This is a genomic window from Mycobacteroides salmoniphilum, assembly GCF_004924335.1.
Taxonomy (GTDB): domain Bacteria; phylum Actinomycetota; class Actinomycetes; order Mycobacteriales; family Mycobacteriaceae; genus Mycobacterium; species Mycobacterium salmoniphilum.
In genome coordinates, this window is record NZ_CP024633.1 from 4,575,652 (window position 1) to 4,690,994 (window position 115,343).

85 protein-coding genes, 1 pseudogene and 1 riboswitch (1 of these 87 running past the window's edge) are annotated in these 115,343 nt (G+C 63.4%); of the genes and pseudogenes, 42 read left to right on the plus strand and 44 right to left on the minus strand.

Going from position 1 to position 115,343, the window contains the following annotated elements; genetic code table 11:
• The 3 genes in view from DSM43276_RS22590 to DSM43276_RS22600 are tightly spaced (at most 17 nt apart) and all read right to left on the minus strand, a layout consistent with a single transcriptional unit that may run on beyond the window.
• Positions 1-1,815 carry the 5' portion of a non-ribosomal peptide synthetase gene (locus tag DSM43276_RS22590; protein WP_109555944.1) on the minus strand. It extends 6,333 nt beyond the left edge of the window, so 1,815 of the gene's 8,148 nt are visible here — the first part of the coding sequence; it begins with the start codon at positions 1,813-1,815; the stop codon falls past the left edge of the window.
• Positions 1,812-26,213 carry a non-ribosomal peptide synthetase gene (locus DSM43276_RS22595; RefSeq protein ID WP_078328528.1) on the minus strand — a complete coding sequence of 8,134 codons (24,402 nt, stop codon included), beginning with the start codon at positions 26,211-26,213 and terminating at the stop codon, positions 1,812-1,814. The genes DSM43276_RS22590 and DSM43276_RS22595 overlap by 4 nt, the downstream gene beginning before the upstream one ends.
• 17 nt (positions 26,214-26,230) lie before the next feature.
• Complete coding sequence (locus tag DSM43276_RS22600; protein WP_078328624.1) at positions 26,231-26,461, minus strand: MbtH family protein; 231 nt, start codon at positions 26,459-26,461, stop codon at positions 26,231-26,233.
• Between the two features lie 535 nt (positions 26,462-26,996).
• Between DSM43276_RS22600 and DSM43276_RS22605 the strand changes: the two genes are divergently transcribed.
• The gene (locus DSM43276_RS22605) at positions 26,997-28,400 is read left to right on the plus strand and encodes a cytochrome P450 (RefSeq protein WP_078328529.1); all 1,404 of its coding nucleotides are present in this window, start codon (positions 26,997-26,999) and stop codon (positions 28,398-28,400) included.
• Here the strand turns inward: DSM43276_RS22605 and DSM43276_RS22610 are convergent.
• The 3 genes from DSM43276_RS22610 to DSM43276_RS22620 all read right to left on the minus strand — a co-directional run bounded on the left by DSM43276_RS22610 (position 28,372) and on the right by DSM43276_RS22620 (position 32,081).
• On the minus strand, positions 28,372-29,652 hold the full coding sequence (locus DSM43276_RS22610) for a glycosyltransferase (protein ID WP_078328530.1): 1,281 nt from the start codon (positions 29,650-29,652) through the stop codon (positions 28,372-28,374). The two genes, DSM43276_RS22605 and DSM43276_RS22610, sit on opposite strands and share 29 nt — an antisense overlap.
• A 7-nt stretch (positions 29,653-29,659) precedes the next feature.
• Positions 29,660-30,940, minus strand: coding sequence for a glycosyltransferase (locus DSM43276_RS22615; RefSeq protein WP_078328531.1), 1,281 nt, complete (start codon positions 30,938-30,940; stop codon positions 29,660-29,662).
• A gap of 160 nt (positions 30,941-31,100) precedes the next feature.
• A complete protein-coding gene (locus tag DSM43276_RS22620) occupies positions 31,101-32,081 on the minus strand; it encodes a class I SAM-dependent methyltransferase (RefSeq protein ID WP_078328532.1) in 981 nt (326 codons plus the stop codon).
• A gap of 129 nt (positions 32,082-32,210) precedes the next feature.
• Here DSM43276_RS22620 and DSM43276_RS22625 point away from each other — a divergent pair, with 129 nt between their 5' ends.
• Positions 32,211-32,996 (plus strand): GAP family protein, encoded by a 786-nt coding sequence (locus tag DSM43276_RS22625; RefSeq protein ID WP_078328533.1) that lies wholly within the window; start codon positions 32,211-32,213, stop codon positions 32,994-32,996.
• 133 nt (positions 32,997-33,129) lie between these two features.
• Positions 33,130-33,915, plus strand: a complete 786-nt coding sequence (locus DSM43276_RS22630) for a GAP family protein (protein WP_078328625.1) — start codon at positions 33,130-33,132, stop codon at positions 33,913-33,915.
• 30 nt (positions 33,916-33,945) lie between these two features.
• On the opposite strand, the gene DSM43276_RS22635 is transcribed toward DSM43276_RS22630, so the two are convergent.
• Both DSM43276_RS22635 and DSM43276_RS22640 read right to left on the minus strand, forming a co-directional pair.
• Positions 33,946-34,911, minus strand: coding sequence for a sulfotransferase family protein (locus DSM43276_RS22635; RefSeq protein ID WP_078328534.1), 966 nt, complete (start codon positions 34,909-34,911; stop codon positions 33,946-33,948).
• 137 nt (positions 34,912-35,048) lie between these two features.
• Positions 35,049-35,831, minus strand: coding sequence for a methyltransferase domain-containing protein (locus DSM43276_RS22640; protein WP_078328628.1), 783 nt, complete (start codon positions 35,829-35,831; stop codon positions 35,049-35,051).
• Positions 35,832-36,163: 332 nt separating this feature from the next.
• Here DSM43276_RS22640 and DSM43276_RS22645 point away from each other — a divergent pair, with 332 nt between their 5' ends.
• Positions 36,164-37,573 (plus strand): hypothetical protein, encoded by a 1,410-nt coding sequence (locus tag DSM43276_RS22645; protein ID WP_078328536.1) that lies wholly within the window; start codon positions 36,164-36,166, stop codon positions 37,571-37,573.
• 51 nt (positions 37,574-37,624) lie between these two features.
• On the opposite strand, the gene DSM43276_RS22650 is transcribed toward DSM43276_RS22645, so the two are convergent.
• The 13 genes and pseudogenes from DSM43276_RS22650 to DSM43276_RS22710 form a co-directional block, all read right to left on the minus strand.
• Entirely contained in the window at positions 37,625-37,963 is a 339-nt protein-coding gene (locus tag DSM43276_RS22650; RefSeq protein WP_078328537.1) for a hemophore-related protein, read from the minus strand.
• Positions 37,964-38,039: 76 nt separating this feature from the next.
• Complete coding sequence (locus tag DSM43276_RS22655) at positions 38,040-40,901, minus strand: MMPL/RND family transporter (RefSeq protein WP_169053079.1); 2,862 nt, start codon at positions 40,899-40,901, stop codon at positions 38,040-38,042.
• Positions 40,902-40,941: 40 nt separating this feature from the next.
• Positions 40,942-43,845 (minus strand): MMPL/RND family transporter, encoded by a 2,904-nt coding sequence (locus DSM43276_RS22660; protein WP_109555949.1) that lies wholly within the window; start codon positions 43,843-43,845, stop codon positions 40,942-40,944.
• Positions 43,842-44,252, minus strand: a complete 411-nt coding sequence (locus DSM43276_RS22665) for an MmpS family transport accessory protein (RefSeq protein ID WP_078328541.1) — start codon at positions 44,250-44,252, stop codon at positions 43,842-43,844. Before DSM43276_RS22665 ends, DSM43276_RS22660 begins: the two co-directional genes overlap by 4 nt.
• 476 nt (positions 44,253-44,728) lie before the next feature.
• Entirely contained in the window at positions 44,729-46,066 is a 1,338-nt protein-coding gene (locus DSM43276_RS22670) for a hypothetical protein (protein WP_078328545.1), read from the minus strand.
• Positions 46,067-46,140: 74 nt separating this feature from the next.
• Positions 46,141-47,409, minus strand: a complete 1,269-nt coding sequence (locus DSM43276_RS22675; protein WP_078328548.1) for a lipase family protein — start codon at positions 47,407-47,409, stop codon at positions 46,141-46,143.
• A gap of 47 nt (positions 47,410-47,456) precedes the next feature.
• A pseudogene (locus DSM43276_RS24030) lies at positions 47,457-47,684 on the minus strand (TetR/AcrR family transcriptional regulator); the annotation flags it as partial.
• Positions 47,685-47,760: 76 nt separating this feature from the next.
• The gene (gene car, locus DSM43276_RS22685; RefSeq protein WP_078328550.1) at positions 47,761-51,318 is read right to left on the minus strand and encodes a carboxylic acid reductase; all 3,558 of its coding nucleotides are present in this window, start codon (positions 51,316-51,318) and stop codon (positions 47,761-47,763) included.
• Positions 51,319-51,503: 185 nt separating this feature from the next.
• On the minus strand, positions 51,504-51,782 hold the full coding sequence (locus DSM43276_RS22690; RefSeq protein WP_078328553.1) for a glutaredoxin domain-containing protein: 279 nt from the start codon (positions 51,780-51,782) through the stop codon (positions 51,504-51,506).
• A 9-nt stretch (positions 51,783-51,791) separates the two neighbouring features.
• Positions 51,792-52,187 carry a pyridoxamine 5'-phosphate oxidase family protein gene (locus DSM43276_RS23655; protein ID WP_078326098.1) on the minus strand — a complete coding sequence of 132 codons (396 nt, stop codon included), beginning with the start codon at positions 52,185-52,187 and terminating at the stop codon, positions 51,792-51,794.
• A 303-nt stretch (positions 52,188-52,490) separates the two neighbouring features.
• Entirely contained in the window at positions 52,491-52,763 is a 273-nt protein-coding gene (locus tag DSM43276_RS23910; RefSeq protein WP_109555951.1) for a WhiB family transcriptional regulator, read from the minus strand.
• 4 nt (positions 52,764-52,767) lie between these two features.
• Positions 52,768-54,504 (minus strand): NRAMP family divalent metal transporter, encoded by a 1,737-nt coding sequence (locus DSM43276_RS22705; protein ID WP_078328555.1) that lies wholly within the window; start codon positions 54,502-54,504, stop codon positions 52,768-52,770.
• Positions 54,505-54,807: 303 nt separating this feature from the next.
• Positions 54,808-54,976, minus strand: a riboswitch (M-box (ykoK) riboswitch).
• 81 nt (positions 54,977-55,057) lie between these two features.
• The gene (locus DSM43276_RS22710; protein WP_078328633.1) at positions 55,058-56,554 is read right to left on the minus strand and encodes a potassium/proton antiporter; all 1,497 of its coding nucleotides are present in this window, start codon (positions 56,552-56,554) and stop codon (positions 55,058-55,060) included.
• A 60-nt stretch (positions 56,555-56,614) separates the two neighbouring features.
• Between DSM43276_RS22710 and DSM43276_RS22715 the strand changes: the two genes are divergently transcribed.
• Positions 56,615-57,292 carry a potassium channel family protein gene (locus DSM43276_RS22715; RefSeq protein WP_078328635.1) on the plus strand — a complete coding sequence of 226 codons (678 nt, stop codon included), beginning with the start codon at positions 56,615-56,617 and terminating at the stop codon, positions 57,290-57,292.
• A 5-nt stretch (positions 57,293-57,297) separates the two neighbouring features.
• On the opposite strand, the gene DSM43276_RS22720 is transcribed toward DSM43276_RS22715, so the two are convergent.
• Complete coding sequence (locus DSM43276_RS22720) at positions 57,298-57,498, minus strand: three-helix bundle dimerization domain-containing protein (protein WP_078314709.1); 201 nt, start codon at positions 57,496-57,498, stop codon at positions 57,298-57,300.
• 200 nt (positions 57,499-57,698) lie between these two features.
• Here DSM43276_RS22720 and DSM43276_RS22725 point away from each other — a divergent pair, with 200 nt between their 5' ends.
• From DSM43276_RS22725 to DSM43276_RS22735, 3 genes are read left to right on the plus strand one after another with little or no spacing between them, the layout of a single operon-like run.
• Positions 57,699-59,135, plus strand: coding sequence for a phytoene desaturase family protein (locus DSM43276_RS22725; protein WP_078328557.1), 1,437 nt, complete (start codon positions 57,699-57,701; stop codon positions 59,133-59,135).
• A 54-nt stretch (positions 59,136-59,189) separates the two neighbouring features.
• A complete protein-coding gene (locus tag DSM43276_RS22730; RefSeq protein ID WP_099051634.1) occupies positions 59,190-59,345 on the plus strand; it encodes a DUF6131 family protein in 156 nt (51 codons plus the stop codon).
• Between the two features lie 30 nt (positions 59,346-59,375).
• Positions 59,376-59,576, plus strand: coding sequence for a lipase chaperone (locus DSM43276_RS22735; RefSeq protein ID WP_078289951.1), 201 nt, complete (start codon positions 59,376-59,378; stop codon positions 59,574-59,576).
• A gap of 16 nt (positions 59,577-59,592) precedes the next feature.
• On the opposite strand, the gene DSM43276_RS22740 is transcribed toward DSM43276_RS22735, so the two are convergent.
• Positions 59,593-60,351 carry a helix-turn-helix domain-containing protein gene (locus DSM43276_RS22740; RefSeq protein WP_078328559.1) on the minus strand — a complete coding sequence of 253 codons (759 nt, stop codon included), beginning with the start codon at positions 60,349-60,351 and terminating at the stop codon, positions 59,593-59,595.
• A 226-nt stretch (positions 60,352-60,577) separates the two neighbouring features.
• On the opposite strand from DSM43276_RS22740, the gene DSM43276_RS22745 reads away from it, so the two are divergent.
• Genes DSM43276_RS22745 through DSM43276_RS22755 form a run of 3 tightly spaced genes read left to right on the plus strand, consistent with a single transcriptional unit; the run spans position 60,578 to position 64,418 of the window.
• A complete protein-coding gene (locus DSM43276_RS22745; RefSeq protein WP_078328562.1) occupies positions 60,578-61,831 on the plus strand; it encodes a sodium:proton exchanger in 1,254 nt (417 codons plus the stop codon).
• 47 nt (positions 61,832-61,878) lie between these two features.
• Complete coding sequence (locus DSM43276_RS22750; RefSeq protein WP_078328563.1) at positions 61,879-63,756, plus strand: S9 family peptidase; 1,878 nt, start codon at positions 61,879-61,881, stop codon at positions 63,754-63,756.
• Positions 63,753-64,418: a DUF3159 domain-containing protein gene (locus tag DSM43276_RS22755; protein ID WP_078328564.1), complete on the plus strand. Its 666-nt coding sequence runs from the start codon at positions 63,753-63,755 to the stop codon at positions 64,416-64,418. Before DSM43276_RS22750 ends, DSM43276_RS22755 begins: the two co-directional genes overlap by 4 nt.
• Here the strand turns inward: DSM43276_RS22755 and DSM43276_RS22760 are convergent.
• The 3 genes from DSM43276_RS22760 to DSM43276_RS22770 all read right to left on the minus strand — a co-directional run bounded on the left by DSM43276_RS22760 (position 64,339) and on the right by DSM43276_RS22770 (position 66,954).
• Positions 64,339-64,998: a restriction endonuclease gene (locus DSM43276_RS22760; RefSeq protein ID WP_078326095.1), complete on the minus strand. Its 660-nt coding sequence runs from the start codon at positions 64,996-64,998 to the stop codon at positions 64,339-64,341. The genes DSM43276_RS22755 and DSM43276_RS22760 overlap by 80 nt on opposite strands.
• Before the next feature lie 102 nt (positions 64,999-65,100).
• Positions 65,101-65,865 carry an endonuclease VIII Nei2 gene (gene nei2, locus DSM43276_RS22765; RefSeq protein ID WP_078328565.1) on the minus strand — a complete coding sequence of 255 codons (765 nt, stop codon included), beginning with the start codon at positions 65,863-65,865 and terminating at the stop codon, positions 65,101-65,103.
• Positions 65,866-65,946: 81 nt separating this feature from the next.
• Complete coding sequence (locus DSM43276_RS22770) at positions 65,947-66,954, minus strand: bile acid:sodium symporter family protein (RefSeq protein ID WP_078328637.1); 1,008 nt, start codon at positions 66,952-66,954, stop codon at positions 65,947-65,949.
• Positions 66,955-67,026: 72 nt separating this feature from the next.
• On the opposite strand from DSM43276_RS22770, the gene DSM43276_RS22775 reads away from it, so the two are divergent.
• Positions 67,027-67,881 (plus strand): LysR substrate-binding domain-containing protein, encoded by an 855-nt coding sequence (locus DSM43276_RS22775; RefSeq protein WP_078328566.1) that lies wholly within the window; start codon positions 67,027-67,029, stop codon positions 67,879-67,881.
• Between the two features lie 20 nt (positions 67,882-67,901).
• On the opposite strand, the gene DSM43276_RS22780 is transcribed toward DSM43276_RS22775, so the two are convergent.
• Positions 67,902-68,267 (minus strand): DoxX family protein, encoded by a 366-nt coding sequence (locus tag DSM43276_RS22780; RefSeq protein WP_078328568.1) that lies wholly within the window; start codon positions 68,265-68,267, stop codon positions 67,902-67,904.
• Entirely contained in the window at positions 68,267-68,563 is a 297-nt protein-coding gene (locus DSM43276_RS22785) for a hypothetical protein (protein WP_078328569.1), read from the minus strand. The genes DSM43276_RS22780 and DSM43276_RS22785 overlap by 1 nt, the downstream gene beginning before the upstream one ends.
• A gap of 76 nt (positions 68,564-68,639) precedes the next feature.
• On the opposite strand from DSM43276_RS22785, the gene DSM43276_RS22790 reads away from it, so the two are divergent.
• Positions 68,640-69,524: a sigma-70 family RNA polymerase sigma factor gene (locus DSM43276_RS22790; protein ID WP_078328570.1), complete on the plus strand. Its 885-nt coding sequence runs from the start codon at positions 68,640-68,642 to the stop codon at positions 69,522-69,524.
• Here the strand turns inward: DSM43276_RS22790 and DSM43276_RS22795 are convergent.
• Positions 69,487-70,131, minus strand: coding sequence for a dihydrofolate reductase family protein (locus tag DSM43276_RS22795; RefSeq protein ID WP_078328572.1), 645 nt, complete (start codon positions 70,129-70,131; stop codon positions 69,487-69,489). The genes DSM43276_RS22790 and DSM43276_RS22795 overlap by 38 nt on opposite strands.
• A gap of 61 nt (positions 70,132-70,192) precedes the next feature.
• Here DSM43276_RS22795 and DSM43276_RS22800 point away from each other — a divergent pair, with 61 nt between their 5' ends.
• The 5 genes from DSM43276_RS22800 to DSM43276_RS22820 all read left to right on the plus strand — a co-directional run bounded on the left by DSM43276_RS22800 (position 70,193) and on the right by DSM43276_RS22820 (position 74,796).
• The gene (locus DSM43276_RS22800) at positions 70,193-70,720 is read left to right on the plus strand and encodes a winged helix-turn-helix transcriptional regulator (protein WP_078328573.1); all 528 of its coding nucleotides are present in this window, start codon (positions 70,193-70,195) and stop codon (positions 70,718-70,720) included.
• A gap of 68 nt (positions 70,721-70,788) precedes the next feature.
• Positions 70,789-72,732, plus strand: a complete 1,944-nt coding sequence (locus DSM43276_RS22805; protein WP_412458635.1) for a potassium transporter Kup — start codon at positions 70,789-70,791, stop codon at positions 72,730-72,732.
• Positions 72,733-72,784: 52 nt separating this feature from the next.
• Complete coding sequence (locus tag DSM43276_RS22810; protein ID WP_078328574.1) at positions 72,785-73,276, plus strand: Dps family protein; 492 nt, start codon at positions 72,785-72,787, stop codon at positions 73,274-73,276.
• A 22-nt stretch (positions 73,277-73,298) separates the two neighbouring features.
• Complete coding sequence (locus tag DSM43276_RS22815) at positions 73,299-73,949, plus strand: DsbA family protein (protein ID WP_136629148.1); 651 nt, start codon at positions 73,299-73,301, stop codon at positions 73,947-73,949.
• Positions 73,950-73,983: 34 nt separating this feature from the next.
• Positions 73,984-74,796, plus strand: coding sequence for an HpcH/HpaI aldolase/citrate lyase family protein (locus DSM43276_RS22820; RefSeq protein WP_078328767.1), 813 nt, complete (start codon positions 73,984-73,986; stop codon positions 74,794-74,796).
• On the opposite strand, the gene DSM43276_RS22825 is transcribed toward DSM43276_RS22820, so the two are convergent.
• A complete protein-coding gene (locus DSM43276_RS22825; RefSeq protein WP_078328766.1) occupies positions 74,786-76,036 on the minus strand; it encodes a M20 family metallopeptidase in 1,251 nt (416 codons plus the stop codon). The two genes, DSM43276_RS22820 and DSM43276_RS22825, sit on opposite strands and share 11 nt — an antisense overlap.
• 74 nt (positions 76,037-76,110) lie before the next feature.
• On the opposite strand from DSM43276_RS22825, the gene DSM43276_RS22830 reads away from it, so the two are divergent.
• From DSM43276_RS22830 to ppc, 3 genes are read left to right on the plus strand one after another with little or no spacing between them, the layout of a single operon-like run.
• Positions 76,111-77,271, plus strand: a complete 1,161-nt coding sequence (locus DSM43276_RS22830) for an NAD(P)/FAD-dependent oxidoreductase (protein ID WP_412458637.1) — start codon at positions 76,111-76,113, stop codon at positions 77,269-77,271.
• A gap of 56 nt (positions 77,272-77,327) precedes the next feature.
• On the plus strand, positions 77,328-78,161 hold the full coding sequence (locus DSM43276_RS22835) for a glycoside hydrolase family 16 protein (RefSeq protein ID WP_078325753.1): 834 nt from the start codon (positions 77,328-77,330) through the stop codon (positions 78,159-78,161).
• 48 nt (positions 78,162-78,209) lie between these two features.
• The gene (gene ppc, locus DSM43276_RS22840) at positions 78,210-80,999 is read left to right on the plus strand and encodes a phosphoenolpyruvate carboxylase (protein WP_078328644.1); all 2,790 of its coding nucleotides are present in this window, start codon (positions 78,210-78,212) and stop codon (positions 80,997-80,999) included.
• A 37-nt stretch (positions 81,000-81,036) separates the two neighbouring features.
• Here ppc and DSM43276_RS22845 read toward each other — a convergent pair whose 3' ends face one another.
• The gene (locus tag DSM43276_RS22845) at positions 81,037-82,209 is read right to left on the minus strand and encodes an NAD(P)/FAD-dependent oxidoreductase (protein ID WP_078328645.1); all 1,173 of its coding nucleotides are present in this window, start codon (positions 82,207-82,209) and stop codon (positions 81,037-81,039) included.
• A gap of 84 nt (positions 82,210-82,293) precedes the next feature.
• Positions 82,294-82,914, minus strand: coding sequence for a mycothiol-dependent nitroreductase Rv2466c family protein (locus tag DSM43276_RS22850; protein WP_078328647.1), 621 nt, complete (start codon positions 82,912-82,914; stop codon positions 82,294-82,296).
• Between the two features lie 256 nt (positions 82,915-83,170).
• Here DSM43276_RS22850 and DSM43276_RS22855 point away from each other — a divergent pair, with 256 nt between their 5' ends.
• From DSM43276_RS22855 to DSM43276_RS22865, 3 genes are read left to right on the plus strand one after another with little or no spacing between them, the layout of a single operon-like run.
• Entirely contained in the window at positions 83,171-83,614 is a 444-nt protein-coding gene (locus DSM43276_RS22855) for an MmpS family transport accessory protein (protein ID WP_078328650.1), read from the plus strand.
• Positions 83,615-83,643: 29 nt separating this feature from the next.
• Positions 83,644-86,427: an MMPL/RND family transporter gene (locus tag DSM43276_RS22860; protein WP_169053130.1), complete on the plus strand. Its 2,784-nt coding sequence runs from the start codon at positions 83,644-83,646 to the stop codon at positions 86,425-86,427.
• 34 nt (positions 86,428-86,461) lie between these two features.
• A complete protein-coding gene (locus DSM43276_RS22865; RefSeq protein ID WP_078328654.1) occupies positions 86,462-86,731 on the plus strand; it encodes a metal-sensitive transcriptional regulator in 270 nt (89 codons plus the stop codon).
• A gap of 30 nt (positions 86,732-86,761) precedes the next feature.
• On the opposite strand, the gene DSM43276_RS22870 is transcribed toward DSM43276_RS22865, so the two are convergent.
• Together DSM43276_RS22870 and DSM43276_RS22875 are read right to left on the minus strand one after the other, a co-directional pair.
• A complete protein-coding gene (locus tag DSM43276_RS22870) occupies positions 86,762-87,193 on the minus strand; it encodes a pyridoxamine 5'-phosphate oxidase family protein (protein WP_078328656.1) in 432 nt (143 codons plus the stop codon).
• 47 nt (positions 87,194-87,240) lie between these two features.
• A complete protein-coding gene (locus DSM43276_RS22875) occupies positions 87,241-87,786 on the minus strand; it encodes a TetR/AcrR family transcriptional regulator (protein ID WP_234802976.1) in 546 nt (181 codons plus the stop codon).
• A 152-nt stretch (positions 87,787-87,938) separates the two neighbouring features.
• Between DSM43276_RS22875 and DSM43276_RS22880 the strand changes: the two genes are divergently transcribed.
• From DSM43276_RS22880 to DSM43276_RS22895, 4 genes are all read left to right on the plus strand, one after another.
• Positions 87,939-88,706: an SDR family oxidoreductase gene (locus tag DSM43276_RS22880; RefSeq protein WP_078328659.1), complete on the plus strand. Its 768-nt coding sequence runs from the start codon at positions 87,939-87,941 to the stop codon at positions 88,704-88,706.
• 56 nt (positions 88,707-88,762) lie between these two features.
• Positions 88,763-89,698 (plus strand): patatin-like phospholipase family protein, encoded by a 936-nt coding sequence (locus DSM43276_RS22885; RefSeq protein ID WP_078328660.1) that lies wholly within the window; start codon positions 88,763-88,765, stop codon positions 89,696-89,698.
• 35 nt (positions 89,699-89,733) lie between these two features.
• The gene (poxB, locus tag DSM43276_RS22890) at positions 89,734-91,473 is read left to right on the plus strand and encodes a ubiquinone-dependent pyruvate dehydrogenase (RefSeq protein WP_078328662.1); all 1,740 of its coding nucleotides are present in this window, start codon (positions 89,734-89,736) and stop codon (positions 91,471-91,473) included.
• 102 nt (positions 91,474-91,575) lie between these two features.
• Positions 91,576-92,913, plus strand: a complete 1,338-nt coding sequence (locus DSM43276_RS22895; protein WP_078328663.1) for an HNH endonuclease signature motif containing protein — start codon at positions 91,576-91,578, stop codon at positions 92,911-92,913.
• Positions 92,914-92,924: 11 nt separating this feature from the next.
• Here the strand turns inward: DSM43276_RS22895 and DSM43276_RS22900 are convergent, their stop codons facing one another.
• The gene (locus DSM43276_RS22900; protein ID WP_078328664.1) at positions 92,925-93,560 is read right to left on the minus strand and encodes an HD domain-containing protein; all 636 of its coding nucleotides are present in this window, start codon (positions 93,558-93,560) and stop codon (positions 92,925-92,927) included.
• A gap of 136 nt (positions 93,561-93,696) precedes the next feature.
• Here DSM43276_RS22900 and DSM43276_RS22905 point away from each other — a divergent pair, with 136 nt between their 5' ends.
• Positions 93,697-94,656: a GlxA family transcriptional regulator gene (locus DSM43276_RS22905; protein ID WP_078328769.1), complete on the plus strand. Its 960-nt coding sequence runs from the start codon at positions 93,697-93,699 to the stop codon at positions 94,654-94,656.
• On the opposite strand, the gene DSM43276_RS22910 is transcribed toward DSM43276_RS22905, so the two are convergent.
• Together DSM43276_RS22910 and DSM43276_RS22915 are read right to left on the minus strand one after the other, a co-directional pair.
• Positions 94,653-95,276: an MBL fold metallo-hydrolase gene (locus DSM43276_RS22910; RefSeq protein ID WP_078328665.1), complete on the minus strand. Its 624-nt coding sequence runs from the start codon at positions 95,274-95,276 to the stop codon at positions 94,653-94,655. The two genes, DSM43276_RS22905 and DSM43276_RS22910, sit on opposite strands and share 4 nt — an antisense overlap.
• A gap of 21 nt (positions 95,277-95,297) precedes the next feature.
• On the minus strand, positions 95,298-96,353 hold the full coding sequence (locus DSM43276_RS22915) for an NAD-dependent epimerase/dehydratase family protein (protein WP_234802973.1): 1,056 nt from the start codon (positions 96,351-96,353) through the stop codon (positions 95,298-95,300).
• 155 nt (positions 96,354-96,508) lie between these two features.
• Between DSM43276_RS22915 and DSM43276_RS22920 the strand changes: the two genes are divergently transcribed.
• The 5 genes from DSM43276_RS22920 (at position 96,509) to DSM43276_RS22940 (ending at position 101,221) form a co-directional block, all read left to right on the plus strand.
• Positions 96,509-97,354, plus strand: a complete 846-nt coding sequence (locus DSM43276_RS22920) for a patatin-like phospholipase family protein (RefSeq protein WP_078328666.1) — start codon at positions 96,509-96,511, stop codon at positions 97,352-97,354.
• A 26-nt stretch (positions 97,355-97,380) separates the two neighbouring features.
• The gene (locus tag DSM43276_RS22925; RefSeq protein ID WP_234802974.1) at positions 97,381-97,749 is read left to right on the plus strand and encodes an ATPase; all 369 of its coding nucleotides are present in this window, start codon (positions 97,381-97,383) and stop codon (positions 97,747-97,749) included.
• A gap of 13 nt (positions 97,750-97,762) precedes the next feature.
• On the plus strand, positions 97,763-98,440 hold the full coding sequence (locus DSM43276_RS22930; RefSeq protein ID WP_078328667.1) for a nitroreductase family protein: 678 nt from the start codon (positions 97,763-97,765) through the stop codon (positions 98,438-98,440).
• A gap of 90 nt (positions 98,441-98,530) precedes the next feature.
• On the plus strand, positions 98,531-99,271 hold the full coding sequence (locus DSM43276_RS22935) for a hypothetical protein (RefSeq protein WP_078328668.1): 741 nt from the start codon (positions 98,531-98,533) through the stop codon (positions 99,269-99,271).
• 3 nt (positions 99,272-99,274) lie between these two features.
• Positions 99,275-101,221: a YhgE/Pip domain-containing protein gene (locus DSM43276_RS22940; protein ID WP_078328669.1), complete on the plus strand. Its 1,947-nt coding sequence runs from the start codon at positions 99,275-99,277 to the stop codon at positions 101,219-101,221.
• On the opposite strand, the gene DSM43276_RS24035 is transcribed toward DSM43276_RS22940, so the two are convergent.
• The 3 genes from DSM43276_RS24035 to DSM43276_RS22955 are packed head-to-tail and all read right to left on the minus strand — an operon-like array spanning position 101,211 to position 103,764.
• Positions 101,211-101,621: a WhiB family transcriptional regulator gene (locus DSM43276_RS24035; protein ID WP_078328670.1), complete on the minus strand. Its 411-nt coding sequence runs from the start codon at positions 101,619-101,621 to the stop codon at positions 101,211-101,213. The genes DSM43276_RS22940 and DSM43276_RS24035 overlap by 11 nt on opposite strands.
• A gap of 38 nt (positions 101,622-101,659) precedes the next feature.
• On the minus strand, positions 101,660-102,826 hold the full coding sequence (locus DSM43276_RS22950; RefSeq protein ID WP_078328671.1) for a hypothetical protein: 1,167 nt from the start codon (positions 102,824-102,826) through the stop codon (positions 101,660-101,662).
• A gap of 2 nt (positions 102,827-102,828) precedes the next feature.
• Positions 102,829-103,764 (minus strand): metal-dependent hydrolase, encoded by a 936-nt coding sequence (locus tag DSM43276_RS22955; protein WP_078328672.1) that lies wholly within the window; start codon positions 103,762-103,764, stop codon positions 102,829-102,831.
• A 124-nt stretch (positions 103,765-103,888) separates the two neighbouring features.
• Here DSM43276_RS22955 and DSM43276_RS22960 point away from each other — a divergent pair, with 124 nt between their 5' ends.
• The 3 genes from DSM43276_RS22960 to DSM43276_RS22970 all read left to right on the plus strand — a co-directional run bounded on the left by DSM43276_RS22960 (position 103,889) and on the right by DSM43276_RS22970 (position 106,650).
• Positions 103,889-104,497, plus strand: a complete 609-nt coding sequence (locus DSM43276_RS22960) for a TetR/AcrR family transcriptional regulator (protein ID WP_078328673.1) — start codon at positions 103,889-103,891, stop codon at positions 104,495-104,497.
• A 72-nt stretch (positions 104,498-104,569) separates the two neighbouring features.
• Positions 104,570-105,265, plus strand: a complete 696-nt coding sequence (locus DSM43276_RS22965) for a cupin domain-containing protein (protein WP_078328674.1) — start codon at positions 104,570-104,572, stop codon at positions 105,263-105,265.
• 113 nt (positions 105,266-105,378) lie between these two features.
• Positions 105,379-106,650: a PepSY-associated TM helix domain-containing protein gene (locus DSM43276_RS22970; protein WP_078328772.1), complete on the plus strand. Its 1,272-nt coding sequence runs from the start codon at positions 105,379-105,381 to the stop codon at positions 106,648-106,650.
• Here the strand turns inward: DSM43276_RS22970 and DSM43276_RS22975 are convergent.
• From DSM43276_RS22975 to DSM43276_RS22985, 3 genes are all read right to left on the minus strand, one after another.
• Positions 106,556-109,339: an MMPL/RND family transporter gene (locus tag DSM43276_RS22975; RefSeq protein ID WP_078328771.1), complete on the minus strand. Its 2,784-nt coding sequence runs from the start codon at positions 109,337-109,339 to the stop codon at positions 106,556-106,558. The two genes, DSM43276_RS22970 and DSM43276_RS22975, sit on opposite strands and share 95 nt — an antisense overlap.
• Positions 109,340-109,374: 35 nt before the next feature.
• A complete protein-coding gene (locus DSM43276_RS22980) occupies positions 109,375-109,773 on the minus strand; it encodes an MmpS family transport accessory protein (protein WP_046255325.1) in 399 nt (132 codons plus the stop codon).
• A gap of 178 nt (positions 109,774-109,951) precedes the next feature.
• Positions 109,952-110,398: a hypothetical protein gene (locus DSM43276_RS22985; protein ID WP_078328675.1), complete on the minus strand. Its 447-nt coding sequence runs from the start codon at positions 110,396-110,398 to the stop codon at positions 109,952-109,954.
• 141 nt (positions 110,399-110,539) lie between these two features.
• On the opposite strand from DSM43276_RS22985, the gene DSM43276_RS22990 reads away from it, so the two are divergent.
• The 5 genes from DSM43276_RS22990 (at position 110,540) to DSM43276_RS23660 (ending at position 114,286) form a co-directional block, all read left to right on the plus strand.
• Entirely contained in the window at positions 110,540-111,541 is a 1,002-nt protein-coding gene (locus tag DSM43276_RS22990; protein WP_078328676.1) for an adenylate/guanylate cyclase domain-containing protein, read from the plus strand.
• Positions 111,542-111,577: 36 nt separating this feature from the next.
• Entirely contained in the window at positions 111,578-112,012 is a 435-nt protein-coding gene (locus DSM43276_RS22995) for an SRPBCC family protein (protein ID WP_078328677.1), read from the plus strand.
• A gap of 9 nt (positions 112,013-112,021) precedes the next feature.
• On the plus strand, positions 112,022-112,588 hold the full coding sequence (locus DSM43276_RS23000) for a TetR/AcrR family transcriptional regulator (protein ID WP_078328678.1): 567 nt from the start codon (positions 112,022-112,024) through the stop codon (positions 112,586-112,588).
• 98 nt (positions 112,589-112,686) lie between these two features.
• The gene (locus tag DSM43276_RS23005) at positions 112,687-113,346 is read left to right on the plus strand and encodes a biliverdin-producing heme oxygenase (protein WP_078328679.1); all 660 of its coding nucleotides are present in this window, start codon (positions 112,687-112,689) and stop codon (positions 113,344-113,346) included.
• A 490-nt stretch (positions 113,347-113,836) separates the two neighbouring features.
• A complete protein-coding gene (locus tag DSM43276_RS23660) occupies positions 113,837-114,286 on the plus strand; it encodes a hypothetical protein (RefSeq protein ID WP_078328680.1) in 450 nt (149 codons plus the stop codon).
• A 111-nt stretch (positions 114,287-114,397) separates the two neighbouring features.
• Here DSM43276_RS23660 and DSM43276_RS23015 read toward each other — a convergent pair whose 3' ends face one another.
• On the minus strand, positions 114,398-115,195 hold the full coding sequence (locus DSM43276_RS23015; RefSeq protein WP_078328681.1) for a L,D-transpeptidase: 798 nt from the start codon (positions 115,193-115,195) through the stop codon (positions 114,398-114,400).
• Between the last annotated feature and the right edge of the window lie 148 nt (positions 115,196-115,343).

Sequence of the window (115,343 nt, forward strand, 5' to 3'; positions counted from 1 at the left end):
GTCGAACACTGCGCGCTCTTCGAGGCCCGCATCCATCGACCGGTTGAGTGCCGCGACCAGACGCATGGCCAACAGCGAGTCCCCACCTAAGTCGAAGAATGAGTCATCGACACCGACGCGGTCCAGGCCCAGAACTTGCGCATAGATTCCGGCGAGGATCTCCTCCGTCGGATTCGCCGGGGCGCGGTACTGATCGAGGGACTGATACTCCGGTGCCGGCAAGGCTCTCTTGTCGAGTTTTCCGTTGACAGTCAACGGAAAACTTTGCAAGGTGACCACCGCGACAGGAACCATGTAGGAGGGCAGCCTGTCGGCCAGCCCGTCACGCAACGCCACCGGGTCGGCTGTGCCGGTGACGTAGGCGACCAACCGCTTGTCGCCGGGACGGTCTTCGCGGGCGATGACCACCGCCTGGTCAACACCTCCGAAACTCAATAACACCGACTGGATTTCGCCGAGTTCGATGCGGTGCCCACGAATCTTGACCTGCTCATCGGCACGGCCCAGATATCGCAGTTGCCCATCGGCCCCCCAGCTCACCAGGTCTCCGGTGCGATACATCCTGGCGCCCGGCTCCCCGAACGGACAGGCCACAAATCTGGTGCTGGTCAACGGCGCACGCCCCAGATAGCCATAGCCCAAAGCCGCACCGGCCACATATAACTCGCCGACCACATCAACCGTCACCGGCTGCAGCCAGTCGTCCAGGACTGCGAATGCCAGATGCCCCAGGGGCACCCCGATCGGGCTGTCCGCCCCCTCTGCGTCGCCGGCAACGATCTCACGGAACGAGGCATGCACTGTCGTCTCGGTAATCCCATACATATTGATCAATCGCGGTGACTCCGGATGCTTCTCGAACCACCCCTTCAGACGCTGGGGCTCCAGGGCCTCCCCGCCGAAAATCACCGCCGCAAGATCAAGCTGGTGGCTCCCTTCCAGAGCCTGCAATGCATAGAACGCCGATGGCGTCTGGCTCAACACACTGACGCGTTCGTCCACGAGCAGAGCATGGAACCGTTCGGGTGAGCGCACCACCGAATCCGACACCACCACCAGCCGCCCGCCGTGCAGCAGTGCACCGAAAATCTCCCACACCGAGAAGTCGAAGGCCAACGAATGGCACTGTGACCAAACCTGTCCCGGCGATAACTCCAGCTCGGCGTCAATTGCCTCAATCAGCCGCGTCACGTTATGGTGCGCAATGGCCACACCTTTCGGTACTCCCGTGGTTCCCGAGGTATAGATCACGTACGCGATATCATCGCCACCTGGCGCCACCAATGTTGGCCGCCCATCAACCGCGACAGTCTCGGCATCGGCCGGGACATCACCCACGTCGATGATCACCAGCCCGCGTCCGTCCAGTCGGCTCGCCAGATCGGCGGTGGTGACCGCGACCAGCGTCCCGGCATCGGCCAGCACGAACTCCAGCCGCGCATCCGGCACCGATGGGTCAATCGGCACATATGACGCACCGGTCTTCAGCACTCCCAGGATCGCCACGACTGCCTCAACCGACCGCGAGAACAACAACGCCACCCGCTGCCCCGCTCCCACACCGTGGGTAAGAAGCCAGTGCGCCAACCGATCCGAGGCTTCATCGAGCCCGCGGTACGACACGTGGCTGCCATCGAAGCTGGCCGCGACCGCGCCCGGATGACGCGCGACCTGCTCGGCGAACAACGCCGGAATCGAGAGGGAGGCCATGGGCCGGTCCAGCGCCGCCCGGTTACCCCACGCATCCAGCTCCGTGCGCTCCTCTGTGTCGCCCAGATCCATGGACAACAAACGCCTGGTGGCATCCGCTTTCACTGTTGCTGCACCTCCCCCGTCATGGCCTCCAGCACTCGCTGGAACCGCTCGACGATCTTCTGCACCCGGTTCACGCCGAATACTGCGGTATCGAATTCGACACGCAGGACCAGTTCGTTGCCGGGCATGGCTTGCAGGGTCAGCGGGTAGTGGTTGTACTCACGGCCGCTGACTTCGGTGATGGCCAACCCGTCGGCCATGGATGACGCCACTGACTCCACCGGATAGTTCTGGTAGACGAAGAGGGTGTCGAACAGTTGGTCATGACCGACGGCATGGTGGATCTCGCTGAGGGCCAGATGCTGGTGGTCGAGGGTATCGCTGTGACGGCGCTGTAGATCGTCCAGCAGCTCGGCGACAGTGGTGTCGGGCGTGATCGTCGCCCGCACCGGCACGGTGTTGATCAGCAGGCCGACCATGGAATCCGCACCCGCCACCTCCGCGGACCGGCCTGAGACCGCGACCCCGAAGGCGACATCATGCCGGCCCGTCAGCCACATCAGCACCTGCGCCCAGGCAGCCTGCAGCACAGTGTTGACGGTGGTGTGTTCAGCGCGCGCCAATGCGTTCACAGCCCTGGTTGTCTCAGTGGGCAACCGGTAGGTCTGCGTGGCACGTCGCCCTGACGTTGTCCGGCCCCTGGGGGCGACCAAGGCCGGGGTGTCGAATCCCGCAAGAACCTCGCGCCAGGCCTCACGCGCACTGTCGAGATCTCGATCGGACAGCCATGTCACGAACCTGCGGTACGACCCGGCTGCGGGGAGGCGTTGTCCGTAGTAGCCGGCAAATATCTCCTGCAGCAAGATCGGCAGTGACCAGCCGTCGAGCACGATGTGGTGATAGGTCATGACAAACCGGTGCACGTTATCGGATACGCGGATCAGTGCCGCACGGAAGGCCGACTGCCGGGCCAGGTCGCACACCAATGCCCGCTCGGCGGCGCATAGATCCCGCAGCCTGTCATCGATATCGGCCTTCTCCATGGATATTTCGAGGTATTGCCAGGGCACGCTGGGGTTGGCCGGAATGATCTGCACCGGTTCGTCGAATCGCTTGTCGAACCGGGCCGCCAGATTGGGGTGACGGTTGATCACCGTGTGTACCGCCTCACGCAGCCGCTGGGCGTTCAGCGGGCCGGTAACCGTGACATCGAGCTGCATGGCATAGACGTCATCATCATTACCGCGAGTCGTATTGGCCTGGAACAGAAGTCCGCGCTGCAGGGGCGTCAGGGGCAGTACGTCGGCGATCGGAGCGTCCCGATCGAGCTCATCGATCTCCTGCTGAGTGAGCCGAGCGGGGGCGATGTCGGACGGTGTCAGACCACCGCCACCCCCGCGCACATGCGTGCAGATCCCGGTCAGAGCGTCGAACCACAGCTGGCTGAGTCGACCGACCCGCGCATCGTCCAGCGCCGAGGGGGCCCATGTCCAGTTGGCGTAAAGACTTGGACCGGAATCTGTTTCGGCGGTACTCGCGTTCAGTTCCACGGTGTGACCGAGGGGCATGGATATCGCGGCGGCCGCAGCGGATACCGCCGCTCCGTCGCGGCTGACCTGCCACAGTTCAGTGAGGGCCTCCGACTGTGCGGCGTCGGCCGCCCCCAGTCGGCCGAGGTAGTTGAATCCAATGGCTGGATCCGGTCCGGACAGATCGATATCGGCGTTGAGGTAGCGCGTCAGTCCGTAGGTCATGCCCTCGGGCAGAGCGCGCAATTGTTCCTTGGCATCTTTGATCACGCGTCCCAGTGCCGGATCGCCGGCCACCACCTGATCCCAGCGCAGCCCACCTTCGGATCGCCCCACATGCCCCGCGACTCTCAATGCCACCGGGTACTTGGAGGTGAACCAGCCGACGGTGCGGGATAGGTCGATGTTGGGAGCGATCTCTCCGAGATCCTCCACGCGGCCGTGCCCCTCGACGTCGATACCCACCGGCAGCGTGACGCCGAGGAATTCGGTCAACGCCAACGCATAGGCGATCAACAGAATGTCTTGAATCCCAGCGTGGAACGCCGCCGGTACCTCACCAAGCAGCGCGCGGGTCGTCTCAACGTCCAGTGACGCCGTGAGGTGTCCGGCGGTGGCATACGTATCCAGCTCAGGCCGCGGCGCGGGCAGTGCCGATGGGGTGGCCAACACCCGGCGCCAGCCATCGGCCTGTTCCACCGCGGCTGCGGTGTGAGCGTGTTCGCCGAGCAGTGATGCCCACCGGGCGAATGAGGTTCCGGTCGTCGGCAATGTCGCCGGTTGACCATGGCGATGCTGCGCCCACGCGATGTTGAGGTCTTCAAGCAGGATCCGCCAAGACACCGCGTCGACGGCCAGGTGATGAATCGTCAACACCAGCTGGCTCGTGGACCTCACCCACAACGCGCTGACCATCTCTCCCGCAGCCGGATTCAACCGCGACCGCGCCATCGTCAACGCCTCATCGGACAACGCGTCCACCGAGTTCAGATGCGGCAGTACGGAACCCTTTTCGGGCACCAGAAGTGACCAGTCCTGTGCCTCGTCCACCTCGGCGCGCAGCCGCAGCATGGCATGCCGGTCGAGCAGCGCGCCCAGGACAACCGCCACATCGGACTCGGCAACTCCCGACGGAGCTTGGATAACCACCGTCTGGTTGAACTGGTCGATCGGGCCGCCGGACTTTTCGACCTCACGCAGCCAACGCATGATCGGTGTCGCCGCCACCGGGCCGACGCCCTCATCAATCGGACCTGTGTCATCGCCCGTCACCCCGACAACCTGAGCCAGTCTGGCCACGGTCTGCTCGACAAAGATGTCCCGGGGCCGACACATCACGCCGCATGCCCGGGCTCGGGCAACCACTTGCATCGACAGGATGCTGTCTCCACCAAGATCGAAAAAGGAGTCGTCGACTCCGACACGATCGAGCCCGAGAACTTGGGCGTAGATGCCGGCCAGTGTCTCCTCGATCGCGTCGGCCGGAGCGCGATATCGATCGACGTCCCGATACTCCGGTACCGGCAGCGCGCGGGTATCGAGCTTGCCGTTCACCGTCAACGGCAATGCGTCCAGAACGACGATCGCGCTCGGGACCATATAACCAGGCAACCTGTCTGCCAAGGTATTTCGCAGCACGGCCGCGTCCACCGCTCCGGTCATCGATTCCGTGACGTAACCGACCAGACGCGTGATGCCCGGTTGGTCCTCGCGGGCGATCACCACCGCCTGCGACACGACGTCCAGCGCGGCCAACGCTGCCTGCACTTCGCCGAGTTCGATGCGGTATCCGCGAATCTTCACCTGGTCATCGGCACGGCCCAGATACTGCAGTTGCCCGTCCGCACCCCATCGCACCAAGTCCCCGGTGCGATACATCCGCGCACCGGACTCACCGAACGGGCAGGCCACAAACCGAGATGCGGTCAACCCCGACCGCCTCAGGTACCCGCAGGCCACACCATCGCCGGCCACGTACAGCTCGCCGGTCACACCGACCGGCACCGGCCGCAACCACCCATCGAGTACGAACAGCGCCGAGGTCGGCACGGGCGCACCGATGGGCGCAGCCCCGGATCCAGCCGTCAACGGTGTGCTCATCGATGCGTAGACCGTGATCTCGGTGGGACCGTAGGCGTTGATCACCGTCCGTCCCGGTGCCCAACGATCCACTACCTCGCCGGGACAGGCCTCGCCGCCGAGAAGCAGCGCCACCGACTCCAATCCCTGCGACGGCAATGCCCCAGCCGCAGAAGGGGTTTGGGCGAGAACGTTGACGCGCTCGCCGACCAGCAGCGCATGGAACTCATCGGGTGAGCTCACCATCGATTCGGGCACCACCACCAGGCGTGCGCCGCCGAGCAGCGCGGCCCAGATCTCCCAGACCGAGAAGTCGAACGCATAGGAATGACACTGTGTCCATACCTGATCCGTTGGCAGGTGCTCCGGTGTCGACCGCGCCAAGTGGGTCACATTGTGGTGCGTGACGGCCACTCCCTTGGGTACACCGGTGGTTCCCGATGTGTAGATGAGGTAGGCGATGTCCTCGGGAGCCGGGTCAGGGAGCGCCGTACCGAGTTGGTCATCCACCATGGAGTCATCGATATCGGACATATCGCCGACATCGATGACCACCAACCCTCGACCGTCCAACCGCTCGGCCAGACCGCCGGTGGTCATCGCGACCACGGGCGCCGCATCGGCCAGCATGAACTCAATCCGCGCGGCAGGCACCGCCGGGTCGATCGCGAGATACGCCGCCCCGGACTTCAGTACCGCCAGCATGGCGACGATCGCTTCGGCGGAGCGTTCCATCAGCAGCGCAACGCAGCCTCCCGGACCCGAGCCCTGCGCGATGAGCATGTGCGCCAAGAGATTCGCGGCCCTATCGAGTTGCCGATAGGTCATCGAACGCTCGCCGTGGGTAACCGCCACCGCCTCGGGCGTGCGCGCCACCTGCTCCCCGAACAAGCCCAGGACCGATACCGGAGCGCTTCGCTTCCGGCACAACATCGCTCGATTACCCATGACGTCGAGGCGGGCGTGTTCCCGCGCATCGACCACGTCGATCGATGAGAGGCGCCGGCCGACGTCGGCGGTCATCGCCATCACCACCCGCTCGAAGCGGTCGACCAGCGTTTCGATGCTGGCCCGGTCGAAGACGTCGGTGCGGAACTCCACCGTCCCGCCGATACCGGCGGGATCACCAGTGTGCGTTCGACGTTCGGCCATCGAGAAGCTCAGATCCATCCGAGCGGTCTGGGTGTCGGCCGCCATCTGGTTGACCTCCAGGTCACCCAGTGCCAATCCGGGCCCGGACGTGTTGTTGTCCTGTCCGGGGACGTTCTGCCAGCCCAGCGCCACCTGAACCAGGGGGTGGTGGGTCAGGGATCGGGTGGGGTTGAGCCGCTCGACAAGCACCTCGAAAGGCACGTCCTGGTTTTCGTACGCGGCCAGACTCCGTCCTCGCACCTGGGCAAGCAGCTCCGCGATTGTCGGATCACCGGCCAGGTCCACCCGCAATACCAAGGTGTTGACAAAGAACCCGATCAGCTCATCGAGGGCAGGGTCTCGGCGCCCAGCGATCGGGAATCCCACCGCGACATCGGTACTTCCGCTGAGCTTGCCCAGCAGTACCCCGAGCGCGGCCTGCAGCACCATGAAGCTGGTGGCGTTGTGTTCCCTTGCCACTCTGGCAATCTGCTGTTGCAGGGCAGCGGGCCAGTCCAGCGCCACCGTGGCGCCACGTTGGTCGGTGGCCGGCGGGTATGGCCGGTCGGTGGGCAGCTCCACCCGTTCAGGCATCCCCGACAGCGCGCCCTGCCAGTAGGCCACCTGTGTCGCGATGCGGCTCTCACCATCGTCGAGATCACCGAACTCGGCACGTTGCCATAGCGTGTAATCGACGTACTGCACCGCCAGCGGCGTCCAGCCCGGAGCCTGGCCCGCGGACCGGCTGGCGTAGGCCACCCCGAGGTCGGCCACCAGCGGGGTGATCGACCAGGCGTCGGCCGCGATGTGGTGTACCACGGCCGCCAGCACGTGTTCGTCACCGGTGATGCGGAAAAGCCTTGCCCTCAAGGGTATTTCAGTAGCCAGATCAAAGGTGTGCCGCGCCGCCTCGCCTATGGCCTCCTGCAGCTGTCCCTCCGTCCAACCGGTGGCATCGACAACGTCCCAGCCAAAGTGAGCGCGATCGGAGGGCACAACCAGCTGCCGCGGCACTCCCTCCGTCGCCTGGAACAGGGTTCTTAGGCTCTCGTGGCGGGCCACCACATCGGCCAGCGCCGCACCCAGTGCGCCGACGTCTAGGTCCCCGCTGATTCGAAGGGCTGTCGCCATGTTGTAGACCGGCGAAGGCCCTTGCAATTGATCCAGGAACCACAACCGCGACTGGGCAAACGAAAGCGGAATCTCCGCGGGCCGCTCGCGAGCCGCCAAGGAGCCGAGCGTGTTCGGCTCCCCGCCGATACGAGGTGCCAGCTGGGCCACCGTCGGCGCTTCAAACACGGTGCGCACCGATATCGCGGCATCCAGGTCGGCGTTGACCGCAGCGATCAGACGCATCGCCGACAGCGAATCCCCGCCCAGGTCGAAGAACGAGTCGTCGACGCCCACACGTTCGACACCCAGTACCCGCGCGTAGATTCCGGCCAAGATCTCCTCGGTGAGGGAGCTCGGGGCGCGGTAGCAATCGATGTCCTGATACTCGGGTGCCGGTAGGGCGCGGGTGTTGAGCTTGCCGTTGACGGTCATCGGCAACGTCGCCATTACCACCACGGCGACCGGAACCATGTAGGCCGGCAGTTGCTCGGCGAGCTGCGCGCGCAATTTGGCCGGGTTTGTTGTTCCGGTCACGTAGCCCACTAGGCGCTTGTCGCCAGGACGGTCCTCGCGCGCGATCACCGCCGCTTGCTCGACCCCATCCAGTCCCGCCAACACCGCCTGGATCTCTCCGAGCTCGATGCGATACCCGCGAATCTTGACCTGCTCATCGGCGCGTCCCATATACCGCAGCTGCCCGTCGGTGCCCCAGCGCACCAGATCACCGGTGCGATACATCCGCTGGGCCGGCGCTCCCGCACTGACAAACGGGCACGCCACGAATCGCGATGCCGTCAAACCGGTTCGGCCCACATACCCCAGACCCACACCGCGGCCGGCGATGTACAACTCGCCAACCACCCCGGGCGGCACGGGACGCATCAACCCATCCAGCACGAACATCGCCGCACCCGACACCGGCGCACCGATCGGAACGTGCGGTCCCGCCGACTCAGCTTTCAGCGGCACACTCCGGGAGGCACAGATCGTGGTCTCGGTCGGGCCGTAGGCATTGACCATCAGCCGTCCGGGTGCCCAGCGGTCCACCACCTCGGCCGTGCAGGGCTCACCTGCCACCAACAGGGACACCGATCCCAAAGACTCGGGTGCCAGCATCGCGACGGCCGAGGGCGTCTGGCTCAACGCGCTGACCTGTTCGGCCACCAACAAGGCGGTGAGATCCTCGGGTGAGCGCGCCACCGACTCCGGCACCACCACCAACCGTCCCCCATGTAGCAGCGCGCCCCAGATCTCTTCGACCGATGCGTCGAAGGCATAGGAATGCCACTGTGTCCACACCTGTCCTGCCAGGAAGGTGTCCCGTGCCCCCATCAGCTGCGTCACGTTGTGATGAGTGATAGCAACGCCCTTGGGGACACCGGTGGTACCCGACGTGTAGATGATGTACGCGAGATCGTCCGGATCCGGCACCGGCAGTACGGACTCCACCGCGGTAGCGACGACATCCGCGGTGTCGCCGGCATCGATGACCGACAGGTCGTACCCGGTCAGACGATCGGCCAGGCCCGCCGTGGTGATCGCGGTGGTGGGCGCGGCATCGGCAAGCATGAATTCGATTCGCGCGTCGGGCAGTGCGACGTCGATCGGCAGATACGCGGCCCCGGTCTTGAGCACCGCCAGCATTGCCACGATCGCTTCCGGGGAGCGTTCGGCCAGCAGCGCCACACACGCACCTGGGCGGACACCTTGGCCGATGAGCCTGTGCGCCAGTCGATTTGTGGCATCGTCGAGTTCTCTGTAGGTCATCTCTCGACCGTTGAAACTGATCGCGACCGCCTCAGCCGCATGCGCGACCTGCTCGGCAAACAATGATGGAATCGACATGGGGGCCGGAACAGGGGCGGCCAGCACCGCACGGTTGCCCCAGCCGTCGACGCGGGTGTGCTCGGCCTCATCGAGCACGTCGATGCACGAAAGTCGCTGGGAGGGATCGGCAGTCATTGCGGCCACCACCCGCCGCCACCGTCCGAGCAGCGTTTCGATGCTGTGCGCGTCGAACACATCGGTACGGAATTCCACCGCCCCGCCAATCCCGGCGGGCTCTCCGGCCTGGGTCCAGCGCTCCCCTAGCGAGAACGTCAGATCCATCCGGGCCGTCTGGGTGTCCATTGGCAGCGGCGTCACCCGCAGGTCGCCGAGACGCAACGCACCAGCGGGACCTGCGTCCTGCCATGGCAGATTCTGCCAGGCCAATGCCACCTGTACGAGCGGGTGATGGGTCAGGTTTCGGGTGGGGTTGAGCCGCTCCACCAAGATCTCGAAGGGAACGTCCTGATGCTCGTACGCGGCCAGGCTGCGCTGCCGCACCTGGGCCAACACATCCGCCACAGTGGGATCGCCGGCCAAGTCGACGCGCAGCACCAAGTTGTTGACGAAGAAGCCCACCAACTCGTCCAGTGCCGGATCACGGCGCCCCGCGATCGGGAAGCCCACGGCCACATCGGAAGTCCCACTGAGCCTGGAAAGCAGTACCGCCAGAGCTGCCTGCATCACCATGAAGCTTGTCGCGCCGTGTTCGCTCGCGGCCACGCGCATCTGCTGCTGCAATTCGGCCGGCCACTGAACCTCCACGGTGGAGCCGCGCTGATCGGCAACCGGCGGGTAGGGCCGATCGGTCGGCAGCGCCACCCGCTCGGGGAGACCCGCAAGTGCGTCTTCCCAATAGGCCAACTGCGCGGCGATGGGACTGCCGCTGTCGTCGAGGTCGCCCAACTGTGCACGCTGCCACAGCGTGTAGTCGACGTACTGCGCGGCCAAGGGCTCCCAGTCGGGAGCGTGGCCAGCACACCGGCTGGCGTACGCCACACTCAAATCGCGCACCAACGGAGTGAGGGACCACCCGTCGGCGGCGATGTGGTGCACCACCGCCACCAACACATGTTCGTCCTCGGTGACACGGAAAAGTGTCGCCCGCAAAGGGATTTCGGCCGCCAAGTCAAAGCTATAGCGGACTGCCGTGGCGACCGCCTCATCCAGGCGGCTCGATGGCCATGTCGTGGCATCAACGACATCCCAGCCGAAGTCGGCCTCGTCCTCCGATACCACCACCTGCCGAGGCGTTCCGCCGGGCGCCTCGAAGCGCGTACGCAGGCTTTCGTGGCGGGTGATCAGGTCGCCCAGTGCCGCAGCCAGCGCGCGGGTATCAAGGCTCCCATGTAGCCGCAGGCCCACCGGCATGTTGTACACAGGTGAGGGGCCCTGCAATTGATCGACGAACCACAACCGGTTCTGGGCGAAGGACAGTGGAATCAGTGCGGGTCGATCTCCTGCCACCAGCGGTTCCAGGCGCCCCGTGCCCTCACCGATACGCGGAGCCAACTGGGCAACGGTGGGCGCCTCGAAGACCGTGCGCGCGGAAAGTTCGGTATTCAGACTCGCGTTGATCGCTGCGACCAGACGCATCGTCGAGACGGAATCTCCGCCGAGATCGAAGAATGAATCGTCGACGCCAACACGTTCCACATCCAGCACGCGCGCGAAGATTCCGGCCAGGATCTCTTCGACCGCGCCTGCCGGTGCACGGTAATGGTCAGCATCCTGATAGTCCGGCGCCGGCAACGACCGGGTGTCGAGCTTGCCGTTGACCGTCATGGGCAAGGCCGCCAGCGTCATCACGGTGGCGGGAACCATGTAGCCCGGCAGCCGTTCAGCCAGTGCCGCGCGGACGGTGATCGGATCGGCGCTTCCGGTGATGTAGCCGACCAGGCGCTTGTCTCCCGGACGATCCTCCCGGGCGATCACCGCCGCGTGATCAACTCCCTCCAGTGCGGTCAGCGCAGATTGGATCTCGCCGAGCTCGATGCGGTACCCACGAATTTTGACTTGCTCGTCGGCGCGGCCGAGGTAGTCCAGCTGGCCGTCGGCTCGCCAACGCACCAGATCGCCGGTGCGGTACATGCGCGTTCCGGCCTCGCCGAACGGACAGGCCATGAACCGCGACGCGGTCAAGCCCGAGCGACGCCAGTACCCCATGCCGACTCCCGCACCGGCCAGGTACAACTCGCCGACCACGCCGGCGGGCACCGGACGCAGCCACTCGTCCAGCACAAAGAACGACGCCCAGGCAGTTGGCGAGCCGATCGGCGGTGGACCCGCCTCTGCCTCCAAAGGAGCACTGGCACACAACCACATCGTCGTCTCGGTGGGGCCGTAGACGTTGACCATCACCCGACCCGGCGCCCAGCGATCCACCAATGCCGGCGGACAGGGCTCCGCGCCGATGACCAACGACGTCGCCTCCAGACCATCGACCGCCAGCATCGACACCGCCGACGGGGTTTGCGTCAGCACCGTCACCTGCTCGCGCACCAGCAGCTCGTGGAAGTCATGCGGCGAACGGGCCACTAGCTCGGGCACCACCACCAGCCGTCCACCGTGCAGCAGCGCACCCCAGATCTCCCACACCGAGAAGTCGAACGCATACGAGTGGAATTGCGTCCACACCTGTCCCGGTTCCAGCGGCACGCCGATCTGTAGCGAGTCGAACAGCTGCGTCACGTTGCGCTGACTGACTGCGACGCCCTTGGGCAACCCGGTAGTGCCCGAGGTGTAAATGATGTGGGCCATCTCATCGGGAGCTGGCGGCGGCACTGCGGTACTCGGCTGGGCGGCAACAGCTGAATCCTCGACATCGAAGACCATCAGGCCGTGCCCGGTGAAGCGGTCAACGAACATTGTGGTGGTGACGGCCGCGATCGGCGCTGCGTCAGACAACATGAACTCGACGCGGGCCGAGGGCAGCGCCGGATCGATCGGCAGGTAGGCCGCGCCGGTCTTGAGCACTGCCAAGATCGCCACGACTGCCTCAGCTGAACGAGGAAACATCAATGCGACGCGCTCGCCGGGACCTACACCGCAGCCAATGAGTAGGTGCGCCAACTGGTTTGACGCCTCGTCGAGCTCCCGATACATCAACGAACGGTGCCCGCAGACCAGTGCCACCGCTTCCGGCGCACGCCTCACCTGCACGGAGAACAGCTCCGGCACCGACCCAGGCGCCGGAAGAGTTGTCAGCACGGCCCGATTGCCCCACCGCTGCAGCCGGGCGCGCTCGGTTCCGTCGAGCATCTCCACCGCCGACAGCGACCGACCCGGATCGGAGGTCATCGCCTCCAACACCGCCTCAATCCGGTGCGCGAGGGCTCCGATATCGGCAGCGCCGAAAACTGCCGTGTCGTATTCGATGCGCAGCCGTAGTTCCTTACCGGGTATGGCTTGCATCGTCAGCGGGTAATCGGTCGATTCGTGGCTGGTGATCTCGGTGATGGTGATCCCGTCCACGCCTGATAACGCGCTGCTATCCACCGGGTAGTTCTCGAACACGAACAGGGTGTCGAACAGTCGATCGTGGCCGGCGATGCGGTGGATCTCGCTGAGCGAGAGGTGCTGATGCTCAAGGGTCTTGGCGTGGGAGCGCTTCAGCTGATCCAGCAGATCGATGGTGGTTGTCTGCGCGGTGATGTCCGCACGCACCGGCACGGTGTTGATCAACAGGCCCACCATCGATTCCGCGCCCACCACCTCGGCCGGCCGCCCGGATACCACGGTGCCGAAGGCGACGTCATGGTGACCGGTCAATGAGGTGAGCAGCAGTGCCCAGGCGCCCTGCAACACGGTGTTGACGGTGGTGTGCTGCAATCGCGCCAGCTCACCGAGTGCCCGCGTGGTGTATTCGGACACTCGGTGAGCCCGCACGCCGCGCTGCCCCCGCACGGATCTCTGTGGCGAGTCGACGAGTGTGGGCGCGTTAAAATCCGCGAGCACCTCACCCCAGGCCGCCTGGGCGCCCCCGTGATCCCGGTCCGACAGCCAGCCGATGAAACTCCGGTAGGGAGTGGCGGCGGGTAACCGCTGCCCGCGGTAGCTGGCGAAGATCTCGTGCAGCAGGATCGGCAGTGACCAGCCATCGAGGACGATGTGGTGGTTGGTGAGCACAAATCGATGCCGGTCATGCGCGGTGCGAATCAAGGCCACCCGGAAGGCCGGCGGGTCGGACAGATCACACACGGCGGCGCGTTCAGCGGCACACACCCGCTGGATCTGTCCTTCGGTTTCGGCACTGAGGAATTCGACATGGGTGTCGATATCCAGATCGACATATCGCCACCCCGCGCTGGGATCGGCGGGGATGATCTGCACCGGTTGGTCGAACTGCTCGCAGAATCGAGCCGCCAGGTGTGGGTGGCGACCCGCCACCGTTTGCACGGCGTCGTGCAGACGATGCTGATCCAGTGGGCCGTCGACCGTGATGTCGAGCTGTACCACATACAGATCGTCGGGTCCATCCCCTGCGCGGCTGTGAAAGACCAGGCCTTGCTGTAATGCACTCAGCGGCAGTACATCTGCGATCCGGTACTGCTGCTCCAACTCGTCGATCTGCCGTTGACTGAGCAGGGCAGGTGCGATGTCCGACGGGGTCAGCCCGCCCCCGCCCTGTCGCACGTGCGCGCAGATACCGACCAGCGCGTCGAACCACAGCTGGCTCAGACGGGTGATCTGGCCGTGGTCGAATACCGACGACGCCCACGTCCAGTTGGCTTGTAACTGCGGGCCGGTATCGGCGTCGAGGGTGCCGGCGTTGAGTGCCACCGAGTGGGTCAACGGCATCGGAATCGCCGCGGCAGCAGCGGTCGACGACACGCTCTCCGTGGATATCCGCCACAGATCATCGGATTGTTCGGTGCCTGCACCCCCCAATCGACCCAAATAGTTGAAGGCGATCGTCGGGTCGCCCGCATCCAGATCGACGTCGGCATTCAGGTAGCGCAGCAGCCCGTAGGTCAGCGGATCCGGCAGAGACCGCAGCTCCTCCTTGGCGCCCTTGATCACCGCGCCCAACGCGACATCACCGGCCGCGACACGGGTCCAGGGCAGCCCGCCCAGTGTCAACGCCACCGGGTATTTCGCGGTGAACCACCCGACCGTGCGCGACAAGTCGACCTCGGCGGCGAGATCCTCGTGCCGTCCGTGACCCTCGACGTCGATGCCGATCGGCGAGTCCCCGGTACCCGAGAATTCGGCTACCGCTAGACCGAATGCGATCAACAGGATGTCTTGTAGCCCTGCATGAAACGCGGCAGGAACCTCGCCGAGCAGCATGCGGGTGGTCTCGGTGTCCAGTGATACCGACAGCTGCCCTGCGCTCTCGTGGGTGTCTGCCACGGCACGCGACGGCGGGAGGACCGCCGGGGTGGCCGCCACCTGACGCCACGCCTGCGCCTGCCGCTCAACCTCAGGACGGCGCGCATGCACGTCCAACAATTCGGCCCACCGACGAAAGGACGTCCCGGTGGCCGGCAGCGCCAGAGGTTGCCCGCCACGACGTTGTGCCCACGCAATATTGATGTCTTCCAGGAGAATTCGCCAGGAGACCCCATCGACCGCCATGTGATGTACAACCAGAACCAGCTGGGCGGTGGCGGTTGCCCACAGCGCGTTCAGCATCACCCCAGCGGCCGGTTTCAACCGTGACCGCGCCGCTACCAACGCCTCGTCGGACAACACCTCCACCACGTGCAGGCAATCTCGCGCGCCAACCACACCGGGCTCGGGCACCGTCAACGACCATCCGCCGACGCCGTCGTCCTCAACGCGCAATCGCAGCGTGGCGTGGCGATCCAGCAAGGCCTGCAACACCACCGCGACATCGGCCTCGGTGACATCTGCCGGGGCCTGCAGCAGCACAGACTGGTTGAACTCGCCGGTTGGGCCGTCAATACCCCTCAGCCACTGCATGATGGGGGTGGCCAGCGCCGGTCCAACCCCGTCATCGATCGGGCCACGCGAATCTGCGGCCACCTCGACGACCCGCGCCAATCGGGCAACGCTCTGCTCGACGAAGACATCACGCGGACGGCACACCAGACCGGCGACTCGGGCCCGTGACACCACCTGCATGGACAGGATGCTGTCGCCGCCAAGGTCAAAGAATGAGTCGTCGACACCAACCCGATCCAGCCCGAGTACCTGAGCATAAATGTCAGCGAGAACCTCTTCCACGGCGTCCACCGGGGCGCGATACCGGTCACGGTAGTCGGGAGCGGGAAGGGCTCGGGAGTCGAGCTTTCCGTTGACCGTCAACGGAAAGGCGTCCATGGCCACGATCGACGCGGGCACCATGTAAACCGGCAACCGGTCCGCCATCGCGGTACGCAGCTCGCCGGAATCGGCGGTCCCCGTGATGTAGCCGACCAACCGCTTGTCCCCCGGTCGATCCTCCCGCGCAATCACCACTGCCTGCTCGACGCCGTCCAGGCTCGCCAAAACGGCCTGCACTTCACCGAGTTCGATGCGATGGCCACGGATCTTGACCTGCTCATCGGCGCGGCCCAGATATTGCAGCTGCCCGTCGGTGCCCCAGCACACCAGGTCCCCGGTGCGATACATCCGCTGTGCCTGCGTTCCCGCGCCGACAAACGGACACGCCACAAAACGCGCGGAGGTCAAACCGGTCCGGCCCACATAGCCGTATCCCAATCCCGCACCGGCCACGTACAGCTCACCGATCACACCGGCCGGGACCGGGCGCAACCACTCGTCGAGCACAAAGAGCGCGGCTCCGGACACCGGCGAGCCGATGGGCACACCCTGCCCTGCCTGTAGTGGCGCACTGATCGCCACACACATCGTGGTCTCGGTGGGTCCGTAGGCGTTGATCATTATCCGCCCGGGTGCCCACTGATCGACCACCTCCGGTGGGCAGGCCTCACCGACTACCACCAATGCCGCCGACTCCAGGCCTTCCCGCGGTAAGACTCTTACCGCAGAAGGTGTTTGCGTGATCACACGGACGCGTTCACGAACAAGCAAGGCATGGAAGTCTTCGGGTGAGTTCGTCACCTCCTCGGGAACCACCACCACCCGCCCGCCCCGCAGCAGAGCACCGAAGATCTCCCACACCGAGACGTCGAAGGCCAGCGAATGGGTCTGCGACCACACTCCGGGGTGCGGCAGTCCGGCGTCGAGCGACTCGAGCAACTGCGTCACGTTGTGATGGCTGAGCGCAACGCCCTTGGGCACGCCCGTGGTGCCCGAGGTGTAGATCAGATAGGCGATATCGTCCGCGCCCGGTGCCGCCAGTTCCCCGCGGGGATGACCCTCCAAGGAGTCATCGATGTTGCCAACGTCAATGATCGCCAAGCCATCCCGGCCGAGCCGATCGGCCAGATCGGCGGTGGTGACCGCGGCGACCGGCGTGGCATCGGCCAGCACGAATGCCACTCGCACATCGGGCACCGACGGATCGATCGGCAGGTACGCCGCCCCGGTCTTGAGGACTGCCAGGATCGCCACAATGGCCTCGGCCGACCGGTGGAACAACAGCGCGACACAGTGCCCCGGACCCGCTCCCCGCGTGATCAGTACCTGCGCCAATCGGTTGGCGGCATCGTCGAGTTCGCGGTAAGTCAACGAACTCTCGCCGTCGGTCACCGCCACCGCCTCGGGGGCCCGCGTCGCGTGCTCGGCGAAGAGTGCCGTAATCGACACCGCGCGCGGCGCCGGCCGCGTCAGCGCCTCGTGGTTGCCGAGCGCCGTAAGACGGGAGTGCTCAGCGTCGTCGAGTGCATCCACCGACGACAACCGCGCCGCCGGATCGGCCGTCATGGCCGTCAGGACACGCTGAAGACGAGCGACCAGCGCTGTGATTGATTCGGCGTCATACACGTCGGTGCGGAACTCCACCGTTCCACCGATTCCGGCCGGCTCACCGGACTGCGTCCGGCGTTCGGCCAGCGAGAAGTTCACATCCATGCGCGCCGTGTGTGTCTCCACCGGCATTCGAGTGACGCGCAGATCGCCCAACTCCACATCGGCTGCTACATCATTGATGTCGTGTCCGGCGAGACTCTGCCACGCCAACGCCACCTGAATCAGCGGGTGATGGGACAGCGAGCGAGTGGGGTTCAATCGCTCGACAAGTACCTCGAAGGGCACGTCCTGGTGTTCGTAGGCAGCCAGGCTGCGAGCGCGCACCTGGGCCAGAATCTCGGAGACGGTGGGGTCGCCGGCCAGATCGACCCGCAGCACCAACGTGTTGACGAAGAAGCCGACCAGCTCATCGAGGGCTGGATCGCGACGCCCGGCGATCGGGAAACCCACCGCCACATCGGCGCTGGAACTGAGCTTGGAAAGCAGCGCCAGCAGCGCCGCCTGCACCACCATGAAGCTGGTCGCGTTGTGCTCACGAGCCACCCGAGCAACCTGCTGCTGCAACTCGACGGGCCAGTCCACCGCGATCGTCGCGCCGTGGTGGTTGGCCATCAGCGGGTACGGCCGGTCGGTGGGCAACGCGATGCGTTCGGGTATCCCGGCCAACGCGCCTTCCCAGTAGGCCAGCTGCCCTGCGATGCGGCTGTCACCGTCCTCGAGGTCACCGAATTGCGCTCGCTGCCAGAGGGTGTAATCGGCATACTGCACTGACAGATCGGCCCAACCCGGAGCGCGCCCACCAGATCGGTCCGCGTAGGCGAACCCCAGATCGGCCACCAGTGGGACGATCGACCAACCGTCCGCGGCGATGTGATGCACCACCACCGCGAGCACGTGCTTGTCCTCGGAGATACGGAAAAGCCGGGCCTTCATGGGGATTTCGGCGGCCAGATCGAAGGCGTGCTGCGATACGGCGTCCGTGGCCAGCTGGAGCTGCGGCGCGGTCCAGTCGGTGGCATCGATGATCTCCCAGCCGAAATCGACGCTTCCCGGATCGACCACTACTTGACAGGGGATGCCGCCGGGAGCGGCGAAGAGGGTGCGCAGGCTCTCATGACGCCCCACCACATCGGCCAGCGCAGCACCCAACGCGTCGACATCCAGCTCCCCGTCCATCCGGAACGCGGCTGTCATGTTGTACACCGCTGAGGGACCCTGCAACTGGTCCAGGAACCACAAGCGCGATTGAGCGAACGACAGCGGAACCACAGCGGGCCGCTCGCCTGCCACCAACGGCGCCAGCCGAGTCTCTTCCCCACCGACACGGTTGGCCAGTTGCGCTACCGTGGGCGCGTCGAACAGGGCGCGTACAGCGATACCTGTGTTGAGCGCGGCATTTATCGCGGCGATTAGGCGCATCGCGGACAAGGAATCTCCGCCGAGATCGAAGAACGAGTCATCGGCACCCACGCGCTCGTGCCCGAGCACTCGGGCGTAGATATCGGCCAGGATTTCCTCGACCGGGCTGGCCGGTGCTCGATAGTGATCGCCGTCGACGTAGTCGGGTGTGGGCAGCGCGCGTCTATCGAGCTTGCCGTTGACCGTCAGCGGCACGGAATCGATCGCCACTATCGCGGCCGGCACCATGTAACTCGGCAGCCGCTCGGCCAGCAGGGCTCGGATCTGGCTCGGGTCGGCATTTCCGGTGATGTAGCCGACCAGGCGCTGATCACCGGATACATCCTCGCGGGCGATGACCGCGGCCTGGGTCACTCCGCCGAGTGCGGCCAGCGCGGCCTGGACTTCGCCGAGTTCGATGCGGTACCCGCGAATCTTGACCTGCTCATCGGCACGGCCCAGATACTGCAGCTGCCCGTCCGCACCCCATCGCACCAAGTCCCCGGTGCGATACATCCGCGCACCAGGCTCGCCGAACGGGCAGGCCACAAACCGAGATGCGGTCAAACCGGCCCGGCGCCAATAGCCAAGACCCACACCACGACCTGCCACATACAACTCGCCGACCACCCCGGGGGGCACCGGACGCAGCCACGCATCCAGCGCGAACAACGCCACCCCAGACACCGGTACACCGATCGGCACCGCCGAACCCGCGGTGAGCGGTGCGCTGATCGATGCGTACACCGTGGCCTCGGTGGGGCCGTAGGCGTTGATCATCACTCGTCCGGGTGCCCAGCAGTCCACCAGCTCGGGCGGGCACGCCTCACCTGCCACGACCAACGTCGTCGATTCCAGGCCCTGCGGCGAGATCATGCCCGCCGCAGAGGGGGTTTGGCTCAACACACTCACGCGCTCGGCGACAAGCAACTCATGGAGGTCGCCGGGCGAAGCGGCGACTGGCTCGGGCACCACCAGCAGGCGTGCACCGTGTAGCAATGCACCGAAGATCTCCCACACCGAGACATCGAAGCTATAGGAATGCCACTGCCCCCACACCTGTCCGGGTTCCGATGGAATGTTGACGTCCAACGACCCGAACAGTCCGGGAACGTTGCGGTGCGCAATGGCAACGCCTTTCGGAACACCGGTGGTTCCCGAGGTGTAGATGATGTACGCGATGTCATCGGAGGTAGGGGGCACCAGCTCGATGCTGGGCCGGCGATCGGAGGCGGCGTCTGCCATCTCACTGATATCGACGACGGTCAGGTCAAGCCCCTCCAGGCGCGACCGATGTCCTGCGGTGGTGACCCCGAGGATCGGCATGACATCGGCCACCATGAACTCGATGCGGGAAGCCGGCAGCGCCGGGTCAACCGGAACGTAAGCTGCGCCGGTTTTCAGCACGGCCAAGATCGCCACAATGGCCTCAGCAGAGCGGGAGAACAACAGCGCCACAACCTCGCCCGGACGCGCGCCGCGTCGTGCCAACACGTGGGCGAACCGGGTGGTGGCCTCATCCAGTTCCCGGTACGTCATCGACTGGCCCTCGAAAGTCACTGCCACCGCATCGGGCGTGCGCCCCGCCTGCTGCGCGAACAATGCCGGAATCGAGTCCATGCCGACGGGTTTGGTCAGGCCCGCCCGGTTACTCCACTGGTTCAGGTGAGTGTGGTCGGCCTCGTCCAGCAGATTGATCGACGACAACGCGCGCCCTGGATCAGCAATCATCGCCGCCAGAATCGTCTTCAGCCGCTCGAACAAAGCCTCTACGGCAACAAGGTTGAAGACATCGGTGTCGTATTCAACACGAAGAACCAATTCACGGCCCGGTAGAGCTTGCACGGCAAGCGGGTAGTGGTTGGATTCACGGAAATCGAATTCGGTGATCGCCAGGCCATCGACATTCAGTGCCGCGGTGGTATCGATCGGGTAGTTCTCGAACACCAAAAGTGTGTCGAACAGCTTGTCCTGGCCGGTGATCCGGTGGATGTCACTCAGCGCCAGGTGCTGGTGCTCAAGGGTGTCGTTGTGAGCGCTCTGCAATTGGTGCAACAGATCTGAGGTGGTGGTGACCGGCGAGAGGTTCGCTCGCACCGGCACCGTGTTGATCAGCAGCCCGACCATCGATTCCGCGCCGAGGACCTCGGCCGGGCGCCCCGAGACCGTCGTGCCGAACGCGACATCATGCCGACCGGTCAGTGAGCTCAGGAGCAACGCCCACGCGCCCTGAAGCACGGTATTGGCGGTCGTGTGATGTGAGCGCGCCAGGTCGCCGAGCGCCAGCGTCGTCTCCTCCGGTAGCCGGAAAGATTCAACGCCTCGGTATCCCCATTCTTCTCGACCGGTCGGGCAGACCAGTGTCGGGCTATCGAGACCGGCCAGTGCCTCGCGCCACGCCGCGTGGGCGCTAGCACGATCCCGCTCCGTCAACCAGGTGACAAAGCTGCGATATGGCGCGGCCGCGGGCAGCCGTTGTCCGCCGAGGCTGGCGAAGATCTCCTGCATGAGGATCGGCATCGACCACCCATCGAGCACGATGTGGTGAGCGGTCAGGACGAAGCGATGTCGATCATCGGCGATGCGGACAAGTGCGGCCCGCACCGCGGACTGGTTCTCGAGGTCGCACACCGCGGAGCGTTCGGCGGCACAGAATTCGCGGATCTGCTCGTCGATGTCACGGTCGGCGCTGCCGTCGGTATCCAGTTCGATGTACTGCCAGGGCACTTCGGGATCGACGGGAATGATCTGCACCGGGTGCTCGAATTGTTCGCAGAAGCGAGCCGCCAGATGTGGGTGTCGTCCCACCACTGTATGGACGGCATCGCGGAGGCGGCTCACGTCGAGTGACCCACTCATCGCGATACTCAACTGCATCGCATAGACATCGTCTGAGCCCTGTGCGGTGCCGGCGTGAAAGAGCAGACCCTGTTGTAAGGGAGTCAGCGGCAGTACATCGGCGATGCGGTGCTGCTGGCTCAACTCGTCGATCTGCCGCTGATTCAGCTCGGCAGGAGTCACATCCGATGGAGTTAATCCGCCTCCACCCCTTCGCACATGCGCGCAGATGCCGGCCAGCGCGTCGAACCACAGTCGGCTGAGCCTGCCTACTTGCGTGTGATCGAGCACCGAGAGCGCCCACGTCCAGTCGGCGTTCAGATGCGGCCCGGTGTCGGTGTCCAAGGTGGCGGCGTTGAGTTCCACGGTGTGCCCGAGCGCCGTGGGAACCAACCCGGCGGCACGGGTCAACGTCAGACCCTCGGGGCAGATTCGCCACGGATCGCCGGCGGCACCGCCGAGGCGGCCCAGATAGTTGAATGCGATTGCGGGATCCGCCGTTTCCAGGTCAACATCGGTGTTGAGGTAACGCAGCAGACCGTAGGTAACGCCCAGCGGTTGGGTGCGAAGCTGTTCCTTGGCGTTCTTGATCACCGCCCCCAGCGCCACATCACCGTCCAGCACCTGAGCCCAGCGCAACCCGCCCAGCGCCAACGACACCGGGTACTTGGCGGTGAACCAGCCGACAGTGCGCGATAGATCCGTGCAGCGATCGGCGGCCCCACCCAGATCTGCCAATTCCTCGTGGCGCCCGTGCCCCTCCACGTCGATGCCGATGGGCGTCCCGACACTGCCGGTGAACTCAGCCACCGCTAATCCGAATGCGATCAAAAGGATCTCGTGCACCCCGGCGTGAAACGCCGTCGGCACCTCGCCGAGCAACATGCGGGTGGTCTCGGCGTCCAGCGATACCGACAGCTGACCTGCGCTCTGGTAGGTATCCGTCTCGGCATGCACAGGTGACAACGCCGCCGGGGTCGACGCCGTCTGCCGCCACGCCTGTGCCTGTTCCATAACCTTCGGGTGCTGCGCACACTGGACCAGCTGCTCAGCCCACCGGGCGAACGACGTGCCCGTCGCCGGCAGCAGCACCGGCTGGCCAAGGCGGTGCTGCGCCCACGCAATATTGATATCTTCCAACATGATTCGCCACGACACACCGTCGACCGCGAGATGGTGGACGATCAACACCAGCTGGCTCCCGGAGGCCACCCAGAGCGCACTCAGCATTACCCCGGCCGCCGGATTCAACCGCGACCGCGCCGCCGCCAGTGCCCCATCCGACAACGCCTCCACCGTGTGCAGGCACTCGCGCGCGTTCACCGCACCCACCGCAGGCACCGTCAACGACCACTCGCCTGTACCGTCGTCATCCGCGCACAGCCGCAGCATCGCATGGCGATCCATCAAGGCCTGCAACATGATGACGACGTCACCCTCGGTGGTGTCGGTGGGCGCCTGTATCAGCACTGTCTGGTTGAACTCACGGATCGACCCGTCTGTGCTTTCCAGACCCTTCAACCACCCCATGATCGGTGTGGCGATCACCGACCCGAGGCCCTCATCGATCGGCTCCTGCGCGCCGCTGGTCGCAGCGACCACCCGGGCCAGCCGGGCCACACTCTGCTGAACAAAGATGTCACGTGGTCGACACATCAGACCCGCTGCACGCGCACGCGAGGACACCTGCATTGCCAGGATGCTGTCCCCACCGAGCTCGAAGAATGAGTCGTCGATACCGACGTGGTCTAGACCAAGGATCTGCGCGTAGATGCCGGACAGGACTTCTTCGGTCGGGGTGGTCGGGGCCCTGAACTGGTCGACGCGTCGGTATTCCGGTGCGGGCAGGGCCTTTCTGTCCAGTTTGCCGTTGACCGTCAACGGCATGGTTTCCAAGACCACGATCGCTGCGGGCACCATGTACGACGGCAATCGCTCCGCCATCGCGGCGCGCAGGACACCGGGCTCAGCGGTGCCGGTGATGTAGCCGACCAGACGTTTGTCTCCCGGACGATCTTCCCGGGCGATCACGACCGCCTGCCGGACACCGTCGAATGTCGTTAACGCCGATTGGATTTCGCCCAGTTCGATGCGATACCCGCGGATCTTGACCTGCTCGTCAGCGCGCCCCAGATACTGCAGCTGACCGTCGATGCCCCAGGACACCAGGTCCCCGGTGCGGTACATCCGCGCTCCCCGCCCCCCGAATGGACACGCCACGAACCGATCCGCCGTCAACGCGTTCCGGCCGACATAGCCGTAGCCCAAACCCGCGCCGGCCACATACAACTCGCCGACCACACCGGCAGGTACCGGACGCAACCAATCGTCGAGCACGAAGAACGCCAGATCGGCCAACGGAACCCCGATGGGACTGGCTGCGGTGTTCACATCTGTGGCGGTGATCTCGCGGAATGACGCGTGCACCGTCGTCTCGGTAATCCCGTACATGTTGATCAACCGAGGTGCCCCCGGATGATCGGACAACCAGGTCCCGAGGCGCGATGGGGTCAGGGCTTCCCCACCGAACACCACTGCCTCTAGCCCCAGCTGCTGGTGTTCCGGCAGCACGGTATCTACCGACTGCAGCGCATAAAACGCCGACGGCGTCTGACTCAACACGCTGACGCCTTCGCGGACGAGCAGGGCGTGGAGCTCTTCGGGTGAGCGCGTTACGGCTTCGGGTACCACCACCAGCCGCCCGCCGTGGAGCAGGGCACCGAAAACCTCCCACACCGAGAAGTCGAAGGCCAGCGAATGGCACTGCGTCCATACCTGCCCCGGGGTCAACTCCAGATCGGCATCGATGGCCTCCAACAATCTCGTCACGTTGTGGTGCGGAATGGCAACCCCTTTCGGCACACCGGTGGTGCCCGAGGTGTAAATCAGATACGCGATATCGTCGGGACCCGGCATCACCGGCAGGGCAGTACAGGGCCTGCCGTACACCGCACGGTCGTTGATATCGATCACCGTCACGCCGCATCCACCTAACCGATCCACCAGATCGGTGGTGGTCACGGCAACAGCGCACCCGGCATCGGCCAGCACGAATTCCAATCGCGCGTCAGGCACCGAGGGATCGATCGGCACGTACGCCGCACCGGTCTTCAGCACCCCCATGATCGCCACGATCGCCTCGACAGACCGCGAGAACAACAACGCTACCCGCTGCCCGGGTCCCACACCATGAGCAACTAGTAAGTGCGCCAGTCGATTTGCCGCCGCGTCCAGCCCTCGATAGGTCATCGCGCTGTCGCCTGAACTCACCGCCACGGCGCCTGGATCACGCGCTACCTGCTCAGCGAACACCGCCGGAATCGACACCGGTTCAGGCACGGGCCGAATCAACGCCCCCCGATTGCTCCACACCTCCAAGGGAGGGCAGTCGGCCTCATCACGGACATCGATCGCCGAAAGCGGCCGGTCCGGAGCTGCCGTCATCGCCAGTAGCACCCGCTCGAAGCGGTCCGCGAGAGCACGCGCATCGCAGTCGGCGAACAAAGCTCCCACACCCGACGTGCTCAGGAACAGCTCTTCATCGTTCTTGATAAAGACCAGCCCAAACTGATCCACGAGGCCCGTGTGGGTCACGGTCCCCGATCCCGCGGCGCCGGCAAAATCTGCCAAACGCGTCGTGGGGATGAAGTTGATGGCCGCGCGATGTGCCGCCTGTCCGCCGCGCTGAAATCCCGTCTTGCTCTCGATGGCGCGCAACGGAAACCGCTGATGCTGCAACGCTTCTTGGATCCGCGTGTCGACGTGTTCACAGAAGGCAGCCACCGTGGTCACCGGCGATGTCGCCAACCTCAGCGGAACAACACCGGAACTCATTCCTGGCACGAAGAGCGCTTCTGGGCGTACCCGCCTGCTCACCGGGAAATCGAGTACGACCTGCGAACCACCGACCTCACCACGCACCAGCAGTGCACATGCCGCGGTGATCACGGCGGCTCGACGCACCCCCAACGCATGCGACAACTCACGAGTCTTGGCGACGACGGACGGATCCAATTGAATTGGTGCAGAAGGCTCATACTCGACGGTTTGACTCGCGACCGCCGGCGCCGTGCCATGCCGTGAATCGCTCTCCAGCGGGCCACAGTTGGTCCAATACGCCTCATCATCGACGTAATCATCGGATGCCTCGTACTCCGCTTCGCAGTCGATGAGACTCTTCAGCGATCCAAAGATGGGCGGCGGTATCGGCGTATCCGTGGCGATCGCGGAATAGACGGTCGCGATCCGATGGCACAGGAGACCCATGCCGATTCCGTCCGTCGCGATGTGGTGACAGCACACGAAGAAATAGAAGTCGTCGGCTCGCGCCTGCATCAGCGCGAACTTGAACAAAGGGCCGCTGAGGGGCATCGGCCTTCGCCGGATCGATGACGCTATCCGATAGGCATCAGCCATGGGATCCGAAGAGCCCGTTAAGTCATGGCGAGCAAGCTCGACATCCGGATAGTCAACTACCGCTTGAAAAACCTGACCGCCACGTTCAGAAAAGACGGCCCTGAGCGGCTCGGCTTCATGCACCACGTGACGCACGGCCCGCTCGAGCAGGTCATGCTTGATGACGCCCTCGATTCGGCCAAGCATGCCCAGCTGCCACTTGATACCGGCGTGACCAGTTTCCTCAGCGAGCCAGATATCCAGCTGCCCCCGCGTAAGCGGCAGCGCCCCATGATCACATTCCATTGGTCCCCACCCACTGCTTAATGATCAACAGTCCGGCCCTGTGCAACCCTCTCGCGCAGGCTTTTTGGCCTAATGTCTGGCCAGCTCTGCTCTATGTTGTCCAAGCAGGCAGCGCGATCCGCCGCACCGAAAACCACTCGCCATCCGGCCGGAACATCGGCAAAGGCCGGCCACAGGCTGTGTTGCTCTTCGTCGTTGACCAGAACGAAAAAGCTGCCGTTGTCATCATCAAATGGATTGATACTCAACACTTCTCCCGACACCATCCACGCACGATAAGTGGAACCTGTTCTAAAACTAACCGAGAAAGCGCCGGCGTTGCGTGTTTTTAGAAAAATCACCAATACTTGCTACTGGTCAGTCAAGAACCTGAATGGCCGGTCGTCATTGCCCGACACGATTGGCCCAGGAGTGACGAATTGGCTGCTAGTCGTTACCAAACCGGCCATGATCAGCCCGACGCCACCGCGACGACACAGAAGGCGCCTGCTGTCTCATGGTTTGCTGTATGCCCCGTGGCACGCATCGTGCAGTGCTCGACGAGGTATTGAACGTGACCAGATTTATCTCGTAGAACCGCCGATGACGACTGACCTGATACCCATCGGCGACATGCCCAACCTTCGAAAGTGCCTGCGCACCCGACCCAACACTCGTACCGTTGGTGGGCACCGTTGCGCCCCGGGCTGAGTCAGTTTCCGCGACAGGCAAACTCGCACCAGTCGCTGCCGAGGCCGCCGGCATGTGAGCTGTCATACCGTCTAGTACTGAGGATCACGCAAAGTGAGCAAAACTGCGAAAACCGCACTGCCGCCCGGGCCTCCGCTCCCTCTGGTGGTGCAGTCCATATTGATGGCTGCCTATGGTCTGCGCTTCCTGGCCGGATGCCAGCGCCGCTATGGCAACGTGTTCACGCTGCGTATCCCCTTGTCGGGCAAGGTCGTATACCTCGCAAATCCGGCCGATATCAAGACGGTGTACGCCGGGGACCCGCGGGTCTTTCATTCCGGCGAGGCGCACTGGTTCTTTCGGGGCCTCCTCGGTGATAGCTCCTTGTTTGTACTTGACGAGGACGCCCACCACGACCAGCGTCGTCTGCTCATGCCGGCGTTTCATCGCGACACCGTCGCGCGCCAGGCCGCTCAGATGGCCGAGATCGCTGCCGCAAACATATCCACATGGCCGGTGGGTGAAGACTTCTCCGTTGCCCCCAAGACCACCGACATCACGCTCGAGGTGATCCTGCGAACAGTTATCGGCGCCACCGACCCGGTGCGGCTGGCCGCGCTGCGCAAGGTCGTGCCGCGTCTGCTCTACATGAAGCCCTGGGAAACACCGGCGATTACCAATCCGGGTCTGCGACGCCATTTCCCGTGGCGGGGTGTCGGCAGACGAATGGCAGAGACCGATGCCTTGCTCTATGCGGAGATTGCCGAACGCCGTGCCGATCCCCACCTGGCCGAACGCACCGATGTGCTGGCCATGCTGGTCAGCGCCACCGATGAGGACGGACGCACCATGTCCGACCAAGAACTGCGTGATCACCTCCTGACGTCCATCGCGGCCGGACACGAGACCACCGCGACGGCACTGTCCTGGGTGCTGGAACGACTGACCCGCCACCCTGCCGCACTGGCGAAGGCCGTGCAGGCCGCCGATGCCAGCGCCGCAGGTGACCCATCGGGCGACGAATACCTAGACGCCGTCACCAAAGAGACGTTGCGCATCCGTCCGGTGATCTTCAGTTCCGGCAGGGTGCTCAAGGAGCCCGTCGAGGTCGGCGGCTATCGACTACCGGCCGGCATCATGGTCGATCCGGCGATCGGACTCGTGCATGCAAGCGCCGACGTGTATCCGGATCCGGACCGATTCGACCCCGATCGGATGCTCGGCACCACGCTGAGCCCGACCACCTGGCTGCCGTTCGGTGGCGGCAACCGTCGCTGCCTCGGCGCCACCTTCGCCATGGTCGAAATTCGGGTCGTACTGCGTGAGATCCTGCGCCGGGTCGACCTATGTACCACCACGGCGCCCGATGAGAAGCAGCAGGCGAAGCACGTGACTTTCGTGCCACACCGCGGTGGGTACATCCGGGTTCGAGCGATCAGGGACTGCGAGCCCGCCGCAGCGCCAACGTGTCCTGCCGGTACTCACGGCATTACGCAGTCCAGCGACTCGCAGCGCTAGCTGCCGCGAGGCTCTCGACGAGGTCTGCTGTGATCACAACGCTCTCGGCGGGAGTGGTCATTCGAGCAGCGATCTCGTGGGCGCGGGCCACGCATTCCGGTGCGAGGACGGTACGTAGGTCAGCAACCAATGTCTTCTCTGTCGTGGCCGAGAAGCGCCGGGCTGTACCCACTTTCAATCGTTTGACCCGAGCTCCCCACAGCGTCTGATCGAGGTCTGTCGACAGCACCAAGGTGGGAACTCCCGCCCGTAAGCCCGCAGCGGTGGTGCCGGTGCCGCCGTGGTGCACTACCGCGCGACAGGCCGGGAAGGCGGCAGAGTAGTTCATCGCACCAACCACTTTGATGTTCTCGGCGAGGGGGACATCGCTGAAATCTGACCCGGCAGAACACACCAACGCCCGCACGCCCAATTGGTCACACGCCGAGCTGATCATGGCAAGTGTCTTGGTGGCAGATTCGACCGGCAGGCTGCCAAAGCCAAAGAAGACAGGCGGAGCACCGGCGGTTATCCACGAGGCCACTTCGTCATCGAACTCCGTGGGTAAGTCGAGCGTCAGCGCGCCGACGAACGGACGACGGCCCTCATGCTCCGCCCATTCGGCGGCCAGGCCGGGAAAGCAGACCTCGTCGTAGGCCTGGATCTCCAGCGATCCGCGTTCGGTGATTCGCCACGGTGAGGGCGCAACGGCCTTCGGCAGCGCCAGTTCGCCGCGCTGGACGCCCTCGACCTTCTTCGCATTCTGCCAGGCCAGCCACTCGCCAACCTTCATTGTCGATCGGCCCAATGGAGCGGGCAGGAGCGGTACGAAGTGGCCATTGGCCCGCAAGGGAAAGAAATGCAGCGTAGCCAGTGGAATGTCGTAGTACTCCGCGACATTGCCCGCGGCGTCCTCGAAATTCACACCGGTGAAGAGCAAGTCCGCTCCCTCGGCCAACGAGGTCAATGTGGCGACGATGTCCTTCCAACATTGGAGAAAGGGCTCCACCACATCGCGCCGCATCCTGATCAAATCCCGCATCTTCCAGAAGTTGCGAAAGAAGTGCGTCCAGAAATCGCGGTGGGCGTCGAGAACTGCCTGGAGATCTGGCCCGTAGGGGACGGCGGTGGGGCCGGCCGCCTCGACGAATGCGATGAGATCAGGAGGAACGGCCATCTGTACCTCGTGTCCCCGACGTAGCAGCTCGCAGCCAACCGCTACACACGGCTCGATATCGCCGCGCGTGCCGTAGCTCGCCAATACGAACTTCATCGCGGGCTCAGCCGGCCCGCTTGAGCCGCACGAAGTCTTCCAGCAGATCGGCGGCGGTCACCGGACTGTCGGCAGCTTTGGTCATTCGGGCTGCGACCTCACGGGCACGCGTGACGTACGCGGCGTCGAGGATAGTGCGCAGGTCGGCGACCAGTGTCTTCTCCGTCGTCGCCGAGAAACGCCGGGCGGTACCTACTTTCAGCCGCTTGACGCGCGCTCCCCATAACGTCTGATCGAGGTCGGTCGACAGCACCAATGTGGGGACTCCCGCTCGCAGACTCGCGGCGGTGGTGCCCGCGCCACCGTGGTGCACTACCGCACGGCACGCGGGAAAGGCGGCAGAGTAATTCATTACGCCCACCACTTTGACATTCTTAAAAAGTGGTACATGGCTGAAATCACTTCCGCCGGCGCACACTAACGCCCTCTCCCCCAACTGATCACATGCCGCGCTGATCATGGCAAGTGTCTCGGCGGCAGACTCGACGGGCATGCTGCCGAAGCCGAAACAAATCGGCGGTTCTCCCCCGGCAATCCACGAGGCCACCTCGTCATCGGAATCTGTTGGTAGATCAAGCGTCAGTGCACCCACGAAGGGTCGTAGCCCATCGTATTCCGCCCATTCCTCCGCCAATCCGGGCATACAAGCCTCGTCATAGGCCTGGATCTCCAACGAACCACGCTCCGCGATCCGCCAGGGCGAGGGGCCGGTGGCTTTGGGCAGGCCCAGCTCACGACGCTGTGGATCCTCGAGCCTTTTGAACATCGGCCAACCCAGCCACTCCGACAATCGCATGATGGACCGGCCCAGCCGGGCCGGCATTCCCGGAACGAGCTGACCGTTGGCGCGGATCGGAAACACGTGCAGCGTGGCGAATGGAAGCGAGTAGAACTCCGCGACATTGCCGGCTGACTCTTCACCGAGGACACCAGTGAACAGCAGGTCGGCATCCGCCGCTTGCGATCTCAGCGTCGTACTGACGTCCTCCCAGCACTGAACCAAAAATCGCCAATCTTCACGCAGCAGCTCCCGAAGGTCCCGGATCCTCCAGAAGTTCTTCCAGAAGTTCCGCAAGAATCGCGCCCAGAAGTCACGGTTCACGTCCTGCCACACCCGCACGTCGGGTCCGCAGGCGACCGCGGAAAGTCCGGCCGCCTCGGTGAAGTCGACAAGGTCGGGTGGGACGATCATGCGTACGTCATGCCCACGGCGCAACAACTCACGGCCGACGGCGATGCCGGGCTCGACATCACCACGTGTTCCATAGAATGACAGTACGAATTTCATCGCAGAGCCCTTCACTTCCCGTGTTCCTGCGGAATGAAAGCGGGAGCCTCGCCACAGCTCAACCGCCCGGCAGCATATCCCGGTACCCGCGTTATTGACTTTGAATTCAAGAGATTTGGGGATGCATCGAGAACCTTAGACAAAGCGTGCAGATTCGGAGTCACTTGACCCGCAGCACAAAACCGGTCTGGTCACCACGGTTCTGCTGATTGAGCCGTGTGGCCCGCTTCTCCCATTCCCAGATCTGCGTGGGCCGAAACATACGAAGGATTTTGGGGTCGGTCACCGGAACATCACCCCGATAGGCTTCGCTTCCGGTGAACTGACCAAAAGTTGAATCATCAAATGTCTGCGCGACGCGCAGGCCGGCACGCTCTGCGGCCAGAGCCATTCCCCGTCGTGACGGTATGACCATGTGCCGAGGTGCATCGGCCTGCACCCAATCGGCTCCATAGACGGACCACGCCTCGGATGACGTCGTGGGCACCCGGGCCAGGCACATGCCGCCGTCGGTCAACTTTCTGGACGCCACCTCGAGCGTGGCCACCGGATCGGGCATGTGTTCGAGCGAATGATTGAACATGATGAGATCGAATTCGCCTGTCACATCACTCAAATAGCGCTTCAGTAGCGGTATGCGTTCACGCGACTGGCCATCCTCTGCGATGAACGGGTCAGCTCCGACCAAGCTGACGAACCCGACCCTCGCGAGCCGGTCCAGTAACGCACCGCTTCCACATCCAACATCCAAGATCCGCGCATCGCGCCCAATTCCAAGCGCGGCGAGCATCTTGACAGCATCCCCCCCGAGCAGCACACGGAAGATGCCCTCCGGCACGGGAGAAGCCAGAGCCGGCCCAAATATCCTTCCCCCGCTTCGTAGTTTAAATAGGTCTCGCTGTGTGACCAGCCATTGAAAGGCCTTCGGCTGGGCCGAACCGTTGTGCGAGTAGTAGGCCGCGGGGTAATGCCGCATGAGCTCTTCACCCTCAAGCGCGTTGACGATCTGCAACGTGTCGCACGCGGCGCAGCTGAAGTATTCGAACACCTCGCGGGTGCCGAACATCATCTCGCGAACCTCTAGCGTTCGATGGGGGCCAGTCGAGTCGCACAGCCGGCACGCACTGGTAACCGCCGTCATTCAAATCTCCTCCACGAGAGTCTGAGTCCGGAGAACGCGCACCACGTGCCGAGGGCCTGTGACAGGCCGCCACAGAACAACTTTCAAAGGAACCCCAGACCACGAACCTACCGCGTAGTGTCTTCGTACGTGTGGGGATCGGTGCTAGCACTCGTGGTACTGGTCGCCCTGAATCCGATACGCCTGGGCATCACCCTCCTCGTGATCTCTCGGCCGCAGCCCGTGCAAAATCTGCTCGTCTACTGGGCGGGCTGTCTCATCGGTTGCATTCCCGCCGTGGTGGCACCACTGACACTGCTGCATGTCACGCCGATGTTCAGATCATTCGCACAGGGCGTGGCGAGTAGCCCGGCGATTCGCCACGTTCAACTCGGTATGGGTGTGCTCGCGCTATCGGTTGCCGCGCTCATAGCGGTGTGGCCACGTCTGCGCCGGCGTCAGCTGCAGTACGCGGGTGCAGATGTAGTGGCCCCGGAGCTGAATCCGCCAACGCAGAACCCGATCTCACGACTCCTGGGGCGGACCGCGGACACCACGCCCGACGGAGGGTCTCTCGTCCGGCGACTGCTGCGCCGAGCCGGTAGTGCGTGGGAAAACGGATCACTCTGGGTCGCCTTCCTGATCGGCCTGCTACTGGGCGGTATCGAACCGGACGCAGGCCTGTTCCTCATAGCCATTCTGGTGAGCTCAGGTGCCGCGCTCGGGACGCAGATCACCGTTGCAGTCGTCTTCATCCTCGGTGTGCTGGCGATTGTCGAACTGACGCTGATCAGCTATCTGGTCGCGCCCACGAAAACCCAAGCGGTTGTGCAGTTGTTGCATGACTGGGCGTTGACTCATCGGCGGAAGATTCTGATAGCCATGTGCATAGTGGCTGGGATATCACTTCTCATCCACGGGCTGAGCGGCGTCTGAGGGTCCCTCGCCAGGTGCCCACACGAAAACCATTCGGGCACAATGGTTCGCCAAATACCACCTCGGCGTTGCTGGCTTCTTTGCTTCCCCATTCCGCCAAGAAAGCGTGTCTGCCTGGGTAGTGTTCCGGGCCGTGTGGGGTCTACTGCTCGCGATGGCGATCATGTTCGCGGTCAATCCGGTACTACTCGCCATCATCGTCCTGATGATCTCGAGGCCTCAGCCGGTCCAGAATCTCGCGGCATACTGGATGGGCAGCATGATCGTGAGTCTTGCGGGTCTGCTGATACCGCTGATGGTGTTGCACATAGCACCGTCGGTTCGCACCTTCGTGGAAGACATGGCCACGCCGGGCAACAGCATCACCACGCGGGTGGTCAATCTCGGCATGGGCGTTCTGATGCTGTCGATCGCAGCGATGATGACAGCACGCTCGGTCCGTCAGCGGATGCGTGTGCGGGTATCGGTGGGCGACGCCTCTGACCAGACTCGTGATGCACAGACGCCAACCCCCATCACGTCCCCGTTTGGCACCCTCCAGGACGAGGACGCGGAAGGGGGATCGGTGTTCCGACGGCTGCTCCGCCACCTCCAAAAGGCCTGGGAAAACGGGGCGCTGTGGGTCGCCTTCGTGTTCGGCCTGGCCGGCCTACCGCCACCCATGTTGGTGGTCTTCGTACTCACTCCCATCGTGGCCTCGGGTTCCCCAATCGGAACCCAGGTCATCGCCGTCATCCTGTTCGTCTTTGGAATGTTCACGGTGGTTGAGCTCACCCTCGTCAGCTATCTGGTCGCGCCCGCGAAAACCCTTGCGGTACTGCGGCCACTGCACGACTGGGCGTTGGCCCACCGCCGCCAGATGCTGATCACCATATTCTCAGTCGCTGGAATCATTCAGGTAGTCAACGGCGTTGCCTAAAGTGGTGAGGCGACATACGGGATCAGCATGTCAGGCCCATGTCCCACGTCTCCCGTTCGCAGTCGCCATGACCTCGTAGATCAGCTTCATCATCGAGGGGCGGGTGCGCCGGCTCAGCTTGTGGAATCTCTGGTAATCCTCGAGCATCGCCCGGAAGCCACGTTCACTAATCCGATACGACTCTAAGACTCGCTCCAATGCCGACGGATCCCACGGTTCGTCGGCAGCAGCCGCACAGAGCGTTTCATAAACTACGGACATCCAGTCCGTACCGAACGGCTCTGTTACTGGCCCACAATACTTCTGGCGCCGAAGGTCATTTTCGAGGAATTCCTCGATTGCTGCCTCATCGCGGGTGTCCAGATCGACCCCGAGCGCTACCGAGATTCGTTTCATTTCCCGGCGCCAATCCTCGAGGAGGTTGGCATACCCCACGAATACGCGCGGGACATCGCGAGTGTGTGCCTCGGCCAACAGATTGAACTTGAGCCATAGCGCACTCGAGAATTCCGGCGACGCGGCCGCCTGGGCCGCAACTGAGGCGACAACCTCCGTCGGGTGGCGCACCGCCACCACTGTCGCCACATCGTATCCGGCCAGCCGAGTTGCCTCAAACCACATGTCGGACAGTAGATTTATCCTCGGATCCTTGATGATCAGCAGTGGCGCCGGCGGCAACGATGTCAGATATGCGCGGATCTCAGCGATACAGGCAGCCTTCTCACCGGCATCGAACGCGCCCTCTTCTTGGAGACGCAAGGTCGTGTCGAATCTGGAGCTGCCGTTCCGGTGCAGAATTCTCTCGTTGAGGATGATGGCTTTGCGGGGCTCCCAGTAGCCCCGGGGGTTGGCCTGGTTCGCACCCGCGAGCGCGGGTGGCAGAGCGCCGCCGCACAGCGACAGCGCCCGGGTGATCGCCGATGTCCCGGACCGCGCCATACCCATCACAAACAGAGCCACCGGGCGGGGCGGCGCAGGAGTGTCGTGCCGCATCATGAAATCCTCCAGCGGTAGACCGCCCGGTCCTGCCGGGGCATCCGATCAGAACGAATTCGAGGCGTAATTGACTGTCGCACATTGAATCATGCGTCCGCAGCACATGTGACGACATCGAGCGGCTTTCCGCAATGTGGTTACGGCGGTAGTACGGACGGGCGACTCGCGACCACCACCGTGGGCCCCAGCCCCCGGCGGGTCCGGAATTCGACGGCGATGGCCGGATCGGCATGATGGGCCAGCGCGCGCAGCGCCGACGGACTGTAGGCGCGCAGGGAACTGATAAAACCATCGTGCTGCAACGGCGAGATCCTCACGAGTGGCAGCACTACCGCCAACAACGCCATGTGAAGAGCCACCGGCGGCCTGGGCAAGTCGACGATCAAGAACTTCTTCGCCGCGCGCGTCGCCGATGCGAACACCCGAGCAGCAAGATCAGGTGAAAGATGATGCAGCGACAAGGCAAACACCGCGAGATCGTATTGCTCATCCACGGCATCGATTGCGGTGGCGTCCATTTCCCTCACCGTTGCGCGCGGGTGGCTGCCGAGATCACTGGCGGCGGCCGCCGCCACGAACGTGGGATCGATGTCGGTGATCGTCACCTGGACGCTGGGATGCATTTCCAGTAGCTTGCGGGACAACCCTCCAAGGCCTGCACCAAGTTCAAGGATCTTCGGCGAGCGCACACCAGCGACCTCGCGTAGGGCCATGCGGGCGCATTTCTCGTGCACACCGATCCACCGTCTCCGCCCAGCGCGATCAAGCGCGGCCATGACCTTGTGCTTGAGATCGTCGACGTCGTCACGGTCCAGGTATTCCAGGCGGCCGGTCTGCAATCGTCTGTCCAACCAGGAAGCGTCCGGACCACCCCGAGGCATATTCGAGATATCGAAAGCTCTGTTCTCCACGTAGAACATCATGGATCACGACGACGCTGCTCGACATGCCAGTCGCGAAATCAAATGTGCTGCGGGGCATGAAAACTGCAATAATGGTCCAGTTACTCCGCCATACACCGTGACGGAAGATCTGGGTCCGCTCGTCTATCAGATCCGTTGGCAGCCCACGAGACAGATTTCGCCACGCCTTGTCCGCGAAGCGGCTAGGCTCCCGACCTATTCGGTTGATTGAGCGCGGCTGGGCGGCTGGCAGTATGCATGTGCAAACTGGGCCACGCGTATCCCCAAATCCATTGCCGCCCAGAGTACGAAACCGCAGACGCACGGCCGGAAACGAAGGAGTTTGACTGGTGCCTGGGCAGATACGTCGGCTACGAGAGTCCCTGAGCCGACGCCGGGCAGCCAAAGGTGCTGCACGGCCGGATAATCGCCTCGCATTGGCGGACGAGGCATTGCTGGCCGAGCATCACGCCGCCGACATGAACGTGATCATCCAAGTCACGTGGCTGTACGGGCACACTGTCGATCTCGAAGCTCTACGCCGCTTTCATCACAATCTCGGCCAGGGTTTGTTGGGTCGGCGCATCGAGCGTCCAGCACTGCCGATCGCCCGGCATCGTTGGGTGGCGGACCCCGGTTCGTCGGACATCGACGTCGCTCAACACGCCCGTCCGCGCGCCGAGTTCAGCGACTGGGTTGATGAACGTTCACAGTTGCGCATCGACCCTCAGTCGGGACCCGGCTGGCACATCGGCGTCCTTCCCCTTGCGGACGGTACGACCGCGATCAGCCTGGTCCTCTCGCATAATCTCATCGACGGCCTCGGACTAGCCCTCGTCATAGTCGAAGCAGCCCTGGGCAAAACACGCGACCTGGGCTATCCGGCGCCGATGTCTCGCACTCGACTGCGCGCGGTGGGCCAGGATGCACGACAGACAGCGCGGGATGTGCCCCAGGCCGCGCGCGCTCTCGTGGCGGCGGGAAAGCTGGCCCGAAAACAGGCGCGCAACAGGAGAGGAACCGGGCATTCGACTGCGCCGCTGCCAATCCACGAGGTCGTCACCGACGACCTCGTCCTGGTACCGGCCATCACGATCTACGTCGATTTGAACGCCTGGGATGCGCGTGCGGAAGCGCTCGCCGGCGCAAGCCACACCCTCGCCGCGGCCTTCGCCGCTCGTTTTGGAGAGCGCATCGGGCGTCGACATGCCGACAACGGCACCGTCACTCTGCAGATCCCCATCAGCGAGCGCACCGAGGACGACACGCGCGCCATGGCACTGTCCTACGCACGCGTCAGCATCGACCCCACCTCGCTCACCACGGACCTGCGCGACGTTCGGTCCGCGATCAAGCAGACACTCACGGCGATGAAGGAGGCATCGGACGAATCGAAGCAGCTCCTATGGCTGCCCTCGTTCACACCGAAGCGGGCGCTGAGACGGATGGTGGCCAGAATGCCCGCCGACCCCGACCAGTCGGTGTTCTGTTCCTATCTAGGCGATCTCAGCTCGATGATCGGGTACCCCGCCGGGACACTCGCCGACTTCCAGAACGCACGTGCGACCGGACAACGCGAGAGGCGTCAGCTCCTTGAGCGAACCGGCGGTCGAATGTTCATCCTTTCAGGGCGTCTCAACGGCAGGATCTTCATCAGCGTCGGCGCCTACCAACCGGGTGGGAAGAACACCAAGGAGGCCCTGCACGAACTGGCCGAGCTCACGCTGGCCGATTTCGATCTGACCGGCGAGATTCACTGACGCGTCACGTATCCACGCAGTTACGTCAAAGAAGCTGGCGCTCAACCGACGTCAGAAGTTGTGACATGTCCGGTAGGCCTGCTCCATTACTCCGAGATACGGCTGAAAGGCCGGAGCATTCGCCACATCTTGGGCCGTCTGTGCCCGCTTGTCCGGACCGGCCGCAAGGAATTCACGCAGGCCACGCTGCAGTATCGGCGACTGGGAGAATGCCTTACCGAATTGCGGGTCCTGGGCATTGAGCGCCGCTACCACCTGCGGATAGCTGCACGTGGTGTTGATGGCGGAGTCCAGATCGGGGTCCGCGGAAGCGATCCCGGCGGCGCTGGCCAACGACAAGGCCAATGCCCCCAACCCGACCGACAGCTGAGTCAACGATGGACGAAACATCTATATACTTCCTTTCCTATCAACATTTTTCGTATCATTCCGACCCCTGACGGGCCAGGTCCAGTCCCACCCGAAGTCAGGCATCTTGCATGACCAACGGCCGAGGTCCCGCAGAGTCTCGTTGCACTCTGGCGGGGCGTTGGAGTACCCGCTGCGGCCACCAGAACCACCGCCCCAACAACGCGGCGATCGCCGGCGTCATGAACGCGCGCACCACCAACGTGTCGAACAGCAGACCGATCCCGATCGTGGAGCCGACCTGCCCGATCACGCGCAGATCGCTGACCACCATGGACAACATGGTGAAAGCGAACACCAAACCCGCCGAGGTCACCACCTTGCCGGTCCCGCCCATGGCCCGAATGATCCCGGTATTGATTCCCGCGCCCAATTCTTCTTTCATCCGCGACACCAACAACAGGTTGTAGTCAGAACCCACCGCCAACAAGATGATCACCGACATCGCCAGCACCAGCCAGTGCAATTCAACACCGAGAATGTTCTGCCAGATGAGCACCGAGAGACCGAACGCCGCACCCAGCGAAAGTGCCACTGTGCCAACGATAACCAGCGCAGCCACAAAGCTTCGCGTCATGACCAGCATGATGCCGAATATCAGGCAGAGCGCCGCGACACCGGCAATCAACAGATCGTATGCGGACCCGTCACGCAGGTCTTTGAATGTCGCGGCGGTGCCGGCGAGATGGATCTGAGCGTTTTCCAGCGGCGTCACCTTGAGCGCCTCTTCCGCCGCCGTCCGCACCGCGTCCACCCGCGACAGACCCTCCGGTGTCCCCGGATCACCGCGGTACGTCAGGATCAGCCGAACAGCCTTCCCGTTCGGCGAAAAGAACAGGGACATAGCGCGTTTGAAGTCTTCGTTCTCGAAGACCTCCGGCGGCAAGTAGAACGAGTCGTCGTTCTGGGCACCATCGTAGATCTTTCCCATCGCGGTCGCGTTCGCTGCCGTTTGGTCGATGAGGGAAAAGATCCCCGACATGGTGCTGTGCATTGTCAGCATCATGGCGCGCATTGACTTCATGGTCGCGATCATCGGCGGGAAGAGCGCGATCAAATCCCGCTGATAGCCATTCATCTGCTCCACGCGTTCGAGGATCTGGTGCGTCCGAAGACTGAGCTGGTCAGTTCCGTCGAGCGCCTGAAACACTGATCTGATCGCGAAGCAGATCGGAATGGTCTCGCAGTGCTTCTCCCAGTACAGATAGTTGCGGAGGGGCTTAAAGAAGTCATCGAAGTTGGCGATGTAATCCCGCAGCCGATCGACGGTCGCCGTCAGCTCCCTGTTCATGAGGACCGTCTCGTTGGTGATGTCCGAGATGCTGCTCATCAGCTCGTAGGTGTGCTGCATTTGGTTGATCATCTTCGTGGTGTCATCGGCCTGTTTCAGCATGTCGTCCACGCGTTCTTTTCCAAACGGCAGGATCTGCAGCATGCCTGCGCTTTGCAGGCTGATTTGAAACGGTATGGAAGTGTGCTCGATCGGGCTTCCCTCTGGCCGAGTAATGCTCTGCACCATCGAAATACCCGGAACGGCATAGAGACCCTTGGCCAGTTTGTGGAGAACCACGAAATCTGCCGGATTACGCATATCGTGGTCTGCCTCAAGAATCAAGACATCGGGGGTCATTCGCGACTCGGGAAAGTGCCGTTCTGCGGCCGCATATCCCACGTTCGCGGGGATGTCCCGGGGCACATACAGCCTGTCGTCATAGCTCGTCTGATACCCCGGAAGTGCGAGCAGTCCAATGAGTCCGACCGCACACGCCCCGGCAAGGATCGGTCCGGGCCACCGAACGATAGCCGTACCAACCCACCGCCATCGGCGCACCATCATCTTTCGTTTGGGCTCGAATAGCCCGAAACGACTGCCTAGACCGATGACGGCCGGGACGAGTGTGACAGCCACCGCGACCGCGACGGCCATACCCACCGCAGCGGGAATGCCCATGGTTTGGAAGTAGGGCAGCCGAGTGAAGCTGAGGCAGAAGATCGCCCCCGCAATCGTCAATCCGGAGGCCACGACCACCTTCGCGACACTGCTGTAGGTGGTGTAGAAGGCCGTCTCCCGGTCTTCGCCGGACTGTCGGGCTTCTTGATAGCGCCCGGTGAAGAATATGCCGTAGTCCGTTCCCACCGCGATACCGAGCGACACCAAGAGATTGACCGAGAACGTCGAAAGTCCGATAACCCCATGGTCTCCCAGCAGGGCAACGATACCTCGAGCGGCCTGTACCTGTATTCCCACCATGACCAACAGCAGAATGACGGTGACCATCGAGCGGTATACAAAGAGCAGCATGGTGAGGATCACCACGAGCGTCACCACCGTGATTTTGACGATGGACGTGTTCCCGGCGTGGTTCATATCCGTCAGCAATGGCGCGGGGCCCGTGACATAGGCCTGAACCCCCGACGGGGGTGACGACCGTTCCACGATGCCCCGGACTGCCTCCACGGACTTGTTCGCCAGGGCCTGGCCTTGGTTACCCGCTAGGTTCACCTGGACGTAGACGCTCTTACCGTCAGCGCTCTGCACACCCGTCGCGGTAAGTGGGTCACCCCAGTAGTCCTGGACGTGCTGTACATGGGCGGTGTCGGCCCTCAACTGCCGAATCAAGTTGTCGTAGTAGCCGTGTGCGTCATCACCGAGCGGCTGCTGCCCCTCCAACACGACCATCGCCACGCTGTCGGAATTCGATTCTCCGAAGACCTGCCCCATGCGCTGCATCGCCAGGAATGACGGCGCGGCTTGGGGAACCAGGGACACCGAGCTTTCCCGCCCGACTTGTTCCAGTGACGGAACCGCAAAGGTCACGACGGCGATGACCGCCAGCCAGCCAAGGATGATCGGCACCGACAGCCGACGGATCAGCCGGGCCACCAGCGGTGGCCGGTTGACCATCCGGTGAATACTCATGCGGTCGTCGCCAGGCAGTAGACAGAGGCATCCATCGCGGTTAGCGCTCTTCCTTCTGGAGCAGGAAGCTCACCAACGGGCGCGAGCCGGGCGCGTGGCGTCGTGTTCTGGCGGGGCGTTGGAGTACCCGCTGCGGCCACCAGAACCACCGCCCCAACAACGCGGCGATCGCCGGCGTCATGAACGCGCGCACCACCAACGTGTCGAACAACAGACCGATCGCGATCGTCGAACCCAGTTGGCCGATGGTGACAAGATCGCTGACCACCATGGACAACATGGTGAAAGCGAACACCAAACCCGCCGAGGTCACCACCTTGCCGGTCCCGCCCATGGCCCGAATGATCCCGGTATTGATTCCCGCGCCCAGTTCTTCTTTCATCCGCGACACCAACAACAGGTTGTAGTCAGAACCCACCGCCAACAAGATGATCACCGACATCGCCAGCACCACCCAGTTCAAGGGAATGCCAAGAATGCTCTGCCAGATGAGCACCGAGAGACCGAACGCCGCACCCAGCGAAAGTGCCACTGTGCCAACGATAACCAGCGCAGCCACAAAACTTCGCGTCATGACCAGCATGATGCCGAATATCAGACAGAGCGCCGCGGTGGCCGCGATCAACAGGTCGTACTTCGAACCGTCGACAACATCTTTGACCGACGCTGCGGTGCCTGTCATATAGATCTTGGCATTCCGCAGCGGTGTGCCCTTGAGTGCCTCGGCAGCCGCTGTCTCTATCGGCTCAACCAACGACATGCCCTCGCGGGTCGCGGGATCGCCCCTCTGCGATATCAGCATCCGGGCCGCCTTCCCGTCCGAGGACAGGAAGATATCCATGACGCGTTTGAAGTCCTCGTTCTCGAAAACCTCCGGGGGGAGATAGAACGAGTCGTCGTTCTGGGCAGCATCGAAAGCCTTACCCATCGCGGTCGAGTTATTGGTCGACTGCTCCATCTGATCGAAAATCCCGGACATGGTGCTGTGCATGGACAACATCATTTTCCGTGTGGATTCCATCGTCTCGATCATCACGGGAAACTGTTGTGCCATTTGCGGAAGGAGCTCGTCCAGCCGATCCAGATTGGCCACCAGGTCACCGAGCTTGTCGGAGACCTCGTCGACTCCGTCGAGCGTGTCGAAGACGGAACGGATGGCCTGACAGACCGGAATGTCGTAGCAGTGCTTTTCCCAGTAGAGGTAATTCCGGATCGGCCTGATGAAGTCATCGAAATCCATCACATGATCGCGCAGCTCATTCATGATCGTCTCGAGCTCATGCGTTGTTCCGACCATGTCGTGGGTCGTACCCACCATCTGCTCAGTCAACGCTTGCATCCGCTTCATGATGCCGATCGTCTTGAGCATGTCGTCGGCTTGAACCAACAGATCGTCCATGCGGTTCTTCTGAAACGGCATGAGATGCGATTGACTCGCGCTGCTCATACTGAGCATGAACGGAATGGTGGTGTGTTTCAAAGGCTCACCGCCGGGTCGCGTTACCGCCTGAACCCTCGAAACACCGGGCACCGCTTGGACACCGCGCGCCAGCTTGTTGAGCACCAGGAAGTCGACCGGATTGCGCATGTCGTGATCGGCTTCAATCAACAGAACATCCGGGGCCATCATCAACGACTGAGGGAAATGTCTTGCGGCGGCGGCATAGCCGACATTGGCGGGAATATCGTGCGGGATGTACTTCTGGTCGTTGTAGCTGGGCTGGTACACGGGCAACGTCAACAGCCCGATGAGTGCCACCGCGCACGTCGCGGCGAGAATCGGTGCCGGCCAACGCACGATCGCCGTACCTATCTGTCGCCATCGACGGACCGTGACCTTTCGCTTGGGCTCAAACAGCCCAAAACGGCTGCCCACGGCAATCACCGCGGGAACGAGTGTGATTGCCACCGCGACGGCCACGACCATGCCCACGGCGGTGGCGACTCCGAGTGTTTGATAGACGGGGAGCCGGGTGAAGTGCAGACAGAGAACCGCGCCGGCAATCGTCAAACCCGAACCCAACACCACCTTGGCCACGCTGCGGAACGTGGTGTAAAACGCCGTCTCCGGATCCTCCCCGGCCTGCCGTGCCTCCTGGTATCGCCCGGTGAAGAATATGCCGTAGTCCGTTCCAGCCGCGATGGCAAGTGCCACCAGCAAATTGACAACGAACGTGGTGATACCGATAAGCCCCAGGTTGCCGAGAAACGCCACGAACCCGCGGGCCACCGTCAACTCTATTCCGACGACAATCAGCATGAGAATGACGGAAATGATCGATCGGTAGACCAAGAGCAGCATGGTGAAGATCACCGCGAGGCTTAGCCCCGTGACCAGGAGGACCGTCCTGTTGCCGGCAGGGCCCAGGTCCGCGGCGAACGCGGCCGGTCCGGTCACATAGGCCTTGACTCCGGGCGGCGCTGGTGTCCTGTCCACAATGCCCCGGACGGCCTCGACGGATTGATTCGCCGAAGCCCCCTCACGGGGATCCGTCAGGGCCACTTGTACATACGTAGCCTTACCGTCGAGACTTTGCGCAGCAGCCTGTGTCATTTGATCGCCCCAGAAATCCTGCACATGCTGCACATGGGCTGTATCGGATTTCAATTGGCGAATCAACTCGTCGTAGTAGCGGTGCGTGTCATCACCGAGGGGTTGCTGCCCCTCCACAACGATCATCGCCACCACGCTGGAATTCGATTCGTCGAACAGCTGGCCCATTCGTTGCGTTGCCTGAAATGACGGTGCCGCATCTGGATTCATCGCCACCGCATGTTCCTTCTCGACCTGCTCAAGTGAGGGAACGCTCATGCTCAAGACGACGGCTATCGCCAACCAACCAAGGATGATCGGAACTGACAGACGGCGGATCAACCGTGCCAGTAATGGTGGACGGTGACCCACCGGCAACGGCTCTGTCGGAGGGTCGTTGAGAATGCTCATGCGGCCTTCAACATGCAGAAGGTCAATGCGCTGACGCCGTATCGAATCTTCTCGTCCTTGACCTTGTCGCCCACGAGGATGCGGCATCCAATGCTGTCGGTGTCACCCTGTGCGGTGAGGTTTCCCATGGCCGTCGCTTCGGTGATCGGGAACTCCACCGACCAGGGCAGCGCGGCCTGTTTGATCACCTGTGGCTCGGCATCCGCATCGAAGTAACTGATGGTCGCCACCGTGCCCGGAGGCCCGAACACCTCGTAGATCAGGTACTTGGGGTCGTGCGGCCGCTTCTCTTCCCGTTCGGCACTGGCATACGCGGGACGACGCTCGTTACCGAAGACGCCGTGCAACCGCGACACGGTGAATCCACCCGCGACTGCCACCACCACAAGCACCAACGGAATCCACACACGCTTCAAGATCGTGAAAATCTCGAGTCCCTCCGACTGTCTTCCGCGCCCGGCAGCATGTCAGCTGCACGAACATGTCTCTTCAGATCGGATGTGAACACAACGGATAACCGAACTTCGAATGCAGCGGCACCCAGGCTCGGTCGTGTGCGAAACACTGCCAACGTGCGGCACGCCTCGTCGCGCGCGACCCGATGCCGACGAGTAAATCATGTCGGCACGCCACGAACGACACAATCCGCAATCTCGGTCTGGACACGTCTAATACCTTGTTGTCCACCAAATTTGGGAATGGACTGCTCGTCCAGAAATCCGTTCTCGAGCCGTTCGGCGGCGGCGCCGGCCTGGCGAGCGCGCAGATGTGGGGCCTTGCCGTAATCACATCCCACACGAACGCGTACGCGAAACAACGTGTGAGAGCAGGCAGTACAACAACGGATCACCAAATAAGCATCAGCGCAAATATTTTCGGACTGCTACCCGTCAGCGTCCACGGATTCAGGATCCATCGTCGGCTGAATCCACCGGAATCCGGACTCGCCGCGCTCCATGAACCGACGCTCATAGGTGCCCTCGATCCTCTTGCCATCCACCACACCGGTGAGGACCAGCCGATCCGGGCTGGGCTGTTGCGCGTGAAGTGTCTGTTGCGGCGGACCGGACTCGCGCTTGCGCAACTCCAGCCGGTCACCGTTGACCGCTAATAGCCACGCAGCGGTACGTCCGTCAGCAGTCTGGGAAACAAACTTCATCACGCTGAACTCCGCTACGGTGTCGCGATGGGAAATCGCCACGTTGGGCCATGGTGCGGGGGCAGTCTGGTTCAGCGTTGCCCCGCGCCCGTCGATGGTGAATGACGTTGCATGCCATATACCGTCGAGGCTCGAGGTGGGTGTCTTGTATGTCGAGTACACCGCTAGTGACTGCAGCACGATAAGTGCCATCAGGACCGAAGACACCCCGAATTTCAGCGCGATGCCCGTCCTGAGCAGCCATCGCCGGTCCGAGCCGAGCGCCGGCCACAGCCGCACCGGCTGGGTGGCGCTGCGGTTGAAGACCACCCGCACAAGGTTTGGCCACAATGGCGCGGTGACGGCGACCGCGATCAAGAACAGCTCTCCCGAGACCTGTTTGACCGGCACGTCATACGTCATGTTGAGTAGGAACACCTGCCCCATGGCGAACACCGACCCCAAGGCGCCCAAGACCCACGTGCGGTTCCACAGCAGCAGCAGCCCGGATACCAGCTCCACGATCCCGGTGGCTATCGAGTACGGCTCCGAAGCGCCCATGAAGCCCCACAGCGTGTTGAACAGGCTTGTGTCGCCAGCCAATTGCAGCTGCCGATCGGGAAGGGCCATAAACCCCATCTGCGTGGGAATCGCCTTCGCGATCCCGTACGTAATCATCGACATCGCCAGACCGAACCGTGCGAAAACCCATAGTGAGGTGGCCAGGCGCCGGTAGTTCGGCCGTTGGCGGTCCAACGCCGTCCACACGGCGGTGATCACCAGCGCGATCACCATCCACCCCAGGTGGTAGCACCACGACCACAACAAGTCGCCTCCGGAAGACACCGTGAGTTCGATACCGCGTCCACGGATGAGGAAACTTCCTATCTGGGCCGTGAGCCACAACACCGGCTCACACAGGTTGTAAAGCCCGAGGTTGTCGTACACCGAGAGCAGAAGAATCCCGCCGCCAATGGTGAACAGCAGACGGAATCCGATCTTCTGCAACGGAGTCCACCGCGCCGGGGCATCAGCTCCATCGTCTTCGGCGTTGCCGGAATGCCCGGGTGCAACGGTCATCATGCCGCGAGCCTAGCCGTCCCGCAGGTGTCTGCGCCTCCGGGAAAACCCTGAGTCACATCCTGATTCGAAGAGCGTTAATCCCCTAACGCACCGCGCATCCAGCGCAGAACACTGGGCATCGCCCATCCGGCCGCGATCAGATGCTCACCGGGCACGGGCAGGTAGTCCACCGTCGCCCCCTTGGACCGCCAGCTCTCGATAAGCGCGGTCACGCCTTGCTCGGGAACGAACTGATCACCGATGAACCGGTCCCGCGATCCGTGGTACAGCAGGGTCGGCATGGTCGGTGCCGTAGCACCCGGCTTGTTGGCGGCAATCACATCCTGTGCAATCTCGGACTCGAAAGGCGCTGGAATGGCCGCCAATACATTGAGATCGATACGCGCAATCCCGGCCGCCGCCAACGGCGGCTGCGGCAAGTCTTTGATCAAGGTCGTCATGTAGAGGGCAAAATCGCCAAAGAGCTCCACCATGTTCGGGTACTCCCGTGCCTGCCCGATCGTGGCCGCCGCGAATAGACCAGACCCCAAGGCGCCGTTCATGCTGCGATATAGCAGGGCGTAATCCGTCGGTGTGCCACCCGCGACCGCACCACTGAACCTCAGTTCCGGCGCGTAAGCCGGCTGCTCCTGCGCGGCCCATACCGTCGCGATGGCTCCGCCGCTGTACCCATCCATGACCATCGGGGACTCGACGAGATCCGGACATGCTCTGTGCATTCCGCGTACCGAATCCAACACCGCATGTGCGGCCATGATGCCCGCCGAGTACGCCATCCGCGGACCCTCGTGATCGGGTATCAGCACCGCATAGTTTCGCGCCAGGAGGAGTGGCGCCAGCGGCGGCACATCGACGAACAGGCCACGCTCGATCCGGTACGAGGGTGCCGCCTTAAGCCCCAGGGAGTTGATCGGCTGGTTGCGTACCACCACCGGCCGGGCACCCGCGCCACGCCATGGGCGGTTCGGCTCGATCAGTGTCGCGGTCACGGGTACGGCATTTCCCGCGGTATCGGTGGAGCGGACCATGAACCGTTGAATAGTGGCGCCAGGCACGGGAATACGTGGCAGCACACGGTGCGTGCGGACGATATCTCCGTTGGCACGGTCGCTGAGGTCACCCGGGTCGGCATAGAAGCTGGGCCCCAGGATGGGTGTCGGCAAGATGGCTGCATAACGATCAGCGCGCTGTTCATCGGTCAACCTGCGCGCAGCCCAACTGTTGAGCTGTCGCACTACCGAGTGGCTGCGCAGCGCCAGGGACGAGCCCGCGATCCCGGCCACCGCCATACCCACGCCCGCCAGTGCGGTTCCACCGAGAACGGCCACGGGGCTCTTGGCCATGATTTCCTCCTGTGTTCATCACAGCGTAGATCCCTGACGTGACAAGGTTAGCCGCGGCCATCGAGAAGTCCTGCGACTACTCGAATCACACTGCGCTTCAATGAATCCTCGTCTGTCACCCCGCGCACGGCGTAGGACAGGGCCACCCCGTCGAGACACGCGATCAGATCGGCCGTGCGTTCGACGGCATCGGGAATCCTGAGAGCAGTCAGCCGTTACTCAAGGAGCACCGGGAGGTGATCGGTGGCCGCAACGAGAATGCCCCGCATCTCGGGGCGGTGGCCGACTCTGATCGTGCCCGTTACCGGCTACTGCCCGGAAGACCTCGGCAGAGCCGGTAACCAGCACCGGCTAGATCAGGCCCAGCAGACTGATATCGGCGGCGTACTTGAGGATCAGGTCCTTGGTGACATGCGGGATCTCGCCCGGTGTCTGGCCCAGGCCGCCGACCTTGGCTTCCCGTACGGCTCCACTGAATTCAGCTGTCGGGAGCGCACTTCCGTCGATCGCAAGCTGCGGCTTCTGATACATCTTGAGCAGCGGCAGCACAGACTGCTGGCGCTGCTGCTCGGGCAGCCCCTTGAGAGCTGTTTCGAATCGGGCGAGCCATTGGCCGTAATCGTCGATCCGAGCGATCTTGTACCCGGCCTCGATGAGCCAATCCACGAACGTGTCCATCGAGACACCGTCGTGATGGGGATTGAACACATCGAAGCTGCGGTAGTCATCTGTCACATTCACACCGCCGATCGCGGTGATGGATGCGGCAGTGAAATCGCCTGGGACACCGTCGTAGTGCGCCCGCTGACGGTTGCCGTCGACATCCAGTTCGTAGAAACTGGCCGGCGCGACGCCGGTGAGCAACAGGCTCTGGATGGTACGAGTGAACACGTCGGTGACGTTCAGCTGACCGTGGTATTGGCTGTGCGCGAGGATCATGTCGGAACGGAAGACCCGCACCGGCAGCCCGACCAAGTCGTGGGCCTCCCGCAGCAGAACCTCGCCCGCCCACTTCGAGTTCCCATAACCGTTGGCGTAGCCGTCGTTGATCTGACGCTCTGCCGACATCACACGAACATCGGAATCTTCCTCGAACTGGGTCACCGGGATCTGATCGGCGATACCGACCGTCGACAAATAGGTGACCGGCTTGAGCCGCTGGGAGATCGCCAGTTTGATGATCTCGGCGGTACCCGCCACATTGGGGCCGAACAACTGGCTGTACGGCAGCACGTGGTTCACCAACGCCCCCGAGTGGGCGATCAGATCCACATCACTGGCCAATTTCTGCCAAACATCTTGGGAAACGCCAAGATCCTGGTCACCGAAATCACCGGCGATCACTTCGAGCCCCTGTTCCGCAAGCTGACGGTAGTGGGCCGACAGCGTGGGGTCTCCCGATTCGTACACGGCGTCCAGCCGTGCACGGGCGGCCGCAGCATCGGAGCCGCGGATAAGTGCGTACACCTTTCCGCCATGGGGTGCCAGCCGCTCGAGCCAATCCAGCACCAGCCAGCGTCCGAGCCAGCCGTTACCACCGGTCACCAATACGGTCTTGACGTCCGTGGTCGGTGGCTGAATATCCTTGGCCGCCTTCAGTAATGATTCATCGATGAACTTGTCAAGGGTGAGCTCGGCGGCATGGATAACCGTCGCTCCCCTACCGTGGACCGACGCAAACGTCGGCTGCGTCGCGGCGCCGCTCCGCTGCGCCTCAATGTGCCGGGCGATCGCGGCAAGATCGTTGGCGACGCTGTTGATGACACCAACCGGAACGTCCACCTCGAAGATGTCGCGCAGCAGCTCGGAGTACGACAACGCCGAGAGCGAGTCACCGCCGAGGTCGATGAACCGCACATCGGGCGCCAGGTCGGAGGACGATGCCCCCAGCAGTGCCGCCGCGGCGTCGGTCACCGTATCCAGGACCGGACGGCTGTCCGCCTCCCGCGCGAGCTCACGCAACCGCTCGTTCTGGCTTTCGGCCAATTCTGTGTACAGCGTCTCCAGCCGTTCGCCGTAGTGCTCCTTCAGCTTCGGACGCAGCAGCTTGCGCGCATCCGACAGCAAGCCGGATTCGACGGTGAACGGCACCGTCTCGACGATGAAGTCCCGGGGGATTTCGTAGGACTGCAGCTCCGCGCCCTTGGCTACCTGCTGCAGAGAGTCCTGGATCAACGGTTTGAGCGCGTCCGGCGAATCCGCGTACCGTTCAAGAGCTTCCGGCGTGGGTACGACGACCGCCAGCAGGAAGGAACGCTCGCTGTTGCCGTACACGAAGATCTGCCGAACCAGCGGGCTGCCGGTGTACGCGGCCTCCAGCTTGGACACCGCGACAAACTCACCCTGGGCGAGCTTGAGCACGTTCTTGACGCGGTCGAGGTACTTGAGGTGGTCTGGCCCCAACTCCGCGACCACGTCGCCGGTCAGGTAATAGCCGTCCTCGTCAAAGACGTCGGCAGTGGTTTCTGGGCGCTTGTAGTAGCCGGGGAACATGGTCTCCGACTTGATGCGCAGCTCGCCCCGCGGATGCGGGGAATCCGTTGTGAAATAACCGAGTTCGGGAACATCTACCAACTTGTATTCGGTGACGGGGGGACGCTGCAACACACCGTCACGCCATACTGCGCCGGCCTCGGTGGAACCGTAGCCGTCAAGCATCGCTACCTGCAGCAGCGATTCCATGAAGTCGTTCATCTCGGGAGACAGTGGCGCAGAACCAGATCCGGCACTGAGTACGCGCCCACCGAAATCCTCTTCGCGGATGCGGACCTTGATCTGCTCGGCGATGTCCGCATTACTTTCGCCGGGGGCAAGCGAACGATCCAACTCGGCCTGGTAACGCTGGAAAACCATCTCCACCACGCGCGGCACGAACAGCACTTCGGTGGGACGGATGAGCGCGATGTCCTCGAAGAATGTCGACAGGTCACTGGACGCGATGTAATACGCCGTGCCACCCCCGGAGAGCGTGCCCATCAGGGTGAGGCGGCCCGCCAGGTGGCTCATCGGCATGAAGTTGACGCCTACACCCGGAATTACCGTGCTGCTGAGCCACTTCTTCTGCCACAGGTTGGCCACCAGCCATTGCGGGTACATCGCGCCCTTGGGGGTGCCGGTGCTGCCGGAGGTATAGATGAGCAGACGCAGTGCGTCGGGATCCTCGCTGGGCTGTGGTGCCGCAGGCAGCTCACGCCCGCGCGCGATCGCGTCGCCGAGCGGATCGATAGTGATCGTCCGGCCGGCGTCCTCGAGTCGGGCGCGTACGGCATGGAGCGCCTCGCGATGACCGTCCACCTCCGGGTGGTAGTCGAAGACCGACAACAGGCGCACAGACGGCGCCGCCAGTAGCGACTCCACCGCCGCGTCGAGGTACTCGATGCTGGCGGCGAAGACAGTGGGTTGGGTTTCTTCAAGGATCGCGTTGCGCTGCTGCACCGATGCACCGGTCTGCAAGGGCACCGACACGGTCCCGAGGCGAAGCCCCGCGACATCCAGCGAGGCGAAGTCCGTGCTGGTGAAACCGAGCTGGGCGACGAAGTCGCCATCACGGATTCCCTGGTCGTACCAGGCGGCGGCGATGGCCTCGGCCCGGTTCCAGAGTTCGCGATAGGAGGTGGTGACGTACTCGGGCTTCAGCGCGAGGCTTGTCACGCCGTTGTCGTCGGTCACCAGGTCAGCGGCGCGGTGACCGAGGGCCGGGCGATCTCCGTAGCCCTCCAGCAGTCGCCGGATCACCTCGACCAGCGGCAGACCAGGTTCGTTGACCGCGTCGGTCACTGCGTCGTCGGGGAGGAGCCCCTGCAGCTGCAGGTCGTTGGACACGACCTGCGCGACGCGTCGTTCGAGTTCTTGCTGTTCCGCGAGATCAGGCGTCGTCGTGGCGGCAGGTGTCGAGATCGTTTCAGTCATGCCTAGATACCTCGGAGATCGGCGTTAAGTAAGGGGGAGGGCTACATTGCCCACCTGATAAAAGTACATACCTAAGCTAACTATTCCCTGTGAGCCCCTGCTCTTCACCTCCCGGAGAACCGGCATTCGCGCTGGTCTGGCCGGGCATGCCGGGATCAGGTGTCATCACGAGGTGAGGAGCGTCACTATCGCAGCGCCCGCGGTGCGTGTTCTCGAGCGGCCGCCAACAGCTCCTGCCGCGAGGGATTCACCAAGGGATGACCCGCGACGTTGACGGTCGGCACCGTCTCGTTGCCGTCGGCGACCGACCGGACGTAGGCCGCCGCGTCGGGAGATTTCCAGATGTTGACCTCGGTGTAGCGCAGTCGACTGAAGCGCAGCTGCGTCCGAAGCTTGATGCAGAAAGGGCAACCCGGCCGCCAGTACAGGACGACCTCGTCAGAGGCCGGGAGGGGCTTCGTCATGATCCATGTCTACACGGGCTTACCCGCGGTAACGCCAGGCTTGAGTGTGTAGATGCCCTCGATGGCGATGACGACGGCGCAACGGGGGTGTTTCATGCCCCGCTCCTCCGCGAAGGCAACGGCATCATCGAACGCCGGCCCCGAGTCGTGGATGTGGGCAGAACCGACGAACCGGTACCCGTCCAGTGCGTCGCGGTCGATCACCGCGACGGAAACCTTCGATCCGGCAAGGATATTGGCCAGTGTCTGCCCGCCGGTGTTCTCATTGAAGATCAGAGATCGTTCATCGTGCACCCGCAGGGAACGTTTGGGCCCGATGTTGGGGGTCGTGCCGTCGGTCACCGTCGCCAGGACCGCCAGTTGAGAACCGAGCATCCGCTTCATCTCATCGGTAAGCGTGGGCATTATGTACGCGACCTCCTGGAATGCTTGTACTGGAATGAGATTCGGTATGGGTGGCGGCGGCGCGCAGACCCGGGCGATATCGAGCAACCGACTCGTAGCACCGGCCGGAGCCGCACGCATCAGCACCGAGAGCAGATGCAGCAGGCCCTCGGAAACCAGGAGCCGGCACTGACTGGTCCTCAGGATGTGCGCCGCGGAAACCTTGTCACCCGAGGCGATCGCTTGCGCTATCGCAACCGTCTCGAACCACGACGCCTCCAGGCCCTCTTGACCCATCGAGTAGTTTCGGCTCACCAAACTATATTATTCGTTAGTCCTAACTACGTCCAGTGCCCGCTTCCGCGGCGGCACCCGGTTCCTGTCGCGCCTTTCCCGCGGAGTGGTCGCCCCCCACACCCCAAACGATTCGCCCGCCGCGACGGCATACCTACCGCATGGCTCCCGTACCGGGCAGTGCCGACAGATCTGTTTGGCGCGGGCCTCCCGAAGGGTCCGAGCTCTCCCCCGCTCGTGATCCGGTGAGAAGAACAGATCGATCGGCATGCCACGGCAACGCGCCCACTCCAGCCACTTCATGTCGCTACCCGACGATGGTCTGTGCGACCTTGACGCCCACCAGCACCACCGCGACCGCGAGATAGCCGCGAAGGGCAATCATTCCCGCGGTGCGTAGCGGCGACCACGCCGGCCGTTCCAGCGTGCCAAGTGCTGGTGTGCGCCAGGTTTCACGTTCTTGCCGCAGAATCTGCCGCCGTAGCGCACGATCCCGCGGCGAGGATTCCAGGTCCTGCACCTGCTCGGGATCCAACCCACCGAGATCTGCTGCGGTCTCGCGCGCAGCGGCACGCTCGGCCCGCTCCTTCATCGCGAAGATCACCAGCCCGCCGAGCACACCGACAATCGCTCCTGCGACAAAGAACGTCTTGAGCTGTTGGGTGGTGAGATCGGGGAAGAAGGTTGCCGCGGTCAGCGACAACGACAACAGCACGAGCGACCAAACAATCAGTCCGGCAATCACATTCTGCAGAGCGGTGTTGACCCATGGCCCCAGGACCGCCTTGTCGTTGCACAGCAGCACCAGGAATACCGTCGCCGAGGGCAGCAACACACCGGCCAGCGCCTGCACACCCTGCGTGAGGACGCCCAACACCGGGTCCGGGCTGAACGAGACCACCGCGGCGACAGCAAGCAGCACGCCGTACCCCAGGTAGAAGGAGGGCGCCTCGGTCAGCTTCCAGTGCAGCGAGTGACGTTTACCAAAGGTGTCGCCCAGCGCATAGGTGGTCGCCAACCCCACCGCATTGGCGCCAATGAGCGACGCATCCAACAACAGGATCGCGAACAGTGCACCCGCCGTGGGGCTCACGTGCTCGTGGAGCAGCCGCGCGACGGCACCGGCATCGGTGAAATTGCCCACGCCGTCGGTGCCCGCCAGGCCGAACGCCGCGGCCCCCATGATGCAGACCGCACCCACCATCACCACGACGATCCCGACGGCGAGATCGATTCGCTCATAACGGATCCAGCGGGGTGTCAGACGCTTGTCCACGATGTTGGACTGCTGGAAGAACAGCTGCCAGGGAGCCACCGTAGTGCCCACGATCGCAACGATCAGCATCAACAATTCGGCGTTCAGACCACCGGGGAAGGACGGCACCAATCCGGATGCCGTCGTAGTGAGCGACGGATGAACCAGGATCGCCAGGGGAATCATGACCACATTGAGCGCGATGAGCGCGAACAGGAAACGCTCCCAACGCCGGAACGAACCTCCGGCAACCACCGCGAACAGCAGCACTGCGGCCAACGGCACCGAAATCCATCGGGGAAGTCCGAAGTAGCTCAACGCCATTGCCACACCGATAAATTCGGTGACGATAGTCAGCGCATTCACCACGAACAGATCGCCCACGCTAAAGGCACCCCAGAACCGTCCGAATCGGGTGAAGATGAGCCGCGCATGTCCCACCCCGGCAACCGCGCCGAGCCGCACCACCATCTCCTGATTGACGTAGAGCACGGGAATCAGCAGCGCCAGCGTCCACATGAGCGCCATGCCATAGTTCTGACCGGCCTGAGCGTAGGTGGCCACTCCTCCCGCGTCGTTGTCACCGACCATCACGATCAGGCCAGGGCCCAAGACGGCCAACAACATCCGGAATCGCTGCCGCCTGCTGCGCCCCTCGGTGCTCTCGTGCTGCCCGATGGTGCCCAGGGCACCGACGATGTCTCCGACATGCGCGCTGTCCATGACGGCGCCTGCCGGAGCGTGCCCGTCACTGTCGTATCGGCGGGAAACGCCGTTGAAGAATGCCATTGCAGATGCCGCCCTTTCTCAGGGTTCGGTCCACTGCGGACGCTTCCGCGCACACTAAATCGAGCCCGGTGCAATAGGTTTCGCGACGGGTCAGGCGTGAGCGGTGTCGCAGCGGAAGGCTGGGAACACATGTATGTGCTGGCCTAAGCCAGGTTGTCGATCCGGACTCGGATACGGACTATCGCCGGACTGCATGTCGTCCCTCACCTCCTCGCTGCCAGGGCGGCTGTGCCGCAACGCTTCGTGTCAGCGCACGTCAAGCGCGCTCAAACATGAGGAGCAACCACCCGCCAACGGACGGGCAGACCACCTCTCTCGTCAGAGCTTCGGCACTGCACGACGTGATCCCTCAGGGAAGCCACTTCGGATCACCCCTTAGGCCGGGGAGATCTGTCCTAACCCTGGGCGTCTCTCGACGTCGTCGGATCAGTGGCCTGTGTTCGTGCAGGAGCCTCGCCTAGCGAGGTGCTGACGCTCGGTACTGTATGCCCGAGTGGTGCTGCGCGTCAACGCAACCCCAATTCCTGACAGCCTCTTGACAGCACGCGGCGGATCAGCCGACATCCCCGTATTCGTCGAACCAGTATGCGAGCTTGCCACGCCTACTGACCGCGCGGAGGCGCGACTCGGTCAACGCCCGGGTCTTACTCGTGGTGACGATCATCAGTTCGTCGTCCGACTCGATCCGGGTGTCGGGTAGCGGGACGAACGTAGTGCCCTGCCTGATGATCAGGGTGACGACCGCCGGGTCGGGCAACCGTAGTTCGAGGATGGTGACATTGCGTAGCCGAGATGCCGGTTGCACCTTCATGGTCAGCAGTTCAGCATCCAACACATCCAAAGGCGCTGCCTCGACTTGGATTTCACGAGTGGTCTCGCGGGTGATCAGTCCCAGCAGATGCGCGACGGGCCGCAGGCTCGGTCCCTGAATGAGGGTGAAGACCACTACCAAAACGAACACGATGTTGAGCAGGCGGTAACTGTCGGGCACGCCCTCCACGATCGGGAAGGTCGCAAGTACGACGGGGACAGCGCCACGCAGTCCCGCCCAGGACAGAAAGGTCTGCTCGCGCCACGGGATACCGAATCCGAAAAGTGAACCCACCACGGACAGCGGCCGGGCCACCAGCAGCAGCACGAGCCCCACGACGATCGCGGGAACCAGGTCTCCCACCAGCTCGCTGGGATTGACCAGCAAGCCGAGCAGGACGAAGAGGCCTATCTGCGCCAGCCAGCCGAGACCCTCGGCGAACGAGCGGGTGGCAGATCGGTGCGGCAGACCGGAATTGGCCAGTACCACGGCGGCCAGATAGGCGGCGATGAAACCGCTGGCGTGCACGCTGCCGGAAGCCGCGAACGCGACCAGCCCGATACCGAATGTCGCGATCGGGTACAGACCCGAGGCGGGCAGGGCAACACGGCGCAGCGCCATGGCCCCGAGAAAACCTGACACCAGACCAATCGCCGAACCCGCCAGCAGTTCGTAGACGATCTGAATCGCGGCGCTTTTCGGCTCGAACACGAAGGGCACGACGCTGAACATCAGGACGAGAATCACGGCGGGGGCGTCATTGAATCCGGATTCCGCCTCCAGCAGTCCGGCGACCCGGCGCGGCAACGGCAGCACCCGCAGCACCGAGAACACCGCCGCGGCATCGGTGGAGGACACGATGGCGCCCAACAACAACGCCAGCTGCCAATCCATACGCAACAGAACATGCGCGCCGACCGCGGTCACCACTGTGCTGATGAGGACACCGGCAGTGGCCATCGCACCGGCCGGCGCGAGCACCTTGCGGATATCGGCGAACCGTGTGGTCAAACCGCCCTCGACCAGGATCACGGCAAGCGCCGCGGTGCACACGTTCCGAGCCAACTCGACGTTGTCGAACTCAAGGCCCAGCCCGTCCTCCCCGAGCACCACCCCGACCAAAAGGAAGAACAAAAGGCTCGGGAACCCGATGCGCGTGGCCACCCGGGTACCGACAATGCTCGCGAGCAGCACGAGCCCGCCAATGAGCAAAGCCAGGTACAGCTGGTGCAGGCTCACGTTGTTCCCGTCGGTCGACTCCGATTCATAGGGCACGATAGCGGGGTGGCGGAACGGAAGATGCGAGTCGCGATCGCGGGCGCGGGCAAGGTCGGCCGTTCCGTTGCGCGCGAACTACTCGACTACGGCCACAAGATCCTGCTGATCGAACGCGAGCGCAGTAACTTCGAACCGCAGACAGTGCCCGGGGCGGACTGGCTCAACGCCGACGCGTGCGAGCTGGACACCCTGGAAGAAGCCGGGATCGAGACCTGCGATGTCGTGGTCGCCGCCACCGGTGACGACAAGGCCAATCTCGTCGTGGGCCTGCTGGCCAAGACCGAGTTCGGCGTGCCCAGGGTCGTCGCGCGGATCAACGACATTCGCAACCAGGGGCTGTTCGGCCAGGCCTGGGGTATCGATGTGGCGGTCTCCACACCCGGCGCCATGGTGGCGGGTATCGAGGGCGCGATCGACATCGGTCATCTGGTACGTCTCATGGGGTTGCGCGAGGGAAGTGCGGGTCTGACGAAACTGACTCTGCCCGAGGACAATCCTCTAGTCGGACAGCGTGTGGCAGACCTGGAACTGCCGCCGAACACCGCACTGGTCACCGTGATCCGGAACGGAAGCGTCGTGCTACCCAGGCCCGAGGATGTCTTGGAGGCCGGAGACGAGATGCTCTTCATCGCGAATAGCGACGTTGAGCACGCGATTCGCGCGGCGATCCATGGAGCCGAAGTGACACCCGACCGGTAGATCGGCTACACGCTGAGCAGGGCCAGTTCCTCGCGCGCACGCCGCTCTACCAACAGCGGAACGTAGTCACGCAGTGGACTGTCGTCGAAGCGGGAGTGTTCTGCACGCACCACCGCCTCCACGATGTCGCGAGACAGATTCGGATGTCGGCCATGCAGCTGTTCCACAAGGTCGCCTATCCCTGCCCGCTCACTGAGTACCGCCACAGGGACAAAATTTGCACTACGTTTACAGTTTCGTCAACTGCCCTGACCGACACCAAAGGCGGCCAGCCAAGCATGCAGCAGCTGGGTTTGTAGACTTTGATGACGGACCCGACGGAGGTGGATGTCACGGTGCAGGTCGACTGTAATTCGTTGATTACCTATGCATTTCGTGGCATCCCTGACAGCGGCCCGGTGATCCGATGAGCGTCGCGACCATCGTCGGCAGTGGCCCCAACGGGCTTGCCGCAGCAATTACCCTCGCCCGCGCAGGGATCTCCGTCACTGTGTTGGAGGCCACTGAAGAACCCGGGGGCGGATGCCGTTCCTCGGAGATGCTCGAACCCGGACTCATCCACGATCACTGCGCGGCCACGCACCCGATGGCCATCGGGTCTTCCTTCTTGACGAGTCTGGATCTGGCTCGTCACGGCGTGCGCTGGCTCTTGCCCGAGATCGATTGCGTTCACCCGCTCGACGACGGCTCCGCGGGCGTCTTGTACCGGTCGGTAGATGACACAGCCACGTTCATGGGGCGTGACGGCAACCGTTGGCGAGCGTTGTTCGGTTATCCCTCGGAGCATTTCGAGACCCTCGTGGAGGACATCACGGCGCCGCTGCTGCGGGTGCCCCACCACCCCGTTCAGATGGCGCGATTCGGACTGCCGGCGGCGCTGCCCGCTTCCACCATCGCGCGTCTGCTCCGCACCGAGTCGGCCCGCGCCCTGTACGGCGGGGTCGCCGCACATGCCTTCCGGCCCTTGCACTATCCCATGACAGCTGCGGTCGGCCTCGGAATCATGACGGCCGGACACCGATACGGCTGGCCAGTCCTCTCCGGCGGCACCGGTTCTCTCGTCCGGGCCATGACCGCGACCCTTGCCGAGCTGGGTGGAGAGGTGTGCACGGGGGTGCGCATCGACGACGCCGCGCAATTGCCCGATGCCGATCTGACACTGTTCGATCTTGAACCGGGCTCTGTCGCAAAGATTCTCGGTGATCGGTTGCCCGCAAGAGTCACCCGCGCGTTCACCAGGTTCCGGCACGGCCCCGGCGCCTTCAAGGTCGACTTCGCGGTCGACGGCGGGGTTCCGTGGGCTACACCCGCTGCCCGCCGCGCCGGCACCGTCCATCTCGGCGGCACCTACGCCGAAGTCGCCTCCACCGAACGAGAGATCCACGCCGGCGTCATGCCGGAGCGCCCCTTCGTCCTTGCCGGTCAGCAGTATCTGGCCGATCCGCAGCGCTCGGCCGGCGCTATCCACCCGCTTTGGACCTACGCACACGTGCCTTTCGGTTACGCCGGAGATGCCACCGGAGCGATCATCGGTCAGATCGAACGATTCGCACCAGGTTTCCGCGAACGCATCGTTGGCACGGCGGTGCGCTCGACGACGGAGATGTCGGTGTACAACGCCAACTATGTGGGCGGAGACATCATGACGGGCGCCAAGGACGTCCGACAGCTGGTGTTCGGTCCTCGCGTCGGACTCAACCCCTACAGCCTTGGCGCGCCGGGGATGTTCATCTGTTCCGCGGCGACACCACCAGGCCCTGGCGCGCACGGCATGTGCGGTGTGCACGCCGCGAATGCTGCACTCAAACACCTCACCCGAAGAGGGCCGACGGCGTATCGTTAACATCGTAAACAAAACATCACGCCTGAGAATGCAGCACTGAACGAGGTGAGGGCCATGATCATCCTCGGAGCCATCCTGTTGGCCGCCGGCTTCATCCTCGACATTGGGTGGCTATGGACCGGCGGAGTTGTACTCATCGTCATCGGCCTGGTCCTGATGGTCGCGGGCCGCATGGGACACGCCGTCGGTGGCCGCCGCCACTACTACTGACTTACCGGTTGAACGAGCAGGGAGAGCACCATGCGATACGCCGGAATACTGGTGGCGGTGTGGTTGATCGTGGGGGCAATCGCCGTCGCCCAACGCGGATACTTCACCAACAGCCCACAAACCTGTGCCAGCGCGGGAACGATCGCGCTGACTGTGCTTGCCGGTCCCCTCAACTACGCGGGACTCAATCCGACAGTCAGCCAATGCAACATCCCACAACCAAGTACCTGATTGCCGGGCCGAACTCTTAACCCGGCTCGGAACGGATCGCGGCACCCACTCGAACCAGCACGTCGAGCTGAGCCGGATTAAACAGATCCAAGAGGGCACGGGCCACGGTGCGCTCGGCGAATTGTTGACCGCGTGGCGCGTCCGCAGTCGAGGTGAGCATCCCCGGATGATCGGCATACAACTTCCGGGTATGTAGGGACATCCGCTCGGCGAGATCGGCACGCGTGTGCTCGTCAGCGTCGGCCGCCAGGTTCTCCAGCTCATGATCGAGGTCCCGGTCTTGCTGGTCCAGGAACATCCCGATGAATGCCTGCAGCCCCACCGGACCGAGCACCCTGGACATGACGAACGCGAGTGAACGGTCGGTGTCGGAGAGTTCCATGTTGACTGCCGCGGAGCCGAATTCGGGCGGCATATCGGCCGCTACCTCACTGTCCAATATCTGTCCGAGCTCGTCGCGCACTCGCTGCAGCCGCTCAATGGTGGCAGCCAGCTCCGCATCGAGCGCGCGTAACGCCTCGCGCGGGTCCTCGTTGGCCTCATCCATCTCCGCGATCTGCTTCAGGGAAAGACCCAGACCTGTGAGGCGTTTGATCTGCAGGACCCGAACCAGATGCGCGACGCCGTAACTCTTGTAGCCGTTGGAGCGGCGTACGGGCTCAACAAGCAAGCCGATGTCGTGGTAGTGGCGCACCGCACGCAGGCTGGTGCCGGCGAGCTCGGCAAGCTCCCGCGTGCTCCAACCCACCGTCACTCCTTCTGCATCCACTGACATAACCGCCACTCGACACTATGCCGCTACGGCATGGTCAACACGCGAAACCCTCATCCCATCAGCAATGACACCGCGCCTTAGGTCATCCGGTTTGCCACACATTGACATTAGGGTCACCGAAGAATTCACAACGGGGCCCACTAGCTGGTAATTTTCGGGTTTCATGAGCATCACACAGGGATATCGATCTGTTGCTGAGCGTGCCTGGCGGTGTTAGCTTGGTTCCGTGCAGACCACCGCTAGTGCGCCCGCGATGCTTGGTGGATTGCGTCGCCAGCTCCTGCGGTCGGTGTTCATCACGGCGCTGTTCATGGCGCCCGCACTCATCACGCGGATCGGCGGGTTGCATCCCAATCCGGTAGTGGCTCTGGTGATCTACGGCGCAGCGGTAGTGGCCGCCAGCTTCGTCTTGGCATGGGCGGCAGAGGCCGCGCAGATTGACGTCTCCGGCGGCCTGGCCATCGCGGTGCTGGCCTTGATCGCGGTGCTTCCCGAATATGCGGTGGATCTCTACTACGCCTACATCTCCGGCCAGGTCCCCGAGTACACCCAATACGCCGCGGCGAACATGACCGGCTCGAACAGGTTGTTGATGGGACTGGGTTGGCCCGTTGTCGTTCTCATCGCACTCGCGGTGGCCCGCAAGAGATCCGGACGCTCCACCAACCTGCTGTCCCTGGCGCCGTCCAACCGCATCGAGCTTGGCTTCCTGCTCGTGGCCGGGGTGGTGGCGTTCGTGATACCGGCGAGTGGCCAGATTCACCTCGTGCTGGGCGTTGCGCTGCTGGCATGGTTCGGGTTCTACCTGTTCACGATCAGTCGCGGCGAAGCCGAGGAACCGGATCTGGTGGGCACGGCCGCGGCCATCGGGATGCTGCCCAAGCACATGCGCCGTAGCACCGTCGTCACGATGTTCATACTCGCCGCATCGATCATCCTGTTGTGCGCTGAGCCCTTCGCCAACAGCCTGGTAAGCGCCGGAACCCAATTGGGCGTCGACCAGTTCCTTCTGGTGCAGTGGCTCGCGCCGCTGGCATCAGAAGCTCCCGAGTTCATCATCGCCGCGATATTCGCCGCCCGTGGCAAGGGAACCGCAGCCATCGCCACGTTGATCTCGTCAAAGGTCAACCAATGGACACTCCTGATCGGTTCCCTGCCGATCGCCCATCTCGCGGGCGGCGGCGGCTACTCCTTGGTACTCGATGCCCGTCAGGTCGAAGAAACCCTGCTGACCGCAACGCAAACCATGATGGGCGTGGCTCTGATTCTCGCTCTGCGGTTCCACCGTGGCACCGCGTGGGCGCTGCTGGCACTGTTCGTGATCCAGTTCCCCATCACCTCAACCCACGGCCGGCTCATCCTGTGTGGTGTCTATGGCGTCTTGGCGATCGCCGGCTTGATCGTCAATCGTCGGCACCTCATCGCGACCATTCGGGCGCCGTTCAGCAGGTCAGCCACGCGACAGTTGACTGTGCCGTAGCGGCATAGTTTCTCCTGGTGTTACTTCGATACACCGAGAGGAACACAATGGCGCTGCCCAAGCTCATTACCGTCGAGGAGTTCTTCGATCCACCGGTTCGCACGTCCGCGTCGATCTCGCCGGACGGAACCAAGATCGCGTACCTGGCGCCGCGAAAGAACCGCCTCAACGTATGGGTGCAGGCGGCCGATGGCGACAACCCCGCCGGGGCGCGGTGCGTCACCCGCGACGAGACCCGCAGCGTCACCGGCTTTCTCTGGGTCGATGACCCGCGCTGGCTGTTGTACGTGCAGGACTCCGGTGGTGACGAGAATTGGCATCTGTACCGGGTGGACTTGGACGACCCCGCGGCTACCGCCGTCGATCTGACTCCGTTTCCCGGCGTGCGACTGCTGGGCCTGGAGCAGCCACACGGCCGCCCCGGGAAGTTGTTCGTCCAGCTGAACCACCGCAGGATCGACCTCATCGACCTCTACGAGCTCGATATCGCATCCGGTGAACTGACCATGCTCGCCGAAAACCCCGGCGAGGTCATGGCCTGGTTCTGCGGACCTCATCATGAGGTCTTCACGCAATCACTGACAGCTGACGGAGATATCGAGTTCTCTCGATATGAGTCCGGGGCACTGGAATCTCTCGTCGTCTACAACGGTGCGGATTACCCGGTAGGTATGCACCCGACCACGATGACGCCGGACGGTACCGGTTTGTGGATGGGTTCCAGCCGTGACACCGATCGCACGCGTCTGGTCCGGCTCGACCTGTCCACCGGTGAGGAGTCGGTCGTGGACAGCCATCCCGCGTTCGACCTTTCCGCTGCCCTGGGACTGGCGCCGCCCCTGATCCGGCATCGAAAGACCGGCGAGCTGCTGGCCGTCCGGTATCTCGGCGAGCGACAGGAAATCCGGGTCCTCGATCCGGATTTCGCTCCGGTGCTGGACAAGCTTCAGGAGCTCTCGGACGGAGACCTTGCGGAAATCTCGTCCGACGAGAACGGCCAACGCTGGGTGGTCAGCTTTACTCATGACCGGGATCCCGGTGTCACCTACTTCTACGACCACGAAAAGGGCGAAAGCAGGCGGCTGTTTCGTCCATATCCGCACCTGGATCCGGCGACCTTGGCACCCATGACGCCGGTGACAATCACCGCGCGCGACGGGTTGGATCTGCGCTCCTACCTGACGATGCCCGTAGGTGTGGAACCCGTGGGACTGCCCCTGGTACTGGTCGTCCACGGCGGTCCGTGGCACCGTGACAGCTGGGGATTCGATCCGTCCGTGCAGTTCATGGCCAACCGTGGATACGCGGTGTTGCAGGTCAACTTCCGCGGATCCACCGGTTATGGAAAGGCCTTCACCAAGGCGGCCATCGGCGAGTTCGCGGGCAGAATGCACGACGATCTGATCGACGCCGTCGACTGGGCAGTCAAGCAGGGCTACGCGGATCCGAGCCGGGTCGCGATCTTCGGCGGCTCGTACGGTGGGTATTCCGCCCTGGTTGGGGTCACCTTCACGCCCGATGTCTTCGCGGCCGCCATCGACTACGTGGGCATCTCGAACCTCGCGAACTTCATGCGGACCCTTCCACCGTTTGTTCGGCCGAACCTGACCAACAACTGGTACCGCTACGTCGGCGATCCCGCCGTGCCAGAGCAGGAAGCCGACATGCTCGCCCGATCACCCATCAGCCGGGTGGATCAGATCCGCACCCCGCTGCTCGTTGTGCAGGGCGCCAATGACGTTCGCGTGGTCCAGGCCGAATCCGACAACATTGTGGCGGCCCTGCGTGCGCGTGGCGTCGAGGTCGAGTACATGGTCAAGGCGGATGAGGGACATGGATTCCTGAACCCGGAGAATCAGATCGACCTGTTCCGTGCGACGGAACAATTCCTGGCCCAGCATCTCGGCGGACGGCAGGTGCGGTGACCGAGGTTACGGAGCTCTCCGAGCGGTCCGAACCCAAACCCACCCTTCTCGAACAGGCGGGCGGTCTGTCCGGCCTCCTCTATGCCGGTCTCCCTAGCGTGACATTTGCGTTGGGTAACAGTGCTTTTGGTTTGTCCGGTGCGATCTGGATATCCATGGCGACCGCGGCGGCAGTTGCCGCCTGGCGGTGGTTACGCAACCAGCCGCTACAGCCTGCGATCTCCGGGTTGTTCGGGGTTGCGATCTCGGCGGCCATCGCCTACCAGATCGGGTCGGCCAAAGGCTTTTTCCTCATGGGCATTTGGACCAATCTCATTGCCGCAACGGTCTTCCTGGCCTCGGTGCTGGTGGGCTGGCCGCTTGCGGGAGTGCTCTGGCATGGTGTCACCGGCACCGGGCAGCGCTGGCGCGAAGACAAACCGTCGCGGTTTGGCTACGCGGTGGCGACCCTGGCCCTAGCGACGGTGTTCGCGTCCAGATTCGTTGTGCAGCAATGGTTGTATACGCAGGACTCAGTGGGCTGGCTGGCCTTCGCACGTATCGCGATGGGCTACCCACTCTTCGGCGTGGCGCTCCTGGTGGTCATCTGGGCGGTGCGGCGTTCGAAAAGGCGGGCACCTCGCTCTGATTCAGCCAGCGCGGAAGGCGATCGCGGCCGATGAGCTCACACTTGCTCGTCGCGGCAAGGGTCTGAGCCTGCCTGGTGAAATCCTGGTTGCTGACCACCATGGTGCGGGTGCAGTCGTAATGGCGCGCACCCGCGACGACCTCTTGAACAGCCCTGACGCCCACGCTCTTTGAGTATCGCTTGCATTGGACGGCAACGACATCGCGCCGATTCGTGGCTATCAGGTCAACGCCGTAATCGCTGGAGGCGGGCGTGGTCTCGATATGCCATCCGGCGCTGTGCATACGGGCCGCGACGAACGTCTCGAAATCGGCGCCGGACATCTCGTCGATCTCGGAAAGCCCCGACAGCGTCGTGTACCGACGTAGCCGGGCCTCGTACCGGCGGTGGGCGATCACGTCACCGAGTCCTCGCAGAATCCATCCCGCGCCACGCAAGATCAGATACACCGCATAGGGCGATGCCAGATATCCGGCCTGCGCCAAAGCCGCGAGTAGCGCATCACCGGTACTCCGGTACACGACCACGGCAGGCCAGATGGTCAGCGCCACGATCGGCCCTGCGAGCACCACGACAATCAGTGCGACCAGCACACCCGATAGGCGGCGCCGCACCCGCACCGCCTTACGCCTCCACCGTCGCAGCATCATTGGATGAACTTTAAGCCAGCCCTCCGACACCAGGGCATCACTGACACCCGCCTGCGCGGCGTCACGTCATCGCTGGCAACTAGGGCACCAATACGCCACGCGCGGCAGGGCCTGATCGCGTGCGATCCTGGTTCCGCAACGGCGGCAGGGCTTTCCATGCCGGCCGTAAACCCACAGCTCACGGCCGGGCCGCCGGTCACCCGTCGTTGTCCTGCGATGGTTGTCCTTGTTCGCATGCAACAACGCATGGGCACGCTCGACGAGACGCGCGGGATCAGCGAGGCCTCTCACCGGCGTTGTGGGCAGCAACCCGGCCAGAAAACACAGTTCGTTGCAATACACGTTGCCCATGCCCGCCATGACCCTCTGATCGAGAAGCGTCGCACTCAGCTCATCATCTGCTCGTGCCATCAATCGCTCCAACGCGACGGCCGGATCCCAATCTGTCCCAAGAAGATCCGGGCCTAGATGACCCACGATGTCGTTTTCCCGCTCCCGCTTGACCACATCCAAAACGCCCAGGCTGATCCCGAGGGCCACCGAGTCGTCTGTGGTCAGTACCGCTCTGATTCGATGGTCCCACGTGGGTACGGACCCCTGAGCGGACACGATCCGCCAGCTGCCATCCATTTTCAGATGCGAGTGAATGCTGGCCCAGCCGACGCGAATGAACAGATGCTTTCCACGTGCGACCACGCCGTCGACGCGTTCCCCACTCACGTCGACGGTTGCGAAACGTGGAACACGGATATCGCAGCCAGTGAGCACCCGGCCGGTCAGTGCGTCGGCCAGGCGCTGCGCCGTTCGGAAAACCGTGTCGCCTTCTGGCATTCCACCGCCCTCCTCACGCTAGCCGTCACAGGCTATCCAATACCGCACCGAAGCGATAGCGAGCCCACCGATACGTAAAGGTCAGGCAGCAGAAACGGTCTCGCCGCCAACGGTTTCCGCATCTGAACTCTCGGCCCGCCCCCATCGCCCGGCCAGCGCCGCACAGGTGATCAGCTGAATCTGATGGAAAATCATCAGCGGCAGCACAATCAGGCCCACCGGGTGTCCCGCGAACAGCACCGTGGCCATCGGCAATCCGGTCGCCAAACTCTTCTTGGATCCGCAGAAGACGACGACGATTCGGTCTGCCCGGTTGAATCGCAATAGCCGCGCCAGCCCCGCGGTAACACCCAACACCACGGCCAGCAGCACGACGCTGACCGCGACGACTGCCAACAGCCGGGAGATCTGCAGACCCTGCCAGACGTGTTCGACCATTCCGGCGCTGAACGCCGCATAGACCACTAAGTAGACCGAGCCACGGTCAACGACCTTGGTGAGCGTGGCGTGGGAAAGAATGCGATACAGCTTGGGCCGCAACAGCTGGCCGGCGACAAAGGGCAGCAGAAGCTGCACCACGATCTCCAGGATCGCGGTGGGCGAGACCGTCGCCTCGCCGGTGGTCTGCATGAGCAGCATCACCAAGACGGGAGTCATGAAGACGCCCAACATATTCGACAGCGACGCGCTCACCACCGCAGCACCGACATTGCCGCGGGCGATCGACGTGAAGGCGATCGAAGACTGCACCGTCGACGGCAGCAAGCACAGGTACAGCACGCCTGTATAGAGGTCGTTGGTCAGCACCGACGGCACCAGGAGCCGCATCGCCAGCCCCAGCAGTGGGAACAGCACGTAGGTCGCGGCCAGCACCGTGGTGTGCAGTTTCCAGTGCTTCAGACCCTCGAGTGCCTCGCGCGGTTCCAGTCGCGTTCCGTAGAGGAAGAACAGCACCGCGATGGCGATCTTGGTCGCCCACTCGAGTACATCGGCGGCACCGCCACGCGCGGGGAGCAGCAGCCCAATCCCCATGGCAGCGAATAGTCCCAGCAAGAAGCCGTCGATGCGGAGTTTGGCCAGCCACGTCACACAGGCCACCGTACGAGCACAGGCACTGATTATGAAAGTCGATAAAATCGATATCTATGAACGAGTATCGTGATGGACGTGTTGGACCCAGAGCTGTTGCGAACTTTTCTGACAGTTGAACGCGCAGGTGGTTTTACCGCTGCGGGTCGCATTCTCGGGCTACGCCAGTCCACGGTGAGCGGACATATCGCGCGGTTGGAACAGTCCACCGGCCGAGAGCTGTTCCGACGCGATACCCGCAATCTGGCGCTGACCGCTGACGGCGCCGCGATGGTCGGGTTCGCCCGCTCGATCCTGGACGCCCACACCCAGGCCGACCGCTACTTCGCGAGTTCGGAACTGACCGGACTCATCCGGCTCGGCGCCTCCGATGACCTGGTGGCGCGCGAGCTGCCCGATGTCCTTGTCGAGTTCCAGGACTCGCATCCGGGCGTGGATCTGGAACTCGTCGTCGGACTGAGTGAATACCTCAAAACACGCATGACCGCAGGCGAGCTCGACCTCATGGTGGCCAAGCGCCTGCCGGGTGAGAAGCATGGCGAGTTGTTGTGGCGCGACAGGCTGGTGTGGGCGGGGCGGCCCAACACACAGGACGTGCGCGACCCGGTGCCCATCGTCACCTATCCCCCGCCGAGCCTGACTCGGCACGCCGCGCTGCGAGCACTCGAGCGGGAGGGCCGGACGTGGCGCATCTCATGCGTCAGCGACAGCCAACTGGGCCTGCGGGCGGCAGCCCTCGCGGGTATGGGTGTCATCGCGCATGCGGAATCGCTTTTACCCGAAGGCCTTACCAGGGTCAGCGATGACAGCCTGCCCGACCTGGGCGAGCTGGAGTTCGTGCTGCTACGGCGCCGCAGCGTGCTGTCCGAACCCGAGCAGGCACTCTGCGATGCGATCATCGCCAGTACACACCGACTGCACCGATGATCGGGAGGCCGGCAACGGCCCTAACCAGTCGGCAGCACGAAGTAGGCCACGGATCCCGCCGCGAGCGCCAGGAACACGCCCGGAAACGCGATGTTGTGCAGCACATTGCTACGGACATGCGCGACCACCGCGCCAATGAAGAAGGCCACCAAGCCAATTGCCGCTGCGAGGCCGATCGGACGCACCCCGGCAAGACCGATGACAAGACCCACCACCCCAGCGCCTTCGATTACCGCGAGGTAGGGAAGCCATCGCGGTGCCAATCCGACCTCACCGCAGTTCTGCACCACAAACTGTGCCTTGACCACCTTGGCCGCCACCTCGAGTCCATTGGCGATGATGCACAGAACCGTCGTGACCAACAGTCCAACCTCGAGTATTGCCATCAGCCCTCATACCTTCCCAGCACGGTGAAGGGGCGCGGTGCCACAGGTTCAGCGGCCCATCCCGCGAGCTTGGCGCGGAAGTCGAGCGCATCCGGGATACCCAGGAGCGGGTTATCCCGACCGTCGACGAGCTGTAGTAGGAACACGAAGTCGGGACCGTCGCCGACCCTGCCCGCCGTGTACGTCATGCCCGCCGGGGCGGCCTCGCGCACCGCCGTGAACAGCGCCGCGATCGCTTCCTCCACCTCGTGCGCCCGTTCGGGATCTGTGCTGAATCGGACCATCTGTACGCTCATATGCGCCTCCTATCTCGTCGGTTTCGTTGACCTCACCCCTCTTGACGACCGACATGACGGAAAGGTGACCTCTCTCGTGGATCTCATCGAAAACTTCGCGGCAGCGCGGCCGCGGCTGCTGTCCGTGGCCCACCGAATCCTGGGCTCACACCACGACGCGGAGGACGCGGTGCAGGCCGCCTGGATTCGGGCGCAGTCCGCCGACCTGAATCAGGTGGACAATCTCGACGGGTGGCTTACCACCGTCGCTGCCCGGCTCTGCCTCGATCGGCTCAGGGCACGCGAACGCCGCGGCGAGATTCCCCTGACTGCCGCACACATCCCGGGCAGTCAGCTCGCCGCCGACGAGGATCTCTTACGGCGCGAGCAGGTTTCACGCGCGATGCTCGTGCTGCTCGACGAACTGTCACCCAAGCAGCGAGTGGCCTACGTCCTGCACGACCTGTTTGCCGTGCCGTTCGAAGACGTCGCCGCGGTACTCGATACGACCGTCGTTTCCGCTAAGAAGCTCGCCAGCAGGGCGCGATTGCGGCTCAGCGGCGCAGACCCCGCGAGTGCCCGCGATGTCGAGAACCAACTGGAGATCGTCGACGCCTTCCTGTCGGCGGCCCGCGGCGGCGATATCGAGCGACTGATCACGCTGATGGCACCGGATGTGATCCGGACGGTCGACCGCGCCCTCATCCCCCGTGGTGCGGCGACGCTCGTGCGCGGCGCCCGAGCTGTCGCCGAGGAGACCCGCACGTTCATCGACCGCATCGCCGTGGCAGCATCGCTTCTCGTCGACGGGCAGCCGGGCGCGGTCATCGCCCCCGGCGGCCATCCCTTCTCCATCATCCGGATGGACATCCGCGACGGATTGGTCACCCGTATAGACATCGCTCTATACACGAGCAGCGGTGCCGAACTGTCGATGCCGACTGTCAACGGCGCCAAAAGAGATGGTGCACAACACCACTAGCCGCCGGAACCTTCTCCAGGTGATAGCGGTCGGTGAGCTCATCGGGGCTGTCCCACAGCCGCTCACCGCGTCCGATATGCACCGGTGCGACCGCGACGTGCAGGGTGTCGATGAGCCCGGCGCCCAGGAATGCGCGTACGGTTGCCACTCCCCCACCAATTCGCACGTCTTTTCCATCGGCGGCCTCAAACGCGTGCGCCAATGCCTCCTGCGGTGTGGCATTGAGGAAATGAAAGGTAGTGTCGCCCAGGCTGAACGAAGGCCGGTCGTGGTGCGTGAGCACGAAGACCGGAGTACGGAAGGGCGGCTCGTCGCCCCACCATCCTTGCCAGTTCTCGTTCTCCCAGGGACCGCGCACCGGGCCGAACTTGTTGCGCCCCATAATCTCCGCCCCGATGTTTCGCGCCCAGTCCCGAGTGAAATAGTCATCGAGCCCACGGGTACCGCCGGCATCGGTGCGATTGACCCAGCTGGCGGTGGCACCGGCCCACGCCATGAGCTTGGAGGGATCGGCATGCCCGAAGGGCCGTTCCTTGGATTGCCCCTCACCCGCGCCGTATCCGTCGGCGGTGACACTGAAGCACTGGACGCGGACAAGCTGAGTCATTCCGAGACACCTTCCGGTTGCAATCTGCAATCGGTTTCAAAAACTACCCTAGACTGATTGCATGACGCAACCAGTCGGCGTGGGCCGGCTGCCCGTGGCACCGGGCAAATCGGGCTGTCCGATCAATCTGACCATGGAGCTGTTGGGGGACAGATGGAGCCTGATTGTCTTGCGCGACATAATGTTTAGTGGGAATACCCATTTCCGCGAGCTACTGACCGCCTCGGAAGAAGGCATCGCCTCGAACACCCTCGCCAGTCGGCTGGCCAAGCTGGTCGACGCCGGACTACTCACACGTGACGATGACCCCACGCACCTTCAGAAGGTGGAGTACCACCTCACCGAGGCCGCAATTCAGCTTGTCCCATTGATGGCCCACCTCGGCGCCTGGGGCGCGCGGTGGTTGCCCGCCTCACGAGAGCTTTCCGTGCGTGCCGAGCTACTGGCAGCGGGCGGGCCGCCTCTATGGGAGCGGTTCATCGATGACCTACGCACCACGCATCTACATAGGCAGCGCCAAACCGTCAACGGCGTTCTCGCCGAGCTGACGGCCGCCTATCAGAGGGCCAGCGGCTCGCAATCGAGCTAATATCTGGCTGCCCTATCACCAGCCACACCGGACGGCACGGTGGGCGAAGCAGAAACGAGAACCGCACCGTGCAACACGACTCTGCGACCGCGTCTCCACCCAGCTCCGCCACTGCGTCGAACACCGTGCGCCTTGCGGTCATCGTCGGCGCGCTCGGGGTGGTGTTCGGCGATATCGGAACGAGCCCGATCTACACCATTCAGACGGTCTTCAACCCGGCTGATCCGCACCCCGTGCCGGTGAGTACCGACAATGTCTATGGCATTGTGTCGCTGATTTTTTGGTCGGTGATGGCAATCGTGACGTTCACGTACGTCACCCTGGTCATGCGCGCCGACAATGACGGCGAGGGCGGCATCATGGCGCTCATCACGCTGTTGACGCGCTGGGGCGGTAAGCAAGGACGTCGCGGTGCCTTAGTGCTGGCCGGCGCCGGACTCTTCGGCGCCGCTCTGTTTTTCGGAGACAGCATGATCACCCCTGCTATCTCCGTACTCTCGGCCGTCGAGGGCGTGAAGGTCGTCCAGCCGGATCTGGAGGCGTGGATCGTCCCCATCACCGCGGTGATCATCGTCGCCTTATTCGCCGTGCAACGCCATGGCACCGCCCTCATCGGGCGGTTCTTCGGGCCGGTCATGATTCTGTGGTTCCTGGCGATCGGCACCTGCGGAATCACCGGCATCGCCGCGCATCCGGAGATCCTCCGGGCACTCTCACCCACCTACGCAATCGGTTTCATGGTCGGGCATTTTCACATCGCCTTCTTCGCACTCGCGGCAGTGGTGCTCTCGGTGACGGGTGCCGAGGCGCTGTACGCCGATATGGGGCACTTCGGACGCAAGGCCATCACCTATGGGTGGCTCGGCCTGGCGCTGCCCGCACTGACCTTGAGCTACTTCGGTCAGGGCGCCCTGATCCTGGGCGATCAATCCGCCATCAGCGCACCGTTCTTCTTGTTGACGCCCGAGTGGGCCCGCTTGCCGATCGTGCTGCTCGCCACCGCGGCGACGGTGATCGCCTCGCAGTCGGTGATCACCGGTGCGTACTCGGTGGCATCGCAAGCAGTTCAGCTCGGTTACCTGCCGCGGTTGCGGATTACCCACACCTCGGAATCCACGATCGGCCAGATTTACGTGCCGTGGATCAATTGGGTGCTGATGGTCTCCGTACTGACGCTGGTGTTCGCGTTCCAATCCTCGGCCGCGCTGGCGTACGCCTTCGGCATGGCGGTGACCGGCACCATCACGATCACGACCCTGCTGTTCTTCTATGTCGCCCGCATCCGCTGGAATACCCCGCTCTGGCTGCTGCTGCTCGGCGCGGGCGCGCTGCTGACCATCGACCTGCTGTTCCTGGCGGCGAACATGACCAAGCTGGTTCATGGGGCCTGGCTGCCGCTCTTGATCGCGTTGACCGCGTTCACGGTGATGACGACATGGGAGCGTGGCCGCACCATCGTGACGCCCGCCCGTGAACAGGCCGAAGGCCCACTGCGCGCATTCGTCGACCGCCTCAACGCGGGCGCCACGCACGTGGTGCGGGTGCCCGGAACCGCGGTGTTCCTCAACCGGAGCAAGGACACCACGCCACTCGCGATGCGCGCCAACGTCGAACACAACCATGTGCTGCATGAGCACGTCGTCATTCTGTCGATCGAGACATCGCCGGTGCCCCGTGTGGAAGACGCCGCCCGGACGAGCATCGACAATCTCGGATACGCCGAAGACGGGATCATTCACGTCACGGCACGATTCGGATACATGGAGACCCCAAACGTCCCCCACGCACTGGGACTACTGGACCCCGCGCAGACCGAGGGACAAGCCATCCCGATCGACGAGGCCACGTACTTCCTCTCGAAACTGGAACTGGGCAGGGGCACGGAACCGACGATGGCTCGGTGGCGCAAGCAGCTGTTCCTCGCCACATCGCATATCACCGCCGACGCCGCCGAGTATTTCGGACTGCCCAGGGACCGCACGGTCATCATGGGCTCACGCATCGACGTATGACGTCTCCCATCTAATCTGGAATAGATCCAGATTAGATGGGATTGTATTAAGCATGAGTACTACAGCCCGCACCCCCGAATCCGATGTCTCCAACTTCCAAGCATCGCCCGAACTGACCGGCCACCTGCAACAAGTCCTGGTCGATCTAATCGAGCTTCACCTGCAGGGCAAGCAGGCGCACTGGAACGTCGTGGGAAGTAACTTCCGCGATATGCACCTGCAGCTCGACGAGCTGGTGGACTTCGCCCGCCAGTCCAGCGACACCGTCGCCGAGCGGATGCGTGCACTCGACGCACTGCCCGATGGCCGTTCGGACACGGTTGCGGCCAGCACGACGCTGCCGGAGTTCCCGCCCTACGAGCGCAGCACCGGCGACGTCGTCGATCTGATCACCACCCGCATCTACGCCACGGTGAAGACAGTGCGCGCGGTACATGATCCGGTGGACGACGAAGACCCGACCACCGCCGACATCCTGCACCAGCTCATCGACGGCCTGGAGAAGCTGGCCTGGCTGATCAAGTCCGAGAACCGGAAGGTGTAGCCGCTTACGCGATGATGGACCGATGCATGCTGTGAAACGCTTCGCGACGATCATCGGTCTACTCATCGCGGTTCTGGTCTGGGGCCCCAACCCCGGACTGGCGCACGCGGCCGATGCCTCACCCGCCGGAGACGTCCTCTCCCTCGGCGATCCGGCGGCTCCCGGGCAGATCGATCTGTACTTGGATCCGCTGTGCCCCTACAGCGGAAAGATGGTTCAAAGCCAGGGCGACGAGATCGGGCGGCGCCTCGAATCCGGGAAGCTGCACATCAACCTCAGGTTCGTGGACTTCCTCGACAAATACTCGGCCAGCGGCAGCTACGACAGTCGCGCGATCTATGCGGCGTTCGTCGTGGCCGACCAGTCACGGTCAAGTGATACGACCTGGCGCTTCATCCAGCGGTTCTACGCGAAGGATCAGCAGCCCGAGGAAGAAGGGGACACGGACCTGAGCAACGACCAGCTGGCGGAGCTAGCCAACCACGTCAATGCTCCTCAAAGTGCGCAGGACCTCATCAGGGTGGGCCTGCCGGTTCCCTTTGACGCCCGCGTCATCGCGGCGAACAATCTTCCGCTACTGCGGGCCTTCCCCAAGTCCGGTGTACCCATGGTCGTGATCGACAACCAACCCGTCGACGGGGAATCCAACTGGCTGAGCCGAATCCCGCGGTAACGGCGGAGCTCTGCGAAATACTGGTGAGGTGTCCGTGAACTCGAAGGTCTCGCGCTCGTGGCTTTTAGTGAACCCCTCGCGGAAGCCTGACCTCAACACCGCCGTCACGTCCACGAATGCCGACGAGGTGATCCTGGATCTGGAAGACGCCGTCGCACCGAATGAGAAGCAGCCGGCTCGCGAACGCGTCATGGAATACCTCAACTCCGGCGGGCAGGCTTGGGTGCGCGTCAACGACGCGTCCAGCGAGTTCTGGTCGGCCGACTGCCGGACTCTCGCCGACGCCCGTGGGCTCAAGGGCGTGGTACTCGCCAAGACCGAGGGCGGAAACCACATGTGGGACACAGCAAATCGCCTCGGCGGCGAAACTCCCGTAATCGCGCTGATCGAGACCGCACGCGGTCTTTCCCGTGTACATGACATCGCGGCGGCCCGCCCCTGCTTTCGCATCGCCTTCGGCGTCAACGACTACACGCTCGATATCGGGGTCGATCAAGACCCGTTAGCCCTGGCGTACAGCCGATCTCAGCTTGTGGTCGCCTCGCGCGCCGCACACATTCCGGGGCCAATCGACGGACCGACCCGTGACCCGGCCGAGTTGGCCGAGGGTGTCGCACTGACTCGTCAGATGGGTATGACGGGAAAATTGGCGCTCCACTCGGCCGACGCCGAGACCATCAACAAGGGGCTTAGCCCGTCCGACGAGGATGTGTCGTGGGCACGGGACTTCGTCGAACAGTTCAACAGTCACGGGGGAAAGCCCCAAGACGGAAGCGATCTGCCCCGACTGAACCGCGCCCGAATCATCCTGGAGCGCGCCCGGATGCTGGGCCTGATCACGCCCTAGCGTTCAGCCGTGACAATGCCGCCACGGTGAGCGCCTCGATCCCGGTAGTGAGCGTGGGTTCCAGGACCGGCGCGAACTCCGGGGAATGGTTGGACGGCACCGGCTTTCCGGCCGCCGCGGCATCGTCGAAGCGCTGCTGCGTGTACCCGCCCCAAAACCAGAATGCGGTGGGAACACCGGCGGTGGTGCCGAAGAATCCGACATCCTCGCTGCCGGCCAGCGGATTCGGAGATTCGATCACCCGGTCGGCACCGAAGTACTCACGGAACACCGCCGCGATCGCCTGCATCGCGGCATCGTCGACGACGGTGACCGGGAAGGTGTGCATCGAGGTCACCGCCGGCTCCTTGTCGGCACCCGAGGCCGTCGACTCGGCCTGCGCGATCCGGGTGATGGAAGCCAACGTCTTTGTGCGGACGTCCTCGGTGAAAGTGCGGACGTTGATGCCGAGTTCTGCGTCGTCGGGGATGATGTTGTCCTTCGCCCCGGCATGCAGGTATCCGACGGTAACCACCGCGGGCTCGAACGGCGACAGCTCGCGCGACACGATGGTCTGCAGCCGCTGCACCACATTCGAGGCCATCACCACCGGATCGATGGTTGATTCCGGTTGCGAGCCATGCCCACCCCGCCCGAACAGCTGCACCCTGAGAGAATCCGAGGCCGCAAGCGCCGTGCCCGTCTTGTACGCGATCATCCCCGCCGGCAGCGGCCCGACGTGCTGACCGAGAACGACCTCGGGCTTGGGGAACCGGTCGAGGATGCCGTCGGCGATCATCGCCTTCGCACCGCCGCCCACTTCCTCGGCGGGTTGAAAGACTGCGACCACCGTTCCCGACCATTGCTTCTTGAGTTCATTGAGCAACCGAAGGGCGCCCACCAGCGCGGTGACGTGCATATCGTGCCCGCAGGCATGCATGACCGGAACGTCCCTGCCGTCAGGATTGGTGGCACGCGCGGTGCTCGCATAGGGAAGACCGGTCTGCTCCTGTACCGGGAGTGCGTCGAAGTCGGCTCGCAACCACACCACCGGGCCGGTTCCGTTGCGCAGCACGGCAACAACTCCGGTGCCGCCGACACCCGACGTCACCTCCAGCCCGAGCGGCGCGAGGATCTCCTGGATCTTCTTCGCGGTGCGGTGTTCTTGGAACGACAATTCCGGATGCTGATGCAGGTCTCGGTAGAAGTCGGCCAAGTTCGCCACGTTGTCGGCCCAGTTGCCGGGCAGCGCGATCGCCATGTGGCCTCCCACTCTGTGTGTTCCTGCGACTCAGCTCGACAATACGACGACCGTCACGACCTACCCTCGGACACGTGAGCCAATCCATCGACGCCGGACTCTCCGTCGACACCATCGTCATCGGAGGTGGGATGTCGGGCGCATCGATTGCCTACGAACTGGCCGAACATCACACCGTCGCACTACTGGAGCGAGAGTCCACCCTCGCGTTCCACACGACCGGACGGTCCGCCGCGACCTTCATCGAGAACTACGGAAATCCCGTCATCCGCATGTTGACGGCGGCCAGCCGCGACTTTTTCACCGACCCGCGTGAGGGTTTCGAGACTCCACTCGCGACGTCCTTGCCGCTGTTGGTCATCGCCGATGAAGCGCACGCGGACATGCTTCGAGAATTTCATCGAGAGGCCACCCGGCAGGGTTGTCTCACGGAGCTAGTGGACGGCGCGGTCGCCGAGCAGATCAACCCCTACCTGCGACCGGGGCACATCCGGGCGGCGGCGGTCGACCTCACGCCGATGGAGCTCGACGTCCATGGGCTGCATCAGGGATATGTGCGCGGATTCCGCCGTCGTGGCGGAATCATCGTCAAGTCGGCTCCCATCGTGAGCAGCACCCGGCGTCAGGACAGGTGGGTTCTGCGGGACTCCTCCGGACGGGCCTTTGACGCGGCGACCGTCGTGAACGCCGCCGGGGCATGGTGCGATGAACTCGCGCACACCATGGGCGCCCGTCCGGTGGGAATCCGGCCACTTCGACGCACCGCGTTCATGGTGTCCGCGCCGCAGGAGAAAGTGACCGGCTCGCTTCCCATGACATTGGATGCCTCAGACAGCTTCTATTTCAAACCCGATGGCGCCCAATTCCTCTGTTCACCCGCCGACGAAACACTTCAGCCACCCGGAGACCCGCGACCGGACGAGCTGGAGATGGCCCGGGCGATCGGGATGATCAACGAGGCCACCACCCTCGGCATCCGGAGCGTGAACTCTGCCTGGGCGGGACTGCGGTCCTTCACCGTCGACCGCACCCCGGTCGTGGGCGAAGACCCGGATGTCGACGGCTTCTTCTGGTACGCGGGCCAGGGCGGCTACGGCATCCAGATGGCGCCGGCCCTGGCCCGAGTGGGTGCCGCGCTCGCCACCGGCAATCCCCTGCCCGACGAGCTAGCCACCCGGGGACTGACCCCCTCGATGCTGGCACCCCATCGCGATTCACTACGCGCCCATCCCTAGCAGCCGCGTCCGCGCGCCCGGGCCGCGCTTGGCGAATCCTGTTATCGTCGGCGTCGATGGTGAACATGGATCGGCGCCGCATGATGGCGTTCTCAGGGCTTGGCATGTTGGCAGCGGCGGTTTCCATGCCGGAAGCGTGGGCGCAGCCCGCTGGTCCACACATGCCACAGAACCCGCCCGCAGCCCCTCCGACCGGCAAGTACGTCTTCGTTGACGAGTTCGACGGACCAGCCGGGTCGGCGCCCGATGGATCCAAGTGGGCAATCTCAAAGGCTCGCGAGTCCATGAAGGACCCCACGCTTTGGGAGCTCCCCGAAAATGTCGGCCAGTATCGAGACGATCGCAAGAACGTCTTCCTCGACGGCAACTCGAACCTGGTCATCAAGGCCGCAAAAGAAGGCAATACCTACTACGGCGGCAAGATCTACAGCACGACCGAACTCGGTGTCGGCTACACCTGGGAAGCACGCATCAAGTTCAACTGCCTGACCCCGGGCGCGTGGCCCGCGTTCTGGCTCGGCAGTGACCAGGACGGTGAGATCGACATCGTCGAGTGGTACGGCAACGGCAGCTGGCCGGCCGCAACCACCGTGCACGCCAAGGCAAACGGCTCGGAATGGAAGACCCACAACCTGTCCCTCGACAACGCCTGGCACACCTGGCGCACCCAGTGGGATGACAAGGGCATCCGGTTCTGGAAGGACTACACCGACGGCGCGGCCCCCTATTTCGAGGTCGCCGCCAACTCCCTGGCGGACTGGCCGTTCAACAATCCCGGACACAAGGCATTCCCCGTGCTGAACCTGGCCGTGGCCGGATCCGGTGGCGGCGATCCTCGGGGCGGCACCTACCCCGCGGAGATGCTCGTCGACTGGATACGCGTCTGGTAGCTCGGCGCTCGTCGTGCGAACGGCCTCGTTGCCACGGATACTCGACCTATGGCTGAGGTTACGGATCTTGCACCGATAGGCGCCGTCACCCGGACACAGGTGGGCCGGGAGGCCACCGAGCCGATGCGTGAGGACATCCGGCTACTGGGCGCCATCTTGGGCCGCACGGTACGTGAGCAGTGCGGGGACGAGGTCTTCGACCTCGTCGAGCGGGCGCGGGTGGAGTCATTCAGGGTGCGCCGATCGGAGATCGACCGCACCGAGCTGGCGAAACTATTCGACGGCGTCGACATCCACCAGGCCATCCCCGTCATTCGGGCCTTCACCCATTTCGCGCTGCTGGCCAATGTCGCCGAGGATATCCATCGCGAGCGCCGTCGCGCCATCCACGTCGACGCGGGCGCGCCGCCGCAGGACAGCAGTCTCGCCGCCACGTACCTCAAACTCGATGCTGCGCAGATAGATTCGACTCGTGTCACGCACGCGCTGACCGGGGCGCTGGTCTCGCCTGTAATTACTGCCCACCCGACGGAAACCCGCCGTCGCACCGTCTTCGATACCCAGCATCGCGTCACCGAGCTCATGCGACTTCGGATGCACGGACTGACGCAGACTGAAACCGGTCGCGATATCGAGAACGAACTTCAGCGGCAGATTCTCACGCTGTGGCAGACAGCATTGATCCGTTTGTCTCGGCTAAAGATTCAAGACGAGATCGCGGTAGGACTGCGGTACTACCAGGCGGCGTTCTTCGAGGTGATACCTGAGATCAACGCCGAGGTTCGCACGGCGTTACGCCGCCGGTGGCCGGATACGCAACTACTCAGCGAGCCGATTCTGCGACCTGGATCCTGGATCGGCGGTGACAGGGACGGCAATCCCAACGTCACCGCCGAGGTCGTGCATCTTGCGACCAGCAGCGCCGCTCAGACGGCCATTGCCTACTACTTCGAACAATTAGTGGCATTGGAGCAGGAGCTCTCGCTATCGGTCCGCCTGGTCACGGTTTCTGCTGACCTGTCTACGTTGGCCGAGCAAGGTGGCGAGACCGAGCGCGCAGACGAGCCCTACCGTCGTGCACTGCGCGTCATCCATGCGCGTCTCACCGCGACCGCTGCGCAGATACTTGACCAGCTGCCGGAGCACGATCTCGATTTGAAGCTGAGCCCATACCGCGCGCCGGAGGAACTGCTCAGAGACCTTGACATCGTGGACGCTTCGTTACGCGCGCACGGCAGCGTGGTGTTGGCCGACGACCGGCTGCGGGTGTTACGCGAAGCTGTGCATGTCTTCGGTTTTCACCTCAGTGGGCTGGACATGCGACAGAACTCGGACGTCCACGAAGAAGTCGTTTCCGAGCTACTCGCGTGGGCCGGGGTGCACCCCAACTATCGCTCGCTGTCGGAGCCGGAGCGCATCGAGGTGCTCGTCACCGAATTACGCACTCGCCGCCCCTTGATCGGCGAAGGTGCTGAGCTCTCCGAGCTCGCCCGCAAGGAGCTCGATATCGTCTTCGCCGCCGCGCGGGCCGTTCAGACCTACGGCCCCAAAGCGGTTCCCAACTACATCATCTCGATGTGCCAATCGGTTTCGGACATGCTGGAAGCGGCGATCCTGCTCAAGGAGGCAGGCCTACTGGACGCGTCACGACCACGGCCATTCTGCCCGGTGGGCATCGTGCCGCTATTCGAGACGATTGACGACCTGCAACGCGGTTCCGCCATTCTCGAAGCAGCACTGGAACTTCCGCTTTACCGCGCCCTGGTGGCATCCCGGGGCGAAAGCCAAGAGGTCATGCTCGGGTACTCAGATTCCAACAAGGATGGCGGCTACCTGGCGGCCAACTGGGCCCTGTACCGCGCTGAACTGGACTTGGTGGAATCCGCACGCAAGACCGGAATTCGATTGCGGCTCTTCCACGGCCGCGGCGGCACCGTGGGCCGTGGGGGTGGTCCGAGTTACGACGCCATCTTGGCGCAACCGCCGGGGGCGGTGTCCGGATCACTTCGTATTACCGAACAGGGCGAGGTGATCGCCGCCAAGTACGCCGAACCACGCGCCGCCCATCGCAACCTCGAGACACTGCTGGCCGCAACCCTGGAGTCGACACTGCTGGACGTCGAAGGTTTAGGACAGGCGGCCGGCACAGCGTACGAAATACTCGATGACCTTGCCGCGCGCGCCCAGCGCACCTACCGCGAATTGGTGCACGAAACACCAGGATTTGTCGAGTATTTCAAGGCCTCGACGCCGGTCAACGAGATCGGGGCGCTCAATATCGGCAGCCGGCCCACGTCGCGGAAACCCACCACATCGATCGCCGACCTGCGCGCTATCCCATGGGTTTTGGCCTGGAGCCAATCGCGGGTGATGCTGCCCGGCTGGTACGGCACGGGATCGGCGATCGAACAGTGGATCGCCGAGGGCGACGGACGACTTGAGGTATTGCAGCAGCTCTACCTTCAATGGCCGTTCTTTCAAACGGTGCTGTCCAACATGGCCCAGGTACTGGCCAAGTCGGACATGGGATTGGCCGCCCACTATGCCGAACTGGTCGATGACGAAGCGCTGCGGCACCGGGTATTCGACAAGATCGTGGCCGAACACGACAGAACCATCGCCATGCATCAACTGATCACCGGGCATGAAGACCTGCTTGCCGATAACCCGGCACTGGCACGCTCGGTGTTCAACCGCTTTCCCTACCTGGAGCCGCTCAATCACCTACAAGTTGAGCTGCTGCGTCGGTACCGTTCTGGCGATCAGGATGAGCTGGTGCAGCGCGGCATACTGCTCACGATGAGCGGTCTGGCCACCGCGCTGCGCAACAGCGGATAACCGCGAGTACGAGTCCGGGTCCCATTGACGTGAGATATCAAGCACCGGCACGTGACTCCCACATGTCACGCCATTGCGCTTCCTCTTCCTGTTTGTCGCGATGCTGACCCGTGGACGGTTCGGTGAGTGTGATCGTCGGGTGTGGCAACGCGAAGAAATCACCTTTACCCTGCGCCGCGCGATGCTGACCGGTATCGAGGTAGCAGTACCCCAGTCCCGAGAGCTCTGCGGTCCGGTCGGACCTCTCGAGGTAGTGAAGTACGTTTTGGGCAGCGGCTTTTGCACCATTCTTGGCAAAGATGGCGGCCTTCGGCAGCGGCCTGCCCGACGGCGATGTCACCGACACGACATCACCGATCGCCCAGATGCCCTCGTGCGGGGTCTGCATGGTCTGTGCATCGACGCCGATCCACTCCGGACCGTCGATGGTGACCGACGGCTCATGCGGCGGCACAAACACCAACAAATCGAAACTCACTGTGGCACCGTCCTTGAACACGACAACCTTCCCGTCGGGGTCCACGCGTTCTGTGGTGTGTTCACCATGGAAGATGACCTCGTTGTCCCTGAGTAACTGCACCAGCTGCGGCCCCGCATAGGGACCGGCCGAGGGCATGGGGTGCTTCTCCGGGGTGTACACGCTGATATCGACATCCGACCGTATGCCCTTGTCATTCAAGAAATCCGAGGCTAGGAGGGCGCCCTCATAGGGAGCCACCGGACATCGGTACGGCTGTGATGTCACCAGGAAGACAAGCCTGCTTCCTGAGAAGTTTTCCAGGGCGCGCCTGGCATCACCGGCCGCGGCGACGCCGTAGTAGTGCACCGCGTCACCTCGGGCGGCCGCTTCAGTCAAGCCCGGAATCTTGTCGAGAGCATTGCGCGCGCCCGTGGCGATAATGAGGGCGTCAAAGTCCAGAGTCGAAGAGTCGGAAAGGGTTACGGTGCGCGCGTTGGGATCGATGCCAGCAACGGAGCCCGTCACGGTGGTTATCCCCGACAATGCATCGGAACTGGGCCGAATCGGCACACTCGCCGCGTCGCGCCAGCCTCGCATGACCCACGGCAAGGTGAATCCCAGAAAGTGCGAGAAGTGTTCGTCCACGATGGTGATGTCGAGGTCACCGAGTGGTACATGAGACTGGCGGAATTCGTTGATCACGCTCAGACCGCCGATTCCGGCACCCAGGATGACAATCTTCTTCTTCATGTTCTGCGTTCCCTCTTCCTGAACAGGCCCCTATGCACCGGAGCAGACGGTGGTGTGCCGTATCCGTCACACCATTGGCGGGCTCTAGTGCGCCGGGCGCGGACGCTGCAGCTGGGTGAATTCGGGCACCCCCGCAATCACGGTGACCGCGTCAAAAAGCGCTCGCGCGTTGTCGTGCTCCGGCAACGCCGTCAAGACTGGGCCGAAGAAGGTACGACCGTTCACCTGCAACAGCGGGCTGCCGCCAACGTCTCCCAACGCCCGCTGCCCGGCCTCGTGAGAGGAACGGACCAACGCATCGAGCGACATGTCCGACAACGGTTCGCGTGGCGTCCACTGGGGTGCGACCGCAGCCAATACCCGATCGACCAGACGTGCGCCGACCGGCACCGACTCATCGAAATACAGCTCGCCGAAGGCGAAATACGCGGTGTGCAGACCTCGCTGACCCAATTCACGATGGACGCCGGCCATCAACCGGCCCACCTGGCGCGAGTCATCCATGCGTGCTTGTTGCGCGGGGGGTAGCTCCCTGCCCTCATTCAGGACAGCGAGGTTCATCAGCTGCCAATCGACCAGCAGGCCGGATTGGTCCGCGACCGTGTCCAGCCATCGCGCGGTGTTCCACGAGAACGGGCACACCGGGTCGAGCCAAATCCTCACGTCGAACGTATCGCTTTGCGCAGAACCATCGCCTGTGGACATGCGGCATCTCCCATCACTGTGAAACAGGGCCGACATCAGGCACATCGGCCATAACGGTGTCAGCTCGCGACTTCGTTCTGATTCCATTTATACCATACCCCCTACGGTATCAATAGGAGTCTGAGGCGGGCGCGAGACCGTTGGAATATACCGTAGGGGGTATGGTATTTGTAATAAGCGTCAGTCTTATCATTGGACTGCCCGGGCAATCATGTCGGCACCCAAAACATTTGCCCCACAACAGAAAGGTGGACCGATGCGCACGGCGATAGTTGGCGCGCTGAAACGGGCGTGGGTCGCGATAGTGGTTGCGTGCGCGGTAGGTCTCGGCACAGTCGCCGTGAATCACCTGCGCGGCGCGTTCGGCTCCGAACCCATATTCTCGGCCACCGGCAGCAGCGCAGAACCACTCGTGTCATCCACGATCAAGCAGGTGCGATACGAGATCTACGGTCCCAGCGGCACCGCGGGCGCGGTGAGCTACCTGGACAAAAACGCTCAGCCCCAACTGGCCGATTTCACCAGTTTGCCCTGGACGTACACGATCGAAACTACGGTACCGGCTGTCATCGCCAGTGTTGTGGCGCAAGGCAATAGCACCACCATAGGGTGTCGGATCACCGTGAACGGGCGCATCAAAGATGAGCAGTCCACAGACGGGCACCGCGCCCAGACCTCCTGTCTGGTGAAAGCCGCATGAACCCTTCCACTCAAGAACGTCCGGCGCTCATGCGATGTGTTCGCCAATTCGCTGTCCCCATTGTGCTGGCCTGGCTATTACTGACCGTGGCAGTGAACCTGCTTGTGCCACCGATTGAATCGGTGGCAAGAGATCACGCGGTGACGATGTCGCCGCATGATGCGCCGGCAATGATCGCGGCTAAACACATCGGCCAGAAGTACCACGAATCAGACTCCGACAGCATCGCGATGATCGTGCTCGAGGGCGACGGAGAACTCGGCGAGCAGGCACACCATTACTACGACACCTTGGTGCACGCGCTGCGCGCCGACCCCGAGCATGTGCAACACGTACAGGACGTGTGGGGGGACCCGCTGACTGCAGCCGGCGCGCAGAGCCGCGACGGCAAGGCCGCATATGTCCAGCTCAATCTGGCCGGCGACCAGGGCAGCACGCTAGGCAACAAGTCGGTGGCAGCGGTCCGCACAATTGTGGACAACTCCGCCCCACCGCCGGGCCTCAAGGTCTACGTCACCGGCCCGGCGGCGCTGACCACGGACATGAATGAGGCCGCTGATAAGAGCATGCTCATCATGATGGGCGTGACGGGCGCGGTCATCATGCTCATGCTTCTCATCACGTACCGCTCCGTCAGCACGATGTTGCTGGTTTTGGTCATGGTCGGCTTCGAGATGGGCACCGCCAGGGGTGTTGTCGCGATTCTCGGAAACTACGACCTCCTAGGATTCTCGACATTCGTGGTGGCCATGTTGTCGTCGTTGGCGATCGCCGCGGGGACCGACTACGCCATCTTTCTCATCGGCCGCTATCAGGAAGCGCGCCAAGCCGGGCAGGACCGAGAAACCGCGTATTACACCATGTTCCGGGGTACCTTCCATATCATCCTGGGCTCAGGTCTGACCATCGCCGGTGCCACGTTGTGTTTGCATCTCGCGCGACTGTCGTACTTCAAGGCACTAGGCATCCCGTCCGCACTGGGGCTGCTTGTCGTTGTCGCGGGCGCCCTCACCGCTGCGCCCGCCGTTGTTGTCATAGCCAGCCGCTTTGGGCTGCTTGATCCCAAGCGGGCTGTGAAGGTTCGGCGCTGGCGGCGTATCGGCACCGCCACGGTGCGCTGGCCCGGCGCGGTATTTGCCGCCTCACTGGCCATAGCGCTCATCGGTATCGCCATCATGCCGACCATGAAGGTGAGCTACAACGACCGGTTCTACATACCGGCCGACCTGCCGTCGAACGTCGGCTACGCAGCCGCTGAGCGCCATTTCTCTGCCGCCACAATGAATCCCGACATTCTGATGGTCGAAAGCGATCACGACATGCGTAACGCCGGCGACATGATCATCCTGGATAAGATTGCCAAGGACGTGTTCCGTTCGCCGGGAATCGCGATGGTACAAAGCATCACCCGCCCCCTGGGCGGGCCGATTGAGCACACCTCCATACCCTTCCAGATCAGTGCCCAGTCGATTCCGATCCAGCAGAACCTTCAATTCATGAAGGACCGTACAGCCGACATGCTCAGCATGAGCAGCGATCTCGGCGCCGTGATCGGCTCCATGGAGCGCATGCAATCCCTGCTGGGCCAGATGAGCAACGCGACCCACCGCATGACAGCGGATATGGCAGACGCGATGGCGACGCTGAACGAAATTCGGGACCATCTGGCCGACTTCGATGACGTGATACGGCCGCTGCGCAACTATTCCTACTGGGAGCAGCACTGTTTCGATATCCCGGCATGTTCGGCCATAAGGTCGGTGTTCGACGCGATCGACGGCGTCGATACGTTCAGCGACAAAATGCGCGCACTGACCGCAGGCGTCGGAAGTATCGACGCAGTCATTCCCCAAATGACCGCCCAGTTCCCACCGATCATCGCCGTGGCCAAGTCCATGCGCGGGAGCCTGCTGACAATGCACAGCAGCTTCTCGAGCCTGGTGACACAGATGGCTCAGATGACCGACACCGCCAGCGCGATGGGGCAAGCCTTCGACGCCTCCCGGAGCGGCGACTACTTCTACCTGCCGCCAGAAGCGTTCCAGAATAACGACTTTCAGCGCGGCCTAAAGCTATTCCTGTCCCCCGACGGCAAAGCCGCACGATTCGTCATCACCCACGACAAGGACCCGGCCACCCCCGCGGGAATCTCCTCAGTCATCTCCGAGTTGGAGGCCGCCCATCAAGCCGTCAAGGGAACCACCCTGACTGACGCCACGTTCTACCTCACCGGTACCGCCGCGATCTACCGCGACATCCAATCCGGCTCTCACTACGACCTTCTTATCGTCGGAATCGCAGCCCTGACACTAATTTTCGTCGTGATGATGGTCATCACACGAGCGCTGGTCGCCTCGCTGGTCATCGTCGGCACCGTCCTGCTGTCCCTCGGCGCCGCATTCGGACTCTCGGTGCTGGTGTGGCAGCACATTTTCGGCCTCGAGCTCAACTGGATCGCGCCCGTCTTCGGACTGATCATCCTGCTGGCTGTCGGCTCGGACTACAACTTGCTGCTCGTATCGCGATTCCAGGAAGAGATCGGTGCGGGACTCAAGACCGGCATCATCCGCTCAATGGGAGAAACCGGCAGCGTCGTCACGTCCGCGGGACTGGTGTTCGCATTCACCATGATGTCCATGGCAGCAAGCGATTTGAGCTCGATCGGCCAGGCCGGAAGCACCATCGGCCTGGGCCTACTGTTCGACACACTCATCGTGCGCTCGCTGATGACCCCGTCCATCGCCGGGCTGCTCGGCCCCTGGTTCTGGTGGCCATTGAGAGTCCGCAAGCGCGCGATACCCAGGAGGGTATAGTGCCAGTAGCTAGGCGCCCTCGAAAGGTAAAGACATGATCGACGATCAAGACAGCATCACCGCGATCCTCAGCAGACTGCGCCGGGCCCAAGGGCAGCTGGGCGGCGTGATCAACATGATCGAAAACGGGCGCGACTGCAAAGACGTCGTGACTCAGCTGGCCGCCGTATCACGAGCGCTCGACCGCGCCGGATTCAAGATCGTCGCCACGGGTCTGCGGGAATGCATCACCGCCGATCGCAACGGAGACACCGCGCCCATGACCGAGGCCGAACTCGAGAAACTGTTCCTGGCTCTCGCCTAGGCACGACGACTCGGGCCTACCGGCCCTAGCTCAGAGCTCGCCCGAGAAGTCCGCGGTAAACCAGCGATCGGGCCGCACGACGAACAGCACGGTGTCGGCGTCGTCGTATCCGCGCGCGAACTCCCGCCCTGCCTCCTCACCGAGATAGCGAATGGCGATGGCTTCCCGTACATCTGCCGAGGCGGGCCGCTCCGTGTCGACAACCGTTCCCTCGACGATGACGTACTGATACGGCGGCTCTTCGTGCTGCACCGTCAGCGTGACCGCGCCGGCCTGCTCGATCAGGCGTGCCTTGCGGTTACCCGCACTGGTATTGATCTGAATGTCTCCACCGGGCGTATAGCCGTACCAGATCGGCACGCTGGCCGGCGGGCGTCCCTTGTCGGCCGCAACCGACAGCACGGCGATGTGCTTGGCCGCGAGAAACTCCTGGCGTTCTGCTTCGGTGAACTGACGTGGCATACCGCGTCAAAACCCACCATCTGTCGGGCTTATTCCCGTACCTGGATTCATCTGGATTTGATCCCCTGAAACAGATTGGTGAGCAAGGCATCCACAAATTCCTCGGTCAGCGGCTGGTCGGGTATCAGCAGCCGGTGGTAGCAGGCGCCCCACAGTTGGTCCACGACGACCTCGGGATCCACCTTCGCGCCGAGCTGGCCGCGGTCCTGGGCCCGACGGATCGCCGTCACCGCGAGGGCACGACGGGGCCCCGAATATCGTTGCAGAAAAGCGGCTTTGAGCTCCGGATCCACTTGGGCCTGACCCATGAGTTCACCGATGATCCCGCCCCCAACCGTGTCCCGGATGACGCCCAGAAACGCATGCAGTTGGATGCGGAGGTCACGCTCGATCTCCCCGGTGTCGGGGAAGCCCAACTCCGGTGCGACCCGCCGGAAGTAGCCGTCGAGCGCGAGAGCCCCCTTGGACGGCCACCACTTGTAGATCGTCATCTTGCTGGCACCGGAAAGGGCAGCGACTTTGTCAATCGTGAATCCACTCATCCCCTCGGCGAACAGCAGGTCGCCCGCGGCCTGAAGTACTTCGTCGCGCACCTCGTGGGCCGGCCGTCGCCCCCGACGCGGCTGCTTCACCTCGTCCCCCGTCGCAGTCACCATCGTCTCCCACTCCTTGCCAACTATGTGTACGTACCGTACATTACATATATGTACGGAACGTACACATAATCAAACAGGAGGGTCTGACGATGAAGATCACGGACAACACGGTGTTCATTCCCGGAGCCACTAGTGGGATCGGCCTGGAACTCGCGCTGGCCTTGCAGGCCAAGGGCAATACCGTGATAGTCGGCGGGCGCCGCACCGAGCTGCTTGAGCGCATCCGCACCGAACATCCGGGCATCTCGACCGTGCAGATCGACATCGCCGATCCGGAGAGCATTCGCACCGCCGCCCAACGGATACTCGCCGACCATCCCAGTGTGAACGTCCTGATCGCGATGGCAGGGATCATGCGCCTCGAAGACTGGCACCACCCCGAGTCATTCCTTCAATCGGCCGAGGAGATCGTCACCACGAACGTGCTCGGTCCGATTCGCTTGATCGCCAACTTCATCGAGCATCTACAGGCACAGCCCGAAGCCACCATCATCACGGTGTCGTCCGGGTTGGCTTTCGCGCCATTGAAGGTCACACCCAGCTACAACGCGTCCAAAGCGGCGATCCATATGCTCAGTGAGTCGATCCGGCTGCAGCTCGCGGACACCCGGGTCGCGGTCAAGGAGCTCCAGCCACCCGCGGTCCGCACAGACCTCATGCCGGGGCAGCAAGACAGTGACTTCGCCATGCCCCTGAAGGACTTCGTCGATGAAGTGATCGACCTGCTGGAGACCCAGCCCGACGCCGCAGAGATCCAGGTAGAGCGCGTGAAGTTCCTGCGCTACGGCGAGGCACGCGGTGACTACGACGAAGTCGTCGCGACGCTCAACGCCTCCGATCCCCACGCTCGCCAGTAACGGGTGTCGCACACCTCACCTGGATACCTGGCTTCGCTCTTGCCAAGATTGAGTGGATGACTGACGAGGCGAGTACCGGCGCACCCGGCACCAAGATCGCGCTGGCACTGGGCGCCGGCGGGGCCCGCGGGTATGCGCATATCGGCGTGATCCAGGAGTTGCGCGAACGCGGCTTCGAGACCTCCGGCATCTCGGGATCCTCGATGGGTGCGCTGGTGGGCGGCTTGGAAGCCGCCGGGGCACTCGACGAATTCACCTCGTGGGCAACATCGCTGACCCAACGTGCGGTACTGCGGCTGTTGGACCCGACATGGACCAGCCCCGGCTTCTTCCGCGCCGAGAAGATCCTCGACGTGGTGCGCGAACTACTCGGCGAGGTCGCGATCGAAGACCTGCCGATCCCGTTCACCGCCGTGGCCACCGACTTGATCGCCGGCAAGTCGGTATGGCTGCAGCGCGGTTCATTGGCCTCCGCCATCCGCGCATCCATCGCGATTCCCGGAATGATCTCTCCGCACGTGCTCGATGGCCGCGTGCTGGCAGACGGCGGCGTTCTGGACCTGATGGCGGTTGCGCCGCTGGCCGGTGTGCACGCCGAGCTGCGGGTGGCGGTGAGCCTCAGCGGGGGCGATGAGTCGCGCCCTCCGGCGCCGCCCCTGGACCCCGAGCCCCGTGAACCGCGTGTGACGACAGAGTGGCTGAACCGGCTGCTGCGCAGCACCTCGGCCCTGTTCGAAACCGATGGCACCGAAACCGCGGGCCAACCAGATCCCGCGGCGAAGCTGACGAGCTTCGAAGTGATGAACCGGACCATCGAGGTCATGCAGTCCTCGCTTGCCCGCATGCAACTCGCGGCGCACCCGCCGGATATCCTCATCGAGGTCCCCCGCAGTGTCAGTCGGAGCCTGGACTTTCACCGAGCCGCCGAGGTCATCGAGGTCGGACGCCGTTGCGCCGCTGAGGCTCTCGATGCGTATGCGAACTCCAACTAACCGCCCCTGATCGCCTCATCCCCTTGGAGGGCACCATGGCCCGCACAGTCTCACAACTCATCGTCGATACCGTGAAAGCTGCTGGTGTTCAACGTATTTATGGCCTGCCCGGCGACTCGTTGAACGGCTTCACCGAAGCTCTGCGCCGCGACGGCACCGTGGAGTGGGTCCACGTGCGCCACGAGGAGGCGGCGGCATTCGCCGCGGGGGCCGAGGCGGCGCTGACGGGCACGCTCGCGGTGTGTGCTGCCAGCTGCGGCCCGGGCAATCTGCATCTCATCAACGGCCTCTTTGATGCCCACCGCAGTCGAGTTCCCGTCCTCGCGATCGCCTCGCACATCCCCAGCGCTGAAATCGGCAGCGGCTACTTTCAGGAAACCCATCCACAGAATCTGTTCGCCGAATGCAGCGTGTACAGCGAACTGGTGAGCAGCGTGGAGCAGCTGCCCTACGTCTTGGACACCGCGATCCGCGCCGCGCTGGACCAGCGGGGTGTGGCCGTCCTGACAATCCCCGGAGACATCCTCAGCGCCAAGACAGATGTGGCGCCACCCTCGGCGCCGATCGTCGCAGGCATTGGGACACGCCTGCCGGACCCAGTCGCCCTGGAGCGAGCCGTCCGCGTGCTGAACGAGTCCAGCGCGGTCACCATTCTCGCCGGGGCCGGCTGTGAGGGCGCCCATGCCGAGCTGCTGGAGGTAGCACGCATACTGCAGGCCCCGATCGTGCACACGTTGCGCGGCAAGGAATTCGTCGAGTACGACAATCCGTTCGACGTCGGCATGACGGGGCTGCTGGGATTCCGTTCCGGGTACGACGCACTCGAGGACACCGAGGTGCTGCTGATGCTCGGGACGGATTTCCCGTATCGACAGTTCTATCCATCGAAGGCCACCGTTGTGCAGGTCGACATCCGCGGTGAACACATCGGCCGTCGTGTCCGGGTGGATGTCCCACTCGTCGGGTCGGTGAAAGACACCTTGCAACAGCTTAATTCGATACTCCTTCCCCATTCCGATGGGAAGCATCTGGAACGCGCGAAAGAGAACTACACGCGTACACGTGCTCAGCTCGATCGGCTGGCGGTGGATGATCGCAATCAGACTCCTGTGCGACCGGAACTGGTCGCGCGCAGGATCGACGAGCTGGCGGACGAGGACGCGGTTTTCATCGCTGATGTCGGCACGCCCGTCATCTGGGCCGCGCGCTACCTGTCCATGAATGGCCGACGGCGCCTGCTGGGTTCGTTCAACCACGGCAGCATGGCGAATGCCGTACCTCAGGGAATCGGGGCCCAAGCGTCACACCGTGGTCGCCAGATCGTCACGCTCTCCGGCGACGGCGGGTTGGCGATGATGCTGGGAGATCTCATCACGCTGACCCAGTCGCAACTGCCCGTCAAGATGGTGGTGTTCAACAACGGCGCGCTCAGTTTCGTGGAGCTTGAAATGAAGGCCGCCGGAATCGTGAACTACGGTACAGCCCTGGATAACCCGCTATTCGCCGATGTGGCGCGGGCGCTCGGGATTCACGGCGTCCGGGTGGAACGCCCCGATGAGCTCGATGCGGCGTTGTCGGATGCGTTCAGTCACGACGGACCGGCCCTCGTGGAGGTAGTCACCGCCCGCCAGGAGCTCTCGATTCCACCGACCATCACCGCCGCGCAGGTCGCGGGCTTCTCCTTGTGGGCGACGAGGACCCTGCTGTCGGGGCGCGGCGACGAGCTCATCGACCTGGCCAAAACGAACCTCGGCGCGCGCCTGCGCCGACGGTAAGTCGCACGAGAGGATTCCCCGGTTTATCCACAAACCGTGGTTTATCCCCAACGGCGGGTTAGTGCGCGGTGCGGCACAGCAGATTCCACTAGATTCAAACATGTGTTCGATTCATTGCCTGACGCAGATCTGATCGATGTGATCACGTCGGCACAGCGTGCCGAGGCGCAGGCGTGTGCCCGGCGACTGGACGCGATCGGTGTGCTCGTCGACCGGCACGCAAACCTGGACAAACCTGACGAGCGTGACCGGCACCCGCTGGATCGCTGGGATCGGATTGCCGCTGAAATCGCTGCGGCGCAGGGCATCACACAGGCGTTGGCCTCTCGTCAGATGCGCTACGCCCAGGTTTTGCGGCACCGTCTCAGCGCCGTCGCTGAACGCTTCGCCGCCGGCGATCTTGACTATCGGACTGTCGCACTGATCGTCAACCGCACCGAACTCGTCGATAGCGACGCGGTGGTGATCCAGTTGGATGCCGCCATCGTGCAGGCCCTGCCGCGCTGGACACGCTGGTCCCATAAGCGCATCACCGTGGCACTCGATGCGCTGGTACTTCGCTTCGATCGGGACGCAGTGCGGCGCAACAGATCCGCCAGCGAGAGTCGGAATGTCGAAATCCGCCCGCTCGGCAACGGGGAACCGCTCGCCGAGATCTGGGGCACGCTGCAAGCCACCCACGCCGTGGCCCTGGACAAACGCCTCGATCTTTTGGCCGACACCGTGTGCCCGGCTGATCCACGTACCAAGGCCCAGCGCCGTGCCGATGCCGTCGGCGCGTTGACCCGTGGTCTTGATCAAATGCGCTGCACGTGTGGACGTCCCGACTGCGCTGGACGCGATATCGCCGATGTCGCGGTCGTTGTCAACGTAGTCATCAACCAATCCACCCTCGATGGCGACGACGACATCCCCGCCCACCTCGCAGGATTTGGGGTACTAGCCGCCGAGCAGGCCCGCGCCGAGACCGCAGGCGCCCGCACCCGCACGCTCACCGATTCCCGCAGCACCGGGTACCGACCCTCAGGCAGCCTTGCTGCCTTCGTGCGATCCCGCGACCAGATGTGTCGATTCCCCGGCTGCGAAGCCGCCGCCGACCGCTCCGATATCGACCACACCGTGCCCTGGGCCGTGGGTGGGCTCACCACCGGTACCAATCTGAAGGCGTTGTGCCGCAAGCATCATCTCCTCAAGACCTTCGGCGGCTGGACCGAGATCCAGGAGCCCGACGGCACCGTGCTGTGGAAGGCGCCGACGGGGCACACCTATGTCACCACCCCCGCCAGCTGGTTCCTCTTCCCCACCCTGACCCGCCAGCGCACCCGGAAACAAGAACGCGACAGTCGGCGTCAGTCAGAACGAAACCTCAACCGCCACCAACGATTACAACGCGAATCGGCCCTGGCCGCACTCGCCGCCCACGACCCGCCGCCCTTCTAGGGCGCCATGGCCTACTCCGGCCAGCTGTTGGCCCGGATCAACTCCACCAGGTCGTCGCGCACGAATGACGGGTCGAAATGCGCGAGCACATCGGCGTTCATGTTGCCGAATGTGCTGCGCGGCCGATGCCGATTGCCCTCGAAGAAGGCGTTCAGAATCCTGTTCTTGAAATCGGGTCGCGGGTGCACCGCCGTCACTGCGTCTAAATCTCTGGCAGACAGCGCATCCCGCTCAATGCCCACCACATCGGTTTCCACCCCCGCGGTAACCAGAGCCACCTCCGGGCTGAGGAACTCAGTGACCCCGGGCGTGGTGTGCAGCGCGATCGCCAGCCACACATTCTGGGCGTCCTCGGCACTCACCCCGCGTTCGGTGAGGAACTCGCGGGCGGCGTTGGCGCCGTTGACCTCGAACCGCAGCTGCGACTCCCGGAAGTCCTCAGTGAGGCCGATGTCATGGAACATCGCACCGGCGTAGAGCAGCTCCAGATCGGGTTTCACGCCGCGACGCTGACCCTGCAGCGCGCCGAACAGATACACCCGGCGCGAGTGGTGAAACAGCAGGTCGTCCTCGGTGTCGCGGATGTACTCGGTGATCTCGCGCGCCAGCGGCGTGTCGGGGATCTCGACTCCGGCAATCTCGGTCATGGCATGTCCTTTGTCTGGTGGAACTCTGTCACCTACGAGTTTCTGGCTAGGTTGCTCGCCGGCGAGAGGCGCCAAGCGGCCGTTGATCCCACAGATCCGGACACGTGCGTGGCTGCGCATCTGCGATCCTGAGGTCATGTCCGACGAACGGCTCATCACGATCGTCGTGTTCGACGGCATGAAACTGCTCGATCTGGCCGGGCCTGCCGAGGTGTTCGCCGAGGCCAATCGATTCGGCGCAAACTACCGGTTGGTGGTGGCCTCGGTCGACGGTAAGGACGTGGCGACATCCATCGGGTCCCCATTCTCGGTGACCGGGACGATCGACTCCATAAAGTCCATGGACACCGTGCTCGTGGCGGGCGGAGACGTGTTGATCGGGCGCCCACTGGACCCCGCACTTGTGGAGGCCCTGACCCGCATACCCGCGCGCTGCCGGCGCATCGCATCCATCTGTACGGGTGCCTTCCTGCTGGCGCAGGCGGGCGTACTCGACCGTCGGCGCGCCACCACGCACTGGCGTCACACCGGCCGGCTGCAACGCGCATTCCCGAGCATCACCGTCGAGCCCGATGCGATCTTCGTCAGGGATGCAAACGTTTTCACCTCGGCCGGGGTGTCCGCGGGTATCGACTTGGCCCTGGCGCTCGTCGAGGACGACTACGGATCGGACATTGTCCGCGAAGTGGCCCGCTCGCTGGTCGTTTATCTCAAGCGCGCGGGCGGACAGTCTCAGTTCTCGGTCTTCGTGGAGTCAGCGCCGCCTGCGGGTTCGGCACTACGTCCGGCAACCGATGCGATCGCCGCCGACCCTGCTGACGATCACAGTGTGCAGAAGCTGGCCGCACGAGCAGCGCTGAGTACCCGACAGCTCACCCGGCTCTTTCACACCGAATTAGGCACTACGCCAGCGCGATACGTGGAGCTCGTTCGAATCGACGCGGCCCGTGGCGCCTTGGATGCGGGAAGCACGGTCGCTCACGCCGCGCGCATCGCCGGGTTCGGGAGCGCAGAGACGCTGCGGCGGGTGTTCGTCAGCGAGCTGGGCGTCTCCCCGAAGGCCTACCGCGACCGGTTCCGTACCGCCGCGCGCTAGTGGCCGCGCGCCACCCAATCGTCGTAGTGCACGATCTCGTCGCCGATGGTGGTCGTGTCGCCATGGCCGGTGTACACCACCGTGTCCGCGGGAAGTGGCCCGAGGCGCCCCGAGATGGACTGCAGGATCGTCGGGAAGTCGGAGAACGATCGCCCGGTGGCACCCGGCCCGCCCTGGAACAGGGTGTCTCCCGAGAACACCGCTCGCAGTTCGGGCGCGTACCAGCACACCGAGCCCGGGGAATGTCCCGGCGTGTGCAGAGCATGCAGTTCCAGGCCGCCGACCGACAGCACCATGTCGTCTTCGACAACGCGGAACTCTTTGTCCTGATGCGTCATTCGCCACAGCATGTCGTCGGCGGGGTGCAGCAGCACCGGGGCGTCCAGGGCCTGACTCAGCTCCGGGGCGACGGTGATGTGGTCGTTGTGGCCGTGCGTGCACACCACCGCGACGACATTGCGTCCGGCGACCGCCTCGATGATCGGCTCTGCCGAATGCGCGGCATCGAAGACCACCACATCATCGCCCTCACCGACGATCCAGATGTTGTTGTCGACTTCCCAGCTGCCGCCGTCGAGCTCGAAGGTTCCGCGCGTGACGACCCGTTCGATTCCGCTCATCCATCGACCTTTCGCATCGTCTCAGTATTGCGGATCGCCCCAGCACCGTTCGATCGCGCGCCACGGATCGGCGAATTGTCCACCCATCCCGCGGTATGGCGACTGAGTTTTCAGCACGGCACGCACGATGGGCGCTGCCAGCCGTAGCGGCCCACGCCTCCAGCCCACCGCAACACTGGTCTCGGAATGCATCGCAGGTAACGAATGTCGCTGGAAGCCGAGAACCTGCTGGGAACGTTCCGTGTCCATCCAATCGGTGACGAACCAGCTGCGATCCTCGTCGGGATCGCCCGGACGCCCTGCCGGAATGCCACCGGCAAGCCCCATGGCAGCGGCCGTTTCCGACGCCACGGTCGACTGGGTGGTGCGATGAGAGCTGTCGCCGCCGATCAGGAAGACCTCGTGCACGTGGCTCGTCGATATCGCGGCGCAAAAGGCCTGCGCGACATCGCGCACATCGACGGTCTGGATTCGGCCGTCCGAGGGAAGCACCGCCTCGAATCGCAGCAGACTGGGGTCGATACTCCAGCGAGGGGCCGCCGTCAGTACCCCGCCAAGACGGAGCACCACCCAGTCCAGACCCGAGGACCGCACCAGATTTTCGGCCGCGACCTTGTGAGCACCGTAGAGGTCGCTGGGGTTGACCGGCGTGTCCGCTGTGAGCAATCCCTTGTCGCGATAGGGATTCCGGGCGCCATACACCGCGACACTGGAGGCCAGGACGAAGCGTGGCAACGACTCCAGGTTCGCGGCAGCGGCCAGCAGGAAACCCGTCGCGCCGACGTTGACCGCTTGTGCCAAGCGCCGATTCGCGTAGCAGAACGGTGGGATCAGCGCCGCGAGGTGCACAATCGCGGTAGGCGCAGTTGACTCGACCAACGACGTGACCTCGGACGCGGACGTAAGGTCCGCCCACCGCATCTCGACCCCGGCCGGAACACGCTGGGCACTCTGAAGGTTCCCCGGGGTGCCCAGGTCCGTCGCAACGACCACGCAACCGCGTGCCGCGAGGGCATCCACGACAGCGGACCCCACCAGGCCGAATGCCCCGGTTACCAGAACACGATCGCTGGTCACGCCAACCTCCAAGTAGACAAGTGTCCAGACACTGAACTGCTCGTGGCCAAGGCCGTGTACAGGTCGGACCGCATCCACTATTACCGAAAATCAGACACCTGTCCAGAATGGTTGTGCGGCGGCACCGCCCTCCGGTAGATCGCTAGTGTTGCGCTATGACAACGGCGTTTGTGTTGTCCGGTGGCGCCAGCCTCGGGTCGATCCAAGTCGGCATGCTGCTGGCCTTGACCGAGGCCGGGGTCGTCCCCGATCTGATCGTCGGAACGTCGGTGGGTGCGCTGAACGGCGGCTGGCTGGCCGCGCGATCCGATATGGACGGCATGAACGCGCTCGCCGACCTCTGGCGATCACTCTCCCGCGGCGACGTCTTCCCCACCAATCTGTACACCGGGTTCCTCGGATTCATCGGCCGTCGTCGCAGCCTGGTTTCCGATTCGGGTCTGCGCCGTCTCTTGAAGGAACACTTGGAGTTTCGCAGGCTTGAAGACGCTCCCATTCCGCTGCATGTCGTGGCGACCGACGTGCTCACCGGCAAGGACGTTCTGCTGTCCAGCGGCGATCCGATCGACGCGATCGCCGCCAGTGCCGCTGTGCCTGCCGTGCTGCCGCCGGTAACTATCGATGGACGGGTCTTCATCGATGGTGGCGTGGTGAACAACACCCCACTCTCACATGCCGTTTCGTTGGGTGCCGACGAGATCTGGGTGCTGCCCACGGGGTATGCCTGCGCACTTCGCGAAGCTCCGAGAGGCGCGCTGGCCATGGCGCTGCACGCCACCACGCTGGCCATCAACCAACGCCTGGCCGTAGACGTCGCCCGCTTCGAGCGGACCGTCGCGCTGCGGGTGGTGCCGCCGCTGTGTCCGGTCCGCATCTCACCGATCGACTTCTCACATTCGGGTGAGCTCATCGACCGCGCGCGTCAGCAGACCCTCAGGTGGCTACTCATGCCGAGATTCAAGATCAATCAGGCAGATCTCCTGGAACATCACCACGACTGAGCACATCGAGCTGTAACACTGGCCGCGTGGTGCTCGACGACACCCCCGAGAAGGGCAGCCCGGCTGCCTCCCGTACCGGGCGTGAGCGCATCCAGAAGCTGGCCAGAGCGGCGCTCAACGCAGATGTCACCGTCGGGCAGCTCGACACCGTGCTCACCGACATGTCCGCCGTTCTCATCGACATGAACGACACGCTTGGTGTCATCGGCGAGCTCACGCCCCGCATGATGCTCGTCGTCGAGCGGATGGAGAACGTGATGACACGCATCGAGCGGATCGTCGGACTCGCCGAGTCGGTGCTCACACCGGTCACCGTCACCGAGTCGGCGGTGCGCGGCGTCCTGGCGTCGTTCCAGAACGAGATCAAGCGACGGTTGGCTCGCCCCGGGAGCTGACTAGAGTGGCGCCATGGAGCTCTACGACGTCATGCGCACCACCTTCGCGGCACGTGAGTTCACCGGGGAACCATTGCCCGACAATGTGTTAGACCGCATCCTCGACAACGCCCGGTTCGCTCCCAGCGGAGGCAATCGGCAAGCCGGACACATCATCGTGATCAGGGACCCCTCCACGCGTGCGGGCCTGATCGAGGCGACCACGCCGGGCGCACGCCGGTACTTCGCGCAGATCGCGGCCTGTGAGTCACCGTGGAATCCGGTCAGTCCCACCCTCGTTGCCCCGGAAACCGTCGCCGCGACCAGGGTTCCCGAGTCGGTTTTCGAACCGCTGCGCACCGCATCGGTGGTGCTGGTCGTGTGCGTGGACCTGAGACTGGTCGCGGCCACGGACCAGGGGCTGGATCGCATCGGCGTCATCAGTGGAGCCTCGATCTATCCGCTGGTGTGGAACATCCTGCTGGCCGCCCGAGCAGAGGGCTTCGGTGGCACCCTGACCACCATGGCCGTGGCGCAAGAGCCCAAAGTGCGTGAGCTGCTCGGCATTCCCGATACATATGCGGTGGCCGCCGTGTTACCCATCGGCAAGCCCGTCAAGCAATTGAGGAAGCTACGACGCAACACCGTCGACGAGTTCGTCACCCGCGAACGCTTTGACGGGGACCCCTACCGCGAGTATCACTCGCGGTAGCGCGAATATCCGAGATCACACTGATTTCCCCAGGCAGCCTGGTGTTTGATCGAATGGACGTGCCAGTCCGCGATCTGAAACGAGCAACCCGTGAACGCACAGGACGAACCGGACACCACACCGGACGAACCGGATACCTCCCTACCCGAGGAGCCAGGAGACGACGCTCTCCAGGAGAGTGCTCCGGCGCTGATCACGGCGGCCGGGCTGGGTGTGGACGGTGAACACGGACCGCTTTTTTCCAGCATCGACCTGGAACTCACCTCGGGGTTTCACGCCATCCAGATGCCCGGCGGACCGGGGCAGCACACGCTGCTACTGGCACTGGCCGGCCGACTCAAGCCCAGCCACGGCACCGTCACCGTGATGGGCGACAGCGACCCGCGTGCGATCCGCCGACACTGTGCCATCGCCGCCTTCGCCGATATCGACGAGCTCGAAGAGACCGTGACGGTCCAGACCGTTCTCGCCGAACAGGTCCGATGGCTGGCACCGTGGTTCTCGCGGGTCCCCGCCGATACCGGACACGACAAGCTGGCCGAGGTGTTCGGTGAGCTCCCGGCGCCGTCCGGAGGCACCTACATCGTCGAACTGTCCGATCTCGACCTGTTCCTCGTGCGCATCGCGCTGGCGCTGCTCTCGGACCGACCCATTCTGGTCGTCGGCGACCTGGAGCAGGTCCGCGACAACGCGCGCCGCGCCACGGCCGTCGAGCGGCTCGGCGTGATCGCCGAGAACCGCACCGTCGTCGTCGGAGTGACCAACCCCTTGGGCATCGACGCACCCGTCCACGACTTGCACGACCACCGCATCCTCACCGGGAGGGACTAACCCATGCTCGCTGGACTCGCATTTGGTTCAGAAATAAAGCGATTCGGCCGCAGCCGAATGACCCGCGCCGCGATCGTGGTCCTCATGCTGCTGCCGCTGGTGTACGGCGCGCTGTATCTGTGGGCGTACTGGGACCCCTTCGGCCACGTCAACAAGATGCCGGTGGCACTGGTCAACGCCGACAAGGGCGCCACCGTCTCCGGCCAGCACGTAAACATCGGCGAGGAAATCTCCAAGAGCCTCACCGCCGACGGCAGCATGGACTGGCATGTTCTCAGTCTCGACGAGGCGCGCAATGGGGTTGACCACGGCACGTACTACTTCATGTTGGAGCTGCCCCCCGATTTCAGTGAGGCCATCGCCTCGCCGCTCACCGGTCAGCCGAAGCAGGCCAATCTGGTCGCCGTATACAACGACGCCAACAACTACATCTCCTCGAGCATCGGCCGCACCGCCATCGATCAGGTGCTCAATGCCGTCTCGACCCGTATCTCCGGCCAGGCCGTCAATCAGGTTCTGTCCGTGGTGGTTTCCTCCGGTGCGGGCATCCAGCAGGCCGCTGACGGCGCTGCGCAGCTCGCGGACGGCGCGGCTAAGGTCGACGACGGTGCGGGGCAGCTCGCAAACGGGCTGCACACAGCCCGGCCCGGATCTGCGCAACTGGCCACCGGCGCCAAGCAGCTCTCCGACGGCATCAACCAGGCCACCGACCCTCTGCTGACCGTCAGTAAGGCGGTCGCGAACATCGGCGGCAGCACCGACAAACTTCAGCAGGGCACCGACGCGCTACGGCAAGCCAACGATCAGATCGACGGCATCGCCAAGGCCCAGGACAACGCCGCCAACGCGCTTACCGCGGTGATCGATCAGCTAGCCGGGCGCCAGGACCCGGCGGCGAACACGCTGCGCGGCATCCAGGACCAGCTGCGCGAACATCAGTTCACACCCCAGGTTCGCCAGCAGCTGACCGATGCGGAAAACGCGTCGATCGCGATGACCGAGACGCTGCGCGGACCCGGCAGCCCGCTGAAATCTGCTCTTGATCAGGTTGGCGGCAAGGGGCAGGAACTCACCAACAAGCTCAACCAGATGCGAAACGGCGCACAGCAGCTCGCCGCCGGAAATGCGCAATTGGCCAGTGGCATCGCCCAAATGTACGACGGCGCACAACAACTGAAATCGGGTACCTCGCAGCTGCGTTCCGGCTCGGCCGAACTGGCGACCAAGCTTGCCGATGGGGCCAAGCAGGTACCCAACTGGAGTGCCCAACAGAAGGACTCCATCGCCGATACCATCGGCGGCCCGGTGCATCTGGAGACCTCGCACGAGAATGCCGCGCCCAACTTCGGTACCGGTATGGCACCGTTCTTCGTCACGCTAGCGTTGTTCTTCGGGGCCTTGGTGCTGTGGATGATACTGCGGCCCTTGCAGAATCGAGCAATCGCCGCGGAGGTACTCCCCATCCGGGTGGCGCTCTCCAGTTATCTACCCGCCGCCACCATCGGGATCTTCCAGGCGATCATCCTGTATTGCGTGGTGCGATTCGCCCTCGGAATGCACGCCGCTCACCCGGTCGCGATGCTCGCCTTCATGGTGCTGATCTCGTTCGCGTTCGTCGCCGCTACCCAGGCCATCAACGCACTGGTGGGTGCGGCTGTCGGGCGCGTACTGCTCATGGCCTTACTGATGTTGCAACTGGTCAGCGCCGGCGGCATGTATCCGGTGGAGACCACCTCGAGACCCTTCCAGGTTCTCCACAAATACGACCCGATGACGTACGGCGTCGACGGGTTACGTCAGCTGATCCTGGGCGGTATCGACGGCAGACTGTGGCAGGCGGTGGTCACCCTGCTCTGCATCGCGTTGGGTGGGCTCCTGATCACCAGCCTGTCGGCCCGGCGTAATCAACTCTGGAATCTGACGAGGCTACTGCCGTCGATCAAGATGTAGCCTGGTCCGCCGCGGCGGCCTTGCGCCGTGACCGCGTCATGGCCAGTCGCCGCTCACGCGTTGTCATCGCACCCCAAACACCGTGTGGTTCATCAGTTCTTATGGCATGGGCCGCGCACGGCTTTCGCACCGGACACTCGTTGCAGATCCGTTTCGCCTGCACCTCGTATTGCTTCCGCAATGCTCCCCGCTGAGTTTCGGCGTGGTAGAAGATATCCGTCGACATTCCGCGACAGACGGCCTTTACTTGCCACTCCAGTTCATCCAGCGCCGGTTCCACGCCGCGAAACTTTGGTCGCGTCACGGCCTTGCCCCAGACCACCCACAAACATTCGGGCGCGTCGATGCCATCCGCATCCACCGAGTCTGGAGCCGAATGCCGGCGGTACGCGATAGCCACTTTGGACAATCCGCGGCGCGGAATTGACCCGACTGGCTCTAGGATTCGCCGGCGCCAATCACTATTGTGCGCGTCCGCTGGGCCACGTCACCTCGGCGGACGGGTGCGGCGACGGTCCAGGCGGCGATTGTGCTCGCCGCGGCAACGGCGAGACAAATCGCGGCATACCCAAGACTGCCGATCGGATCGCCTGCAGTGGTCACACCATTCGCCGCCCCGAAGTACCCGGGCAGCGCGGTCACCCACAGCACCGCCATGACCGCAAGGTAGCTGCCCGCATAGATCAGGATGGCCGGATGCGTGGTGTAGCCGTCCGCGCCAGTGCGCCGGACATCGAGCCACTGTTTGATCAGCACCGGTAGCGCCACCGCTACCAGGGCGATCAGCTCCAGGGCGTAGACGACACCGACCACAGCGGTACTGCCCGATATCGCACCCGCGATGGTGGCAGGCATCGGCAGGACTGCGGTACCGATCGAGGCCAGCACGCCGATAACCACCGTGCGCCAGAGGATCTGAGGACCGGTGAAGGATTTTCCTTCGTCCACATAGCGGCCGACAAACAGCTGCGCGCAGAACGCCAGAGACATCGGCCACAGCGCCGCGAAGACGACCACACTGCCCATCGGCACCGAGTCGAAGAACGGCTTGTTCAGCGGATTGTCCAGAGTCCATTCCCACCAACGCAATTGCGGCCCGAGGTGGTCGAAGATCTCATAGAACGCATGATGGATCACGCCGACGCACGCCGCTCCGATGAGGACGCCATAGCGGCGGAAGACCCCCAGTGTCCGCACGATTTCGAAGGCCACGGTGGCCATCATCGGGTAGATCGCGATGATGTACAGGGGTAGTCGGCCCCACAAAAAATCGACAGTAAAGACGTTGTGCGCGAACATCGTATCGACATGCTCGCTGATGCCGAACGGCCCGGGAAAGTACAGCGGTGGTTCGATGATCAACAGATAGGCGATCGCCCCGAACCACACGACGATGTTCGTCGGATCGTTGTGGCGGCGCAGCCGGATGATCGCGTACACCAATGCCAGCACCGCCCCCGCGATCACGGTCAGCTCCAGGACCGGCAGCGTCCAGTTCTGCAGCGCGAACGGACTGCGGAAAGCGGCGATCCCGCCCGCGGTGTCGCATGAGAAACCCAGCCGCGCCGCCAAGTCGGCAAAGGTCGGCGCACACAGATCAGACACGGTCAGGCTCCTACCTGCGTCACCTGATCGGCCGTGTACCACTGGGTGACCTCATATCCGGCCTCATACCGCGCGAACCATTCGTCGGCCAATGCCGGCAGCTTCTCGTGCGCCGGATTGTGGCCCGGGATCTGGCTGCGCACCGCGCCCGACATGGCGACCATCACCTCACGCACCGGCAGGTGCCTGAAGGCGTTTTCAATCGGCCCGTCGTACGGCGCGTCTCCGAAGGGGAGGCGGTGCAGCAGTGACTTCTTACGCGCTTGCATCCCGAACATCGACAGAGCATCCACCTTGCGGTCCTCGAGAGGAACGTGTTTGTTGAATCCTTCGCACGCGATGCGCAGCACCGACCACACATGCCTGAAGATCGACGGGGCCATCCGCATGCGGTACCACGGATCGTTGGCCACCGCGTCATAGATGATCAGGGCTGAGCTCCGGTGCTCAACCTCCTCGACGAAGTGCCATAAGAACAACGAGGCGACGCGATCATCACCGGGCGCGAACAAGCTGTCGTCGTGGTCCAGCATCAGCTTGAAGACCGGCGTGAAGGTCGCCTCCAGGTCGGCGGTGTACGCCAACCGGTACTTCAATGGCTTATTGGCGGTCAGGTCGTCGAAGGCGGCGATCACCTCGTCCAGGGTTTCCTTGAGGCCCGGGTAACTCTTGATCAGGCCCTTGGCGTGCTGACGATGCCCCATGGAGTGCTGTCCCTCTTGCCGCACGAACGCCTCTGCCTCCTGCGCGATCACGGGATCGGCAATCAGCGGAATCGCCTCGGGAATCATCTGCCCGATCATCTTCTCGAACGCGATCGCCAGAAAGGAGACGGCGTTGGCCATGCTCGAAAACGCGGGGTTGGACTCGTTCCACAGGAACGGCACGTGGTGGTCGGCGAACGCAAACCGCAACTTGCGCACGATGAGTTCCGTCATGGCAGGCACCTCACTTGAACATACAATCAGACATTAATTTGTTGTTCTGTATGATTACTGGATCAATCGAGTGCTGTCAACGGCCGATATGCTGCACAGATGCTGGCGGCCAGAGGACTCGACGATGGCACGTAGGCGCGGATGGGACGGGCAGCCGCCCAGCAGTGACGAGGAGGCTTCCAAGCGGATTGTCGCCGCAGCGGTGCAGCTGATCGGCGAGACCGGCTCGGCGGTAAGCCTCGCCGACGTCGCCGCAAAGCTCGGTGTCATCCGACAAACCGTCTACCGGTACTTCCCCACCGCCGAAGCGCTCATGCATGCCGCTTCCATCGCCTCGGTGGACGGCTTCCTGGACCGGCTGACGGAGGTGGTGCGCGGCATCACCGATCCCGCCGAGGCGCTCACCGAGGGTGTGCTCTACACCTTGGAAGAAGTCACTCGCACACCGCATTTGGCCATCATGATGTCCGAGCCCTACGCACACTCACACACGAGCGATATGACCTCGGATGAGGCTCAGGCGTTCGGTCTGCGCATGCTCGGCCGGTTTGACGTCGACTGGAATCGGTACGGATACGACCATGACGCCAAGCGCGGACTCGTGGAGTTCGCGCTACGAATCATGCTGTCGTTCTTCGTCTCCCCGAATGAAGCCACCCGCTCCCGCGACGAATTGCGGCGCTTCCTCACGCGCTGGCTGGGTGGGGCCATTCTGGCCCAGCCATCTGATTAATCGCGATTTCCGTTTCAACTAAACGTTTATATCGCCTTTCGCAATTAGTCTGGGCGCGCATACCGTCACCATATGAAGCCGATCAATCGACGTACCGTGCTCGGCGGTGTCGGAGTGGCGGGGGTCGCGGCCGTCGCCGGTGCCGGAACCGACCGTGCCTTGTCTTCCCCGCGCTCCCGTGACGACATAAAGGATCAGACCGTGACCGATGACGCCGCACGCTTCGGCGATCCCCGCATCCCCGCCGAACTGAACACCGCCCAACCGCACATGTTTCACCTTGGCGCCCTGGCGCCGCAGACCTTCGACGGTGGCGACCTGCGCCAGGCGCACGAGGGCAACTTCCCCATCCTCACCGGACAGCAGGCCAGCATCGTCATGGTGACCTTGCAGCCGGGCGGAATCCGGGAACCGCACTGGCATCCCAGCGCCTGGGAAATCAACATCATCACCGGCGGCGTCGCGAAATGGACGCTGTTGGACCCCGAGGGACATAGCGAAACCTTCGACGCTCAGGTGGGCGATGTGGTCTTCGCACCCCAGGGATCGTTGCACTACTTCGAGAACAAGGGCACCGAAGACCTCAAGCTGCTGATCGTGTTCAACGCGAGCACCGCAGAAGGCAAGGACGACATCGGCATTGGCGCATCGATCAGCAAGCTCCCACCCGATGTCCTCGCCGCCGTGTTCGGCGTGCCGACGGAAACCTTCGCGAAGTTCAAGAAGATCGACGAGTCCATCACCATCCTGCGCAGACCTACCGCGTAGCACCCCCCGACACGTAGGCGCCCATCGCGCGTTCGCCGACATTAGCCTTACTCCACGGGCAGCGGTCGGTGCGCGTTATGGAGGAGAAGGTGGCCACATCCCGGCGCCGTCGTGTGTCCTTAAAGGTCCGGCGCGCCTTGGTTCTCAGTCACCGCTGGGTCGGCCTGGTCTGCGGGCTCCTTGTTGTGGTTGTCAGCACCAGCGGCGCCCTGCTCGTGTACCAGCCGGAGCTGATCCGAGCGCTGCACCCCGAGATGTTCCACGCCACAGTCGCCGACAAGCCGGTCGGCTTCACGCAGGCGATGGACGCGGTCCAGTCGCGCTACCCCGACATTCAGCTCGCGAACGCGTCTCTGAAGAACGGCGTGTACCTGCTGAGCGCCTCGACCGACACACACGACACGTTTTTCGTCGATGCGGGGACCGGCCTGCTCAACGGGCGAATGGACCTCGGCAAGGGCGTGCTGGGGTTTCTGGTCAATCTGCACGACTGCGGTTTCACCTGCGAGGACTACAGCGGCTATCTGCCATTCCTCGCCCAGCCTTGCCCGCTGGCACAGGTGAGCACCTTCTCTGGATTGTCCTGGGGAGCAGCACTACTGGCGGTCGCCGCGCTTATCCTGCTACTGCTGGTGATTCCGGCGCCGTTCATCTGGTGGAAGGCAATCCGCAAGCTGCGCAATGCTTTGCGTGTCCGCTGGAGGGCGGGGCGATTCGCTCGCGACTTCGACCTGCACGCCCTTATCGGCATCGTCGCCATGGTGCCGCTCCTGGTCTGGGGGCTGACCGGACTGCAATTCGAGATGCCCGGACTCACCGCCCTTTGGTACTCAGTGACCGGCGGCCAGGTTACCGAGAACACCTTCACCGCGGGGTCCGGCGATCAGAATGTCACCGTCGAACACGCCATGGCGGCAGCCAAGAACCAGTTCCCGGGTTCTGAGGTGACCTGGATAGGCATGCCGGACAACGAGAATTCCTTCTACACCATCGACCTGCTGGATCGGGACGGGCCGGATCTACGGGCCTACAGCCATAACTACCACGGGAATCGCTCCGTGGGCGTAGACGCTCACGACGCCGGGCATGTGCAGATCCTGCGCGGGAAGCCGGCCACCCCGTCGAACGCCATCGCCGACGAATGGGCCAGCTCTGCCGCCCATTTCGGCCTTGCCGTGAACGGCTACTGGCGCGCGATCTGGTTCGTCCTCGGCATGGCGCCGCTGCTGCTCGCCATCACCGGCTTCAGCACCTGGCACTGGCGCCGCCGAGCCCGTCTGCGTGCTCGCGTCAGGACCGCACAGATTCCCGACGCGGGCGCGAAAGCACCCGGGTCGGCCACCAGAACCACGTCCCCAGCAGCCGAACGAGTGCGGGCACGATGAACGAGCGCACGATCAGCGTGTCGAGCAGCAGGCCGATGCACACGGTGGTGCCCACCTGGCCGATGGTGCGTAGATCACTCGACAGCATCGCCAGCATCGTGAAGGCGAACACCAAACCCGCGGAGGTCACGACGCCTCCCGTACTTCCCAGCGCGCGGATGAGTCCGGTGTTCAACCCGGCGTGGGTCTCTTCTTTGAGCCGGGCGATCAGCAACAGGTTGTAGTCCGAGCCCACCGCCACCAAGATGATGAACGTCAGCGGCAGGATCAGCCAGTGCAACGGCAGACCCACCAGGTGCTGCCAGATGAGCACCGATAGGCCAAACGCGCCTGCGAACGAGAAGGCCACCGTGCCAATAATGACGAAGGGCGCCACCAGACTTCGCGTGATGACCATCATGATCAAGAAGATGAGTGTGAAGGCCGCGATCGCCGCGATGAGCAGATCCGATGCGGCGTACTCCTTGATGTCCTTGTTGTTGGACCCGGCGCCGCCGATATAGACCTTTGCCCCGGCCAACGAGGTTTCCTTGAGCGCCGTCGTAATGGCATCGGGGAACTCGTTGACGTGCTCGATGCCTTCCGGGCCCATGGCATTACCCACGTGGGTGACGATGAACCGGGCCGCCTTGCCATCCGGTGACATCATCAGCGCCATACCGGTTTTGATGTCCTCATTGTCGAAAGCTTCGTGCGGTATGTAGAAGAAGTCATCGCTGCGGGATGCGTCGAAATCGTTTCCGACGTTGATCATGTCGTCGAAGGTCTGGTCCGTCGCGGTGGACTGCAGATTGGTCTGGCCATAGGTGTTGACGATGAGGGCCTGCAGCGCTTCCTGGTCATTGGCCGTCAGCTTCAGTAGCGCAACCATCTGCGGCAACAGTCGATCGACGGCCTCCAGGGAGCCCACCGCATCCTTGATGTCGGCCGCCAGCTTGTCGATGCTGTCGAGCATGTCGAACAACGATCTGAAGGACAAGCACACGGGAATGTCGAAACAGTGTGGTTCCCAATAGAAGTAATTGCGCAGCGGACGCATGAAGTCATCGAGGTTCGAGACCTTCTCGTTCATGTCTTTCGTGACCTGTTGCATGTCCTCCATCGTCACGACGGTGTTATGCATTTCGTCCGCAAGCTTCTGGGTCAGGTCGACGGTCTGCCGTAGAACCGCCACAGAGTGCGCCATGATCTGGGCCTGCTTATCGGTGTTGGCGTTCTGAGCCTTCGTGAACGGGAGCTGCTGGCCGTTCCCGCTGCCCTGCGTGGTGAACAGGTAAGGCAGAGAGGCATGTTCGAGCGCACGCCCCATCGGCCTGGTAATGCTCTGCACCATCGCGACACCGGGAAGCCGCACCAGGCTCTTGGAGACACGGTCCAATGAGATGAAATCGGCCGAGTTGCGCATGTCGTGATCCGACTCGACCATGAGCATCTCGGTGAACAACTTGCTCGGCGGGAAGTGCCGGTCCGCGGCCGCAAAACCCTCCTTCGCGGGGGCATCCGACGGTTGATAGGCGCGATCGTCATAGCTCACTTGATAAGTCGGCACAAAGACCGCGCCGACAAGGACCGCGGCGGCACTTGCCACCAGGATGGGCTTGGGCCAACGCACCACGCTTGCGCCGATGCGCCGGTACAGACGCGCCTTGGCCCGTTGTTTGGGATCGAAGAGCCCGAACAGGCTGCCCAGGTGCAGCATCGCCGGCCCGAGCGTAAGCGCTGCCGCGATGGTCAAGAGCATGCCGATGGCAACGGCCGGACCCATGGTGTGGAAGTAGTTGAGCCGCGCGAAACTTAGGCACAGGCCCGCGCCCGCGATCGTCAATCCTGAGCCGATGATGACGTGAGAGACGCCGCGGTACGCCGCGTAGAAGGCGTCCTCGCGACTCATCCCCGCGTTCCTCGCCTCGTGGTATCGCCCCAACAGGAAGATGCCGTAGTCCGTCCCCGCACCCAACGTCAGGGAGATGACGATGTTGACGGCGAATGAGGACAGCTCGATGTATCCAAAGTGCCCGAGAGTGGCGACAACTCCTCGCGCAACCAGCATCTCGACCAGAACGCCGAACAACGGCACCAGCATCGTGGTGACGGATCGGTACACCATCAGCAGCATGAAGATGATGAGGAAGATCGTCACGATCGTGATGTTGTTCAGGCTGGAGTTCGCGACGCTCAACGTGTCCGACGCGAGGGGTGCCGCACCGCTGACATAGATCTTGAGGCCGGGTGGTGGCGTGTCCTTGTCGATCAAGTCCTTGACCGCGTCGACAGATTTGTTCGCCTGCATCTGGCCGATATCGCCTGCCAGGCGCAGCAATACAAATGCGGACTTGCCGTCCAGGCTCTGCGCCCCGGCCGCGGTGATCGGCTTTCCCCAGGTGTCCATCACGTACTGCACGTGCTCGGTGTCGTTCTTGAGCCTGCGCACCAGGTCGTCGTAGTACTGGTGATCGGCCTCGCCGAGCGGCCGATCGGCTTCCAGAACCAACATGGTCAGGCTGGTGGATGTGGATTCCTGGAACTTCTCCCCGATCTGCAGCATCGCCCGCTGAGACGGCGCGTAGTGCGGGATCATCGGTCCCGCGAGCTCTGCGGCAACGTCTTCCACGTGCGGCACAAACGTATTCGTGGTTACCGCGACGATGGCCCAGAAGACGATGATCGGCACCGCCAGGACACGGACCATCCTGGCGACGAAGGGCTTCTTCTCCCGATGCTCGCTCATGCCGACTTCACCCTGCACATGACGTTCGCATCCGCATGGTCGTCGGACATTTCATCGCGGACCACATCATTCACCCGTATCCGGCAGCCGACCTGCCCCCCACGCACCTGTACCGAGATGCTGCCCGACACCACTGTGAGAGTCGTTGTCTCCGTGTGAGACCACGGCAACGTGGTCACGTCAACCTGGTGCGGATGACCGTCGATATCGACATAGCTCAACATCCCGCCATTCCCGACCGTGCCGAAGACCTCGTAGGTGAGCGTCTTGGGCGTGAACTCCGGCGGCGCCTGTGGCGGATTGACGGTGAGCACGGGCCCGGGGGCGGACAACTCGTGCACCTTCAACATCGAACCACCGGCCACTCCGAGCGCGATGACTGCGACCAGAGGCATCCAGGCTCGTGCCAGAACCGTCCTGCCAACCGAACGTGGGCTCACCCGACCGCCTTCCCGCACCTCACGTCACGAGCATGTCAACGGAACTGACATAAGTACGGTCGGAAATGTTATCAGCCCAACCTGGGAATGCGAACGGCAACGTTGACCGCCCCCGAAGTCCGTCAGATCAGCGTCAGGACGCGTGTGGCAGCCGCCCCTTCAACCGCCGCATCCTGAGTACTTGTGCCGTGATGTTGATCGACGAGATCATCGGAATCACCCCGAGAAACGTCCGCTCGGAGGGCGTGGCCCCGTGCAGTTGCTCCAGGCTGCCGAGCACGTAGAAACAGCCCAGGCTGAAGATCGTGGCCGGAATGGAGAACGCCCACAATGACCCCCGGTCGGTGATTGCCTGCCGTGCGAAGTGGAGCTCGTCGGCCGACATCGGCTCCCTCTTGCGCACCTTCTTCAGCACGAATGGGTAGCCACCAACCTGGTCCGCCAGCGGTGATGACCCGCGGGTCCTCAGCCGCGTGGTGTACACGAACATGCACGTGGCGAAGGTCAGTAGGGCCACGAAGGCGAGAATCGCCAGGTACCCAAAGAGGTGCCAGTTATGCCCCAAGAAGTTCCAGTTCATCACACCATCCCTTTGCCCCGCCGTCGAGGAATCCCTTTGGAGATACTCGGGGTTTCCCCGGATCAAGTCAAGGCTCCTGACACTGCCTGCCGCTCGTATCGTTATGCCGACAGCGGGTTGCCGGTGTGTTGTACTGGCGAGATGCCCGAGTCTCGCGAGCTCAACGAGGTGGTCGATGCCGCGATCGAGCAGTCGCTCCTCGGGGGGCCACGCAAGTACACCCGCTCCCAGGTAGCCGAGCTCTCCGGCGTGCCCGTCGAACGTGCCCGGAAGCTATGGGTGGCACTGGGCTTCGCCGCGGCGGAAGGCGACGACGACATCGCGTTCACCGATGCCGACGTCTCCGCGATCCGTACCTTCGCGGCACTGGGAACGACGACGGCGACCAATGAACAGAGCCAAGTCGCAGCCGCCCGAACGCTCGGTCAGGCCATGGCGCGGTTGGCCGAGTGGCAGGCGGACCTGCTCACGCGCGAGGTCGGAGATCGCATTGCCGCCGAAGGCGACCAGTTCGCGCCCGGGTCAAGCGTCGATGCCGTCACCCAGACCATCTCGACACTGACGGCGTTGCAGGATTACGCATGGCAGCGGCACCTGGCCGCAGCCCTCAGTCGATCGCATGAATCCGGCAGCACCACAAGACAATTACTCGTCGGTTTTGCCGACATGGTGGGCTACACACGCCTGTCCCGCCACCTGGACCCCGATGAGCTGACCAACCTCCTGGAGACATTCGAGACCGCGCTCACCGATGCGATCACCACACACGGTGGCTGGGTGATCAAGAACGTCGGCGACGAGATCATGTTCGCGGCCGGGGGCGCAGAAACGGGCGCGCGTATCGCGGTCGCGATGAACGCGGCGATCACCGAAGCAGTACAGAGGATTCCGGACATGCCACAGATACGCGTGGGCCTGGCCCACGGACAGGTACTCGTGCGCTTCGGCGACCTCTACGGCACAGTGGTCAACACCGCCGCGCGACTGACCGGCGTGGCGCGGCCCGGAACGATCCTTCTCGACGACGCCGCCGCAGCGGCGTTAGGAGACAACGGCGAGTTCGTTCTCCGTCACCTGCGCGGCGTGCGCGTCAAGGGGTTCTCCCGGTTGGGTTCGCACGTATTACGCACGCGCAGACGCTGACAGTTTTCCCAACAAAGAGATACGAGAGGACATCACGTGGCCCAGTACACCGAAGAGACGGTCTTCGAAGCTCCCCGGGAGATCGTCTACGAGCTGCTTGCCAACCGCGAAGGGTACAACGAGTTCCTGCCCTTCACCGTCACCTTGGTGCGCCCCGGGACCGCCGAACGCCAAGGCGTCGGCGCAGTTCATCGCATCGGTGTCGGGCCCGTTGGCGTCAAAGAGGAGATCGTCGAGCTCGTTGAAGGCGAACGCATCCAGTACCGCGTCGTCGGCGGTCTACCGGTGCGCTCACACGTCGGGACTATCAGCCTCACCGACCACCCCAGAGGGACAACCGTGCACTACTCGATGGAGTCCACACCGCTGATTCCGGTGCCCGACGCGCTCATGGTCTGGGTACTGCGCAAGTCGATGTCGGGCCTTGTCGACGGCGCACAGCGCGAAGCCGCCCGACGCTCGTCGGGTTAGAGTCGCGCAGTGCCCAGGATCAGCGCCTCTTCTGTGGAAGAACACCGCGAACAGGTGCACCGTCGGGTCTTCGAGGCTTTCGCCGGTTTGATGGCCGAACAAAGCTTCGACGCCATCACGATGGCCAAGCTGGCCGCCGCAGCGGGAATTGGACGCACCGCGATTTACCACCACTTCGCCGACAAGGACGCTGTCATTGTCGAATTCGCCTCACATGAGACCAGCCGTTACCTCGACGGTCTCCACGCCGCGCTTGCCGACATCGGTGATCCGGCACAGCGGCTGCGGATCTACATCCGGCACCAGCTCGAGACCGGCCAGCAGTTTCACATGGGGTTAGGCAGCCAGCTGTATGGCGCACTGTCTCGGGACGCCACCGTCGCGATCCGCGACCATGTGGTGGCCGTCGAGAAGGTACTGCGTGAAATCCTGACGGATGGGGTAGTCGCAGAGGTATTCGTCGTTGAGGACCAGTCGGCGACGGTGTCATTAATCCACGCGTGCCTGGCGCCTCGGCACCTACCCAACGCTGCGATCGAACGATTCGTGTTGCGTGCCCTGGGGACAACCCCGTAGGCCCCACTTAGGCACGACGCCATGCTAGGTTTCTGACATCTTGTCAGGATGATCTTGACAAGATGTCAGGTAAATCTCAAGGTCAGGACATCCGCCGCATGACCCTCAGCTCCCCCACGGTTCCCCAAGCAGCCGAATCGCTTTCGTTGGCCATGCGTGATGGTTCGCGCGCCGAACATGACGCCGCCGAGCAGTCGCCGTTCGTCTCCGAATTGCTTGCCGGCAGAGTCAACGCCCTCGGATACGTCGACTACCTGTTGCGACTGCGGGTGGTTTACACCACTCTCGAAGACGCCGTGCGGGCACGTCGTGATGACCCACTGATTGCGGCCGTTTATGACCCGGCACTGGAGCGGCGTGACGCCCTCGACGCCGACCTGGAGTACTGGGCCCCCGATGCTTCCCGCCAGGTGAATTCCACGGCAGCGCAAAACTATCGAAATCGGATGACCCATGCCGACGGCAGTGGGGCGGTGCTGGCGCACCACTATGTTCGATACTTGGGTGACCTCTCCGGCGGCCAGGCCATCGGCCGCATACTCGACCGCGTGTTCGGCCTCGGCGGAGCCGGTCTGTCGTTCTACGAGTTCCCGATGCGGCCGAAACCGTACAAGGACGCGTACCGCGCCCGCCTGGACGAACTAGGGCTAGACACACAGGAGCAGGCGCGAGTAGTCGACGAGGTCAAGGTCGCGTTCGGGCTCAATCAGGCACTGTTTGACGAATTAGCCGCAAATCTGTCCGCGTACCGACGCTGAACACGCCACCTGCGCTGCGACGCCCTACCGGCCACCACACAGAGCCCGATGCATTCAGCGCGCAAATTTGAGTAATGGATAATACATAATTCCGGGACGAGAATTTATGCGGGAAGTCCATTTCCCATATCTTTACCTAACCATACTTTCTTTCCCCCATCCGCCGTCTTGACGCAGAATTTCTTGACATACGGAGTGGACTGCTACGCCGCAAGAAGCTCGCAATGAACACGTTTAGATCACAGTTCCGCCTCAACAAGAGAAGCGACCAGGCGTAACCAGAATGGCCTGGTGAGCTGGTAGTTAACAATAAGAATCCGGTAAAAGAGTCGGGTACCCGAAACCCGCTAAGTCACAGACGCAGCCCCTTTTCCATATCAGGTTCATAACCTGCCGGGCCTCGTCTGGACCCATTTTCTGTGGCGCTATAAAGTTCAACCAGAGAATTTCACCCGCGTGATTTACACGCATAAGCTAGGGAGTCGGGTCGGTGGCTATCAACCTCGATCGAATGGTTATTCAAATAATTGCCGGCGCTGGATTTGGCGTGGCCGCCGTGGTGGTGAGCCCCTCCGCGACCGCGGCCCCTGTGATCGTCGGGCACTACGTCATTGACGACGGCGCCGGCGGCACCGGTAAAGGTGCGCTCGTCGGCGCCCCCGCCGCAGGAGCGGCACCCGTAGCCGGTGTACCGATTCTGCCGGGGCCAGTCGCGGCACCCGCCGCGCCTGTCGTTCCGGCAGCACCCATTGTCCCGGCCGCGCCGGTTGTTCCTGCGGCACCGGTGGTTCCGGCGGCACCCGCCGTCGTTCCCGCCGCCGCACCCCTGGATGGTGCGCTGGCCGCGGGCCCCGTCGCCGGTAAGGGCGCACCGGTCGGTTCGACGGTTCCGGGTGGTCCGACACCGGGTGTTCCGACTCCCGCCGGCCCGCAGGACTGATCGCCACACCCGACTCTCAACCATGATGCCGAGGCTCCCGAAAGGAGTCTCGGCATCATTGTTTTCCGCTAAATATCAAGGGCTGCAGCGGGTTTCAATCCCGTAGTGCGACTACTCCTGCACGACTACCGGATCACCGATGTTGACGTTGTTGAAGTACCACTCGGCGGCCGCCGGAGTCAGGCTGATGCAGCCGTGACTGACGTTCTCGTAGCCCATCGCCGGCACTGCCCACGGAGCCGAATGCACGAAGAGGCCGCGGTTGGTGAAGCGGACGGCGTTCTCCACGTCGATTTTGTAGCCGTCGGGAGCTGTGACAGGAATGCCCACGCTGCTGGAATCCATCAGCACCGAGCGTTCCTTCCCCAAGACCGAGTAGGTGCCGACGGGTGTCGGATACTCCGGCCGGCCCATGGAGGCCGGGAAGACCCCTTCCTCTCCCAATCGGGGAAGGTGATGCGGCGCGGGCAGTCCCGTCGAGCCGTCCGATGGTCGTCTCCACACTCCTTCATAGGACACTGTGAACGTGTGCCGCGAGATACTCGCGATACCGATCAGGGCAGGGCCCGTCGAGATCTCCGCGGGCTTGCCACCCACCATCAGCCTCACCGTGCTGTGTGAAGGCCAGAATCGGTCTGGAACCCATTGCACGACGTTGTCGTCGATCCATTCGTACGTGCCCGTCATGGCGGGTGTCGACGTGATCCCCAGCGCCCGCTCGGCGGCCTGCCGGTTGGCGATGGGCCCGTTGAGCGTCACCACCACGGGGTGCGCGATACCCACGAGCGTGTCCGGCGTGGGCGCGATGGATCTGACATCTAGATCCAGCGGCAGGCTCACCGCCGTGGTCTCGACGCCGGTGGCATGCCCGGCCAGCGTCGCCGCGACCACGGATACCGCGACAACCATGTGAAGAACTGTCCTCATCGACCCGACCCCTCTGGGATGACCACTTCGTCATGAACGATGTGATCGTATGGACGTGTCAGGGCCGGAAGTAGCGGGCGCGCTTGCCGTTTCGGTAACGCGTTCCCCACGGTTTGATAACGAAAAAGTC

What these genes read in the sequence shown, in the direction of transcription:
- DSM43276_RS22595 (WP_078328528.1), bottom strand. Translation starts at nt 26,213, where the DNA reads ATGGAATGTGATCATGGGGCGCTGCCGCTTACGCGGGGGCAGCTGGAT.
- DSM43276_RS22610 (WP_078328530.1), bottom strand. Translation starts at nt 29,652, where the DNA reads ATGAAGTTCGTATTGGCGAGCTACGGCACGCGCGGCGATATCGAGCCG.
- DSM43276_RS22615 (WP_078328531.1), bottom strand. Translation starts at nt 30,940, where the DNA reads ATGAAATTCGTACTGTCATTCTATGGAACACGTGGTGATGTCGAGCCC.
- DSM43276_RS22620 (WP_078328532.1), bottom strand. Translation starts at nt 32,081, where the DNA reads ATGACGGCGGTTACCAGTGCGTGCCGGCTGTGCGACTCGACTGGCCCC.
- DSM43276_RS22635 (WP_078328534.1), bottom strand. Translation starts at nt 34,911, where the DNA reads ATGATGCGGCACGACACTCCTGCGCCGCCCCGCCCGGTGGCTCTGTTT.
- DSM43276_RS22640 (WP_078328628.1), bottom strand. Translation starts at nt 35,831, where the DNA reads ATGTTCTACGTGGAGAACAGAGCTTTCGATATCTCGAATATGCCTCGG.
- DSM43276_RS22650 (WP_078328537.1), bottom strand. Translation starts at nt 37,963, where the DNA reads ATGTTTCGTCCATCGTTGACTCAGCTGTCGGTCGGGTTGGGGGCATTG.
- DSM43276_RS22655 (WP_169053079.1), bottom strand. Translation starts at nt 40,901, where the DNA reads ATGAGTATTCACCGGATGGTCAACCGGCCACCGCTGGTGGCCCGGCTG.
- DSM43276_RS22660 (WP_109555949.1), bottom strand. Translation starts at nt 43,845, where the DNA reads ATGAGCATTCTCAACGACCCTCCGACAGAGCCGTTGCCGGTGGGTCAC.
- DSM43276_RS22670 (WP_078328545.1), bottom strand. Translation starts at nt 46,066, where the DNA reads ATGATGACCGTTGCACCCGGGCATTCCGGCAACGCCGAAGACGATGGA.
- DSM43276_RS22675 (WP_078328548.1), bottom strand. Translation starts at nt 47,409, where the DNA reads ATGGCCAAGAGCCCCGTGGCCGTTCTCGGTGGAACCGCACTGGCGGGC.
- car (WP_078328550.1), bottom strand. Translation starts at nt 51,318, where the DNA reads ATGACTGAAACGATCTCGACACCTGCCGCCACGACGACGCCTGATCTC.
- DSM43276_RS22690 (WP_078328553.1), bottom strand. Translation starts at nt 51,782, where the DNA reads ATGACGAAGCCCCTCCCGGCCTCTGACGAGGTCGTCCTGTACTGGCGG.
- DSM43276_RS23655 (WP_078326098.1), bottom strand. Translation starts at nt 52,187, where the DNA reads ATGCCCACGCTTACCGATGAGATGAAGCGGATGCTCGGTTCTCAACTG.
- DSM43276_RS23910 (WP_109555951.1), bottom strand. Translation starts at nt 52,763, where the DNA reads ATGAAGTGGCTGGAGTGGGCGCGTTGCCGTGGCATGCCGATCGATCTG.
- DSM43276_RS22705 (WP_078328555.1), bottom strand. Translation starts at nt 54,504, where the DNA reads ATGGCATTCTTCAACGGCGTTTCCCGCCGATACGACAGTGACGGGCAC.
- DSM43276_RS22715 (WP_078328635.1), top strand. Translation starts at nt 56,615, where the DNA reads ATGCGAGTCGCGATCGCGGGCGCGGGCAAGGTCGGCCGTTCCGTTGCG.
- DSM43276_RS22725 (WP_078328557.1), top strand. Translation starts at nt 57,699, where the DNA reads ATGAGCGTCGCGACCATCGTCGGCAGTGGCCCCAACGGGCTTGCCGCA.
- DSM43276_RS22730 (WP_099051634.1), top strand. Translation starts at nt 59,190, where the DNA reads ATGATCATCCTCGGAGCCATCCTGTTGGCCGCCGGCTTCATCCTCGAC.
- DSM43276_RS22735 (WP_078289951.1), top strand. Translation starts at nt 59,376, where the DNA reads ATGCGATACGCCGGAATACTGGTGGCGGTGTGGTTGATCGTGGGGGCA.
- DSM43276_RS22740 (WP_078328559.1), bottom strand. Translation starts at nt 60,351, where the DNA reads ATGTCAGTGGATGCAGAAGGAGTGACGGTGGGTTGGAGCACGCGGGAG.
- DSM43276_RS22750 (WP_078328563.1), top strand. Translation starts at nt 61,879, where the DNA reads ATGGCGCTGCCCAAGCTCATTACCGTCGAGGAGTTCTTCGATCCACCG.
- nei2 (WP_078328565.1), bottom strand. Translation starts at nt 65,865, where the DNA reads ATGCCAGAAGGCGACACGGTTTTCCGAACGGCGCAGCGCCTGGCCGAC.
- DSM43276_RS22775 (WP_078328566.1), top strand. Translation starts at nt 67,027, where the DNA reads ATGGACGTGTTGGACCCAGAGCTGTTGCGAACTTTTCTGACAGTTGAA.
- DSM43276_RS22780 (WP_078328568.1), bottom strand. Translation starts at nt 68,267, where the DNA reads ATGGCAATACTCGAGGTTGGACTGTTGGTCACGACGGTTCTGTGCATC.
- DSM43276_RS22785 (WP_078328569.1), bottom strand. Translation starts at nt 68,563, where the DNA reads ATGAGCGTACAGATGGTCCGATTCAGCACAGATCCCGAACGGGCGCAC.
- DSM43276_RS22795 (WP_078328572.1), bottom strand. Translation starts at nt 70,131, where the DNA reads ATGACTCAGCTTGTCCGCGTCCAGTGCTTCAGTGTCACCGCCGACGGA.
- DSM43276_RS22800 (WP_078328573.1), top strand. Translation starts at nt 70,193, where the DNA reads ATGACGCAACCAGTCGGCGTGGGCCGGCTGCCCGTGGCACCGGGCAAA.
- DSM43276_RS22810 (WP_078328574.1), top strand. Translation starts at nt 72,785, where the DNA reads ATGAGTACTACAGCCCGCACCCCCGAATCCGATGTCTCCAACTTCCAA.
- DSM43276_RS22815 (WP_136629148.1), top strand. Translation starts at nt 73,299, where the DNA reads ATGCATGCTGTGAAACGCTTCGCGACGATCATCGGTCTACTCATCGCG.
- DSM43276_RS22825 (WP_078328766.1), bottom strand. Translation starts at nt 76,036, where the DNA reads ATGGCGATCGCGCTGCCCGGCAACTGGGCCGACAACGTGGCGAACTTG.
- DSM43276_RS22835 (WP_078325753.1), top strand. Translation starts at nt 77,328, where the DNA reads ATGGTGAACATGGATCGGCGCCGCATGATGGCGTTCTCAGGGCTTGGC.
- ppc (WP_078328644.1), top strand. Translation starts at nt 78,210, where the DNA reads ATGGCTGAGGTTACGGATCTTGCACCGATAGGCGCCGTCACCCGGACA.
- DSM43276_RS22845 (WP_078328645.1), bottom strand. Translation starts at nt 82,209, where the DNA reads ATGAAGAAGAAGATTGTCATCCTGGGTGCCGGAATCGGCGGTCTGAGC.
- DSM43276_RS22850 (WP_078328647.1), bottom strand. Translation starts at nt 82,914, where the DNA reads ATGTCCACAGGCGATGGTTCTGCGCAAAGCGATACGTTCGACGTGAGG.
- DSM43276_RS22855 (WP_078328650.1), top strand. Translation starts at nt 83,171, where the DNA reads ATGCGCACGGCGATAGTTGGCGCGCTGAAACGGGCGTGGGTCGCGATA.
- DSM43276_RS22860 (WP_169053130.1), top strand. Translation starts at nt 83,644, where the DNA reads ATGCGATGTGTTCGCCAATTCGCTGTCCCCATTGTGCTGGCCTGGCTA.
- DSM43276_RS22865 (WP_078328654.1), top strand. Translation starts at nt 86,462, where the DNA reads ATGATCGACGATCAAGACAGCATCACCGCGATCCTCAGCAGACTGCGC.
- DSM43276_RS22870 (WP_078328656.1), bottom strand. Translation starts at nt 87,193, where the DNA reads ATGCCACGTCAGTTCACCGAAGCAGAACGCCAGGAGTTTCTCGCGGCC.
- DSM43276_RS22880 (WP_078328659.1), top strand. Translation starts at nt 87,939, where the DNA reads ATGAAGATCACGGACAACACGGTGTTCATTCCCGGAGCCACTAGTGGG.
- DSM43276_RS22885 (WP_078328660.1), top strand. Translation starts at nt 88,763, where the DNA reads ATGACTGACGAGGCGAGTACCGGCGCACCCGGCACCAAGATCGCGCTG.
- poxB (WP_078328662.1), top strand. Translation starts at nt 89,734, where the DNA reads ATGGCCCGCACAGTCTCACAACTCATCGTCGATACCGTGAAAGCTGCT.
- DSM43276_RS22900 (WP_078328664.1), bottom strand. Translation starts at nt 93,560, where the DNA reads ATGACCGAGATTGCCGGAGTCGAGATCCCCGACACGCCGCTGGCGCGC.
- DSM43276_RS22905 (WP_078328769.1), top strand. Translation starts at nt 93,697, where the DNA reads ATGTCCGACGAACGGCTCATCACGATCGTCGTGTTCGACGGCATGAAA.
- DSM43276_RS22910 (WP_078328665.1), bottom strand. Translation starts at nt 95,276, where the DNA reads ATGAGCGGAATCGAACGGGTCGTCACGCGCGGAACCTTCGAGCTCGAC.
- DSM43276_RS22920 (WP_078328666.1), top strand. Translation starts at nt 96,509, where the DNA reads ATGACAACGGCGTTTGTGTTGTCCGGTGGCGCCAGCCTCGGGTCGATC.
- DSM43276_RS22930 (WP_078328667.1), top strand. Translation starts at nt 97,763, where the DNA reads ATGGAGCTCTACGACGTCATGCGCACCACCTTCGCGGCACGTGAGTTC.
- DSM43276_RS22940 (WP_078328669.1), top strand. Translation starts at nt 99,275, where the DNA reads ATGCTCGCTGGACTCGCATTTGGTTCAGAAATAAAGCGATTCGGCCGC.
- DSM43276_RS22955 (WP_078328672.1), bottom strand. Translation starts at nt 103,764, where the DNA reads ATGACGGAACTCATCGTGCGCAAGTTGCGGTTTGCGTTCGCCGACCAC.
- DSM43276_RS22960 (WP_078328673.1), top strand. Translation starts at nt 103,889, where the DNA reads ATGGCACGTAGGCGCGGATGGGACGGGCAGCCGCCCAGCAGTGACGAG.
- DSM43276_RS22965 (WP_078328674.1), top strand. Translation starts at nt 104,570, where the DNA reads ATGAAGCCGATCAATCGACGTACCGTGCTCGGCGGTGTCGGAGTGGCG.
- DSM43276_RS22975 (WP_078328771.1), bottom strand. Translation starts at nt 109,339, where the DNA reads ATGGTCCGTGTCCTGGCGGTGCCGATCATCGTCTTCTGGGCCATCGTC.
- DSM43276_RS22980 (WP_046255325.1), bottom strand. Translation starts at nt 109,773, where the DNA reads ATGCCTCTGGTCGCAGTCATCGCGCTCGGAGTGGCCGGTGGTTCGATG.
- DSM43276_RS22985 (WP_078328675.1), bottom strand. Translation starts at nt 110,398, where the DNA reads ATGAACTGGAACTTCTTGGGGCATAACTGGCACCTCTTTGGGTACCTG.
- DSM43276_RS22990 (WP_078328676.1), top strand. Translation starts at nt 110,540, where the DNA reads ATGCCCGAGTCTCGCGAGCTCAACGAGGTGGTCGATGCCGCGATCGAG.
- DSM43276_RS23005 (WP_078328679.1), top strand. Translation starts at nt 112,687, where the DNA reads ATGACCCTCAGCTCCCCCACGGTTCCCCAAGCAGCCGAATCGCTTTCG.
- DSM43276_RS23015 (WP_078328681.1), bottom strand. Translation starts at nt 115,195, where the DNA reads ATGGTTGTCGCGGTATCCGTGGTCGCGGCGACGCTGGCCGGGCATGCC.